Annotated in this window: 76 protein-coding genes and 14 pseudogenes (1 of these 90 running past the window's edge); 48 read left to right on the top strand and 42 right to left on the bottom strand. The window is 70.0% G+C overall.

Annotated elements, in window-relative coordinates; translation table 11 throughout:
- The 6 genes from PV419_RS40785 to PV419_RS40760 all read left to right on the top strand — a co-directional run.
- Positions 1 to 851 carry the end of an acyl-CoA dehydrogenase gene (locus PV419_RS40785; protein WP_319697731.1) on the top strand. 871 nt of this gene lie to the left of the window's left edge, so the window shows 851 of its 1,722 coding nt (coding positions 872-1,722); its start codon lies beyond the left edge, outside the window; it ends in the stop codon at positions 849 to 851.
- Positions 852 to 989: 138 nt separating this feature from the next.
- Positions 990 to 1,274 carry an acyl carrier protein gene (locus PV419_RS40780; protein WP_319697730.1) on the top strand — a complete coding sequence of 95 codons (285 nt, stop codon included), beginning with the start codon at positions 990 to 992 and terminating at the stop codon, positions 1,272 to 1,274.
- Between the two features lie 2 nt (positions 1,275 to 1,276).
- Entirely contained in the window at positions 1,277 to 17,617 is a 16,341-nt protein-coding gene (locus tag PV419_RS40775) for a non-ribosomal peptide synthetase (protein ID WP_319697729.1), read from the top strand.
- Between the two features lie 249 nt (positions 17,618 to 17,866).
- On the top strand, positions 17,867 to 18,076 hold the full coding sequence (locus tag PV419_RS40770; RefSeq protein ID WP_152173466.1) for an MbtH family protein: 210 nt from the start codon (positions 17,867 to 17,869) through the stop codon (positions 18,074 to 18,076).
- A 32-nt stretch (positions 18,077 to 18,108) separates the two neighbouring features.
- Positions 18,109 to 19,110, top strand: a complete 1,002-nt coding sequence (locus PV419_RS40765) for a TauD/TfdA family dioxygenase (RefSeq protein WP_319697725.1) — start codon at positions 18,109 to 18,111, stop codon at positions 19,108 to 19,110.
- A 65-nt stretch (positions 19,111 to 19,175) separates the two neighbouring features.
- Positions 19,176 to 20,444, top strand: coding sequence for a diaminobutyrate--2-oxoglutarate transaminase (locus PV419_RS40760; RefSeq protein WP_319697723.1), 1,269 nt, complete (start codon positions 19,176 to 19,178; stop codon positions 20,442 to 20,444).
- Positions 20,445 to 20,651: 207 nt separating this feature from the next.
- Here the strand turns inward: PV419_RS40760 and PV419_RS40755 are convergent, their stop codons facing one another.
- The 8 genes from PV419_RS40755 to PV419_RS40720 all read right to left on the bottom strand — a co-directional run bounded on the left by PV419_RS40755 (position 20,652) and on the right by PV419_RS40720 (position 31,883).
- Positions 20,652 to 21,644, bottom strand: coding sequence for an aldo/keto reductase (locus PV419_RS40755; RefSeq protein ID WP_319697722.1), 993 nt, complete (start codon positions 21,642 to 21,644; stop codon positions 20,652 to 20,654).
- Between the two features lie 452 nt (positions 21,645 to 22,096).
- Positions 22,097 to 24,466, bottom strand: a complete 2,370-nt coding sequence (locus PV419_RS40750) for a glycoside hydrolase family 95 protein (protein ID WP_319697720.1) — start codon at positions 24,464 to 24,466, stop codon at positions 22,097 to 22,099.
- 108 nt (positions 24,467 to 24,574) lie between these two features.
- The gene (locus tag PV419_RS40745) at positions 24,575 to 25,456 is read right to left on the bottom strand and encodes a carbohydrate ABC transporter permease (protein ID WP_319697718.1); all 882 of its coding nucleotides are present in this window, start codon (positions 25,454 to 25,456) and stop codon (positions 24,575 to 24,577) included.
- Position 25,457: 1 nt separating this feature from the next.
- Positions 25,458 to 26,462: a sugar ABC transporter permease gene (locus PV419_RS40740; protein ID WP_319697716.1), complete on the bottom strand. Its 1,005-nt coding sequence runs from the start codon at positions 26,460 to 26,462 to the stop codon at positions 25,458 to 25,460.
- Positions 26,459 to 27,700: an extracellular solute-binding protein gene (locus tag PV419_RS40735; protein WP_319697715.1), complete on the bottom strand. Its 1,242-nt coding sequence runs from the start codon at positions 27,698 to 27,700 to the stop codon at positions 26,459 to 26,461. Before PV419_RS40735 ends, PV419_RS40740 begins: the two co-directional genes overlap by 4 nt.
- An 89-nt stretch (positions 27,701 to 27,789) precedes the next feature.
- Positions 27,790 to 30,219 (bottom strand): glycoside hydrolase family 2 protein, encoded by a 2,430-nt coding sequence (locus tag PV419_RS40730; RefSeq protein WP_319697713.1) that lies wholly within the window; start codon positions 30,217 to 30,219, stop codon positions 27,790 to 27,792.
- Positions 30,216 to 30,401 (bottom strand): hypothetical protein, encoded by a 186-nt coding sequence (locus tag PV419_RS40725; RefSeq protein WP_319697711.1) that lies wholly within the window; start codon positions 30,399 to 30,401, stop codon positions 30,216 to 30,218. Before PV419_RS40725 ends, PV419_RS40730 begins: the two co-directional genes overlap by 4 nt.
- 486 nt (positions 30,402 to 30,887) lie before the next feature.
- A complete protein-coding gene (locus tag PV419_RS40720; protein ID WP_319697710.1) occupies positions 30,888 to 31,883 on the bottom strand; it encodes a LacI family DNA-binding transcriptional regulator in 996 nt (331 codons plus the stop codon).
- 632 nt (positions 31,884 to 32,515) lie between these two features.
- Here PV419_RS40720 and PV419_RS40715 point away from each other — a divergent pair.
- Together PV419_RS40715 and PV419_RS53545 are read left to right on the top strand one after the other, a co-directional pair.
- Positions 32,516 to 33,286, top strand: coding sequence for a TetR/AcrR family transcriptional regulator (locus PV419_RS40715; protein ID WP_319697708.1), 771 nt, complete (start codon positions 32,516 to 32,518; stop codon positions 33,284 to 33,286).
- Positions 33,287 to 33,851: 565 nt separating this feature from the next.
- Positions 33,852 to 34,442: an SDR family oxidoreductase gene (locus PV419_RS53545; RefSeq protein WP_415925486.1), complete on the top strand. Its 591-nt coding sequence runs from the start codon at positions 33,852 to 33,854 to the stop codon at positions 34,440 to 34,442.
- Positions 34,443 to 34,747: 305 nt separating this feature from the next.
- Here PV419_RS53545 and PV419_RS53540 read toward each other — a convergent pair.
- Positions 34,748 to 36,086 (bottom strand): annotated as a pseudogene (locus PV419_RS53540) (M20/M25/M40 family metallo-hydrolase).
- A 199-nt stretch (positions 36,087 to 36,285) separates the two neighbouring features.
- Between PV419_RS53540 and paaI the strand changes: the two are divergent.
- The 3 genes and pseudogenes from paaI to PV419_RS40690 all read left to right on the top strand — a co-directional run.
- Positions 36,286 to 36,699: a hydroxyphenylacetyl-CoA thioesterase PaaI gene (paaI, locus tag PV419_RS40700; RefSeq protein WP_319697702.1), complete on the top strand. Its 414-nt coding sequence runs from the start codon at positions 36,286 to 36,288 to the stop codon at positions 36,697 to 36,699.
- Complete coding sequence (gene paaK, locus PV419_RS40695; RefSeq protein WP_319697700.1) at positions 36,696 to 38,039, top strand: phenylacetate--CoA ligase PaaK; 1,344 nt, start codon at positions 36,696 to 36,698, stop codon at positions 38,037 to 38,039. Before paaI ends, paaK begins: the two co-directional genes overlap by 4 nt.
- Positions 38,040 to 38,115: 76 nt before the next feature.
- Positions 38,116 to 38,788, top strand: a pseudogene (locus PV419_RS40690) (carboxylesterase family protein); the annotation flags it as partial.
- A 182-nt stretch (positions 38,789 to 38,970) separates the two neighbouring features.
- Here PV419_RS40690 and PV419_RS40685 read toward each other — a convergent pair.
- The 9 genes and pseudogenes from PV419_RS40685 to PV419_RS40645 form a co-directional block, all read right to left on the bottom strand.
- Positions 38,971 to 39,900, bottom strand: a pseudogene (locus tag PV419_RS40685) (MsnO8 family LLM class oxidoreductase).
- Between the two features lie 44 nt (positions 39,901 to 39,944).
- The gene (locus PV419_RS40680) at positions 39,945 to 40,232 is read right to left on the bottom strand and encodes a hypothetical protein (protein ID WP_319697698.1); all 288 of its coding nucleotides are present in this window, start codon (positions 40,230 to 40,232) and stop codon (positions 39,945 to 39,947) included.
- A gap of 584 nt (positions 40,233 to 40,816) precedes the next feature.
- Positions 40,817 to 44,014 carry a glycosyl hydrolase family 95 catalytic domain-containing protein gene (locus PV419_RS40675; RefSeq protein WP_319697696.1) on the bottom strand — a complete coding sequence of 1,066 codons (3,198 nt, stop codon included), beginning with the start codon at positions 44,012 to 44,014 and terminating at the stop codon, positions 40,817 to 40,819.
- Between the two features lie 141 nt (positions 44,015 to 44,155).
- The gene (locus tag PV419_RS40670; RefSeq protein ID WP_319697694.1) at positions 44,156 to 44,659 is read right to left on the bottom strand and encodes an LUD domain-containing protein; all 504 of its coding nucleotides are present in this window, start codon (positions 44,657 to 44,659) and stop codon (positions 44,156 to 44,158) included.
- Positions 44,660 to 44,780: 121 nt separating this feature from the next.
- Positions 44,781 to 45,092: an L-rhamnose mutarotase gene (locus PV419_RS40665; RefSeq protein WP_319697692.1), complete on the bottom strand. Its 312-nt coding sequence runs from the start codon at positions 45,090 to 45,092 to the stop codon at positions 44,781 to 44,783.
- Positions 45,089 to 46,117, bottom strand: a complete 1,029-nt coding sequence (locus PV419_RS40660) for an aldo/keto reductase (RefSeq protein WP_319697691.1) — start codon at positions 46,115 to 46,117, stop codon at positions 45,089 to 45,091. Before PV419_RS40660 ends, PV419_RS40665 begins: the two co-directional genes overlap by 4 nt.
- Complete coding sequence (locus PV419_RS40655) at positions 46,114 to 46,872, bottom strand: SDR family NAD(P)-dependent oxidoreductase (protein ID WP_319697689.1); 759 nt, start codon at positions 46,870 to 46,872, stop codon at positions 46,114 to 46,116. The genes PV419_RS40660 and PV419_RS40655 overlap by 4 nt, the downstream gene beginning before the upstream one ends.
- On the bottom strand, positions 46,869 to 48,206 hold the full coding sequence (locus PV419_RS40650) for an L-fuconate dehydratase (RefSeq protein WP_319697688.1): 1,338 nt from the start codon (positions 48,204 to 48,206) through the stop codon (positions 46,869 to 46,871). The genes PV419_RS40655 and PV419_RS40650 overlap by 4 nt, the downstream gene beginning before the upstream one ends.
- Before the next feature lie 14 nt (positions 48,207 to 48,220).
- The gene (locus PV419_RS40645; RefSeq protein ID WP_319697686.1) at positions 48,221 to 49,072 is read right to left on the bottom strand and encodes a fumarylacetoacetate hydrolase family protein; all 852 of its coding nucleotides are present in this window, start codon (positions 49,070 to 49,072) and stop codon (positions 48,221 to 48,223) included.
- Between the two features lie 859 nt (positions 49,073 to 49,931).
- On the opposite strand from PV419_RS40645, the gene PV419_RS40640 reads away from it, so the two are divergent.
- From PV419_RS40640 to PV419_RS53535, 5 genes and pseudogenes are all read left to right on the top strand, one after another.
- The gene (locus PV419_RS40640; RefSeq protein WP_319697684.1) at positions 49,932 to 50,981 is read left to right on the top strand and encodes a sugar ABC transporter substrate-binding protein; all 1,050 of its coding nucleotides are present in this window, start codon (positions 49,932 to 49,934) and stop codon (positions 50,979 to 50,981) included.
- Between the two features lie 110 nt (positions 50,982 to 51,091).
- Complete coding sequence (locus PV419_RS40635) at positions 51,092 to 52,675, top strand: sugar ABC transporter ATP-binding protein (RefSeq protein ID WP_319697682.1); 1,584 nt, start codon at positions 51,092 to 51,094, stop codon at positions 52,673 to 52,675.
- Between the two features lie 2 nt (positions 52,676 to 52,677).
- A complete protein-coding gene (locus PV419_RS40630) occupies positions 52,678 to 53,721 on the top strand; it encodes an ABC transporter permease (RefSeq protein ID WP_319697680.1) in 1,044 nt (347 codons plus the stop codon).
- A 90-nt stretch (positions 53,722 to 53,811) separates the two neighbouring features.
- Complete coding sequence (locus PV419_RS40625) at positions 53,812 to 54,513, top strand: FadR/GntR family transcriptional regulator (RefSeq protein WP_319697678.1); 702 nt, start codon at positions 53,812 to 53,814, stop codon at positions 54,511 to 54,513.
- 337 nt (positions 54,514 to 54,850) lie between these two features.
- Positions 54,851 to 55,235 (top strand): annotated as a pseudogene (locus PV419_RS53535) (transposase); the annotation flags it as partial.
- 47 nt (positions 55,236 to 55,282) lie between these two features.
- Here PV419_RS53535 and PV419_RS40615 read toward each other — a convergent pair.
- Together PV419_RS40615 and PV419_RS40610 are read right to left on the bottom strand one after the other, a co-directional pair.
- Positions 55,283 to 55,948 (bottom strand): DUF4232 domain-containing protein, encoded by a 666-nt coding sequence (locus PV419_RS40615; RefSeq protein ID WP_319697676.1) that lies wholly within the window; start codon positions 55,946 to 55,948, stop codon positions 55,283 to 55,285.
- 576 nt (positions 55,949 to 56,524) lie between these two features.
- Positions 56,525 to 57,925 (bottom strand): annotated as a pseudogene (locus PV419_RS40610) (ABC transporter permease); the annotation flags it as partial.
- 503 nt (positions 57,926 to 58,428) lie between these two features.
- Here PV419_RS40610 and PV419_RS40605 point away from each other — a divergent pair.
- The 5 genes and pseudogenes from PV419_RS40605 (at position 58,429) to PV419_RS40585 (ending at position 65,225) form a co-directional block, all read left to right on the top strand.
- Complete coding sequence (locus tag PV419_RS40605) at positions 58,429 to 60,024, top strand: alkaline phosphatase D family protein (RefSeq protein ID WP_319697674.1); 1,596 nt, start codon at positions 58,429 to 58,431, stop codon at positions 60,022 to 60,024.
- A 14-nt stretch (positions 60,025 to 60,038) separates the two neighbouring features.
- A complete protein-coding gene (locus PV419_RS40600; protein WP_319697673.1) occupies positions 60,039 to 60,899 on the top strand; it encodes a hypothetical protein in 861 nt (286 codons plus the stop codon).
- 140 nt (positions 60,900 to 61,039) lie between these two features.
- The gene (locus PV419_RS40595) at positions 61,040 to 61,522 is read left to right on the top strand and encodes a nitroreductase family deazaflavin-dependent oxidoreductase (protein WP_319697671.1); all 483 of its coding nucleotides are present in this window, start codon (positions 61,040 to 61,042) and stop codon (positions 61,520 to 61,522) included.
- A gap of 382 nt (positions 61,523 to 61,904) precedes the next feature.
- Positions 61,905 to 63,794, top strand: a pseudogene (locus PV419_RS40590) (propionyl-CoA synthetase).
- Positions 63,795 to 64,157: 363 nt separating this feature from the next.
- Positions 64,158 to 65,225, top strand: a complete 1,068-nt coding sequence (locus PV419_RS40585) for an alkene reductase (RefSeq protein WP_319697669.1) — start codon at positions 64,158 to 64,160, stop codon at positions 65,223 to 65,225.
- A 172-nt stretch (positions 65,226 to 65,397) separates the two neighbouring features.
- On the opposite strand, the gene PV419_RS40580 is transcribed toward PV419_RS40585, so the two are convergent.
- On the bottom strand, positions 65,398 to 65,892 hold the full coding sequence (locus tag PV419_RS40580) for a PaaI family thioesterase (protein ID WP_319697667.1): 495 nt from the start codon (positions 65,890 to 65,892) through the stop codon (positions 65,398 to 65,400).
- A gap of 93 nt (positions 65,893 to 65,985) precedes the next feature.
- Here PV419_RS40580 and PV419_RS40575 point away from each other — a divergent pair, with 93 nt between their 5' ends.
- Together PV419_RS40575 and PV419_RS40570 are read left to right on the top strand one after the other, a co-directional pair.
- On the top strand, positions 65,986 to 66,453 hold the full coding sequence (locus PV419_RS40575; protein WP_319697666.1) for a helix-turn-helix domain-containing protein: 468 nt from the start codon (positions 65,986 to 65,988) through the stop codon (positions 66,451 to 66,453).
- Positions 66,454 to 66,692: 239 nt separating this feature from the next.
- Complete coding sequence (locus PV419_RS40570; RefSeq protein ID WP_319697663.1) at positions 66,693 to 67,265, top strand: TetR/AcrR family transcriptional regulator; 573 nt, start codon at positions 66,693 to 66,695, stop codon at positions 67,263 to 67,265.
- A 257-nt stretch (positions 67,266 to 67,522) separates the two neighbouring features.
- On the opposite strand, the gene PV419_RS40565 is transcribed toward PV419_RS40570, so the two are convergent.
- Positions 67,523 to 68,359, bottom strand: a complete 837-nt coding sequence (locus PV419_RS40565; protein WP_319697662.1) for an alpha/beta hydrolase — start codon at positions 68,357 to 68,359, stop codon at positions 67,523 to 67,525.
- 564 nt (positions 68,360 to 68,923) lie between these two features.
- Entirely contained in the window at positions 68,924 to 69,181 is a 258-nt protein-coding gene (locus PV419_RS40560; RefSeq protein WP_319697660.1) for a hypothetical protein, read from the bottom strand.
- Positions 69,182 to 69,229: 48 nt separating this feature from the next.
- On the opposite strand from PV419_RS40560, the gene PV419_RS40555 reads away from it, so the two are divergent.
- The 4 genes from PV419_RS40555 to PV419_RS40540 all read left to right on the top strand — a co-directional run bounded on the left by PV419_RS40555 (position 69,230) and on the right by PV419_RS40540 (position 74,817).
- Positions 69,230 to 69,451 carry a hypothetical protein gene (locus PV419_RS40555; RefSeq protein ID WP_319697658.1) on the top strand — a complete coding sequence of 74 codons (222 nt, stop codon included), beginning with the start codon at positions 69,230 to 69,232 and terminating at the stop codon, positions 69,449 to 69,451.
- Positions 69,452 to 69,745: 294 nt separating this feature from the next.
- Positions 69,746 to 70,687 (top strand): ABC transporter ATP-binding protein, encoded by a 942-nt coding sequence (locus PV419_RS40550; protein WP_319697656.1) that lies wholly within the window; start codon positions 69,746 to 69,748, stop codon positions 70,685 to 70,687.
- Entirely contained in the window at positions 70,684 to 72,060 is a 1,377-nt protein-coding gene (locus PV419_RS40545) for an ABC transporter permease (protein ID WP_319697654.1), read from the top strand. Before PV419_RS40550 ends, PV419_RS40545 begins: the two co-directional genes overlap by 4 nt.
- A gap of 6 nt (positions 72,061 to 72,066) precedes the next feature.
- On the top strand, positions 72,067 to 74,817 hold the full coding sequence (locus tag PV419_RS40540; RefSeq protein ID WP_319697652.1) for an alkaline phosphatase family protein: 2,751 nt from the start codon (positions 72,067 to 72,069) through the stop codon (positions 74,815 to 74,817).
- 629 nt (positions 74,818 to 75,446) lie between these two features.
- On the opposite strand, the gene PV419_RS40535 is transcribed toward PV419_RS40540, so the two are convergent.
- The 5 genes from PV419_RS40535 to PV419_RS40515 form a co-directional block, all read right to left on the bottom strand.
- Positions 75,447 to 77,165, bottom strand: coding sequence for a hypothetical protein (locus tag PV419_RS40535; protein ID WP_319697649.1), 1,719 nt, complete (start codon positions 77,163 to 77,165; stop codon positions 75,447 to 75,449).
- 2 nt (positions 77,166 to 77,167) lie between these two features.
- Positions 77,168 to 78,070: a carbohydrate ABC transporter permease gene (locus PV419_RS40530; protein WP_319697647.1), complete on the bottom strand. Its 903-nt coding sequence runs from the start codon at positions 78,068 to 78,070 to the stop codon at positions 77,168 to 77,170.
- Positions 78,067 to 78,978: a sugar ABC transporter permease gene (locus PV419_RS40525; protein ID WP_319697645.1), complete on the bottom strand. Its 912-nt coding sequence runs from the start codon at positions 78,976 to 78,978 to the stop codon at positions 78,067 to 78,069. Before PV419_RS40525 ends, PV419_RS40530 begins: the two co-directional genes overlap by 4 nt.
- Before the next feature lie 79 nt (positions 78,979 to 79,057).
- Entirely contained in the window at positions 79,058 to 80,386 is a 1,329-nt protein-coding gene (locus tag PV419_RS40520) for an extracellular solute-binding protein (RefSeq protein ID WP_319697631.1), read from the bottom strand.
- A gap of 273 nt (positions 80,387 to 80,659) precedes the next feature.
- The gene (locus tag PV419_RS40515; RefSeq protein ID WP_319697624.1) at positions 80,660 to 81,793 is read right to left on the bottom strand and encodes an ROK family transcriptional regulator; all 1,134 of its coding nucleotides are present in this window, start codon (positions 81,791 to 81,793) and stop codon (positions 80,660 to 80,662) included.
- A gap of 316 nt (positions 81,794 to 82,109) precedes the next feature.
- Here PV419_RS40515 and PV419_RS40510 point away from each other — a divergent pair.
- The 11 genes and pseudogenes from PV419_RS40510 to PV419_RS40455 all read left to right on the top strand — a co-directional run.
- Positions 82,110 to 82,547 (top strand): annotated as a pseudogene (locus tag PV419_RS40510) (ATPase); the annotation flags it as partial.
- A 555-nt stretch (positions 82,548 to 83,102) separates the two neighbouring features.
- Complete coding sequence (gene penM / locus PV419_RS40500) at positions 83,103 to 84,299, top strand: pentalenolactone synthase (protein WP_319697619.1); 1,197 nt, start codon at positions 83,103 to 83,105, stop codon at positions 84,297 to 84,299.
- Between the two features lie 418 nt (positions 84,300 to 84,717).
- Positions 84,718 to 85,569, top strand: a complete 852-nt coding sequence (ptlH, locus tag PV419_RS40495) for a 1-deoxypentalenic acid 11-beta-hydroxylase (RefSeq protein ID WP_319697611.1) — start codon at positions 84,718 to 84,720, stop codon at positions 85,567 to 85,569.
- Between the two features lie 58 nt (positions 85,570 to 85,627).
- Positions 85,628 to 87,082, top strand: coding sequence for an MFS transporter (locus PV419_RS40490; protein WP_319697606.1), 1,455 nt, complete (start codon positions 85,628 to 85,630; stop codon positions 87,080 to 87,082).
- 127 nt (positions 87,083 to 87,209) lie between these two features.
- Positions 87,210 to 88,010 carry a 1-deoxy-11-beta-hydroxypentalenate dehydrogenase gene (ptlF, locus tag PV419_RS40485; protein ID WP_319697601.1) on the top strand — a complete coding sequence of 267 codons (801 nt, stop codon included), beginning with the start codon at positions 87,210 to 87,212 and terminating at the stop codon, positions 88,008 to 88,010.
- Positions 87,968 to 89,782 carry a neopentalenolactone/pentalenolactone D synthase gene (ptlE, locus tag PV419_RS40480; RefSeq protein ID WP_319697597.1) on the top strand — a complete coding sequence of 605 codons (1,815 nt, stop codon included), beginning with the start codon at positions 87,968 to 87,970 and terminating at the stop codon, positions 89,780 to 89,782. Before ptlF ends, ptlE begins: the two co-directional genes overlap by 43 nt.
- A gap of 43 nt (positions 89,783 to 89,825) precedes the next feature.
- Positions 89,826 to 90,725, top strand: a complete 900-nt coding sequence (gene ptlD / locus PV419_RS40475) for a neopentalenolactone/pentalenolactone F synthase (protein WP_319697593.1) — start codon at positions 89,826 to 89,828, stop codon at positions 90,723 to 90,725.
- Between the two features lie 118 nt (positions 90,726 to 90,843).
- A complete protein-coding gene (locus tag PV419_RS40470; RefSeq protein ID WP_319697589.1) occupies positions 90,844 to 91,857 on the top strand; it encodes a polyprenyl synthetase family protein in 1,014 nt (337 codons plus the stop codon).
- A 130-nt stretch (positions 91,858 to 91,987) separates the two neighbouring features.
- Entirely contained in the window at positions 91,988 to 93,001 is a 1,014-nt protein-coding gene (ptlA, locus tag PV419_RS40465) for a pentalenene synthase (protein ID WP_319697587.1), read from the top strand.
- A 112-nt stretch (positions 93,002 to 93,113) separates the two neighbouring features.
- A complete protein-coding gene (gene ptlI / locus PV419_RS40460) occupies positions 93,114 to 94,508 on the top strand; it encodes a pentalenene oxygenase (protein WP_319697586.1) in 1,395 nt (464 codons plus the stop codon).
- On the top strand, positions 94,495 to 94,728 hold the full coding sequence (locus tag PV419_RS40455) for a hypothetical protein (RefSeq protein ID WP_319697585.1): 234 nt from the start codon (positions 94,495 to 94,497) through the stop codon (positions 94,726 to 94,728). The genes ptlI and PV419_RS40455 overlap by 14 nt, the downstream gene beginning before the upstream one ends.
- A gap of 109 nt (positions 94,729 to 94,837) precedes the next feature.
- On the opposite strand, the gene PV419_RS40450 is transcribed toward PV419_RS40455, so the two are convergent.
- The 3 genes and pseudogenes from PV419_RS40450 to PV419_RS40440 all read right to left on the bottom strand — a co-directional run bounded on the left by PV419_RS40450 (position 94,838) and on the right by PV419_RS40440 (position 97,877).
- Positions 94,838 to 95,617, bottom strand: coding sequence for an aminoglycoside adenylyltransferase family protein (locus tag PV419_RS40450; RefSeq protein ID WP_319697584.1), 780 nt, complete (start codon positions 95,615 to 95,617; stop codon positions 94,838 to 94,840).
- A 61-nt stretch (positions 95,618 to 95,678) separates the two neighbouring features.
- A pseudogene (locus PV419_RS40445) lies at positions 95,679 to 96,148 on the bottom strand (transposase); the annotation flags it as partial.
- A 1,021-nt stretch (positions 96,149 to 97,169) separates the two neighbouring features.
- Complete coding sequence (locus PV419_RS40440; protein ID WP_319697582.1) at positions 97,170 to 97,877, bottom strand: hypothetical protein; 708 nt, start codon at positions 97,875 to 97,877, stop codon at positions 97,170 to 97,172.
- Positions 97,878 to 98,310: 433 nt separating this feature from the next.
- Here PV419_RS40440 and PV419_RS40435 point away from each other — a divergent pair, with 433 nt between their 5' ends.
- A complete protein-coding gene (locus PV419_RS40435; RefSeq protein ID WP_319697581.1) occupies positions 98,311 to 99,231 on the top strand; it encodes a zinc ribbon domain-containing protein in 921 nt (306 codons plus the stop codon).
- 18 nt (positions 99,232 to 99,249) lie between these two features.
- On the opposite strand, the gene PV419_RS40430 is transcribed toward PV419_RS40435, so the two are convergent.
- Positions 99,250 to 100,554, bottom strand: coding sequence for an alpha/beta hydrolase (locus tag PV419_RS40430; protein WP_319697580.1), 1,305 nt, complete (start codon positions 100,552 to 100,554; stop codon positions 99,250 to 99,252).
- A 97-nt stretch (positions 100,555 to 100,651) separates the two neighbouring features.
- Between PV419_RS40430 and PV419_RS40425 the strand changes: the two genes are divergently transcribed.
- Complete coding sequence (locus PV419_RS40425; protein WP_319697753.1) at positions 100,652 to 101,269, top strand: TetR/AcrR family transcriptional regulator; 618 nt, start codon at positions 100,652 to 100,654, stop codon at positions 101,267 to 101,269.
- Positions 101,270 to 101,684: 415 nt separating this feature from the next.
- Here the strand turns inward: PV419_RS40425 and PV419_RS40415 are convergent.
- Positions 101,685 to 101,814, bottom strand: a pseudogene (locus PV419_RS40415) (IS5/IS1182 family transposase); the annotation flags it as partial.
- Positions 101,815 to 101,900: 86 nt separating this feature from the next.
- Positions 101,901 to 102,035, bottom strand: a pseudogene (locus tag PV419_RS40410) (IS701 family transposase); the annotation flags it as partial.
- 575 nt (positions 102,036 to 102,610) lie between these two features.
- Between PV419_RS40410 and PV419_RS40405 the strand changes: the two are divergent.
- Together PV419_RS40405 and PV419_RS40400 are read left to right on the top strand one after the other, a co-directional pair.
- Entirely contained in the window at positions 102,611 to 103,261 is a 651-nt protein-coding gene (locus PV419_RS40405; protein ID WP_319697579.1) for a DUF2461 family protein, read from the top strand.
- The gene (locus PV419_RS40400) at positions 103,228 to 103,488 is read left to right on the top strand and encodes a transposase (RefSeq protein ID WP_319697751.1); all 261 of its coding nucleotides are present in this window, start codon (positions 103,228 to 103,230) and stop codon (positions 103,486 to 103,488) included. Before PV419_RS40405 ends, PV419_RS40400 begins: the two co-directional genes overlap by 34 nt.
- A 229-nt stretch (positions 103,489 to 103,717) precedes the next feature.
- On the opposite strand, the pseudogene PV419_RS40395 reads toward PV419_RS40400, so the two are convergent.
- The 3 genes and pseudogenes from PV419_RS40395 to PV419_RS40385 all read right to left on the bottom strand — a co-directional run.
- Positions 103,718 to 103,957, bottom strand: a pseudogene (locus PV419_RS40395) (GNAT family N-acetyltransferase); the annotation flags it as partial.
- Between the two features lie 177 nt (positions 103,958 to 104,134).
- Complete coding sequence (locus PV419_RS40390; protein WP_037952025.1) at positions 104,135 to 104,356, bottom strand: helix-turn-helix domain-containing protein; 222 nt, start codon at positions 104,354 to 104,356, stop codon at positions 104,135 to 104,137.
- On the bottom strand, positions 104,356 to 104,847 hold the full coding sequence (locus PV419_RS40385; RefSeq protein WP_319697572.1) for a DUF2975 domain-containing protein: 492 nt from the start codon (positions 104,845 to 104,847) through the stop codon (positions 104,356 to 104,358). Before PV419_RS40385 ends, PV419_RS40390 begins: the two co-directional genes overlap by 1 nt.
- Before the next feature lie 356 nt (positions 104,848 to 105,203).
- On the opposite strand from PV419_RS40385, the gene PV419_RS40380 reads away from it, so the two are divergent.
- Positions 105,204 to 106,037 (top strand): PIG-L family deacetylase, encoded by an 834-nt coding sequence (locus PV419_RS40380; protein WP_319697570.1) that lies wholly within the window; start codon positions 105,204 to 105,206, stop codon positions 106,035 to 106,037.
- Positions 106,038 to 106,396: 359 nt separating this feature from the next.
- Positions 106,397 to 106,585, top strand: a complete 189-nt coding sequence (locus tag PV419_RS40375; RefSeq protein WP_319697756.1) for a hypothetical protein — start codon at positions 106,397 to 106,399, stop codon at positions 106,583 to 106,585.
- A 129-nt stretch (positions 106,586 to 106,714) separates the two neighbouring features.
- Here PV419_RS40375 and PV419_RS40370 read toward each other — a convergent pair.
- Positions 106,715 to 106,957: pseudogene (locus tag PV419_RS40370) on the bottom strand (hypothetical protein); the annotation flags it as partial.
- A 273-nt stretch (positions 106,958 to 107,230) separates the two neighbouring features.
- Here PV419_RS40370 and PV419_RS40365 point away from each other — a divergent pair.
- Positions 107,231 to 110,626 (top strand): WD40 repeat domain-containing serine/threonine protein kinase, encoded by a 3,396-nt coding sequence (locus tag PV419_RS40365; protein WP_319697568.1) that lies wholly within the window; start codon positions 107,231 to 107,233, stop codon positions 110,624 to 110,626.
- A 93-nt stretch (positions 110,627 to 110,719) separates the two neighbouring features.
- A complete protein-coding gene (locus tag PV419_RS40360) occupies positions 110,720 to 112,087 on the top strand; it encodes a protein kinase domain-containing protein (RefSeq protein WP_319697567.1) in 1,368 nt (455 codons plus the stop codon).
- A 122-nt stretch (positions 112,088 to 112,209) separates the two neighbouring features.
- On the opposite strand, the gene PV419_RS40355 is transcribed toward PV419_RS40360, so the two are convergent.
- Positions 112,210 to 112,449, bottom strand: a complete 240-nt coding sequence (locus PV419_RS40355) for a hypothetical protein (protein ID WP_319697565.1) — start codon at positions 112,447 to 112,449, stop codon at positions 112,210 to 112,212.
- A 306-nt stretch (positions 112,450 to 112,755) separates the two neighbouring features.
- On the opposite strand from PV419_RS40355, the pseudogene PV419_RS40350 reads away from it, so the two are divergent.
- Together PV419_RS40350 and PV419_RS40345 are read left to right on the top strand one after the other, a co-directional pair.
- Positions 112,756 to 113,224: pseudogene (locus PV419_RS40350) on the top strand (integrase); the annotation flags it as partial.
- Between the two features lie 41 nt (positions 113,225 to 113,265).
- Positions 113,266 to 113,436 (top strand): annotated as a pseudogene (locus tag PV419_RS40345) (ribonuclease BN); the annotation flags it as partial.
- A gap of 85 nt (positions 113,437 to 113,521) precedes the next feature.
- Here PV419_RS40345 and PV419_RS40340 read toward each other — a convergent pair.
- Genes PV419_RS40340 through PV419_RS40330 form a run of 3 tightly spaced genes read right to left on the bottom strand, consistent with a single transcriptional unit; the run spans position 113,522 to position 114,866 of the window.
- The gene (locus tag PV419_RS40340; RefSeq protein ID WP_319697563.1) at positions 113,522 to 114,214 is read right to left on the bottom strand and encodes a hemerythrin domain-containing protein; all 693 of its coding nucleotides are present in this window, start codon (positions 114,212 to 114,214) and stop codon (positions 113,522 to 113,524) included.
- 17 nt (positions 114,215 to 114,231) lie between these two features.
- Entirely contained in the window at positions 114,232 to 114,648 is a 417-nt protein-coding gene (locus PV419_RS40335; protein WP_319697561.1) for a hypothetical protein, read from the bottom strand.
- Positions 114,649 to 114,707: 59 nt separating this feature from the next.
- On the bottom strand, positions 114,708 to 114,866 hold the full coding sequence (locus tag PV419_RS40330; RefSeq protein ID WP_319697559.1) for a hypothetical protein: 159 nt from the start codon (positions 114,864 to 114,866) through the stop codon (positions 114,708 to 114,710).
- Positions 114,867 to 115,343 lie beyond the last annotated feature (477 nt).

Raw genomic sequence — 115,343 nt, 5'->3', positions numbered from 1 at the left:
CGCACGTCCGCTCGGTCCTGGCCGGCGTCTTCGCCGACCTGCTGCGGGCCGAGGCGCTCGGTGCGGTCGGCGCCCGTGCCCTGCATCTGGTGCCCGGCACGGCGAGCGTGTACGCCTCCGCGGTCAAGTTCGAGGTCTCCCGGCTGCTGCTGGAGGCCATGAACCGGCTCGCGGAACTCCTCGGCGCGCACTTCTACTTGCGCGAAGGGCCAACCGCGCTGTTCCAGAAGCTGCTGCGCGACCTCGCCCCGGTCGGCTTCGGCCACATCGCGCGCGCCGCCTGTCAGATGAGCCTGCTGCCGCAGCTCCCGCTGCTGGCCCGGCGCACCTGGGGAGGCCCCGGGACCGAGGCACCCGGCGAGCTGTTCGCGCTCGCGGAGGCGCTGCCGCCCCTGAGGTTCGACCGGCTGGCCCTGCACGCGGCGGGCCGTGACCCCGTCGCCGGCTCCCTCCACGCCCTGGCGGACGCGCCCTGGGCGCCCGACCACGCCGACCTGCGCGCCGCGCTCGGGGACGACCGTGCCGAACTGGCCGACCTGGCCTCCGTGTGCGAGCGGCTGTCGCCCGTGGAGCTCGGCGTCGACGCCCGCCCCGAGCACTACGACCTCGTCACCCGATATGTGCGCCTCCTGTCCCGGACCACCTGCGCCCAGGTGTGGCGGCACGCCCGGCCGGGGGACTTCCTGGCCGACCCCGCCTGGCTGCGCGCGGCCCTGCACCGCTCGGCCCCCGGCCCGCGCCGGCCCGGCCCGCTGCCCGGCCCGGTCGAGGACGCGCTCTTCGCCGAGCTCCTGGACCGCCGGGCCGCCGGCCGCTCCTTCGGCCTGACAGGACGACCGCTCGCCCTGTGACGGCGCTCGCCCTGTGACGACCGCTCGTCCGTGACAGGCGGCGTACGGCGACCTCGGCCGCACCGTCACCGCCCGTGCCGTACGCACCGCCGCCGCGCCCCGGCTCCCTTTTCCCCGTTCAAGAAAGAGACCCCTCTCATGACCGCTGGCAACCGAGACGTGCACACCTGGCTGACCGAGCGCGTGGCGAAATACCTGCGCCGTTCGCCGGAGGACATCGACACGTCCGTACCGCTGGCCGACTACGGCCTGGACTCCCTGACGGCGCTGGCCATCACCGCGGACATCGAGGACGAGTTCGAGGTGACCGTCGACGACGCGCTGACCTGGGACCACCCCACGGTCGACGCGCTGAGCGCCGCCCTGTCCGCCCTCGTCGGCGAGCAGGCGCAGGCGGCACACACAAGCGGTGAGCAGGCCTGACCATGAACGCTGCCCCGACGAACCCGGCCCTGCCCCTGACGGCGGCCCAGCACGGGGTGTGGGTCGCCCAGCGCCTCGCCCCCGACAGCCCCTTGTTCACCTGCGGAATCTACTTCGACGTGCCCGGACCGGTGGACCGCGCCCTGCTGGCCCGCGCCGTAGAGCAGACCGTGGCCGAGACCGAGGCCCTGCGGGTCCGCTTCCACACCGACGGGGAGACGGTCCAACAGACCGTCGACCCGTCGGTGACCGGCGAGCTGAAGTACCTCGACCTGAGCGGCGAGACCGATCCGGCCGCCGCCGCGCGGGCCTGGATCGACGCCGACCAGGCCCGGCCCGTCCCGGTCACCGGCGGCCGGCTGTTCCGGCACACGCTGCTGCGGCTCGGCCCCGGCCGGCACTGGCTCCACTTCCGCTACCACCACATCCTCCTCGACGGCTACGGGCAGGTCCTGCACTGCCGCCGCCTGCTGGAGGTCTACACCGCGCTCGCCGCCGGCGAGCAGCCGCCCGCGAGCGGCTTCGGCACCCTGCGCGAGGTCCTGTCCGAGGAGAACACCTACCTCGGCTCCGCCCGCCGGGAACGTGACGGCGCCTACTGGCGGGCCGAGTTCGCGGACCTGCCGGACTCCACCGACCTGGGCTCCGGCGCCACCGGCCTCGCGCCCAGCCTCCCCAGCGTGACCGGCCCTCTGCCCGAGGACACCGCGTCGCGGGTACGCGGGCTCTCGGGCTCCCGCTGGTCCCTGCCGGTGATCGCCGCGGTGGCCGCCCACACCCACCGGGTCACCGGCGCCCACGACGTCCTCGTCCGCGTGTTCATGGCCGCCAGGCTCAGCCCGCACGCCCTGGCGACACCGGCCATGCTCGTCAACGACGTCCCGCTGCGGATTCGCGTCGACGGTTCGACGACCTTCACCGAACTCCTGGACCGGGTCGCCACCCGCCTGGCCGAGGCGACCCGCCACCAGCGCTACCCGCACGACGGGCTCCGCCGAGACCTCGCCGCCGCGGCCCACCCGGGCACCCTGAGCGGACCATGCGTCAACGTCCTCACTTTCGCCGCCACGCGCCTGCCGTTCGGCGCCACCGAGGCCACGGCGCACCAGCTGGCCTCCGGCCCGGTCCGCGACCTCGCCCTGCACGCCTACGGCGACCCGGAGGCGGGCAACGGCATCGAACTGACCGTCAACGCCCACCCCGGCCGCTTCACCCTGAAGACGGCCACCGCGCACCTCGACCGCTACGTGCGCCTCCTCACCGCCGCCACCGAACGTCCCGACCTGCCCATCGGCGCCCTCGACCTGCTCGGCGACGAGGAGCGGGAGCGCTTCCACACCCGGAACGACACCATCCACCAGACCGCCCCCCGCTCACTGGTGGAGCTGTTCGAGGCCCAGGACCCGGCCGCCGAGGCCGTCGCCTTCGAGGGCGAGCGGCTGACGTACGGCGAACTCAACGCCCGAGTGAACCGTCTCGCCCACGCCCTGCGCGGACAGGGCGTGGGGCCGGAGTCCCGGGTGGCGGTGCGGCTGCCCCGCTCGCCCGACCTGATCGTCGCGCTGTGGGCGGTGCTCAAGACCGGCGCCGCGTACGTGCCCGTGGAGACCGGCTACCCGGCCGACCGCATCGCGTACGTCCTCGCCGACTCCCGCGCGTCGTTCCTGATCGACGAGGAGAACGTACGGACCCTCGGCGAGGGCGAGCCCGAGACCGACCCCGGCGTCGCCCCGCGGGGGGACCACGCCGCCTATGTCATCTACACCTCGGGCACCACCGGCCGTCCCAAGGGCACCGTCGTCACCCACGCGGGCATCACCAACATGCTCGCCTGGATGCAGGACGAGTACCGGCTCACCCCGGCGGACCGGGTCGTCCACAAGACGCCCGTCGGGTTCGACGTGTCGGTGTGGGAGGTCTTCTGGGCCCTCACCCGCGGCGCGACCCTCGTCGTCGCCCGCCCCGACGGCCACCGCGACCCGGCCTACCTCGCCCGGCTGGTCCGCGACGAGCGGGCCACCGTCATCCACTTCGTGCCGGCGATGCTCGGCCCGTTCCTCGACGAGTACCTTCCCACCCCGTCGCTGCGCATGGTCAGCTGCGGCGGCGAGGCCCTGCCCGACGGGCTCGCCGAGCGCTTCCACCGCGCGTGCGGCGCCCGGCTGCACAACTCCTACGGGCCCACCGAGTTCTCGGTGACCGCCACCTCCCACGCCTGCGCGCCCGGCGTGCCCGTCACCATCGGCACGCCGACCCACAACTCCCGTGCCTACGTGCTCGATCCGGCCCTGCGGCCGGTGCCGGACGGCGTGACCGGCGAGCTGTACCTCGCGGGCGTCCAGCTCGCCCGCGGCTACCTCGACCGCCCCGGCCCGACCGCCGAACGGTTCGTCGCCGACCCGTACGGCCCGGCCGGCACCCGCATGTACCGCACCGGCGACCTGGTGCGCCGTATGGCCGACGGGGACCTGGAGTTCGCCGGACGCGCCGACGACCAAATCAAGATCAACGGACAGCGGGTCGAACCCGTTGAGGTCGAGGCGGTCCTGGCGTCGGTGCCCGGCGTCGATCAGGCCGTGGTCCTCGTCCGCGACTCCCCCACGGGCGCCCGGCAGCTCGTCGGCTACGCGACCGGCACCCCGGAGACCGACCCGCGGGCCTGGCTCGCCGACCGGCTGCCCGCCCACATGGTGCCGGTGAGTGTGCTCGTCCTGCCGTCGATCCCGGTGACCCCCAACGGCAAGGTCGACCGCCGCGCCCTGCCCGCCCCGGCACAGCCGGTCAGCGGACGCGCACCCGGCACCGCCACCGAACGCACCCTGCACGCCCTTGTCGCAAACCTGCTCGGCCGCCCGGAACTGGGCGTGGACGACGACCTGTTCGCCCTCGGCGCGGACAGCATCCACGCCATCCAGCTCGTCAGCCGCGCCCGCCGCCAGGGCCTGCACCTCACCCCGCAGGACGTCTTCGACCATCCGACCGTCGCCCGGCTCGCCACCGTGGCCGCGACCGCATCGGCAGTCCCGTCCGTCGAGGACGACCCGGTGGGCGAGCTCGCCGGGACACCGATGGCCCGGCGCCTCGCCGAACGCGGCGGCCCCACCGCCGGGTTCGCCCAGTCCCTCCTCCTCGCCACCGAGTCCGGGCTGTCGTACGACCGGCTGGCCGCCGCCCTCCAGAAGGTGCTCGACCGCCACGACGCCCTGCGCATGCGCGGCCGGCACATCCGGCCGGTGGGCGCCGTACGGGCCGGGGACTGCCTGACGCGCGCGAGGGACGAGGACGTGGCCGGGCAGAAGGAGGCCGCCCGCCGCGCGCTGTCGCCCGACGACGGTGTGATGGTGCGCGCCGTGTGGTTCGCCTCCGGCCGACTGCTGCTCGTGCTCCATCACTTGGTCGTCGACGGTGTGTCCTGGCGCATCCTGCTGGCCGACCTCGCCGAGGCGCTCGCCGAGCGCGAGCTGCCCCCGGCCGGGACGTCTTTGCGCCGCTGGGCCGAGCACCTCGCCACCGCCGCGGACGACGAACTCCCCCTGTGGACGGAGCTGCTGTCCACCCCCGAACCCGTCCTCGGCGCCCGCCCCCTCGCCCCCGTCCGGGACGTCCACGGCACGGCTCGCTCGATCACCGTCACCGCCCCGGCCGACCTCACCGCCACCGTGCTGACCGCGCTGACCGCCGCCTGGCGGGCGACCCCGGACGACATCCTGCTCGCCGCGCTCTCGGCGGCCGTACAACGCCACCGCGGCGAAGGAGCGGTCCTGGTCGACCTGGAGGGCCACGGCCGCGACCACCTGCCCGACGGCATGGACCTGTCCACCACCGTGGGCTGGTTCACCCGTATCCACCCGGTGCGCCTCGGCCCCGGCACCGGGACCGGCCCCGCCCTGATCAAGCGCACCAAGGAGGAGCTGCGCGCCATCCCGCACGGCGGACGCGGTCATGACCTGCTCCGCGACCGCCTCACGGGGCTGCCCGCGCCCCAGATCTCCTTCAACTACCTGGGCCGCCTGGACGCACAGGACCTCGGCGGCTGGCGCCTGGCCGAGGGCGAGGCGGCCGTGGAACTGCTCGCGGACGACGGCCTCGCGCTCACCCACGCCCTGCAGATCGACGCCTACGTCCGTGACGGCGAGCTCACCGCCGAGTGGACCTACCCCTCGGGCGTCCTCACGGACACCGACGTGCGCGCCCTCGCCGAGGGGTGGACCAAGGCCCTGGCCGAACTGGCCGCTCACACGCGCGGCGCACTCACCGTCTCCGATGTGCCCCTCGTCCGCATCACCCAGGAGGAACTGGACAGGTTCCGCGGCGCCGCGGACGTCCTGCCGCTCTCCCCGCTCCAGGAGGGCCTGCTGTTCCTGGCCCTGTACGAGCCCGACGACCCGTACGTCGGCCAGCTCGTCCTGGACATCGACGGCGGCTTCGACCCCGAGCGGATGAGGGCCGCCGCCACCGCCCTGCTGACCCGCCACCCGAACCTGCGCGCCGCCTTCCGCAGCCGCTCGGCGGGCGCCCCCGTCCAGGTCGTCCCCACCGACGTCAAGGTGGGTTGGGAGGAGCGCGACGAGGACGGCCTGGAGACGTTCCTCGCCCGGGACCGCGCCCGCGGCTTCAGCGTCGTGCGGCCGCCCCTGCTGCGGTTCACCGCGCTCGGCGACCGCCTCGTGCTGACCCATCACCACCTGCTGCTGGACGGCTGGTCGCTGCCGCTGCTGGTGCGTGACCTGTTCGCCCTGTACGGCGGCGCCGAACTGCCCCCCGCCGTCCCGTACCGCGACTATCTGGCCTGGCTGGACGGACAGGACCGCGAGGCCTTGGCCGAGGTGTGGCGCGAACGGCTCGCGGGGCTCGCGGCGCCCACCCTGCTGGCCCCCGCCGACCGTGCCGTCGAGGGGCACGAGGTCCACGAACTCGTTCTGTCCGAGGCGCTCACCGACGCCCTGTCGTCGGCGGCCCGCGCGCACCGGCTCACCCTCAACACCGTCGTGCAGGGGCTGTGGGGGCTGCTGCTGAGCGGCTTCACCGGCCGTGACGACGTCGTGTTCGGCGCCACCGTCTCCGGGCGTCCGCCCGAGCTGTCCGGAGCGGAGGCGATGATCGGACTGTTCGTCAACACGCTTCCCGTCCGGGTCCGCCTCGACCGCGCCGAGCCGCTGGCCGCGCTGCTGACCCGGCTCCAGCACGAACAGCGCTCGCTCCACGACCACCAGCACGCCTCGCTGGCCGAGCTGACCCGCGTGTCCGGTTTCGACGCGCTGTTCGACACCGTCGTCGCCTTCGAGAACTACCCCATGGAGGACGGCATCGAGGCGGGCGGACTGCGCCTGGCCCACGCCGGACTGGTCGAGCGCACCCACTACCCGCTCACCCTGTCGGTCTTCCCCGGACCGCGGCTGCGGTTGACGTTCTCCTACCTCACCGGCGCCTTCGACGCGGCCGCCATGGCCCGCGTCGCCGACCTGCTGGCGGGCCTGATGGGCGGCGCGGCGGCCGGACTCGACGCGCCGGTGGGCGAGCTGCCCCCGGTGGGCGAAGCGGACCGGATCCTGGTCACGGGCGCCGGCACCCCCGTGGGGACGGATGTGGTGTCCGCCGCCCCGGCCGGCGGCGGGACGCCCCGCTCGCGCGAGGAGGAGACGCTGTGCGCCATCGTCGCCGAGGTCCTCGACGTCGAGCAGGTCGGTGTCGACGACGAGTTCTTCACCCTCGGCGGCACCTCGATCCTGATGATTCGCCTGGTCCACCGGGTGCGCGACGAGTTCGGCGTCGATCTGTCGCTGCGGGACGTCTTCGCCGGCCCGACCGTCACCCAGGTCGCCGAACGGCTGACCCGGCTCGCCCCGCAGGCCAAGCGCATCACGGCGGAGGAGCGGCCCGGCCGCGTCCCGCTGTCGTTCGCCCAGGAGCGCATGTGGTTCCTGCAACGGCTCCAGGGCGCCTCCGGCACGTACAACATCCCCCTCCAGATCCGGCTGACCGGCGCCCTCGACGCCGACGCCCTCGGCGGCGCGCTGGCCGACCTCGTGGCCCGTCACGAGGCGCTGCGCACGGTCTACCCCGAGGACGCCGAGGGTCCGCACCAGGTCGTCCTGGCGCCCGACACGCCCTTCACCACGGCGTTCGTCCGGGACACGGACCCCGACCTCGCCGCCGACGCGGCCCGCCCCTTCGACCTGACGCGCGATGTGCCCCTGCGCACGACGCTGTACGAGACCGGGCCCGACACCCACATCCTGCTGCTGGTCGTGCACCACATCGCCGCGGACGGGGCCTCACTGCGCCCGATGGCCGAGGACATCACCTCCGCCTACCGCGCCCGGACCGGCGGCCGCCCGCCGGCCCGGCCCGCACTCGAGGTCCAGTACCCGGACTTCGCGATCTGGCAGCGCGACACGCTCGCCACGGACCTGCCGCGCCAGATCGACTACTGGAAGCAGCACCTCGAAGGCCTGCCGCCCGAGGTCAGTTTCCCCGGCGACCGGCCGCGCCCCGCGGTGGCCACCCACCGCGGCGACCACGTGGAGTTCCCCGTCGGAGCGGACCTCTACCAGCGGATGCTGGACCTGGCCGGCCGCACCCGCACCACCCCGTTCATGATCCTCCAGGCCGCCGTGTCCCTGCTGCTCACCCGGCTCGGCGCGGGCGAGGACATCCCCCTCGGCGGTGTCATCGCCGACCGGCCGGACTCCGTGCTGGACGACGTGGTCGGCGTGTTCATCAACACCCTCGTCTACCGCATGGACACCTCCGGCGACCCGACCTTCGAGGAGCTGCTGGTCCGCGTCCGCGAGACGGGACTCGCCGCCTACGCCCACCAGGGCGTGCCGTTCGAGCGGCTGGTGGAGGAGCTGAACCCCGAGCGCTCCCGCTCCCGGCACGCCTTCTTCCAGGTGATGCTGGCCTGGCTGGACCTCACCGAGGCCCGCTTCGACCTTCCCGGCGTCACCGCCGACCCCCACCCGGTGACCAGCGGCACCGCCAAGTTCGATGTGCACTTCGACTGCCACGTCCACGAGGACGGCGGGCTGCTGTGCCGCCTGGAGTACGCCACCGACCTGTACGACCGGCGCACGGCGGAGAGCTTCGCGACCCGGTTCGTGCGCGTGCTGGAGTGCGTCACCGCCGATCCCGCGCAGCGGCTGTCCCAGGTGGACGTGGTCGGCGCCGAGGACCGCGCCCTCGTCCTGCACGGCTGGAACGACACCAGCCTCCCGTGGGACGACCCGCGCTCGCTCGTGGAGCTCTTCGAGGCACAGGAACCCGACGCCGAGGCCGTCTGCTTCGAGGGCGAGCGCGTCACCTACGGCGAGCTGAACACCCGCGTGAACCGGCTCGCGCACGCCCTGCGCCGGCGGGGCGTGGGACCGGAGTCCCGGGTCGCCGTCATGCTGCCGCGCTCCGTGGACCTGATCACGGCCCTGTGGGCGGTCCTCAAGACGGGCGCGGCGTACGTGCCCATCGACACCGGCTACCCGGCCGACCGGATCGCGTACATCCTGGCCGACTCCGGCGCCGCCCTGCTGGTCTCCGACCGGGACGTGGACGGCTTCGACCGGATCGCGCCCGAGTCCGCGTCGGAGGAGTCCGCGGCGAACCCGCGGGTGCCGGTGAACGGCGCCGGCGCCGCGTACGTCATCTACACCTCCGGCTCCACCGGCCGCCCCAAGGGCACCGTCAACACGTACGCGGGCATGGCCAACCGGCTGCGGTGGATGCAGCGCGACCACCGGCTGACGCCCGCCGACCGGGTGCTGCAGTCCACCCCGGTGAGCTTCGACGTGTCGGTGTGGGAGGTGTTCTGGACCCTCACCCACGGCGGCACCCTCGTCGTCGCCCGCCCGGACGGGCACCGCGACCCGCGCTACCTGGAACGCCTGATGCGCGAGGAGCGCGTCACGGTCGTCCACCTCAGCTCCTCCATGCTCGGCGCCTACCTCGCCGAGATGCGGCTGCCGGGCTCCGTGCGCATGGTCGTCTCCGGCGACGAGGCACTGCCCGCCGAACTGGTCCGCCGCTTCCACCAGGAGACACCGAACGCCGAGCTGCTCAACATGTACGGCCCGACCGAGGCCACCGTCGACGTCACCACCTGGTCGGCCGGTCCGGACACCGGGACCGTGCTGATCGGCGGCCCCGTCCCCAACACCCGCCTGTACGTGCTGGACGCGCACCTGGCCCCGGTCGCGCCCGGCGTGCCCGGCGAGCTGTACTGCGAGGGCGTCCAGCTCGCGCGCGGCTACCTCGACCGGCCCGGCCTGACCGCCGAACGGTTCGTCGCCAGCCCCTACGGCCCGCCCGGTTCCCGCATGTACCGCACCGGCGACGTGGCGCGCTGGACGGCGGACGGCGCACTGGAGTACCTCGGCCGCGCCGACGACCAGGTCAAACTGCGCGGCTTCCGCGTCGAACTCGGCGAGATCGAGGGCGCGCTCGCCGACCACCCGTCCGTCGACCGGGCCGTCGCGGCCGTGCACGGCCAGTGGCTCGTCGGCTATGTCGTCCCCGCCACCCCGGACACCCCGCTCGACGCCGACGGCATACGCGACCGGCTCGCCGCCCGGCTGCCCGAGTACATGGTCCCGGCCCAGATCGTCCCCCTGGAGGTGCTGCCGCTCACCCCGAACGGCAAGCTCGACCGCAAGGCCCTGCCGGTCCCCGACCTCACGCACACCACCGGACGCGGACCGCGCACCCCGCAGGAGGAGATCCTGTGCGGGCTGTTCGCCGAGGTGCTGGGCGTGCCCGAGGTCTTCGCCGACGACGACTTCTTCGCGCTCGGCGGCCACTCCCTGCTGGTCACCCGGCTGGCCGGCCGCATCCGCGCCGCCCTCGACATCGACCTCGAACTGTCCGTGCTGTTCGAGGCGACGACCGTGGCGAAGCTCGCGTCCCGGCTCGGCGGCGGCGGGCCGCGCCGCCCGGCCGTCGCCGCGCAGCCGCGCGGGGCACGCCTGCCGCTGTCGTACGCCCAGGAACGGCTGTGGTTCCTGCACCGGCTCGAGGGCCCGTCCCCGACGTACAACCTGCCCGTCGCACTGCGGCTGACCGGCGACCTCGACGTGGCCGCGCTCACCACCGCCCTGGACGACCTGGCCCAGCGGCACCAGGCACTGCGCACGGTCTTCGCCGAGGACGCACACGGCCCCCACCAGGTCGTCCTGGGCTCGGTGCCGCCGCTGACCGTCGTACGGACCGACGAGGACGCCCTCGGCGAACGGCTCGGCGACGCCGTCCGTACCCCGTTCGACCTCACCGCCCAGCCCCCGCTGCGGGCCACCCTGTTCGACCTCGGCGCGGGCGAGCACGTGCTGCTCCTCGTCCTGCACCACATCGCCGGCGACGGCGCCTCCATGGCCCCGCTCGCCCGCGACCTCGCCACCGCGTACGCCGCCCGGACCCGCGGAGAGGAGCCCGGCTGGGCCCGGCTGCCCCTCCAGTACGCCGACTTCGCGCTCTGGCAGCGGCGCGCGCTGGGCGCGGCCGACGACCCGGACAGCGCCCTGTCACGGCAGCTCGACCACTGGCGCACCACGCTCGACGGGCTGCCCGAGCAGATGGAGCTGCCCTTCGACCGGCCCCGGCCCGCCGTGCCCACCCACCGCGGCGACACGGTGTCCTTCGCCGTCGAGCCCGGGGTCCACGCGGCCCTGGTCCGGCTCGCGCGGGAGCACCACACGACTGTCTTCATGGTCGTGCACGCCGCCCTGGCCACCCTGTTGAACCGGCTCGGCGCGGGCGACGACATCGTGATCGGCTCGCCGGTCGCGAACCGCACGGACGAGGCGCTGGCACCGCTCGTCGGCTACTTCGCCAACAACCTGGTGCTGCGCACCGACCTGACCGGCGACCCCGGCTTCAGCGAGGTGCTACGCCGGGTGAGGGCCGCCGACCTGGCCGCCTACGCCCACCAGGACGTGCCGTTCGAACGCGTCGTGGAGGCCGTGAACCCGGCGCGCTCCACGGCCCGGCACCCGCTGTTCCAGACCAACCTGAACTTCAACAACGCCGACCAGCAGGCGGCACTCGACCTCGCGGTCGACCTGCCCGGCCTCACGGCGCGGGTATGGCCGGTGGCCTCGCCCGCCGCCAAGTTCGACCTGTCGTTCTTCCTCACCGAGCGGCCCGAGGGCGGGGTGACCGGGTTCCTGGAGTTCGCCACCGACCTGTTCGACCGCGACTCGGCCGCCCGGATCGCGGAGCGCTTCACCCGGCTGCTCACCGCCGTCGCCGACGAACCGGAGCGCCCGGTGCGGGAGTTCGATGTCGTGACCGCCGACGAGCGGCGGCTGCTGCTCACCGAGTGGAACGCCACCGGCCACGAGCTGCCCCCGGGCACCCTCACCGACCTGATCGAGGCCCAGACCGCCCGCACGCCGGACGCTCCCGCCGTCGTCTTCGGCACCACCGAGCTGTCGTACGCGGAACTCGACGCCCGCGCCAATCGGCTGGCCAGGCACCTCATCGGCCTCGGCGCCGAACCCGAGCGGTACGTCGCCGTGCTGATGCCGGTCTCCGAGGACATCCCGGTGACCCTGCTGGCCGCTCTGAAGACCGGCGCCGGCTATCTGCCGCTCGACCCGGCGCACCCCGCCGACCGGCTCGCCTTCATGCTGGGCGACATCGCGCCGGCCGCCGTGGTCACCACGGCCGACCTCGCCGACACTGCCGGCTCGTTGACGAAAGCCCCGGTCGTGCTGGTCACCGCCGGGGAGATCGCCCGGCAGTCGGCGGCACCCCTCACCGGAGTGGTCCGTCGGCCCGAACACGCCGCGTTCGTCATCTTCACCTCGGGCTCGACCGGGCGCCCCAAGGCGGTCGTCGTCGAGCACCGCTCGCTGGTCACCTACCTCGCCTGGGCGACCGCCGAGTACGAGAGCCTGCGCCACCGCGTCCTGGTCCACTCGCCGGTCTCCTTCGACCTCACCGCCACCGGCATGTTCGGACCGCTGATCTCCGGCGGCACCGTCGAACTCGTCCGCTGGACCGCGAGCGGCCCCGACCCGGACGCCCGCGTCACCCGGCCCGACTTCGTCAAGGCCACCCCCAGCCATCTGCACCTGCTCGGCGCGGTGCCCGAGGAGTACTCACCTGAGGGCCAACTGGTCCTCGGCGGCGAGTCGTTGCTCGGCGACGTGCTGGACGCCTGGCGCGCCCGCCACCCCCGGGTAACCGTCCTCAACGAGTACGGCCCCACCGAGACCACCGTCGGCTGCAGCCTGTTCCGCATCGAACCCGGCGACGCCGTGCCGCCCGGCGTCGTCACCATCGGCACGCCCGCCTGGAACACGCGGATGTACGTGCTGGACGCCCTGCTGCGCCCGGCGCCCGTCGGCACCGCGGGCGAACTGTACGTCGCCGGCGACCTCGTCACCCGCGGCTACCACCAACGCCCCGGCCTGACCGCCGGACGCTTCGTCGCCAGCCCCTTCGGCCCGCCCGGCTCCCGCATGTACCGCACGGGAGACCTGGCCCGCTGGACGGCGGCCGGACGGCTGGAGTTCGTCAGCCGGGTGGACGACCAGGTGAAGATCCGTGGCTTCCGTATCGAGCTCGGCGAGGTGGAGGCCGTGCTGACGGCCCAGCCCGGGATCGAGGCGGCCGCCGTGGTGGTCCGCGAGGACACCCCGAAGGACAAGCGCCTCGTCGCCTACGTCGTGCCCGAGCCGGGGCGCCCGGCAGACCCGGCGGCCCTGCGCGCCGCGGCGTCCCGGGCCCTGCCCGACTACATGGTCCCCGCCGCGTTCGTCGTGCTGGAGACGCTGCCGCTGACCGCCAACGGCAAGATCGCCCGCAAGGCGCTGCCGGCCCCGGACCTCAGCGCCGAGGGCTCGGGGCGACCGCCCGCCGAGGGCATGGAGCGGCGCGTGGCGGACCTCTTCGCGGCCGTCCTCGGCGCGCCCGGTGTGGGCGCGGACGACGACTTCTTCCGCCTCGGCGGCCACTCCCTGCTCGTCGCACGGCTGGTCAACCGCGTCCGGGCCGACTTCGGCGCCGAGCTGTCCGTCCGGGAGGTCTTCGAGCACTCGTCCGTCGCCGGACTCGCCGAGCTGCTGTCGGGGCGGCCGGCAAAGGCCGCGCGGCCCCCGCTCGTCCGGCGCGAACGGCCCGAGCGGGTGCCCCTGTCGGCGGCGCAGCGGCGGATGTGGTTCCTCGACCGGCTCGGCGGCCAGGCGCAGACGTACACCATCCCCGTCGTGCTGCGGATGACGGGCGCCCTCGACGGGGACGCCCTGCGGGACGCCTTCGGCGACCTGGTCCGGCGGCACGAAGTGCTGCGCACGGTGATCGCCGAGGGGCCGGAGGGGCCGCACCAGGTCGTCGTCGACACGGAGCCGCGCTTCGCGATCCGGTCCTTCGACCCGGCCGAGTTCGACGCCGGGGTGGCGGAGGCCGCCCGGATGCCGTTCTCCCTGGACCACCAGCTGCCCATCCGCGCCGTGCTGTTCACCGACGGGGAGCGGGAACACACCCTGCTGCTGCTCCTGCACCACATCGCGGGCGACGGCGCGTCCATGCGGCCCCTCGCCGAGGACCTCTCCACGGCCTACGCCGCCCGCCTCGCCGGCCGCGCCCCCGACTGGGCTCCGCTGCCCGTCCAGTACGCCGACTACGCGCTGTGGGAGCGGGACCTGCCCGCCGACCGGGTCGACTTCTGGACGAGGGAGCTGGCCCAGATCCCCGACCAGATCGAGCTGCCCACCGACCGGCCCCGGCCCGCCGTCGCGTCCCAGCGTGGTGGCACGGTGCCCTTCACCGTGCCGGCCGCACTGCGCCGCCGTATCGAGGCGCTCGGCCGAGACCGGGGCGCCAGCGCCTTCATGGTGCTGCACGCCACGTTCGTCACCCTGCTGACCCGGCTGGGCGCCGGCGACGACATCGTGATCGGAACGCCCGTCGAGGGCCGCCCGGACACCGCGCTCGAAGACCTCGTCGGGCTGTTCGCCAACACACTGGCCCTGCGCGTCGACACCTCCGGCGACCCCACGTTCGAGGAGCTCCTCGACCGGGTGCGAGCGGCGGACGTGGCGGCCTACGACCACACCGACGTGCCCTTCGAGCGGCTGGTCGAGGTCCTCAACCCGGCGCGCTCACGCTCCCGGCACCCCCTGTTCCAGGTCATGCTGACGATCAATCAGGAGGCAGTCACTCCCACGCTGCCCGGACTCGAGGTGACCGTCGGGGATGTGGCGGGCGACCGGGCCAAGTTCGACCTGTCGCTGATGTTCGTCGAGAGCGGTGAAGGTGGTGCGGACGGTGAGGGCGGCTGGTCCGGATGGGTCGAGTACGCCTCGGACCTGTTCGACCGCGCCACCGCCGAAAGCGTCGCCGCCCGCTATCTGCGTCTGCTGGAGGAGGTGACGGCCGACCCGGCACGCCCCCTGCACGCCCTGCCCCTGCTCGCCCCCGCCGAACGCGAGGACGCGCTCGCCCGGCGGGGCGGCACCGCCCGGCCGCTGCCCGAGGCGTCCCTGCCGGAGATGTTCGAGGCGCAGGTGGGGCGCACCCCGCACGCCGTGGCCGTCGTCGCGGACGGTACGGAGCTGACGTACGACCAGCTGAACCGCCGCGCGGGCCGGCTCGCCCGGCACCTGGTCGCGCTCGGGGCCGGACCCGAGACCGTCGTCGCCGTGGTCCTGCCGCGCCGCCCGGAGGTGCTCGTGGCGCTCCTCGCGGTCCTGAAGACCGGGGCCGCCTACCTGCCGATCGACCCGGCGGGCCCCCAGGCGCGGATCGACGCCCTCGTCGCCGACGCGGGCGCCGCGATCGTCCTCGACGCGGACACCCTCGCCGCGGCCCCGGACACCGGCGCGGACGGCGACCCGGGCGTCCGGGTCCACCACCGTCAGGCCGCCTACCTCATCTACACCTCCGGATCGACGGGCCGCCCGAAGGGAGTGGTCGTCGAACACGGTTCGCTCGCCGCCTATCTCACGGAGGCCGCGGCGATGTACCCGGCCGCCGCGGGCGAGTCCCTGGTCCACACCTCCCTCGCCTTCGACATGCCGGTGACCACGCTGTTCACGCCGCTGATCACGGGCGGCCGGGTGCGGTTCGGGGAACTGGACGGCGACACACCGACCCCCGACCTGCTCAAGGTCACCCCGAGCCATCTACGGCTGCTGGAGTCGCTGCCCGACCGCGTCAGCGACGCCCGGAACCTGGTCATCGGCGGCGAGGCACTCGACGGCACCGCCCTCCAGGCGTGGCGCGAGCGGCACCCCAAGGCCGTGGTGATCAACGAGTACGGCCCCACGGAGGCGACCGTCGGCTGCGTCGTCCACCGCCTCGAACCGTACGACGACCTGGCCGCGGGGCCGGTGCCCATCGGCCGCCCCATCGGCAACGCGCGCGTGTACGTCCTCGACCAGCACCTCCAGCCCGTCCCCGACGGTGTCTGGGGCGAGCTGTACCTCGCCGGCGCCGGACTCGCCCGCGGCTACGCCGGGCGGCCCGGTCCAAGTGCCGAACGGTTCGTCGCCGACCCCTACGGCCCGCCCGGCGCCCGGATGTACCGGGTGGGCGACCGGGCCCGCTGGAACCGCACCGGGGTGCTGGAGTACGCCGGACGCGTCGACGACCAGGTCAAGATCCGGGGCTACCGGATCGAGCCCGGCGAGATCGAGACCGCGCTGACCGCCCTCGACGGGGTCGCGCGAGCCGCCGTGATCGCCCGCGAGGACCGCCCGGGCGACCAACGGCTGGTGGCGTACATGATCGCCGAAGCACCGCTGGTGGCCGATGAGGTGAAGGCCCGGCTCGCCACCGTCCTGCCCGCCCACCTCGTACCGTCCGCGTTCGTCGAGGTCGACGCGATCCCGCTGAACGCCAACGGCAAGCTCGACCGCAGGGCACTGCCCGCCCCGCCGGACACCGCCGCCGGTACCGGCCGGGCGCCGCGGACCGAACGGGAGGCCCTGCTGTGCGGGCTGTTCGCCGAAGTGCTGGGGGTGCCCGAGGTATCCGCCGACGACGACTTCTTCGCGCTGGGCGGTCACTCCCTGCTCGCCACCCGTCTGGCCGGCCGCATCGGTGAGACTCTGGCGGTCCGCTTCAGCCTGTCGGCGCTCCTGGAAGCACCGACCCCGGCGGGACTGGCCCGCCACCTCACGGAGGGCGGCCCGCACGCCTCGTCGTGGGTGCCGGACTCGGAAGCCGAGCTGGGTCCCGCCCTGCGCTTCGCGTCCGGCACATCCCCCGCCGGCCCACCCGACGTGCCGCATGCCGACCCGCATGCCGATGGTCCTCGGGAGATTCTGCTGACCGGGGCCACGGGGTTCGTCGGAGCCTTCCTCCTGGTCGAGCTGCTGCACCGGACATCGGCGCGGGTGCACTGCCTCGTCCGGGCGCGGACCGACGCCGAGGCGGGCGAGCGGCTGACCGGGGCCATGCGGCGCTACGGCATCGACCTCGGGCCGACGCCGGACGATCCGCGGCTGAATGTCGTCCGGGGGGACCTGACGGCAGTGGACCTCGGCCTCGGCCCCGCGGACTGGGCGGGGCTGCGCGAGCGGGTCGACACGATCGTCCACAGCGGCGCACACGTCCATCACCTCTCGCCGTACACCCGGCTGAAACCGGCCAACGTGGAGGGCACCCGGACCCTGCTGCGCCTGGCCGCCGAAGGCCGGCCGAAGGCGTTTCACCACCTCTCCACCCTCGGTGTGTTCAGGCTCGGCCAGAGCTCCCGGCTGGTCACGGAGGATTCACCGATCGACGGTGAGAAACACCCGTTCGGGAACGGGTACGCGGCGAGCAAATGGGTCGCGGACCGGCTCGTGGAGCGTGCCTTCGAGCGGGGGGCCGCCGGCGGTATCCACCGGCTCGGCCGCATCTGGGCGCATACCTCGACCGGTGCCGTCAGTCCGGACGACATGTTCTCCCGACTGCTCACCAGTTGTGCCGCGCTCGGCTGCCATCCGGTCGGACCGGATCTGGAGGAAGCGCTGCTCCCCGTCGATGTCCTGGCCCGCGCCGTCGTGGGGCTGATCCTGACCGGGACGGGGACCGCCCGTGTGCACCACCTCCACCACCCGCGCAGGGTCGGAGCCGGTGTCTTTATGCGCGGCTACGACCGGATGCGCGGGACGGTCTGCGAACCGGTCCCGCTCACCGTGTGGCTGCACCGCCTGCGGCGCGCGAGCGAACGGGGACGGGACCTGCCGATCCTGCCCTACCAGGCGTATCTCGAAGAGCACGCGAGGAACACACCGGACCCACAGCAGCCCACCCTGGAGTTCGAGAACGACAGGACGCTTCAGCGGCTGCGGGACTTGGCGGTCGCGATCCCGGACATCGACGAAGCCGCGATCTCCCGCTATTGGGACTTCGTCGAACGGTGAGGCGAGCCGCGCGGACCGGCCTCGGTGGCCCGGCTTCCTTCGAGCACCCCTCCGGCCACTCGCACCGACCGCCGGTGGACGGCTCGTCCGCCACGGCGCTTTCGGCGCCACCGAGGCTCGGCCTGCCGCCCTCCACATCGACCTGATGACCGGCCACACCGCCCGGACCCTCGGCCGGAACCGTGGCCCAACTCCCCGACACCGGGAGGCGAAGCGCCTCCCGGCTCCCGAAAGGAACACCGACCCGTCATGACCAACCCCTTCGAGAACCCCGACGGCACCTACCGGGTCCTGGCCAACGACGAGGGCCAGCACTCGCTGTGGCCCGACTTCACCGCCGTGCCCGCCGGCTGGACCACCGTCTTCGGCCCGGACAGCCGCACCGCCTGCCTGGAGTACGTCGAACGCGAGTGGACCGACCTGCGCCCCAAGAGCCTCGTCCGGGCCATGGGCGAGTGACGCGGACGCAGCGGACGAAAGGGAACACGCACGTGAGCAGCGTCGACATGACGCAGGCACCGTACGCCCCGGCGAGCGCCGGCGGCACGGTGCGGTACGGCGCCCGCACCCTGGCCCGGCTCGGCCATGTGGCGGCGGAACTGCTGGACCAGGCGGGCGACCGGGTCGACGACCCGGCATGGGTGGCCCTCGCCCGGCACGCCTGGGAGGACGTCCCGGCCGAAATACGGCGCACCGTGAGGGAGTTCCGCAGGCATTCGGGCCCCGACGGCGCCCTCGTCCTCCGCAGGCTCCCCATCGGTGCCGCGCACCTGCCGTCGACCCCGATGGTGAAGGGCTCGGTCCAGCACGGCCCGTCCCTGCCCGCGGCGACGCTGCTGCTGTTCGCGGCCGGGCTCGGCGACCCGGCCGCCTTCGCGGCGGAGAAGTCCGGCGCCCTCGTCCAGGACGTCGTGCCGGTGCCCGGTCAGGAGACGGTCCAGGGCAACGTCGGCTCGGACGAACTCACCTTCCACACCGAGAACGCCTTCCACCCCCACCGCCCCGACTACGTCATGCTGCTGTGCCTGCGCCCCGACCACGAGGGCACGGCCGAACTGCGCACCAGCTGCGCCCGACGCGTCCTGCCGCTGCTCACACCCCGCACCCGGGAGGCGCTCGGCAGGCCCGAGTACGTCACCGAGGCACCGCCGTCCTTCGGCCCGGCCGGCGAGGGCACCGCGCACGCCGTGCTCACCGGCGACCCGGACGACCCCGACTGGTGCTTCGACGAGGCGGCCACCAAGGCGGTGACCCCCGAGGGCCGGGCCGCCCTCGCCGAACTGGCCGAGGTGGCGCACCGCACGTACACCGGGGTGCTGCTGCGCCCCGGCGACCTCGCCGTCGTCGACAACCGGATCACCCTGCACGGCCGTTCGGCGTTCACCCCGCGCTACGACGGCCGCGACCGCTGGCTCCAGCGGACCTTCGCCTTCGGCGACCTGCGCCGCTCCCGCGACCACCGCCCCGGCGATGGAACGGTGCTGGTCAAGTGACCCCGCAAGTGACGTCGGCCCGCGACGCGTTACGAGAACCGTTGACATGAAAGGTACGTGCTGACATGACCGAGACCGACCGGACGCCCCTCGCGGTGTTCGAACGTCACGAGTCAAACGTACGCAGCTACTGCCGCGACTTCCCGGTGGTCTTCGAACGAGCCGCCGGACACCATCTGTGGGACACCTCAGGGCGCCGCTACGTGGACCTGCTGTGCGGGGCAGGCTCGCTCAACTACGGCCACAACCCGCCCGCGATCGTCGAACGGGTGACGGCCTACCTCACGGCCGGCGGCCCGGTGCAGTCGCTGGACCTGCACACCACGGCCAAGGCCGACTTCCTGGAGCGGTTCACCGGACTCGTCCTGGAGCCACGCGGACTCGGCGACTTCGTCATGCAGTTCCCCGGCCCTGCCGGCACCCTCGCGGTCGAGGCAGCCCTGAAGCTGGCCCGCAAGGTCACCGGGCGCACCGAGGTGATCGCCTTCACCGGAGGCTTCCACGGCGCGTCCCTCGGTGCCCTCGCCGCCACGACCTCCCCACTGCTGCGCGGCGCGGCGGGCGTACCTCTGACCGACGTCACGATCCTCCCGTACGGCGACGCGGCCGAGCCCGATCCGTTCGCCTCCCTGGAACACACCCTCGGCCCGGGCGCGACGACGCCCCCGCCCGCCGCGGTCCTGCTGGAGACGGTCCAGGGCGAGGGCGGACTGCACACCGCTCCCCGCGCGTGGCTGGCCCGGATCCGTGAACTCGCCGACACCACCGACACGTTGGTCATCGTGGACGACATCCAGGCGGGCTGCGGACGCACCGGGAGCTTCTTCAGCTTCGAGGACACCCCCGAACTCCGCCCCGACCTGGTCTGCCTGTCGAAGTCCCTCAGCGGAATGGGGCTACCGATGGCGGCGCTGTTGATCCGGCGCGAGATCGATCGTTGGGCCCCCGGCGAGCACAACGGCACGTTCCGTGGCCACAACCTCGCCTTCGTGGCGGGCTCCGCGGCACTGGACCACTGGACCGACCCGCACTTCACCGACCACGCCGCCGAACTGACCGCCGCGATCCGCACCAGCCTCGCGAGCATCACCGACGCCCTCCCGGTGGGTGCCGCCGAAGTCGTCGGCAAGGGAGCGATGAGCGGACTGAGATTCCCCGCCCCCGGGACGGCCGAGCGGATACGGGAGGCGTTGTTCCGCGCCGGCATCGTCGCCGAGACCGCGGGGTTGGGGCATGTACTGAAGCTCCTGCCACCCCTGACGATCTCCCTCACCGAGTGGAAGGAAGTGGCGGGCACCTTGGGCGACACCGTCCAGGTGCTCGCTACGGCGTAGTCGCCCGACGCCCTGGGGCCGAGCCAAGCCGCGCGGCCGCGGCCGTCCCCGCCCGGCACCGGATCATGGCCGGTGCACTTGTGCTGATGGTCGTCCTGGTCGCGGTGGCGGCGCTCGGACAGTAGCCGTGACAGCCGCGCCGCAGGCCGGGCGCCGCCCCGTCCCGACGACGGTGGCGGCGACTGCGAACGACTGCGGCTGCGACCGCTACCAGGCGAAGGCCTCCGGAGACGGTCCCGGTCCTGGGAAGATCTCGTCCAGCCCGGCCAGCAGCTCCTCGCTCAGATCCAACTCGGTGGCGCGCAGGGCGGATTCGAGCTGCTCCGCCGTGCGCGGGCCGACGATCGGGCCGGTCACGCCGGGACGGGTGAGCAGCCAGGCCAGGGCGGCCTCGCCGGGCTCCAGACCGTGCTTGTCGAGCAGGTCCTCGTACGCCTGGATCTTCGCGCGTACGTCAGGGCCGGACATGGCGCCCGCGGCTCGCCCCTCGCTGCGCCGACCGCCCTGGATCTCCTTCTTCAGCACGCCGCCGAGCGCACCGCCGTGCAGCGGCGACCACGGGATGACGCCGAGGCCGTACTCCTGCGCGGCCGGGATGACCTCCATCTCGGCGCGGCGCTCGTAGAGGTTGTAGAGGCACTGCTCGCTCACGAGGCCGATGGTGCCGCCGCGACGGGCGGCGATCTCGTTCGCCTGGGCGATCTTGTAGCCCGGGAAGTTGGAGGACCCGACGTAGAGGATCTTCCCCTGCTGGACCAGTACGTCGATGGCCTGCCAGATCTCCTCGAACGGGGTGTCCCGGTCGATGTGGTGGAACTGGTAGACGTCGATGTAGTCCGTCTGGAGCCGCTTGAGCGAGGCGTCCACGGCACGCCGGATGTTCACCGCCGACAGCTTCTCGTGGTTGGGCCACGCCGCGCCGTCCGCGCCCATGTTGCCGTACACCTTGGTGGCGAGGACGACCTTGTCGCGCCGCTCGCCGCCCTTCGCGAACCAGTTGCCGATGATGCTTTCGGTACGGCCCTTGTTCTCGCCCCAGCCGTACACGTTCGCCGTGTCGAAGAAGTTGATGCCCGCGTCCAGCGCCGCGTCCATGATCGCGTGGCTGTCGGCCTCGCCGGTCTGCGGACCGAAGTTCATGGTGCCGAGGACGAGTCGGCTGACCTTGAGTCCCGTGCGTCCGAGCTGCGTGTACTTCATGGACTACACGCTAGTCGCGTGGAGTGCGCTCTAGGCAAGCGCGCCACTCCGCGTCCCGCACCGCAGTGGCACACCCCTGCCAAGCAACCAGCGGTAGAACATCCTCCGCGCGCCCGCCGCACCCGCGCACGGCCGTACCGAAAGTCCGTCGCCTGAGCCGCCAGGCATGCACACCGGCGACCTGCGCTCGGCCATCTTCGCCCGGACGGAAACGCCCTCACCACCAGCAGCACCGACGGGACCGTACGGTTGTGGGACACCGACGCCTTCAACGACCTCCCCACCCTCATCCACAAGGCCTGCGAGGGACACGGTCTGTGTAGCAACAAGAATGGGACGCTGCCGCTGACCGTCAATGGCAAGATCGCCCGCAAGGCGCTGCCCGCGCCCGGCTCGATCCGCGGACCACGAGCTCCGGCTGGAGCACGGGTGTCCACGGTCAAGGGGAAGCTTCAGCTCCGCCTCCCTTGGCTCACGAGCCGGTAGTACGAAGCGGCACGTCCGTCCCACGTGAGGCGACGGCGTCCGGGCAACGCGCATGGTGCGTCGAAGGCATTGACCGGATCACCCACCGCGTCCGTGACAGTGGGGTCGCCCCCGGTGGCCGGGATCTCGACGACGACGGGTCCCGAGGAGCCCGTGCGAATCGTGGAGGTGGTCAGTTCTCCCTCGTGCCAGTCCACGTCGACGGTCAGTCCGCCGCGACAGCGGATACCGGCCAGGTGACCGCTCCGCCAGCCACGCGGGAGCGTCTTCAGCAGGCTGACGGCTCCCTCGTGGCTCTGCACCAGCAGTTCCACGATGCCCGCGACGGCGCCGAGATTGCCGTCGATCTGGAAGATGTAGCCGCCCGGCCAGTCCGGGTGGGGGTGCAGGTCCAGGAGGGACGTCGACGTCAGGTCGTTCAGCAGGATGTCGAGCGAACGCTCGGCCAGCCCGGTGTCCCGCAGTCGTGCGGCAAGGCACAGGATCCACGCCTGGCTCCAGCCGGTGTATCCGCTGCCGTGCCGGAGCCTGGTCGCGAGAGCCTCTCTGGCCGCCGCGAACACCTCGGGAGTGCCGCCCTCGGTGAGACGCGTCCCGGGGTGGAGGCCGTAGAGGTGGGACAGGTGGCGGTGACCGGGCTCGGAACCGCGCCGCTCGTCCTTCCACTCGAGCAGTTCGCCGTGCGCGCCGATGCCGGGCAGGCGCAGCGCGCGCAGCGCGTGGCGCGCGCGGGAGAGCAACCGGGCCTCGTCACCGCGTCCGTGGCGTTCCGCCAAGGCGACGTATCGGGAGAGCACCTCGTGGACCAGTTCCTGATCCATCGTGGTTCCTTCGGAAACCGCCGCCGCCCCCTGGTTCGGGGAGACGGCGAAGCGGTGCTCGGGTGACGTGGAAGGGCTCGTGAGGAGCGAACCGTCGTCATCGGGTACGAGCATGTCGAGCGCGAACAGGGCGGCCGAGCGGTGCACCCGCAGGGCGGTCCCCGCGCCGAAGTCGTCGTTCCCGCCGTACTCGTAGTGGTCCCAGACGTGCGCGGCCAGCCAGTACAGCCCGGTCGGCCAGGTGGCCCACTGGGTATCGCCCTTGACGGGCGTGGAGAACCGCCAGATGTCGGTGTTGTGGTGGACCACTGCGCCCGCGGCGCCGTAGTACCGCGCGGCGGTGGCCGTGCCGCTCTCGGCGAGGTCGTCGGCGAGCGTGAGCATCGGGCCGTGCACGTCCTGCAGGGCCGTGCTCTCGGCGGCCCAGTAGTTCATCTCGACATTGATGTTGGTGGTGTAGTTCGCGCTCCAGCCGGGACGGACGTCGATGTTCCAGATTCCCTGGAGGTTGGCGGCCTCGGTACCCGGGCGGGAGCTGGAGATGAGCAGGTAGCGGCCGAAGTGGAAGAGGAGTTCGGCCCGCGCCGGGTCGCCGTGGTCCGCGGCGGGTGACGCCGACAGGTCGAGGTCGACGCGGTCGAAGTAGCTCCGGTAGTCCTCGACATGACGCTGGACGAGCTGTTCGGCAGGACGGCCCAGGGCTTGGGTCACGGTCTCATCCGCCGAGCGGGCGAGGGCGTCGAGGTCGGCGCTGGGCCGCCGGTCGTAGCCGCGGAAACCGCTGGCGGCTGCGACGATCAGGCGTAGTTCCTCCGGTCCCGTTCGCTCGACCGCCACCGCTACCGCGAACCCGGCGCCGGCGGCCACGGTGCCGGCGCCGTCGGGCTCGTCCTCGCCGTAGACGACCGCGGGTTCCTCCTCGACGTAGTTGGGCAGCACCCGGGCCGGCACCCGGCCCGTGGCCACGAGCAGGCCCGGTCGCGGGGTGGCGGTGGTGACCGGGTGAGGGGAGACGAAGGTGGGCAGGGCAGGGTGAGAGGCGGCGCCGGGCCCGGTCACCGTGACCACGAGCACGTCGTCGGGGGCCGAGACGAAGCTCGACATCTCGACCTCCGCGCCGGCGGGCCCGTAGCCGGTGGTGGCCACCGCGTCGGCCAGGTTCAGCCGACGGTGGTATCCGGCGGCGTCCGACGTGTCGGCGTAGTGCCATTCGAGCCATCCGAGGGGCTGGTAGGACTCGGTCCAGCCAGGTCCCATCATGGCCTGTGCCAGCTTCTCGGCCCCGGCGTTGTCCTCGGCCCGGATGGCTGCGCGCAGTTGCGGGAGCAGGCCGGCCGGTGACCCGGTGTCCTCGGCGGTCGCCGGGCCGCCCGACCACAGGCTGTCGAGGTTCAGGTCGATGCGCTCGGTGCCCACGGCTCCGCGCAGGGTCCCGCCCAGTGATCCGTTGCCGATCAGGAAGCTGTCGTGGAACGCCGTCGCCGGCTCAGTCAGTTGGATGGTGTGACGTGGCATTTTCTCGGTCTTCCTCGGTGACGGTGTCCGGGTGACGATCGTCCGTGACGCGATCGCCCAGTGCCGCGTACGACGGGTGCGCGGGCACTGGACGTCACGCCGCCACTCCTACTTGACGGCGCCGGCGACCATGTTGCGGAAAATCCGCTTCCGGACGAACAGGAACAGCACGATGAGCGGAATGGCACCGACCAGGGTGCCCGCTGTGACGACGCTGTAGTCGACGTTGCCGTAGGCCCCCTTCAACTGTGCGAGGGCGACGGGCACGGTGTACTTCTGCGGATCGTTGAGGACCAGCAACGGCCAGAGGTAGTCGTTCCAGCTCCACATGAAGGTGAAGATCCCGAACGACGCCAGGGCAGGCCGCATGACGGGCAGGGCGACGTGCCAGTACATGCGGAGCAGGCCACAGCCGTCCAGTCGCGCCGCCTCGATCAGCTCGTACGGGATCGCGGAGACCGCGTACTGGCGCATCCAGAAGAGCCCGAAGGCCGAAGCGGCACCCGGCACGATCAATGGCAGGAAGGTGTTGATCCAGTCGAGATTCGAGTAGATCTGGAGGGAGGGCGCCAGACTGACGCCCGTCGGGAAGACGAGTGTCGCCAGCACGAAGGCGAACAGCTTGTCACGGCCGGGGAAACGCATCCTGGCGAACACGAACCCGCCGAGCGAACACAGGAAGCCCGACAGGACGACCGCGCTCACGGCGACAACCAGCGAGTTGACGAACGTGGCGCCCAGTGGGATTGCGTCGGACACCTTCCCGAGATTCTCGAAGAGCTTGGTCCCCGGGGTCATCCGGGGCGGGAACCGGAAGACCTCACCGCTGGAGCTCGTCGCCATGATGAGCAGCCAGTAGAAGGGAAACAGGCTGACCAGTGCGACACACAGCAGCATGAAGTGCTTGCCGACCTGTGGCCTGCGTCCGCCGCGACGCCGCCCCCGCACCGGGTACCCGCCACGGGCCTCTTCCCGCACGTCGGTGCTCATGTCAGATCGCCTCCTTGTGTCCGGTGACGCGCCGCATGATCAGGGTGCCCAGCGAGGCCAGAGCGACGAGGGCGAACACGGCCCAGCCGATCGCGCTGGCGTAGCCCAGATCGGGGTTCACACCCGCGCTCTGGGACTGTCCGATGTACTGGTACTGCAACAGCATCATGGTCATCCCGGGGACGGACGTGCCCATGACGTCCAGGATCTGGGGTTCGGTGAACACCTGCAGGCCACCGACGACGCCGGTCACGAGCGCGAATACGACGGTGGGGCGCAACATCGGCAGGGTGATCGACCACAGCTTCCGCGCGCCTCCCGCCCCGTCGAGTTCCGCCGCTTCGTACAGCTCGGCCGGAATCGTGGCCATACCGGCCATGAAGAAGATCACGAGATAGCCGAAGCCGCGCCAGATGATCATGAGAGCGATCACCGTGTTGGCACCCCAGGTACTCGCCATCCAGTCCACCGAAGGCAGGCCGACGGAGACCAGCAGCCGGTTGATCAGCCCGAAGTTGCTGCCGAAAAGGGACTGGAACACGATCGCGATGACGACGACCGATGTCGCCTGGGGCAAGAAGTAGACAGTCTGGTAGACACCGCGGAGGCGCAGCCGGTCACTGCTCAGCACGAAGGCCGCGACCAGTGCTGCCACGATCATCGGCGCCTGGGACATCACGAAGATCTCGATCGTGGTGACCACCGACTGCCAGAACTGGGTGTCGTCAAGCAGCCGCTGGAACTGTTCGAAGCCCACGTAGTGCATCGTCCCGATGCCGTCCCACGTGTGCAGGCTGAGATAGGCCGCGATGCCCAGCGGAAAGACTCCGAACACCGCGAAGAGCACGAAGAACGGGGAGATGGCGAGATAGCTGGCCAGGTAGGACCGCCAGCGCCGGGGCCCGGACGGGCCGGGAGCCTGCCCCGGCCCGTCCGTCGTCGGCTGGCGGGCAGTCGGGCGCGTCGGGCTGGAAGGGCCCATGCCCGTGTCCACCACTTTCGTCACCGCTTCAGTTCCTTGGCGATCTGCGTCTGCGCGGACTTCCATGCCGCGCCGGCGGACTCCTTGCCCTGCGCCACCAGCTTCAGGGCCTGCGTGAGGGTGCCTTCCACGATGTTGTCCTGAGGAGTGACCGGGACCGTCGGTGACTCCTTGGCGACCTTCGCGAACAGCACACCCGTCGGCTGACCGCCGTAGAACGGCTGCGGTGCGGTCAGCTCCGGCATCTTGTAGCTGTCGAGCGCCGAGGGGAACAGGCCGTCGGTCTTGAAACCCGACGCCTGGTTGGCCGGGGACATCATCCACTTGACGACCTTGTACGCGTCCTTCTTGTGCTTGGTGGAGCTGAGGATCGACATGAACGAGCCGCCCTTGCTACCGGCACCGCCGGGCGGGTTCGCCACCCGCCATACCCCCTTGGGGCTGCCCGCGGTCGCCAGCAGCGGACCCTCGTACACCGGGGCGACGAAGGCGCCGAGAACATTCTGCGCGACCGAACTGTTCCAGTCCGTGGTGTAGGGGGTCGCCTTGGTACACAGGCCGTCGGACAGGAGCTTGGCGGAGTAGTCGAACGCCTTGCGGGTCAGGGCGTTGTCCCCCAGGTACTTACCGGAGGTGTCGAAGCTGCCCTGCCCCTTCTGCTCGAGTTGCAGGAAGTAGACCTGGTTGGCGTCGTCGCATGCCCTGAAGCCGGCCTTCTTCGCCTTCTCGGCCACGGTGCGGTAGCCGTCCCAGGTGGAGGCCAGCTTGGAGACCGCGGCGGGGTCGGTGGGCAGGCCGGCCTTGCGGAACAGGTCGGTGCGGTAGAACAGCCCCTGCGGCCCCGTGTCGATCGGGAAGCCGATCACCCGTCCGTCGGGGAGGGTGCCGTTGGTCCACTTCCAGGTGACGTAATCCTTCTTCGGGTCCGCGCCCATGGTCTTCAGGTCGACGAACTTGTTCGAGATGTCGGCGTAGGAACTGATGTCGTTGCCGATGACCACCACGTCCGGCAGTCCCGAACCGGTCTGCAGGGTGGTCTTCAGCTTGGTTTCCAGGTTGGGCGTCGGGATCAGCTTGATCTTCAGGCCGGGGAACTTCTTCTGCACCGCCAGGGACGCCTTGGGCACCGAGCCCGGCGCGTACCAGACGGTGAGACCGTCACTCGCCGAGGAACCGCTGCTGCCGCAGGCGGTCAGGGACAGCGCCATGGCCGTCGCGGCGGCCGAGGCCGCGAACCGCGGCAGGATTCTGCTGCTCTTCATTGAACTGCCCTTTCTTGAACTTTCGAACCGGAGGTGCGGAGCACCTGCGCTGCCGGACGTGATCGGATGTCCTGACGGACAGGTCCCGATCAGTGACCGTGCACCCGGATGTTGATCACTTCGGTCGGCGCCTGCGGAAAGGTCACCCTGACCGCGCGCGCCTGCGTGTTGTCGAGGTCCAGCCGCACTGTGGTGGCCTGGGTGGTGCCGGCGACCAGGGGCACGAGGTCCCGGCCGCCGTCGGAGAGTTCGATGGCGTACGGGGTCTGCGGCCCGGCACCGAACTCGACGTGGATCGTGCTGATCGACCAGAGTCCTTCGAGATCGACCGACAGCCAGGCACCCGGATCGTCCGTGGCGCTGACCCATCCGTGCTCGACGCCGTGGTCGGTGACGAGACGGGCCGGACGGTCCGGCCGGGCCCCGCTGCTGAAAGCGGGGCGCATCTCGGAGAGCTGGTGAGGCCCACGGGTGTCGGGCGAGTGGGCCTGTGACGGCGGGCCGGGGGCGAGGTTGCGGCGTTGTCCCGTCCACGGCTCGGGACCGACCGCCTCGATGGTGATCTCGCTGAGGGCAAGCCCTTCCGCGGTCGCCCGCAGCCGGTTGGTGCCGGCGTGGTACGAGCGGAACTCGATGGCGCCCCGGCCGTCGAGCAGACCCTTGTTGTCCGGGTTGAGATCGATCGACGTACCAGTGGGGAAGATGCCGCCGCCCTGGACGACCTCGATCGCCACGGGGCGCTCGTCCGCCACCACTCGGCCCGTGTCATCGACGATCTCCACGACGAGCTGCGCGTCGTCGGTGCCATCGGTGAGCACCATGGTGCGGTCGGCGGTCAGCCTCAGCGCGGTGGCCGTGCCCGGCTCGGGCCACGCGGGCGGCGCGATCCCTCGCAGGCGGTGGCGATACCAGTACCAGGACCGCAAGGGAAGGCGGTAGTAGTCGACGAAGCCCATCCGCCCCATGTCGGGCACGATGCTGCCGTGGTGGAAGCCGCACCACAGGACGACTCCGGAGCGCCACGTGTATTCGTTCTCGCTGCCGTGGCGGAAGCGGTGGGTGTAGCTGCCGGGTCGGTCCTCGACGACGCTGCCGTACTCGGAGACGATGTTCGGCCAGGGCGGGTTGAGGTACAGCTCGCCGCCGTCGCCGTTGTATCCCGCCAGGTCACCCAGCTCGTCGAAGCCCCGGCGCTGTGCACCGCCGACCGCGACGGGACGTGTCGGATCGAGTTCGTGGGCGAGGTCCACCAGACGCTGGGTCAGTTTCTTCGCTGCCGGGATCACGTGCTCGTCGCTGAAGAAGACCTCGTTGCCGGTGCTCCAGGCCACGATGCTCGGGTGATTGCGGTTCACCCTGATCATCTCCGCCATGGCACGCAGGCAGCTGTCCTCGAACTCGGCCTGGTCCGCCTTGTCCGGCGGATACGCGCTGGCGTTCCAGAACCCCTCGCAATTGGCTCCGCCGATGCCCCAGAAGGGCGCTTCGGACCAGAAGAGGACACCGAGTCGATCGCACTCGGTCGCGAACTGGTCGTGGTGGGGGTAGTGGGAGCCGCGGATGAAGTTCATCCCGGCCTCCTTGATGAGTGCGATATCCCGGCGCATCCCGGAGTGGGTGACGGCGTCGCTCCATCCGGCGTGGTCCTGGTGGACGTTGGCGCCGTGGATCGCGAACCGCTCCCCGTTGAGGTGAAAGCCGTCGGTCGCGGTGAACTCGACAGTGCGGATGCCGAACTCGGTGGCCACGCGGTGGCGTTCGACGCCCTCACCCGTCCGCAGCGTCTGCTCGAGTGTGTAGAGGTGTGGGGAGTCCGGGCGCCACAGGCGTACGTCTTCCACGACCAGACGCTGCCGGTGCACCGTGGTCGAGCGGGGCGGGAGGTTCACCGCCTCGGCGGCCTCCACGGGACGTGTACCGGGACCGGTCACCTTCGCGGCCAGCAGGCCGTCGAACGGCGCGTCGGTCTCGTTCACCAGTTCGGTGGTGACCTCGATGGCCGCGCCGCCGGTGCCGACGCCGAGCGTCACCACGCCCGTGCCGTGCCAGGCGATCCGCGTCCGCTCGGCGACGATCAGGGAGACGTCCCGGTAGATGCCGCCGTTGAAGACGTGCTCTCCCGCCCTGGGCGCCAGCCTTGGGTTCCACTCGTTGCTCACCCGGACCGCGAGCTGGTTCGTCCCCGCGCGCACGGCCTCGGAAATATCCACGATGAAGGCCGTGTAACCGCCCAGATGGCGGTCCACCGGCACACCGTTCACCGTGATCTCGGCATTTTGGAAGACACCGTGGAACTCCAGCGCGACGTACTTGCCCGTGTCCTCCTCGGCGAGTTCGAAGGTGCGGCGGTACACGCCGCGGCCGACGTAGAAGCCGGTCTCCATGAAGTACGGAATCCCGAACGAGTGGGGCAGTCCCACGTCGTACCAGTCGCTGTCGTCGAAGGCCTCCAGCGTCGCGCCCTCGGAGTCGCCGTAGGCGAACTTCCAGCTCCGATTGATCAGTTCTTTGCGGTTCACGCCGCCGTCCCTTCCACGTCGTGGGACCGCGCGTAAGGGGTCTGCAGCTCGTCGTCGAGCGCGGCGGGGAGCCGACCGCCGGTCTCCACCGGAAACGCCCATGCGCTCGCCCCAGGCGCAAGATGCCCCTCGCCGGGGGTGAACGACGCAAGCCGTCGGCTCGGCGGGTTGTGCAGGCTCATTGAGCGCCCTCCGTAGCGGGTTCAGACAAGTCGGTACTGCCTTCGGGTCTGGAACCAGTAGCCCGTCGGGGAACGGCTGGGAGTAATCGAAAGCCGATCCATGAGTTCTTTGGCAGTTATTGAGAATTCACGAGCGATTCGAACCGCACGGATTCCGCTACCTGCATCTCAAACCGGGCCGTGAACCTTCACGGTCGCACCGTGCAGCACACGCTAAGGAGGCAGATCTCAACTGTCAAGGTTGCCCGCAGGGGAAATTCAACACCGGCCCACCAACCGGATCTCATGCCAAAGACCCCGTTCACGGCCGCAGAACGGGGTTTGTCAAACCAATTCTTATAAAGACAGCGAGTTAAACACCGGTCGCGTTCCTGGCCGCGGCGGTGGTTTACTCAATGTTTGTTCCAGCAATCCGGACGGCGCCCGGTGTCCATTCCCTCGGTTTCTTCAGCCTTCCGCGTTATGGAATCCGTACTCGGGGTGACGTCACGCCGATTCCCGCCACAACAGGCGCGGCATGACGGTGCGGTGCAACGACTCGGTGTTGGTGAAATTACTCGCCGCAAGGGCGTCAGCGATGTCGAGAGCACTGGCGACAAGTGCCTCGCGGTCGAGCGAGATGGTGCTGACCGTCGGCCGCACCGCCTCGCCGAGCGTCAGGCCGTCGACGCCGAGGATCCTCACCTGGCCAGGGATCTCGACGCCCAGGGCCTGGGCGGCCTGAACGGCACCGATGGCCATCATGTCGTTGAAGACGAGGACGCCGTCGACATCCGGGTACTCGGCCATGAGCGCGCGGAAGGCATGGCCGCCACCGGCCATCGACTCCTCCCCCACGACAATCGCGGGCTCCGGAACCTCGAGAGCGAACTCCTCGAAAAACCGCCGGCGCGGCGATGGCGAGTAGGTTGGTGACGCACGCAGGGAATAGGACGAGTCGATCATTCCCATCCGGCGGACGCCCTTGGCTTCGAGCGCGGCCATCGCCTGACGGATGCCGGCCCGCAAGTCGATCTCGACGGAGTGAAAACCAGGACGCGAGCAGCGATCATCGAGCAGAACGACCGGAATACCCTGCACGGCCTCGGTCAGCTCCTCGGCGGACAGCGAGAAATGCCCGACGAAGAGATCGACGTGTCTGGCCAGCATCTCGACGGCGGCGGTTTCGCTGCCGGATTCCCCCGAGGCCATCATCACCTGCCAGCCGCGCTTGGCGGCGGCGGCGAGAAAGGCGCCCGCCATCTCGGTGAAGTACGGATTGCTGAAGGAACCGACCAGCAGGCCGACCGCACGAAGCCGCTGCCGGCCGACCAGGTTGCGCGCGAACCGGTTGGGCCGGTACCCCAGTTGGGCACTGACCTCGAGCACGCGTCGCTTGGTGGCCTCGCTGATGTCGCCCATGTCGTTGTGGGCGCGTGTGACGGTCTGCCGGGACACGCCCGCAGCCGTGGCGACATCGTTGATCGTGACACGCTTTGCCATGTTCACCCCCTGGTTGCCGGTTCCGTGACTGCCAAACACAAGGCCCTCGTGGCCACCGCCACGGTGGGGTGCGGCCTCCCGGTATGGGCGGGCGCAAACGACGCGCCCCGGGCTCGACGGGTCTCGTTCCGTAACTGCGGCGACGTCTGCGACACGGGGCTCACTTCGGGCGTGCCGCGAACAGCCCCACTCAGCCAGACCGGACTCATGAGACCCCCTCCCGGACATCCTCGTCTTCGCCATTGTGTTCCTGCTGATCAAACGTTCCGTGAACGTTCACGGCAGGCTGTCGGTTGATGACCGTAGGCCCCACGTGGGAGCCTGTCAAGACCTGCGGTGTCCCGCCGGCCTGGTCACCTGCTGCGGCACCCGACCCTGCCCCGGTCGACGAGTCCCTCGCTGTGGTCTGGTGCTCGGCTATTCATCGCCGCTGATCTCCGTCAGCCCGCGCCCCGGACGCTGCGGATGCCCTCAGCGTCGCCCTATCCAGGAGAGGGCGGCTTCCCGGAAGGAGATGGATGCTCTCTGCGGGTCATCGAGGTATCCGCCCACTCACTCCGTCGCGCAGGGCGACCAGGACGTCGGCGGTGTGCTCCGGCGCCGGGTGGTCACTGAGGCGAAGGAACTCGGCGATGGCTTCCCGGAACCAGCTGCGGTGCTCCAGCACCACCTGGTGGACAGGGCTCTGTTTGTCCGGATACTCCGCTGCCGCGTTGATGAAGGGGCAGCCGCGGAACCCAGGGCCGCATACCTCCTCGCCGATACCCCCGAGGGCGGACGCGCGCCGTAACATCGAGAAGCTGAAGGCGGCCGCTGTCGAGGTCTTCGGGGAGAAGGGACTGCACGCCCCGCTGGAGGAGATCGCCAGGCGGGCGGGGGTGAGCGCGGGCACGCTGTACAACCGGTTCGGCTCCCGCGAGGCGCTGATCGACGCGGTCATGCCGGACATCGCGAAGGATGCCCTGGACGATGTCCTGGAACGGGCCTTGGCCAGCGAGGACCCGTGGGAGGGCTTCGTCGGCTACATCGAGGACGTCTCGCGGCTCCAGGCGTCCGACCCCGCACTGAACGACGTGGTCTCCCGCCGGTACGACGCCGAACGGCTGGCGGTGGTGTGCCAGGTGACCGAGGACCGGGAGCGGCAGCTCATCGAACGGGCCCAGAAGGCGGGTGTACTGCGTCCCGACTTCACCCGCGAGGACATGCTCCTGTTCATCTTCTGGTCCACGGCCATGCTCGTCCGTCACACCAAGGACACCGCCCCGGACGCCTGGCGGCGCGGCATCGCGTTCCTCCTGGACGGCCTGCGCGCCGAGGCCGCACATCCACTCCCGGTCGGGGCGCTGACACCTGATCAGGTGAATGAGGCCATGTTGCAGTTCGGCGGAGCCGGTCCCATGTGACGGCCCGGTCGCTCCGGCCGCCCGCAAGAAGGTGCTGGACACGCCTGTAGCGCAGTCGTCATCGAAGGCGACGACTGCGCTCGGCGGTATCGTGTCGTCTGTTACGTCGAGAGGGTCTCCCGCCTCCAGGCGTCCGACCCCCGTGCTCAACGACGTGATCACCCGCCGCCGCGCACCCGCTGCCGGTACGCGCATTGACCCCGAATCAGGTGAACGCGATGATGCGCCGGTTCGGCGAGTCGGGGGCGTGCGGCTAGGACACGCGTGAAAGAGGATCCGTCCAGCCACGGCTCCGGGCCAGTCGGCCAGACACCCCGAACGCGGACGGCTCCTTCCGGGTCATCGTGCCCGCCCCGCCCCGCAACGACGTCATCGCCCCCTCCTGCGACCCGACCGCCACCAAGCGCAGCGCCGAGAACATCGGCCTGGAGCCGGTGTGGCCCGAGCAGCAGGGCGCGGCCTCCGCCGCGCTCAGCGGAGCCGCGACCCTGCACCGCCTCCGCCAACCGAGTGGCGGGGGCGGCCCTTTGGCCTACGGCCTGGCCACGGCGAGGGGGATTGTCCGATGGGCTGTTCGCGGTTGTGTGGGCGTTGGTGCGCCCGACCAGTCAGCGCACGCCCCACCTGGCGGGAGCGGAGCCGGTCCCGGGTGACCTGCGCGACCCGGCGAGCCTGGGCCCAGCTGATCGACGGGGTCGACGTGGTCTACCACTGCGGAGCCGTCGTGAGCGTCTGGGCGCCCGCCGGGGAGTTCGACGCCGTCAACGCCGGCGGCACCCGGGCGGCGCTGGAGGCGGCGGCCCGCACCGGTGCCCGCCTGCTCCATGTCAGCAGCACCGATGTGTACGGGTTCCCGGACCGGGGCGGTCTCGACGAGTCGGCGCCGCGCCGACACGAGCGTGTACGGCCCCCGCTGCCCCTACTTCGTCGAGGGCTGCGTCCAGCTGATGGACGAGGGCGCCCTGCCGTTCATCGACGGCGGGCGGGCGACGGGCGGGTTCATCCACGTGACCGACCTGGTGAACCTCATCCTCGCGGCCGCCGCCGCCGGGGAGAGCGGCGCGGTGTTCAAGGGCACGGGCGGCCGGAAGGAGACGTGGCGCGACTACTTCGACGGGCTGGCGCGCGTCACCGGTGCGCGGCCCGCCGCGAGTGACCTGGAGAGCCGGGCCGCCTACCAGCTGACCACCGAGTGCGAAGCCCGGGCCGTGGCGGCAGGGCCCGACGCCGACGATCCGCCGCTGACCCGGCACGCGTGGGCGATGTACGCCACGGACCAGGACTTCTCCAAACGCCAAGGCGCAGCGGATACTCGACTGGCAGGCGGGGACCACCCTCGACCAGGGGTTGGGGAACGTGGGCCGGTGGTGGGCGGAACGGAAGGCCGCGAGCCAGCCGAGGCCCTCACGCGTGGCCATCGCCCATGCGGTGGCCCCGGGCGGTCCGCGGGCCAATCCATTGTCAGCAGGAACGCAGGAACCTGTCGAGCACCCGGACACCGAACTTCAGCGCGTCCACCGGGACCCGTTCGTCGATGCCGTGGAACAGTGCCGAGAAGTCGAGGTCCGCGGGCAGCCGCAGCGGCGAGAAGCCGAAGCTGCGGATGCCGAGTTGGTCGAACCTCTTGGCGTCGGTGCCGCCGAACACCATGTGGGGCAGCACATGGGCGTCCTGGTCCTCGGCGCGGATCGCCGCCTTCATCGCGTCCACGGTCGCGCCGTCGAATGTGGTGACCAGCGCGGCCTGTTCGTGCCACTCCATCTCGACGTCCGGGCCCAGCAGCGCCTCCAGCTCGGCGGTGAAAGCCTCCTGACGGCCCGGAAGGATGCGGCAGTCGACCCTGGCCTCGGCGACCGAGGGGATGACGTTGGCCTTGTACCCGGCGTTGAAGACGGTCGGGTTCGCGGTGTCGCGCAGGGTCGCCCGGATGATCCGGGAGATGCTGCCGAGCCGTCCCACCGCTCGGTCGAGGTCGTCCTCGGGGAACTGCCAGCTCGTCATGTCCGTGATGCCGTCGAGGAACTCGCGGACGGTGTCAGTGATCACGGTCGGGAAGGTGTGGCCGCCGATGCGGGCGATCGCCTCCGACAGGAGCGTCACCGCATTGTCAGGGTGGATCATCGCACCGTGCCCGGGTTTGCCGCGGGCACGCAGGGTGAGAGCGCTTGCCCTTCTCCGCGGTGCCGATCAGATACGCGCGCTTGTCGCCCACCGGGATCGAGAAACCGCCCACCTCGCTGATCGCTTCCGTGACACCCTCGAAGAGGTCGGGACGGTGATCGACCAGCCACTGCGCGCCGTACGTGCCGCCCGCCTCCTCATCGGCGAGGAACGCGAACACGAAGTCCCGCGGCGGGACGATGCCGCTGCGCTTGTAGTGGCACGCCAGGGCCAGGGACATGGCGACCATGTCCTTCATGTCGACGGCGCCGCGCCCCCAGACATAGCCGTGCTCCACCGCGCCCGACAGAGGGTGCACGCTCCACTCCGCCGGATCGGCGGGTACGGCGTCCAGGTGCCCGTGGATCAGGAGGGCACGCCGCCGGGGGTCGGCGCCGGCGAGCCGCACGATCACGTTGTGCCGGTTCCTGGCACCCGACTCGACGTACTCGATGTCGTAGCCCGCGTCGCTCAGCTTCTCCGCGACGAGCTCCGCGGCCGCCCGCTCCCCCACGGTGTTTGAGTCGCCGGTGTTGGTGGTGTCGATGCGCAGGAGTGCGCTCGTCAGCGCGACGGCCTCGTCGCCGACCGCGTCCATCGCCACGTCACCCGTTGCGCCCGGCAGCGACGCTGTGACCATGGCCCGTCCTCCTGAGCACGTCATGGAAGCTACTGCGATGGCGTGCGAAGAAATCAGGGCCTTGCGGACTGTTCTGCGGCATGCGATCCACCTCTTGACAGGCAGGGGGCCGGCTGGATTACTTGGCCACGCCGCATGCTAACCGAATGTTCGGTCGGGTCACAAGGTGGTGCAAACAGTGACACAATCCGCTGAGGCGATGTCTGACCCCGTCGCGTCGATGCTCTCCGGGGACCAGGCGTCCAGGCAGCTCGGCATCGAGCTTCTGGAGCACGGCGAAGGGACCGCCGTACTCCGGATGACCGTGACAGCGGCGATGGTGAACGGGCACGGGATCGCCCACGGTGGCTTCCTGTTCCTCTTCGCCGACACCGCCTTCGCGTGCGCCTGCAACAGCCACGGCCCCGTGACCGTCGCCGCCGGGGCCGACATCGACTTCGTCGCCTCCGCGTACGAGGGCGATGTCCTGACGGCCACCGCCGTGGAGCGCACGCGATTCGGTCGCAGCGGCATTTACGACGTGAGTGTCCTGCGCGGTGACGAGGTGATCGCGGAGTTCCGCGGGCGCAGCCGCAGCATCAGGAGTACGAAACAGAAGGAGCCGCAGCAATGACCAGCGAGCTCGAGACCCCGGCGACCACGGTCCGCCGGGGAGAGCCCCTTCCCGACAGCCTGCTCGACGACGGAGAGCGACTGTCCCGCCAGGAGCTGGGCGACCTCCAACTGCGCCGACTGCGCGCGACGCTGCGGCACGCCTACGACAACGTCGAGTCGTATCGCAAGAAGTTCGACGAGGCAGGCGTCGGCCCCGAGGACTGCCGCGCCCTGGAGGACCTGCCCCACTTCCCCTTCACGACCAAGGCCGATCTGCGCGACACCTACCCGTTCGGCATGTTCGCCGTCCCCATGGACCAGGTCCGCCGCATCCACGCCTCCAGCGGCACCACCGGGCGCCCCACCGTGGTCGGTTACACCGAGAACGACCTGTCGATGTGGGCCGACCTGGTCGCCCGCTCGATCCGTGCCGCCGGCGGCCGCCCCGGCCACAAGGTGCACATCTCCTACGGCTACGGCCTGTTCACCGGCGGCCTGGGCGCCCACTACGGCGCCGAGCGGGCCGGCTGCACGGTGATTCCCGCCTCGGGCGGCATGACCGCCCGCCAGGTGCAGATCATCCAGGACTTCAAGCCCGAGATCATCATGATCACGCCGTCCTACATGCTCACCCTGCTGGACGAATTCGAACGGCAGGGCGTCGACCCGCGCTCCACCTCCCTGAAGGTGGGCATCTTCGGCGCCGAGCCGTGGACGGAGGAGATGCGCCGGGAGATCGAGGAGCGCATGGACATCCACGCCGTCGACATCTACGGCCTGTCCGAGGTGATCGGCCCGGGCGTGGCCCAGGAGTGCGTGGAGGCCAAGGACGGCCTGCACGTATGGGAGGACCACTTCTACCCCGAGGTCGTCGACCCGATCACCGGCGAGACCGTGCCCGAGGGCGAGGAGGGCGAGCTGGTCTTCACCTCCCTCACCAAGGAGGCGCTGCCGATCATCCGTTACCGCACCCGCGACCTGACCCGGCTGCTGCCCGGCACGGCCCGGCCCGCGTTCCGCCGGATCGAGAAGATCACCGGCCGCTGCGACGACATGATCATCCTGCGCGGGGTCAACGTCTTCCCCAGCCAGATCGAGGAGATCGTACTGCGCACCCCCGGCGTCGCCCCGCACTTCCAGATCGAGCTGTCCCGGCGCGAGCGGATGGACCACATGACGGTCCGCGTCGAGGCCCGCCCCGGCACGCCCGACGACCGCCGGGAAGCCGCCGCCCGCTCGATCGCCAAGGCCGTCAAGGACGGCGTGGGCGTGACCGTGGACGCAATGGTCGTGGACCCGGACACCCTGGAGCGCTCCCTCGGCAAGCTTCGCCGGGTCAAGGACCGCCGCGAGGCGTGACACCTACGCTGAACGGACAGTACAGTCAGTCGCCTGCCAGTCTGCTGAAATTGCGCTTCGCAGCGAGAAGCCCGCGATGACGGCGACCGCATCCCGCCCGCCCCGGCCCGATCCCGCCGAGCCCGTCGTGCGCACCGTCGCAGGTGCCGTGCGCGGGCGGCGGGAGGACGGACTCGGGGTGTTACGAGGGATCCCCTTCGCACAGCCGCCCGTTGGTGAGGCCCGGTTCGCCGCACCGCGACCGGCCGCCGCCTGGGAGGGCGTACGGGACGCGTCCTCCTTCGGCCCGCCGCCCCCGCAGGAGGCCTTCCCGGGCGCTCCCGCCGGGCACGAGGCACCGAAGGGCAACGACTGGCTGACGGTCAACGTCTGAACCCCCGGCCCCGACCCGGCCGCACGCCGCCCGGTCATGGTGTGGATCTACGGCGGCGCCTACAAGCTCGGCCACGCCGGCAGCCCCGGCTACGACGCCCAGCACCTCGCCCGCGCCGGCGAACTGGTCGTCGTCACCCTCAGCCACCGCGTCGGCATGGAGGGTTTCGCCCGCATCGAGGGGGCGCCCGCCAACCGGGGGCTGCTCGACCAGGTGGCCGCCCTGGAGTGGGTACGGGACAACATCACGGCGTTCGGCGGCGACCCTGACCAGGTCACCGTCTTCGGCGAGTCTGCGGGCGCCGGGTCCGTCGCCGCGCTGCTGGCCATGCCGAGCGCGGCGGGCCTGTTCCGGCAGGCGATCGCGCACCCCGTCCACTCGCCACCGATGAGCATATCGGTACGCATGGTCGCGCTCTCCTTACGCCTTGCGGCTGTTGGTGCGATGTGGGGCACTGGGCGGGCCACCGTAGGAGCAGCCCGGCCCCGCCGGTCGCCACGAAGCGCACCGGATCTCGCCAACGGGCGCACAGTGGAACGCCGTGCGCGGCGCGGCGGGTCAGGAGGGGAAGCCGTAGGCGTCGGCGACGAGTTCGTGCGAGCGGAGCCGTACCTCACCGCTGTGCGCGTACGTCGTGATCATCAGCTCATCGGCGCCGCTGCGTTTGTGGCGTTCGTCCAGCCCGGCGCGGACCGCGTCGGGGGCGCCGTGGATGGTCTGGGCGTTCCAGGCGTCGACGAAGTCGCGTTCAGCGGGGGTGTAGGGGTGGTTCTCCGCGTCTTCCGGGCTCGGGAACAGGCCGGGCAGCCCGCCGCGCATCTGGATCATCACCAGTCCGAAGGGCCGGGCCTGCCGGTAGGCCTCCCGTTCGTCGTCCGCCGCGAGCAACCGAGACGCTGATGCGGGCGTCCGGGATCCTGCACCCCTCCCGGGGCCTTGCCCTGCACAGGGCCGGGGACGGCGTGGACGCGCTGATACGGGTGCCCCTCGGGGAAGTCGTCGTCCAGGAAGCGGGCGAGTCCCAGGACCTGCTGGGGGAAGTCGCCCTCCGTCTGCCGCACGCCGCGGCGCAGGGCCGTGGCCGTGGCGCTGTCCGTGCCGGGCGCGCGGCCCAGGCCCGGGTCGACGCGGCCGGGCGCCATGGCCTCCAGCGTGCCGAACTGCTCGGCGATGGCGAGGGGCGCGTGGTTGGGCAGCATCACGCCGCCCGAGCCGAGGCGGACACGGTCGGTGTGCGCGGCCAGGTGGGCCAGGACCATGGCCGGGGGAGGTCGCCGCGACCCCGGGCGAGGAGTGATGTTCGGCCACCCAGAGGCGGTGGAAGCCGCGGGTGTCCGCCGTGCGGGCCAGTTCGACGCTGGTGCGCAGCGCCTCGGTCGAGGTGTGTCCGACGCCGACGTTGACCGCGTCCAGGATGGACATGGACATGGGAGCGGTTCCCGCGGACTTCCCCCGGACCTCGTCGTCATGGGTACGGGAAGTGGTCATGGCACGGTTCCTTCCGCTGGTCGGGGCGCTGGGAGAGGCGTGGCTCAGGGCGTGACGATGTCCTGCTGCCGGTATTCGGGGGTTCCGCCGTGCCAGGGCAGGACCTTGCCGAACTGGACCTGGTGCGACGACGAGTTCAGCGACAGCACCCCCAGACGCCCGCCCAGGCCGCCGGGCACATCCTCGACCTGATCTTCACCGCCCCGGTCGACCCCGCCCACTACGGCGAACTCGTGCAGCGGCGACAGAGTGCTCGATTCCCACTGGAGCGCCGCACCCAGCTCGCCCGCCGTGCCGGACGGCGGGCCGGGCCAGTACGCCGACCGGGGCAACCGCCGATTCCGTGCTCGGCGGAGCGGGTCAGACGGTGCGGAGAGCGGTCCGCAGGGTGTGGACGGCCTGAGTGATCGCGGCCTCGGCGGCGTGGGCGTCCCCGCGCGTCTTGGCCATCAGCTCAGCGCGGCGGCCATGTTGCCGCCCACCGACCGGCGACGGCCGCACGCTGACCGCAGCGCGCCTGTGCGTCTTCGCCGCCATCGAGCACACCACCAGGCGCATCCGGATCCTCGACCGCGACTCAACGTTCACGCCCCATGCCGCCCACTACCCGTACCCATCACCCAGCAAGCCCAGCTCGCCCACCTGGAAATCGACCGAGGAGACCGACTCGGCGGAGCCCTTCACGAGTACCAGCACGCGGCCTGCGCTGCGCGGATGATTTTTCGGCACCCGCAGTGCCCGCCGAACAGGGCATGAGTGCTGGATCCATACCCCGGAAGGCCGCGACCGGTTGCGACTGCGCCGGCGAAGGCACGAACGTGCGCTCCGCCCCGCACGCCGTCCCCCGCACCGGGCCGCCGGACTCGGAGAAATCGAGCCGACTGACGCCGCGGCTGCCGCCTCCGCGTCGCCGCTGTCAGGGCTTGATCGGCTTCACCTTCTTGTCGGAGCCGTTCACCCGCACGGTGATGTTCCCCTGGTTCCGTGCCCGGTCGGCCACGATCTTGTAGGACGTGACCTTCCCGTCCCGCCATGCACAGCTGACCTCGTAGCCGCCGCGGGCGCGGAGCCCGGTGAAGGAACCCTTGGCCTTCCAGTCGTCCGGCAGGGCGGGCAGCAGGTGGATGACGCCGTCGTGGCTCTGCACGAGCATCTCCGCCACGGCGGCCGTGATGCCGAAGTTGCCGTCCATCTGGAAGGGCGGGTGGTTGCAGAACAGGTTGGGCAACGTGTTGTAGGTCAGTAGTCCGCGCAGCATGATCTGGGCGCGTTGCCCGTCGCCGAGGCGGGCGAAGAGGGCCGCCCGCCAGGGCCAGGTCCATGAGCGGCGACTGTCGCCCGACACCGTCGCGGCCGTGAACGGGACGCCTTCCTTCTCGCCGCACCGTGCCTTCAGCGAGACGAGGGCGGCGGCCGCGAAGTCGGTTGTCTTCCGGGTGATTTGGCGGCCCGGGTAGACGGCGAAGAGGTGCGAGGTGTGGCGGTGGATGTCGGTGGGGCTGTCGATGTCCTCCTGCCACTCCTGCAGCTGGCCCCACTTGCCGATCTTGTTCGGCGCGAGGCGCGCCTGCATGTCCGTGACCTTGGCCCGGTAGGCGGGGTCGGCCTCAAGCGCCGCCTCGCAGTCGAGGTAGTTCTGGAACAGGTCCCAGATGATCTGCTGGTCGTACATGACGCCGTCCTCGCGCGGCCCGTGCTCGGGCGACCAGCCGTTCGGCGAGACGAGCAGTCCGTCCTCGCGCTCCTTGAGGTGGTCCTCCCAGAACTCGCAGATCTCCTTGATCATCGGGTAGGCGACGGTACGGAGGTACCGCATGTCCTGGGTGAACGTCCAGTGTTCGTACAGGTGTTGCGCGTACCAGGCGCTCGCGACGGTGTTCCACTCCCACCCGTTGCCACCGAAGACGCTCTGGCTGGTGCGGGCGGTCCAGCCGCGCGTGTCCTCGCCGAAGGCGTTGCGGGTCGCCACCCGGCTGGGGACCGCGACCTCCTTGATGAACCCGACGAGAGCCTCGTGGCACTCCGGCAGGTTCGTCGTCTCGGCTCCCCAGTAGTTCATCTGGACATTGATGTTGGTGTGGTAGTCGGAGGCCCACGCCGGAGCGTTGCTGTCGTTCCACAGACCCTGGAGGTTGGCGGGCAGGCCCTTCGGGCGCGAGGAACTGATCAGCAGGTACCGGCCGAGGTCGAACATCGTTTGTTCGAGGGTGGGGTCCTCCCCGCCCGCCGCGTAACGTGCCAGCCGGGTGTCGGTCGGCAGGGCGACGACGGCCTCGTCGGAGGTGCCCCAGTCGACGGAGACGCGGTTCATGAGGGCGCGCATCTCGGCCGTGTGCTCGTCGCGCAGCTCGTCGTAGGACTGGGCGGCAGCCTTGGCGAGTGCCTTGGCGACGACCGGTTCGGGATCGGCTCCGCGCCACCCGGCGGCGGCGTCGAGCTTGTAGTCGGTGCGGGCGTCGAGGAGCAGGGTCAAAGTGGTGGCGCCGGTGAACCGGAGAGCCGACCCGTCGGCGCGGAATTCGCCGTCGGTGTGCACGACCCGGACGGTGCACGCGTGCTTGAGGCCATTGCCCATGACACCGCGGAAGGCCATCCGCCGGACGTCGCCGTCGACGGTCGTCGGGGCACCCTGCTGTCCGGACGTCAGGGAGATCGCACCGGAGAGTCCCCGGTCGCGGTCCGACGTGTACCGGAAGACCATGACGTCCGCTGACCGGCTGGCGAAGGCCTCCCGCAAGACGCGCCGCCCCGGCGCGCCGAAGCGGGTGACGTGGACACCCTCGACGAAGTCCAGGGCCCTCTGGTAGTCGACGAAGGTGCGCTGTGTGCGCGTGTCGAACCCCTTGCCTTCCAGTGCGACTTCCGCGATCTGGAAGCCGGTGGACGACTCGCCGTGGGTGAATGTGAGCCGGTAGGCGCGGTAGGCGGTGCTGTTGGTGATCCGGAAGGTCCGGGTCTCGCCGCGGCCGGCGAAGGGCGCGCCGGGGTTCTGCGTGTCGAGGGTCACCCAGGCTCGCCCGTCCTGCGACGCCTGGAGCGCCCATCGGCGGGGGTCGTCCTGGGGACGGTCCGGGGCCGCCGTCAGCGCGTACGAGGTGACGGCGACCGCGCGGGGCAGGTCGGCCTGCCAGACGATCTCCGGTGCCGCGGCGTCGACCCGCCAGACCGTGGCGGCATCGCGGTCCACCGAACTCGAGATGTCCGTGGCCCGGGACCCGGTACCGGTACCGGGTCCCTCGGAGTGCCCGCTCGGCGACGACAGATAGACCGCACCGCCCGTGAGATCGACGCCGGACAGGCCGATCTCGCTCACCTGGAAGTGGCTGGCCCCTGCCTTCGGGACGAAGTCGAACCGGTAGTAGCGGTAGGCCCCCGTGCTCGCACAGGTGAACTCCTTTGTCTGCAAACGGCTTTCGAAGGGTGCAGCCAGGGTGCGACTGTCCACCGTGGTCCAGGTGACGCCGTCGGCGGAACCGGCGAACGTCCACTCCTGCGGGTCACGTTGCGGCACGTCGTTGGCACTGGTCAGACGGTAGGACGCGACCTCGACGGGATCGGGGAGCTCGACCTGCCACCGCACCTTGGAACCGGGCCCGTCGATGCACCACTTGGTGCTCGGGTTGCCGTCGTACGACTTGTCGACACCCTCCGACGAGGACATACGGTACGGTCCCCCCGGGGTCGTGACCTTCGCACCGGCGGCGAACGTCACTACGACGTCACCGAAGTTCCGGTACGAGCCGAAGCCGGTCATGCTGGTGTCGAAAGTGCTGTCCGGCTTGCCCGCGAGGGCGTTGTCGTAGTTGTTGACACCGCCCCACAGACTCTGCTCGTTGAACTGGACGCGCTCCTGGTCGGGGTCGGCGAAGAGCATGGCGCCGAGTCGGCCGTTGCCGATGGGCAGGGCGTGCGACTGCCAGTCCGTGGCGGGAACGGGGTACCTCAGTGCCTTGCGCGAAAGGGTCGGCCGCTGGACGGCGGCCGTCGCGACGGAGACAGCGGCGGCCTGTCCCGCGGGGGTTCCGCCGGTCAGCTGAGTGACCAGAGGCGCGAGCGCGAGCGCACCGCCGAACTTCAGGACGCCTCTTCGCTGCGGTTGGTATGCAGGGGTCACGGCAAGTTCTCCCAGCCATTGATGTTTTTACACAGAGGAAGTGCACCCTCATCGAATTCGCCGAGGGCACGCCATCTTCGCCGGGCCATAGATCGGATGTCTATAGGCGTGCAGCCCCCCAGAGCCTGGCACACGTCAACGTCACCCCGGCCACACGTCACGGCGGGCGAGAATCGATCCTATGTATCGAATGTTATTCGATGGATGAGCTGCACCGGAGAGCGCCGGGGACCGGCCCCCGCCCGCGACCGGCCGGCGGTCCCGCGCCGCACCGTGCCACTCGTCCACGATCACGACGATGTCGAGGATCCGTGGCCCGTGCACTTTTTCGACACGGTCCATTTCGATGCCGCTGGTGGCCGACGGGCCCGAGATGAGCGTCAGCGGCCGGTACGGATCGAGCAGACTCAGCGTCTCGGGCACGTCGGGTGCGATCTGGTCGGGCAGCAGAGTCAGGGCCCGGCGGCGCTGGCCGGGGCCGTGGTCGAGGGCGACCGTGCCGGTGACGGCGATGGCGGTGGCGCCGGTGGTGATCACGGCGTCCACCGCGTTCAGCTGACCGACCGTCAGGGCTGGAGCGTCCTCCAGCCGCGACCAGGGCCCTTCCGGGAGCAGGTCTTGGGGGAGGCCGGGTGGCACGACCACGGACCGCGCTCCGGTGCGTGCCAGCGCTCGGCCGACAGCGGTCGCCGTCTCCGCTGCCGGAACCCTGACCACTGTGGCGCGATGCTCGGCGGCGCGCTCGACGAACAGCCCGACGATTGGCTCACAGGGCCCACACCACCGGCAGCGATGCGTCCGCGCCGTCCGCGGAGTAGTCGTGGACGACGTCCAGCAACTCGGCCATTCTCGCCTGCCAGGTGATGTTGACCGGCAGCTTCTCCAGTCCGGCGATCATCGCCGGATAGTCCTCGACCTCCAGCACATGGAACAGGTCGGTGCCACTGCGCCAGATCGTCCACTCGCTCACTCCGGCGGCGCGGATGGCTTCGGTCAGTTCCTCGGGCACCTCGCGGTGCGCCGCCTCGTACTCCTCGACGCGGTCGGCACGGACCTTGGTGTGCAGGGCGATCCTCATGACAGCTCCTTCGGCGACGCGGCTCCTTGGACCGCTGCGGATAACGGGACAGGGATGTCCGAGGACAGCAGGCCCTCGGCACGGAGGTCGTCCCATACGGCGTGCGGGATCGGGCGCCGCAGCTGCTCCACGGTGTCGTGCACTTCCTCCGGCGAGCGGGCGCCGGTCAGGACGCTCGCGACGGCGGGATGACCGAACGGGAATTGCAGGGCGGCGGCGCGCAGCGGCACGCCGTGGCGTTCTGTGACGGCCAGCAGCCGCAGGGCCCGGTCGACCACCGGCTGCGGCGCGGAAGCGTAGTCGTAGGTGGCGCCGGGCCGTGGAGCTGTGAGCAGACCAGAGTTGAAGACGCCGCCGACGACGACGCTCCGGCCGCGGGCGGCGGACTCCGGCAGCAGCTCGGCGAGCCCCTCCTGCTGCAGCAGGGTGTAGCGGCCGGCCAGCAGCACCATGTCGATGTCGGTCTCGCGCAGGAAGCGGGCGGGCAGCGCGGACTGGTTCATCCCGACGCCGATCGCCCCGACCACGCCTTCGCCGCGCAGCCGCTCCAGCGCCGGATACGCCTCCCGCAGGGCCTGCTCGGCGTGATCGTCCGGGTCGTGCAGCAGGGCGATGTCGACCCGGTCCAGGCCGAGGCGCTCCAGGCTCGCCTCCAGGGAACGCAGCACTCCGTCGGCGCTGAAGTCCCAGGCACGGCGGTGAGTGGCCCGGACGGCGAAGCCGTTGGCGAGGTCGTCGCCCGAGCCGGCCTCCGCGTACGGCACGAGGAGTCGGCCCACCTTGGTGGACACGGTGTAGGCCTCCCGGGGGCGGCCGCGCAGCGCGGAGCCCAGTCGGCGCTCCGACAGGCCGAGTCCGTAGTGGGGCGCGGTGTCGAAGGCGCGGATGCCGGCGTCCCAGGCCGCGTCCACCGTGGCGTGGGCGGCCGCGTCGGTGACCGGGTGGTAGAGGTTGCCGAGGGCGGCGCAGCCCAGCGCCAGTGGGGAGACCCACACATTGCTGCCGCCCAGCCTCGCCGTCCTCACGGACGGACCGCCGGGCGCGGCCGCAGCCCCTGCATGCCGCCGTCCACCGCGAGCGTGGTGCCGGTGACGGACGCCGCGGCGGGACTCGCGAGGTAGACGATGGAGGCGGCCACCTCCTCCGCGGTCACCAGACGGCCCATCGGCTGACGGGCGCCCAGGGCGGACCGCTCGCCCTCCGGATCGTCGGCGGCGGCCAGGAGCCGCGCCACCCAGGGGGTGTCGGCTGTGCCGGGGTTGACGCAGTTGACGCGGATGCCCTCACGGACGTGGTCCGCGGCCATGGCCAGGGTCAGGGAGAGCACGGCGCCCTTGCTGGCGGAGTACAGGGCCCGCTGCGGCAGTCCGGCGGTGGCAGCGATGGAGCAGGTGTTGACGACGGCGGCGTGTGGGGACCGGCGCAGATGGGGCAGGGCGGCGCGGGTGGTGCGGACCACGCCGAGGACATTGACGTCGAGGACGCGGTGCCACAGCTCGTCGGGGTTGTCCTCGACGGTGCCGACGGCGCCGATGCCCGCGTTGTTGACGAGGATGTCGATGCCGCCCAGTTCGGTGGCCGCGGTGTCCACGGCGGCGCGCACCGAGGTGTCGTCGCTGACATCGGCCTTGACAGCGAACAGCGGCTCGGGCATCCCGGCCGGTTCGAGGTCGAGTACGGCCACGGCCGCGCCCCGCGCCGCGAGCGCTCGGGCGGTGGCGAGCCCGATGCCGGACGCGCCGCCGGTGACGAGAGCCCTGAGCCCGGTCAATCCGGTCATGCCGCATCCTCCTGCTCGGCGCGGTCGGCGACCCAGAAGGTGCCGTCCGGGTAGCGGTACTCGGCGATGGACTCCTCCCGCATGGTGGCGGAGAAGCCGGCGGCAAGTGGCGCGGCGTAGTGGCCGTCGCGCATCACCACGGGCGTAGTGAAGTGCTGGTGGAGGTGGTCGACGTACTCGATGACCCGGTTCTCGGTGGTGCCGGACAGCGCGAGGTAGTCGAACATCGACAGGTGCTGCACCAGCTCGCACAGACCCACCCCGCCGGCGTGCGGGCAGACCGGCACCCCGAACTTCGCCGCGAGCAGCAGGATCGCCAGGTTCTCGTTGACGCCGCCGACCCGGGCCGCGTCGATCTGGAGGACGTCGATGGCATCGGCCTGGAGGAGCTGCTTGAAGACGACACGGTTCTGCACGTGCTCGCCGGTGGCCACCTTCACAGGGGCGACCGCCCGACGTACGGCGGCATGGCCGAGGACGTCGTCAGGGCTGGTCGGCTCCTCGATCCAGTACGGCTCGAACTCCGCGAGCACCTTGGTCCACTCGATCGCCTCACCCACGTTCCACCGCTGGTTGGCGTCGACAGCGATGCGGATGCCGTCCCCAACGGCGGCACGGGCGGTGCGCAACCGCCGGATGTCGTCGTCGGCGTCGGCCCCGACCTTGAGCTTGATCTGGGTGAACCCGTCGGCCACGGCCTGCTTGGCCAGCCGGGTCAGCTTCTCGTCGGAGTAGCCGAGCCAGCCCGGGGAGGTGGTGTATCCGGGGTAGCCGCGCTCCAGCAGGACCGCCTCGCGCTGCGCGAGCCCCGTGCGGCCCTCGCGCAGCAGAGTGAGGGCATCCTCCGGGGTGAGCGCGTCGGCGATGTAGCGGAAGTCGATCTGAGAGACCAGCCACTCGGGCGAGGCGTGCGCCAGCAGCCGCCACAGTGGCTTGCCCTCCCGCTTGGCGGCCAGGTCCCATACGGCGTTCACCACGGCGCCGATCGCCATGTGCATCACGCCCTTCTCGGGTCCGAGCCAGCGCAGCTGGCTGTCGCCGATCAGGTCACGGCTGAGCGAGCCCGGGTCGGCGCACAGCTCGTCGACGGAACGGCCCAGCACATGCGGGTGCAGCGCGTTGATCGCGGCCACCTGGACGTCGTTGCCGCGCCCGATCGTGAAGGTGAAGCCGTGGCCTTCGTGTCCGTCGCCGGCGTCGGTGCGCAGCACCACGTACGCGGCGGAGTAGTCGGGGTCCGGGTTCATCGCGTCGGAGCCGTCCAGCTCCCGCGAGGTGGGGAAGCGGACGTCGTAGGTGTCGAGCGCGGTGATCCGGGCGGGGATCGCAGTCAAGGGGGTGTTGCCTTTCACGCTTGGGCGAAGGTCTGACGCTGGCTGCCGAGCCCGTCGACAGAGAGCTCGACCGTGTCGCCGGGACGCAGGAAGGGGGCGCCGGGAAGACCCAGAGCCACGCCCGCGGGCGTACCGGTGTTGATCACGTCGCCCGGCTCCAGGACCATGTACTGGCTCAGGTACGACACGATGTGGTCCACCGGGAAGATCATGTCGCTGGTGTGACCGTCCTGCCGCTTCACACCGTTGACACTCAGGTGCAGACCGAGGTTCTGCGGGTCACCGACCTCGTCGGCGGTGACCAGCCAGGGACCGAGCGGGTTGAATGTCTCGCAGGACTTGCCCAGGTCCCACTGCGGCGAGTACTCCAGCTGGAACTCGCGCTCCGAGACGTCATGGCTGATCGCGTAGCCGGCTATCACAGCCCGCGCTGCCTGCGGACCGTCGAGGTAGCGGGCCCTGCGGCCGATGACGACCGCGAGTTCGACCTCCCAGTCGGTCTTCACCGAGCCGCGGGGGACCAGCACCTGGTCGTACGGTCCGACGACTGTGCCCGGGTCCTTCATGAACACCACCGGACGCCCGGGGATCGCCGCGCCGGTCTCGGCGGCGTGGTCACGGTAGTTCAGACCGACGCAGACGACCTTGCCGGGACGGGCGACGGGCGCCGCGATCCGGAGGCCGTCCGCGTCCAGTTCGGGCAGCTCACCCATCGCGACCGCAGCCCGGGCCCGGCCGAGTCCGTCCGAGGCGAGGAAGGCACCGTCGATGTCGGAGGCCACGGGGGACAGATCGAGCAGCCGGCCGTCGTCGGTTCGAACGGCGGGCCGTTCCTCACCGGGGGCGCCGACGCCTAGCAGTTTCACAGGGCAGCTCCCTTGCCGTGGAGGGTCGTGGTCAGGGATGGCGGTCAGCCGCGCGGATCGCGCCGGCCATAGGGCCGGACCATACGAAGGGCTTCGATCGCCTGACGCCCTGAGTCATCGGATGAATGGTGGCAGCGCGACTGTAGACGCAGGATTGCCACACTGGCAATAGACACCTTGGATGTATTGGCCTGCCGCCGGTCATGCCATCCACCCAAAACGGCATGAACACGTAATCACGCACGCCATACAAGCGTTGAGCTCGATGCGCCATCCGATGAATTCCGGGTGAGGTCACAGAACCAGGTCACGCCCGGAGAGGAGGTTCGCCCGAGCGCCGTCCGCGCGCCTCGGAGACGGAAGCGGCCCCCAGGACGCCCGGCAGAAAGCGTCGACCGCGACCGTCCGGGCGGTGTCGTTGCCGAATCGTGAACTGTCGACGCAGCCGACCCGTGATTCAAAGGAACAGGAAAGACGCAGGTCAACACGGGTACGGCAGAGCAGCCCAGGCTGCTGTGCAAGCCTTGTGGCGGCCAGTGGCGCAGTGGTGCGCAAATCGCTGGGGGTGAACTCTTGTCAACGTCGGCAACGCCGCCGTAACGTCCTGCGTGGCCGAGATACATCGGAGGAATACCTCGCCTCCTTGGGCATGTTTTCGTTCGGTGCGCGGAGTCGGCCACTCGCCCTCCGCCACCTCGGCCGCCGCCCGACCCCACTCCCGACGCTCCCTGGCGTCCGCACAGGCCCTGTGCCGGACCGGCCTCTTGCCCGGTCGGCGTACTCGCCCCGCCGACGCGTACGCCACCCCTTTCACCGTCGCCCTGCGGCTCCCCGCCCTGGCTAAGGAGAAATCACGGCCATGAAGCTCGCTCGCACCCGCTCCACCGCCGCAGCGGCCACTGCCGTCCTCGCGGTACTGGCTCTCGCCACCGCGTGCAATCGTGAAAGCACAGCCAAGACCGCCTCGGGCGGCGACAAGCCCGCCATCGGCATCGACCTTCCTCGTGCCGACTCCGACTTCTGGAACTCCTACGCCCAGTATCTGAAGAAGGACATCAAGTCCGACGGCGTCAACACCCTGCCGCTGAGCAACTCGCAGAACGACGTCACCAAGCTGGTGGCCAATGTCCAGGTGTTCCAGAACACCGGGGCCAAGGCCGTCGTCATGGCGCCCCAGGACACCGGCGCCATCGCCTCCACCCTCGACACCCTGTCGGCCGCGAAGATCCCGGTGGTCAGTGTCGACACCAGGCCGGACAAGGGCGACGTCTACATGGTGGTCCGCGCCGACAACCGGGCGTACGGCACCAAGGCCTGCGAGTTCCTCGGCAAGCAGCTCGGAGGCAAGGGCAAGGTCGCCGAGCTCCAAGGCGCTCTGGACTCCATCAACGGACGTGACCGGTCCGAGGCCTTCGCGGAGTGCATGAAGACGAAGTTCCCCAATATCAAGGTCTTCGAGTTGCCCACCGACTGGAAGGGCGACGTCGCCTCCGCCAAGCTCCAGTCACTGCTCGCCCAGCACCCGGATCTGAACGGCATCTACATGCAAGCCGGCGGCGTCTTCCTTCAGCCCACCCTGGCCCTGCTGGAGCAGAAGGGCCTGCTCAAGAAGGCAGGCGAGAAGGGTCACATCTCGATCATCTCCAACGACGGCATCCCGCAGGAGTTCGACGCCATCCGCAAGGGCCAGATCGACGCCACTGTCTCCCAGCCCGCCGACCTCTACGCCAAGTACGCGCTGTACTACGCCCAGGCCGCTGCCGAGGGCAAGACCTTCAAGCCGGGCAAGACCGACCACGACTCCACCCTCGTCAAGATCCCCAACGGCCTGGAAGACCAGCTGCCCGCGCCGCTGGTGACCAAGGACAACGTGAACGACAAGTCCCTGTGGGGCAACAACGTCGGCTGACGGCCGGCAGACCGAGCCCGCTGTGTGGAGGGACGGACGGTTCCCTCCCTCCAACCGCGTCCCACCCGTTCCCCGGCCCGCAGCCCTGTACACGAAGGACGGCATCCATCATGGCGGACACCGCGACCGCCCCGGCGACCGGCCCCGGGCACCCGGCACCGGTGGCCGAAGCGACCGGCATCAGCAAACGATTCGGGGCGACCGTCGCCCTGCGCGACGCCCGCATCAGCATCGCCGCGGGCGAGTCGCACGCCCTGGTGGGACGCAACGGCGCCGGCAAGTCGACGCTCGTATCCATTCTCACCGGCCTCCAGCGGCCCGACACCGGTTCCCTGCGCTTCGCGGGCGACCCCGCGCCCGCGCTCGGCGACATCGACGCCTGGCGCTCCCGCGTCGCCTGCGTCTACCAGCGCTCCACGATCATCGGTGAGCTGACCGTCGCCGAGAACCTGTTCCTGAACCGACAGAGCGCCGGCCCGGTACGGCCCATCCGCTGGAAGCAACTGCGACTGCGCGCCGATGAGCTGCTCGGCGAGTACGGCGTGGCCGTCGATCCCGCCGCGCGCGCCAAGGACCTGACCGTCGAGCAGCGGCAATTCGTCGAGATCGCCCGGGCGCTGTCCTTCGGCGCCCGCTTCATCATCCTCGACGAGCCGACCGCCAAACTCGACGCCCGCGGCATCGGCCGGCTCTTCGACAAGCTCCGCGACCTCCAGGACCAGGGCGTCGCCTTCCTGTTCATCTCCCACCACCTGCAGGAGGTGTACGACCTCTGCACCACGGTCACCGTGTACCGCGACGCCGCTCACATCCTCACCGCTCCGGTGGCCGAACTCGGTCACCAGGCACTGGTCGAGGCCATGACCGGAGAGTCCGCCGCGACGGGCACCGCCGCGGAGAGCCCGGCCCCCGCCGCACGGGCCGGCTCCGCGGAGCTGCTGGCGATCGACGGCCTGACGCTGCCCGGCACCTGTGAGGGCCTGTCCTTCAAGGTCCGCTCGGGCGAGGTGGTCGGGCTCGCCGGAGCCACCGCCAGCGGAAACGTGCAGGTGGGCGAGGCCATCGCCGGTCTGCACCGCGCCAAGGACGGCAGGATCTCGGTCGACGGCAGGAGCGTGCGCACCGGCAGCGTGCCGTCCGCCCTCGCCGCCGGAGTCGGGCTGGTGCCCGAGGACCGCCACCTCCAGGGGCTGGTGAACAACCGCAGCGTGGCGGAGAACGCGACGCTGACCGTCACCGACCAGCTCGGCCCGTTCGGCACGGTGCTGCCCGGCCGCTCCAGGGCCTTTGCCCGGCGCATGATCCGCGATCTCGACATCAAGACCCCGGGAGCCGCCGCCCCGGTCTCCGCCCTGTCCGGCGGCAACCAGCAGAAGGTTGTCGTCGCCCGCGCCCTGGCCACCGACCCGCGTGTTCTGGTGGCCATCCGGCCGACCAACGGCGTGGACGTCAAGTCCAAGGAGTTCCTGCTCGGCAGGATCCGGCAGGTCGCAGGCGGCGGCAAGGCCGCGCTGATCGTCTCCGACGAACTCGACGACCTCAGGGTGTGCGACCGGGTCGTCGTCATGTTCCACGGCCGGGTGGTCGCCGAGTTCGGCCGCGGCTGGAAGGACGAACACATCGTCGCCGCCATGGAGGGCGTCGGCGTCACCATCGCATCCACCGCATCCGGCATCGACGAGCACGGAAGGTAGTCATGTCCGCCACTACAGACCTTATCGAGTCCGCAGCGAGCGCGACGGAGCCGGCCGCCGCGGACACCAGTCACCGTCGAGTCGACGTCAGCCGCTTCCGTGAACTGTCCCTGATCCCGGCCATTCTCGTCCTGATGGTGATCGGGTTCATCGTCTCGCCTGCCTTCCTCACCGCCGACAACCTCATCGGCGTGGCCCAGCAGTCCACCGAACTGAGCCTCCTCGTGCTCGCCACTGCGCTCATCCTCATCGTGGGCCGGATGGACCTGTCCCTGGAGTCCACCATCGGTGTCGCTCCCGTCATCGCCGTCTGGCTGGTCCTGCCCACCAGCGGGGGCCGGTTCAACGGGCTCGGCCTCTTCCCCGAGTGGACGGCGGTCCCGCTCTGCCTGCTGGTGGGCGCGGTGATCGGCGCCGTCAACGGCTTCCTCATCCTCAAGCTGCGGCTCAACGGGTTCATCGTGACCCTCGGCGCCCTGACCATGCTCCGCGGCCTTCAAGTCGCCCTCTCCGAGGGCCAGTCCATCATCGACCTGCCGCCCTCCTTCACCTACCTGGGCAAGGCCTCCTGGCTGGGTGTGCCCGCCGCCATCTGGGTCTGCGTGATGCTCTTCGCGATCGGCGGCAGTGCGCTGGCCTGGCTGCGGCACGGCCGGGCGCTGTATGCGATCGGCGGCAACGCGGAGGCGGCCCGCACCGCCGGCATCAAGGTCGACCGAATCGTATGGACGGTGCTGATACTCGGCAGCGTGCTCGCCGCGTTCGCCGGTATCCTCTACAGCGGCCACTACGGCTCCATTTCCGCCACCCAGGGCAGCGGCTGGATCTTCCAGGTCTTCGCGGCGACCGTCATCGGCGGGGTGAGTCTCAACGGCGGCAAGGGCTCCGTGTTCGGCGCCCTCACCGGCGTCCTCACGCTCCAACTCGTCGTCAACGTTATGACGTTGGCGGGCGTACCGCCGCTGTGGAACCAGTTCCTCAACGGCGCCATCATCATCGTCGCCTTGATCATCTCCCGCTTCGCCTCCGGCGAGAAGCAGGAGTAACCGCAGCCCGTGAGCCGGTCCGCCCGGCCCTGGACGAGGCGGGCGGAACGGGCGGCGGCCGCACACCCCCCGGCACGGAGAGGCAAGCATGTGGCACTGACCGACGAGGCCATCGACAAGATCAAGGCGATGATCGTCGCCGGCGATCTCGCGCCAGGCTCCCGCCTGCCCAAGGAGGAGACCCTCGCCGGGCAGCTCGGCCTGTCCCGCAACTCGCTGCGCGAAGCCGTCCGGGCCCTGACCGCCATGCGGATCCTGATCACCCGGCAGGGCGACGGCACGTACGTCTCCAGTCTGGAGCCCCATCTCCTGCTGGAGAGCCTCTCCTTCGCCGCCGACGTCTCCCAGGGCCGGACCGTCCTGCAACTGCTCCAGGTGCGCCGACTGCTCGAACCCCAGGCAACGGGGCTGGCCACCGCTCTGCTGCAGCCGGAGGACCTTGGGGAACTCCGCGACATCCTCGACCGGTGCCGGTCCGCCGCCACCGTCGAGGAGTTCGTCGCCCACGACATCGAGTTCCACCTCAGGATCGCCGAGGCCGTCGGCAACCCGGTGCTGTCGATGCTGCTGCGCGTGCTGTCCACCCGCACCCAGCGCGTGCGCATCGTCCGAGGCAGCCGAACCGGTCATGCCCTCGACAACGCCCACCGGGAGCACGAGGAGATCCTCCGTGCGCTCCGGGCACGTGACGCCCTGCTGGCCGCGTCCGCCGCGACCGTCCACATCACCGCCGTCGAGCAGTGGTTGGCGACCAGCCTGAACGACAACTCGCTGCACCCCATGGACGGCTGACTGCCCGTCTCGACGGTTACGGCGCGCTGCTCCACGGCACGCTGTCTTCCCTTATGGGCTGTGGGCGGAGGTGAATGCACTCTTGGGAGGTGCCGCAGGTAACCCGCGCGGTCATGCGTGACCTCGCCGACCGGCTCGGCGAGACCGTCAATCTCTTCGTCATCCGCGACATCCACCGGATCTGCGTGGCCCATGAGGAGAGCCCCCACCCGCTCCGCCACGCCGTCGACGTCGGGGACGACCAACCGCTGTGGGCCGGCGCATCCTCGAAGATCCCGCTGCGCGACGCGCCCCAGGCGCTTCAGCGCCGCGTCGCTCTCGCATCACCCCACGGTGAGTCGATGACGCCGGCCTCATCGACGTCTCGCGCGTGGTCCTCGACTCCGCTCACGTGCGGGCTAAAAAAAGGGGCGAACTCACAGGTCCGAGCCCCGTTGACCGGGGTAAGCCGGGTTCCAAGATGCACATCCTGTCGGGCGCGAACGGACTGCCCTGGTCGTCGGCGTCTCGGCCACCAACACCCACGACAGCGAAGCACTGAAGCCCATGGTCCAGGGTCACCAAACGAGCCACGCCCCCACCGCGGCCGCCACTTCCAGCCTCAGCACCTGCACGCCGACAAGGCGTATGACATCCCGCACCTGCGCAAATGGCTACGAGGCAAGCGCACAGGACACTGTCTTAAGGACGCGGGCCGTGAAACGGAAGGTCCGCTGCCCCGGTGTGACGCACCGGGGCAGCGGACCTTCATGGCGCAGCTCTGAGCTGGTCAGCCGATGGGGTTGACGAAGGTGGCGGGGCGGGTGGCGCTGCGCTGGTCGACGAGGCTGTCGGTCTCCCAGGGCCACTCGATCTTGAGGGACTTGGTCTCGTTGGGCGGGGTGATCTCGACCCAGGCCGGCTGGTAGAAGCCCTCTTCCTCCTTGGTGAAGGCGAGGTTGAGGGTGAACTCGGTGCTTTGGCCGGCCTCCACCTCTATGGGGCTCCACTTCTGCGAGGAGCGGGCCAGGGACCAGCGCTCGCCGCCGTTGATCGAGGTCAGGTCCACACCGGGGAAGCCGCCGATCCTGCAGGAGCTGGTGCCCTTGTTCATCAGCACGATGGTGGCGGTCGTCGCGCCGCCCGCGCTCTCCTCCGGGACCGGGAGCGCGTCCTCACCCGTGGCGAACGCGGCCTCCAAGTCCTGGGTGTGGCAGCGCTCGACGCCCGCGTGCGCGCTGCCGCCGCCTTCGGTGTCCTTGGCGTCGGAATCCTGCGCACCGCCGGAGGAACCCGAGGGGCTGCTGGACCCGGCCGGGGCCGTGTCGGCCTGGCCCGCTGCCTTCTCATCACCGTTGCAGGCCGTGAGGGTCAGGGCGGCGGCTGCGGTCAGGACCGCGGCGGCGACGCGGAAGGAGCGACGGCGGGCGATGCGGGCAGTGGTGTTGGAGCGCATTTCGGGTCCCCCCGGAGAGGTCGGTGTCGTGGTCTGCTCGGTACGACAACAACTCTGACCGGGGCCACTACCGCAACACTGCCGCCTCGCTAACATCCGGCTAACGCGACTGTGACCAGGGGAAAGACGCCAAGGGGAACGGAGGAGCCTGTGGGTGCCGGGAATCATGTCGCCCGGGCTGACCTCCTGGTTCGGATCTGTCAAAGACCAGCAGGATGCAAGCCGTTCTGAGTCAGCATGCCGGTTCGTGGCGATACGGCTGATTTACCTGCTCGTCTGCCAGACCTTCCGACGGCTTGCCCTGTTCGCCCGCTCGAGTGCAGCGAAAGACGCTGAGGTCTTGATGCTCCGGCATCAACTCGCCATCGCGCGGCGATCCACGCCACCGCCTCGCTTCTCCCGGAGCGACAGGGACGTCATGGCGGCACTGCTCCGACTCGTCAGCAAGCAGCAGCGGCGTACCCAGGTGGCCCCCTGCTGGTCACTCCGCGATCGGTCCTGCGCCGGCACGCACGACTCATCGCCACTGCGGACCGTCCCAGAGCGGGAAGCAACACCTTGATTCCCTGCAAGCCCTCAGTCCCGCATGACCTCGGGTTCGTGTCGGCGCAGCAGGCGGGCCACCGCGAAGCCGCAAACCAGCCCGATGGCCAGGAGCGCACCGAGGTCGATGCCCCACTGGGTGACGGTGTGGGCCCACAGCGGGTCGACCTCGTCCGGCTTGTCGAGATTCCAGGGCGGCATGGTGTGCGCGAGGTCGAGTGTGGTCCCGGCGCCGGCGACCGCCCAGCGGGCGGGCATCAGCCAGCCGATCTGTTCGATGCCCGGAGAGTCGAACAGTTTGAAGAGGGCCCCGGTGAAGACGACCTGGACGACGGCGAACATCACGAGCAGCGGCATGGTCTTTTCCGGGGTCCTCACCAGCGCGGAGATGACCAGACCGAACATCATGGTGGTGAAGCCCAGCGCGCTGATGACCACGCAGACCTCGACGGCCGTGGGCATGAGCAGTCCCTGGGTGGGCAGTTGACGGACGGAGAAGCCGATCGCGCAGATGACGACACCCTGCATTGCGGTGATCAGGCCGAGGACGATCACCTTCGACATCAGATACGCGGATCGGGACAGCCCCGTGGCTCTCTCCCGTTCGTAGATCACCCGTTCTTTGATCAATTCACGTACGGAGTTGGCCGCGCCGGAGAAGCACATTCCGACGACCAGCACCAGCAGAATGGTTCCGGACTCCTGGTTGTAGCGGAACCGGCTGTCGGGCGGAGGCGGGACGAGTCCGTATGTCGCCGGAACCAGACAGCTCACTCCGCCCAGCACGGCCGGGAGCAGCAGCATCAGCGCCATAAAGCCCTTGTCGGAGGCGATGACCGACACATAACGGCGCATCAGTGTCCACAACTGGCCCATCCAGCCCTGTGGTTTGGGCCGCAGAGCTCGCGCGTGCGGCTGCGTCGCAGGGGCGCCCGGCTGCTGCGGCGGGACGGCCGAGTCGATCTCCGCGGCGCACCGGTCGTACTGCCGGGAAGCCCGCCAGCGCACGCCCCAGTCGTCGTCGCGATGGTCCTCGAAGGCGGAGAAGACATCGGCCCAGCCGTCGTGACCGAAGAAGTCCAGGGCCTCGCCCGGGGGGCCGAAGTACGCCACGGAGCCACCGGGCGCCATGACCAACACCCGGTCGCACAGGGACAGTTCGGCGACCGAGTGCGTCACCACCAGCACGGTGCGGCCGTCGTCGGCGAGCTCCCGCAGCAACTTCATGACATTACGGTCCAGGCCCGGGTCCAGACCGGAGGTGGGCTCGTCGAGAAAGAGCAGGGAGGGCTTGGTCAGCAGTTCCAGGGCAACGGACACCCGTTTACGCTGACCGCCGGAGAGCGAGGCGACCTTCTTGCCCCGGTGAACGTCGAGTCTGAGCTCCTGGAGCACCTCGTCGATACGGGCCTTGCGCTCGGCCGCCTTGGTGTCACGTGTCCTGGCCATCATGCAGGCAGAACCCGAACGGCTATGGCGCTCAAGGGAGATCGCCGAGCTCCTTGGCGACGTCACCCTCGTCGCCACCGAGCGACAACTCGCCCCTAACTACCCGATCTTGGGGAAACTGCACCAGACCAGAACAGCCACACCCCCTGAACTTCACTGTTCCGTCACACCAGGCCTTGGTCGGCCTCGGACTCGAATGGGCACGCTGAACAGGCGGTGCGGCCTGGCGGACCGACGCGGGCCGACGCGGATCGGCGGGGGCCGGGGGCCCAAGACGTCGTCTCCCTCTCTCACCTGACCATCTGCCATGGACAGACTCCGTCGGCCACCTACCGCACCGACGGTACTGCCGGTCAGCGCCCGCTCCTGACGGAGAGGCGCCTCCGGAAGAGGACATCCTCTCCGGCGCCAGTTCGTGTTGAAGTCCTGACGATACCGTTACCGAATGTTGCCCAATTCTCCACCTGGCGCCGCCAACGTCCACGCACGTGAAACACTCCCCATTTCTTCCTCCAGCGCTGAGCGCGGCGACCCGTCGACGTTTCCTCACCGTCACGGGTGCCGCCGCCGGGCTCGCCCTTTCCGGCATGCTGCCCGGGATCAGCCCCGCCACCGCCGCGACCACCTCCGCCACCAAGCAGGACCCGTTCACACTCGGAGTCGCCTCCGGCGACCCGCTGCCGGACGGTGTCGTGCTGTGGACCCGTCTCGCCCCTGACCCGCTGGCGCCCTTCGGCGGCATGGACCAGCGGACCTACTCGGTCCTGTGGGAGATCGCCGCCGACGAGCGCTTCAGCCGGGTGGTCCAGCGCGGGACGGCGAAGGCCGCACCCGAGTACGGCCATTCCGTGCATGTGGACGTCCGCGGCCTCGAACCGGCCCGCGAGTACTACTACCGCTTCCGCACCGGCGGGTTCGTCAGCCCGGCCGGCCGGACGAAGACGGCTCCGGCGCCGGACCAGCTGCTGCCGAGCATGACCCTCGCCGTCGCCTCGTGCCAGGCCATCTGGGAAGGCTGGTTCACCGCCCACCGCGACCTGGCCGCCCGCCACCACGACGTGGTGCTGTTCCTCGGCGACTACATCTACGAGTTCGGCAACGATCGCGGCGTCCGCCCCGGCGACGACGACCCGCTGCGGACCCGTCAGACCGTCACCCTGGACGAGTACCGCCAGCGTTACGCGTACTACAAGACCGACCCCGACCTGCAGGCCGCGCACCACACCGCCCCGTGGATCGTGGTCTTCGACGACCACGAGGTCGCCGACAACTGGGCCGACCGGTACGCCGGGAGCACGCCCCCCGACCAGTTCCTGGTCCGGCGGGCCAACGCGTTCCGCGCCTACTGGGAGAACCTGCCGCTGCGTGCACCGCAGTTCCCGGCCGGTCCCGAGATGCAGCTCTACCGCCGCCTGCGATACGGGCGGCTGGCTGAGTTCTCCATGCTCGACACCCGCCAGTACCGCAACGACCAGGCGAACGGCGACGGCATCAAGGCGCCCAACGAGGCCACGGCCGACCCCACCCGCTCCATCCTCGGCTTCCCCCAGGAGAGATGGCTGCTCGACGGCCTCACCGCGTCGCAGTCCACCTGGAACGTCCTCGGCCACCAGACCGCCATCACTCTCCTCGACACGGTCTCCGGCCCCGGCGTGGCCGTCCCGATGGACGCCTGGGACGGGTACAGCGCATCGCGCGACCGCCTCCTCGGCGGCATCGACGAGCGCGGCGTCCAGAACGTGGTGAGCCTCGCCGGCGACCTGCACCGCACGGTGGTCAGCGACCTCGCGCTCGACTTCACCGACCCGGACTCGAAGGTCGTCGCCACCGAGTTCGTCGGCACCTCCATCTCCTCGGCGCAGGACGGCGAGGACCTGGACGCCGGCGGGCGGGTGCTGCTCGAGGAGAACCCGCACATGAAGTTCGGCAACTTCCAGCGGGGCTACATCAGTTGCGAGATCACGCCGGACCGCTGGATGTCCGAGTTCCGGGTGTGCGACCGGGTCACGGTGCCCGAAGGCACCGTGAGCACCCGCACCAAGCTCGCCGTCGAGAGCGGCGTCGCCGCCGTTCAGCAGGCCTGAGAAGAGGAACGACCATGAAGAAGACCTTGACCGCCGTCGCGGTCGCGGGCGTGCTGACCGCCGGCATGACCCTCGCCGCTCCCACGCAGAACGCCGTCGCCGCCCCGGGCGGCAAGACCCGCTCGGACGTCGTGATGTCGGCTTCCCCCGCAGCGTTGTCCGCCAACGAACTGCCGTGCCTGCCCACCTCGATCGCGGTGACCTTGACCAACACCGGCACCCAACCCGTCTTCGCGGACGCCACCCTGAAGGCCGAGGCGCCGCTCGTCCTCTCCGACACGATCTTCCAGACGTACCTGCCGCCCAACAACCCGGCCCAACCGGTGACCAAATCGTTCGGCGTGCTCGTTCCGCGCGGGACGAGACCGGGGACGTACGAGGTCACCGTGACCAGCGGCAAGCAGAAGGAGGTCGTCCCGGTCACGGTCCAGCCGGTCCCCGAGCGCGGGCCCGGGGCCAACCTCGCCTACGGCGAGCAGGCCATCGCCTCCTCCACGCACGGTAACTTCACGCTCTGTGGCGCCGTCGACGGTGACAAGGACCAGAGCCACTGGGATACCCTGACCGGCTGGAACGACGCCACCCGGGACGTCTTCCCCGACTGGTACGGCGTGGAGTGGCCGACGGTCCAGACGGTCAACCGGGCCGAGCTGTGGACCAAGACACCCGCCGCCACGAGCGGTATCCGGGATTTCGACATCCAGGTCCGTGACGGCGACACCTGGCGCACCGTCGCGCAGGTCGTGGGCAACACCGAGGAGCACGTCGTCACCACGTTCTCCGCCGAGCAGACCGACGCGGTACGCGCCTTGATCCACTTCGGCGGCGGCAACTACTCGCGCCTCGTCGAACTCGAGGTCTACGGCCCGCAGTAGAAACCCGAGCGCGACGCCGGGGCGTCCTGCCTGTTGACCCAACGGGCCGGGGCGTCCCGGCGCCCGATGGTCTCCCCTTCGCGCGAGGCTTGTGTTGAACTGTCCCGACATAATCCGTACACGACAATGGGGTGAATGCGATGCCTCTTGAGGGCGAGTACGAGCCGAGTCCGGCGCAGTGGGTGCGCGAACAGGTCGAGCTGTATGAGAGTTCGGGTGGCACACAGGGCACAACGCTCTGGGACACGGGCCTGCCGGTCGTCATTGTCACGATGCGCGGCGCGAAGAGCGGCAGGATCCGCAAGATTCCGCTGATGCGCGTGGAGCACGAGGGGCGGTACGCGGCGGTGGCCTCGAAGGCCGGCTTCCCGCGCCACCCGGTCTGGTACTTCAACCTCAAGGCCGACCCGCAGGTGGTTCTCCAAGACGGCCCCAGACGCCAGGGCATGATGGCCCGTGAGCTCAGCGGGGACGAGAAGGCCCAGTGGTGGCAGCGCGCGGTCGCCGCGTATCCGCCGTACGCCGAATACCAGGAGAAGACCTACCGCGTGATCCCTGTCTTCCTACTCGAACCCGAGCACCTCGCCGCGCCGGCGAAGGCCCCGGCACCGACGAGGAACTGAGCTTCGGACCCCGCTCGCTCGGCCCGGCAAAGCGCCGCGCGGCTGGGGATACGAGCCCGGCGCCGGCCTGGGCAGGGCTCGGCGTGGGGCGCGGGCCCGAGGGGCAGCATTCCTTCGCCCTGGGCGCGGGGCGCGTGCCCGAGGTGGGATCAGGCCATCCAGCAGATGGGGCAGTGGCTCCGCCGGCACCTCGGCGCGTGAGCAGAACGTGAACCTGACGGTGGGGCCTGCCGGCCGAGCCCACCACACCACCAGAATGCCGGTGACCGGACCGCCGGTCTCCGGCATCCTGCTGACTATGCCGGTCGGCATGCGGTTTCGCGTCCGACGCTGTTCCGCAGGCCGCCACCCCCGGCCCCTCGATGCCACAAGGGAGTGCGCGATGGGAATGTACGAGGATGTCTTCCGCGCCAGTACGGAAGACCCGGAAAATTTCTGACTCAAGGCGGCGGAGGGCATCGACTGGGATGTCGCGCCGCGACGCGCCCTGGACTCCTCGGGCGCCCCCTTCTACCGCTGGTTCCCGGACGGGCGGCTCAACGTCTGCTTCAACGCGCTCGACCGGCACGTGGACGCCGGCCGGGGCGATCAGCCCGCGCTCGTCTACGACTCCCCCGTCACCGGCACTCGGCGCACCTACACGTACGCTCAGCTGAGGGATGAGGTGGCGGCCTTCGCCGGAGCGCTCGCGCAGCTCGGCGTGGGGCGCGGCGACCGGGTGGTGATCTACATGCCGATGGTTCCCGAGGCCGCGGTCGCGATGCTGGCCTGCGCACGGATCGGCGCGGTCCACTCCGTCGTCTTCGGCGGGTTCGCCCCGCACGAACTCGCGGTCCGTATCGACGACGCGGCCCCCAAGGTGGTCGTCTCCGCCTCCTGCGGCATCGAGGGCAAGCGTGTCATCGCGTACAAGCCGCTGCTCGACCGGGCGATCGAGCTCGCCGTCCACCAGCCGGAAAAGCGGGTGATCCTGCAACGCCCGCAAGTAACAGCCGAGTTGGAGCCCGACGATCTCGACTGGGCCGACATGGTCGCCACCGCGCCCCCTGCCGACTGCGTTCCCGTGCACGCGAACGATCCGCTGTACATCCTCTACACGTCCGGAACGACCGGAAGGCCCAAGGGAGTCGTGCGTGACTGCGGCGGCTACGCGGTGGCCCTGCACTGGTCGATGGGCGCCGTGTACGACGTGGGCCCGGGCGAGGCGATGTTCACCGGCTCCGATGTCGGCTGGGTCGTCGGGCACTCGTACATCGTCTATGGGCCGCTGCTGGCCGGGGCGACGACGGTCCTGTACGAGGGCAAGCCGGTCGGCACCCCGGACGCGGGCCAGTTCTGGCGGGTCGCTGACGAGTACCGGGTCAAGACCATGTTCACTGCGCCCACGGCCTTCCGAGCCATCCGGAAAGAGGACCCGAAGGGCTCGCTCACCGCGGACTACGACCTGTCCGGCCTGCGCTACCTCTTCCTCGCCGGCGAGCGCCTCGACCCCGAGACCTACCACTGGGCAAGCGCCCTCCTGAACATCCCGGTGATCGACCACTGGTGGCAGACAGAAACCGGCTGGCCCATCGTCGCCAACCCGGTCGGCGTCGAAGCCGCCCCCCTCAAGCCCGGCTCCCCCACCCGCCCGCTGCCGGGCTGGGACGTCCGCGTCCTCGGCCCGTCCGGCGAGCCGGTGCCCGCGGGCGTCGATGGCGCGATCGTCGTGAAACTCCCCCTGCCGCCCGGCGCACTGCCCACCCTCTGGAACGACGACGAGCGCTACGTCGCCTCCTACCTCTCCGCCTACGACGGCTACTACCTGACCGGCGACAGCGGCCACATCGACGAGGACGGCTACGTCTTCGTCATGGGCCGCACCGACGACGTCATCAACGTCGCCGGACACCGCCTGTCCACCGGCAGCATGGAAGAGGCCCTGGCCGCCCACCCCGACGTCGCCGAATGCGCCGTGATCGGCGTCGCCGACGCCCTCAAGGGACAGGTACCGCGTGGCTTCGTCGTCCTGAAAGCCGGCATCAGCCGCGAACCGAGCGAGGTCGAGGCCGAACTCGTCCAGCTCGTACGCGAGCGCATCGGCGCCGTCGCCTCCCTCAAGGACGTCGCGGTCGTGGCCGCCCTGCCCAAGACCCGCTCGGGAAAGATCCTGCGCAAGACGATGCGCGGCATCGCCGACGGCCACGACGAACCCATCCCCTCGACTGTGGACGACCCCAGCATCATCGAGGGCCTGCGCCCCGTTCTCCGCCGCGCCGACGACACCCCGTGAACAGCTGACCGACGGCCTGCCCGGCGGTGGCGAAGTGGCGCGCACCACCGGGCGCCGGCGGCCGACCCACTCGGCCGGAGTGAGGGCGTACCGCGGGTCGGCTCCGGGTCGGTCGCTGCCACGACGATCGCCCTGCCGACGACGGCGGCGCGACTCGCCAGGCGGCGACACGGTCCGACCCCCGACACCCGCTTGCGCCCGCCAGCCCCACCACATAATATTACGATCATAATCCTTCAAGGGGGGCTGATGACGACTGCGTCATCGGGCCTACAGGCAAGAACGCCGGGCTTCCACCCGGCCGACCATGCACACCGCCACTCGGCCCCCAGCGATCAACCACCCACCCCTGAGGAATCACGCATGCTGAACGCCCTGTGGACCCCGACCACCGCCGGAGAGATCTCCCTGCCGCACCGACTGGCGATGGCCCCCCTGACCCGCAGCCGGGCCACCCCGGACGGCGTACCGACCGCGCTGAACGCCGAGTACTACGCCCAGCGCGCCTCGCACGCCCTCATCATCACCGAGGGCACCCAGCCCTCCGCCGACGGCCAGGGCTACCCGGTGACCCCGGGCATCTACACCGAGGAACACATCGCGGGCTGGCGCAAGGTCACCGACGCCGTACACAAGGCCGACGGGCGCATCGTCATCCAGCTCATGCACGTCGGGCGCATCTCCCACCCCGACAACACCCCCCACCACCGGCAGCCGGTCGCCCCCTCCGCGATCAAGCCGGCAGGCCAGATGTTCACCGGCTCCGGGATGCAGGAGATGCCGGAGCCGCGCGCACTGTCCACCGAGGAGGTCGCCGCGACGGTCGACGACTTCCGGCGCGCCGCCGCGGCCGCCATCGCGGCCGGCGCCGACGGCATCGAGATCCACGGCGCCAACGGCTACCTGGTCAACCAGTTCCTCTTCCCCAGCACCAACCAGCGCACCGACCAGTACGGCGGCTCCCTCGACAACCGCATCCGCTTCGCGGTCGAGGTCGCCACCGCCGTAGCCGACGAGATCGGCGCCGGCCGCACCGGCATCCGGATCTCCCCCGGCAACCCCTTCCAGCTAGGCGACCTCACGGAGGACGACCCCCACGAGCTCTACCCGCACCTCCTGCGCGCCCTCGCCCCCCTCGACCTCGCCTACCTGCACCTCGCCCACGGCGGCGACGAAGAACTCCTCGCCACCCTCCGCAAGCTGTGGCCGACCACGCTGCTCCTCAACCGGGCCGGCACCGACATACCCACCCGCGCCAAGGACATCGAGAACGGCATCGCCGACGTCATCACCGCGGGCTCGATGGCACTCGCCAACCCCGACCTGGTCGAGCGCATACGCGCAGGCGCACCCCTGAACACCCCCGACCCCGCCACCTTCTACGGCGGCGGCGCGGCCGGATACACCGACTACCCCGCCTACGCCGCCTGACGAAACACCTGCGGCGCCCAAGAGGGGACCACCGGCCCCGGGCACCTGGAAAGGTCGGCGGTGCGCGTCGGCCGGGCAACCCGAGGAGTCACGGGTTGCCCGGCCGACGTGTGCTGCAGGCGTTTTATTCCGTACCCGGACCCGGTTCACCGGTCGCCGCCGAGGGTCACCCTCAGGAGAGAGGCACCGGGAAGAGCAGGCAGCTACTGGTGGCGTGGGCGAGCAGACGATCCGTCGCGTCGACCAACTGCGCCTGCGCGAGAGCGGTTTGACGCCCCTTGCTGACCACTGTGCCGATGGCGCGCACCGTGCCCGTGTCCACGGTGATCCGCCGCAGGAACTTCACGGTCAGGTCGAGTGAGGTGTACGCCATCCCCAGCGGCAGCGTGGACTGGACGGCGCAACCCGCGGCCGAGTCCAGCAGGGTGGCGAAAATGCCGCCGTGCACGCTGCCGATCGGGTTGTAGTGCTCCTCACCCGGTGTCAGCGAGAAGACCGCCCGGCCGGGCTCCACCTCGTCCAAAACGAAGTCGATGGTGTAGTTGATGGGCGGCCCCGGCAGATGCCCCGCCCGCACCTCGCGCAGGAAGTCGATACCGGCCATGCGTCCGGCGGCTTCCGCCAGGATCGCGGGATCATCCCATCGATACGTACGTGTCCGCCCCACGGCGCCGAGCCTTTCCATCTGACTTTTTCAAGCGAAGCTAGCGTCCTGTCGACCTGACTGTCAATGACGAAGTCAGGGCCTTACGATGGCGGGATGGAGTGGCTTGAGGCGAGCACGGAGAACTGCCCCATTCAGCGCACACTGGACGTGGTCGGGGAGAAATGGACGTTGCTGATCCTGCGTGACGCCGTCAACGGAGTCCGCCGCTTCGACGACTTCCGCCGCCACATCGGCCTGTCAGAGGCCGTTCTCAGCGACCGCCTCCGGAAGCTGACCTCGGCCGGCATCCTGAAGACCATCCCCTACCAAATACCCGGCAGCCGTTCCCGCAACGAGTACCACCTGACCCGCAAGGGCTGGGGCCTGTGGCCCGCCCTGATGGCACTCAGCCAGTGGGGCGAGACATACACCCTCGGCCCCGAGGGCCCCGTCCTGGACGTACGCCACACCAACTGCGGCGCCCCGGTCCGCGTCGCCGTCGAGTGCTCGGCGGAGCACTCCGCCCTCACCCCCGGGGACGTCACCGCCCGACTGGGACCGGGAGCCCGCCTGCGGTCGTGAGGCATGAACCGCGGAATCGCGGGCCAGATGACGGGGGACCATCAACCGGCATCACCCCGCCCGCACCCAGGCCAGGATCCACTCGGTCGCCGCGGCGCCCGCACCGCGGTCGGGAGTCGGCGCCTCGCCTCAAAGCCGCAGTCCAGGCACCTTGGCTGCCGATCATAATATTACGCATGTCAGGCCATGGACTAGGCTGGATGCGAGGAACGGCCTTACGGAGCGAATGGAGAAATCCTGTGGTGCGCTATGCCAAGGAGCACAAGCAGGTGACGCGGCAACGGATCATCGAAAAGGCCGGCCATCGGTTCAAGCAGGACGGGATAGACGGCTCCGGCATCTCCACGCTGATGGCCGACGCCGGGCTCACCAACGGCGCCTTCTACGCCCACTTCGCATCCAAGGACGACCTCGTGGCCAATGTTGTCGCCGAGGAACTGAGCACACAGGTGGCGACGTACGGCACGCTGCGGCCCGGCCGTCCGGGACTCGAGGACCTCATCCGCGACTATCTGTCGCCCGAGCACCGTGACCAGCGAGGCGCCGGATGCCCCTCCGCCGCCCTGCTCGACGAGATCGGCCGCTGCGCGGACGTCACCAAGCAGGCGTACACCGACGGCGCGAGGGCCATCGTGGAAGAGATCGCCGCCCGTCTGGCGCCTGCGGATCCGCAGTCCGCTCGCGGCAAGGCCATCGGGCTCTTCACCATGATGGTGGGGACGCTGCAACTGTCCCGCGCCCTCTCCGACCGGAATTTCGCCGACGAGGTTCTCGAGCAGGGAATCGAGAACGCCCTCAGGTTCATGCACTGAGAGGGACGACCGAGCCGCAGCAGCGTGGCCGTCGGCCTCCGTCGGGCCATGGGCGAGGACATCGAGCCGAGCCCGGATACGATGAAACGGTCCCGCGCCCCCGCGCGCCCGCACATGACGGCTCGCGGCCACTCCCGGACTCGCGAAGAGTGCCTCTCCGACCTCGACTCATGCCGACCGGTTGACGGGCGGCGACCACCCGGACCGGAGAAGCCTCCAACGCCCCCAGCACAGGCGCCGCCCGTCCCTCACGCCCACTACCGCTCAAGGAACTCGAGGGCTTCCGCCACGAACTGCTCGTGGAACTGGAAGATGCCTCCATGGCCGGCGTCGGGGTAGATGACCAGGTCGGCGTTCGGCAGTCGCCGGGCCAGGCCGACCGAGTTCTTCGTCGGCACCATCCTGTCACTCTCGCCGTTGACGACGAGCACGGGCTGGTGGATGACGGAGAGGTCCTGGGGCTGCGCGAGCCCCCAGCGGTGGATGGCCTTGAGCTGGGCGAAGTACGAGGCGAGGGAGATCGCCTTGTCCCGGTCGTGAGTGCGCTCCTTCAAGCGGGCCAGGAATTGCTTTCCGGCTCGGCGCCCGCCCGCGGTGCGAGTGAAGAAGAGAAACTGCTTCGGGTCCTGGAGGGTGAACAGTGCCCGGACGGTGTCGAGGTGGGACAGCCGGGTCACGTTCTTGATGCCCTCGCCGCCCGCGGGACCGGTGCCCGTGAGGATCAGCCTGCGGACGAGCTGCGGTTTCTCCTGCGCGATCACCTGGGCGATCATGCCGCCCATCGAGAAGCCGTGGATGTCGACGTACTCGAGCCCGAGACCCCGGATGAAGGTGACGGCGTCGTTCGCCATCTCCTGGATGGTCTTCGGCGTCGAGCCGGTGGTGGCGCCGACGCCCCTGTTGTCGAAGGTGATGACGCGGTGCCTGGCGGCGATGCCGTCGACGACCCGGGGGTCCCAGTTGTCGAGGACCGCGGCGAGGTGGGTGATGAAGACCACCGGAACGCCGGTCCTGGGACCGAGGTCGCGGTAGGCGAAGGTCACTCCCCCGGCGGTGAGGGTGCGGGTGGGTGCGTTCTTGTGCGACGTCACCACGTCGCCTCGTACTCCTTGTGCGTCGTTCACGGCCGTGCCCTTCTACATGGGGTTTTCCACGACTGCGGCTGCAGTCGGTTCGGTCGACGGCCGAAGGCCCGGAGGAGTCGGAACCCTGTGCGGTTCAGTCCTTCAGCATCACATCGACCATTAAATTATGACCATAATTTCATGAGGGTGCAAGAACGTGCGCCGCACAAGATTGACGTCTTGACGTCGACGGCGGAACAGCGCAACGACAAACCGGGACCAGTTCCGCCTGCACCTGATCGAAGGGGGCCGCCAGGAGCTGCCCCGCCGCAGCGAGCATGCCCTGCGCCACCGCCTCGGAGACCGGGCGCCGCCGACCGCGAGCCGGTTCGCGACTGGTCGAGTCGAAGTGCACATGCCCAGCGGCGCGGCCTGCTTCCGTCTCGGGGCAGAACATTGGAACAGCATGTCCTCCCGGCCGGCGTCGGGCTTGGCCATGATGCCGAGGATCTTCTCGCTGAACTCCGGCGCACCCGGCACCCAGCCGGCCGGGCCGCCGCCCGCCACGACGAGTTTGCGCACCAGCTCAGGGCGTCACAGGGCCACGCACTGGGCCACGATGCCGCCCAGGTCCAGGAACTCCGGGTCCCACCAGTCGATGGTGCCGCGGAAGCGGTTCAGCAGGACGAGCGGAACACCGCCCTGCGGCCCCATCCGTCGGTAGGTGAAACGCACCGAGGGGCCCTCGACGGCCAGATCCTCGGCCTCGTCTGCCGGACACGCGCCCATGATGTCCTTTTCTTGTCGGCGGGTGCGTGCGGTCTCACGGGCCTGCTCGCGCAGCACGCACACCGAAGACGTTTGACGTCGCGAACGCGCCAGGGCCGCGGGACGGAGTCCTTGTCACCGACGCCTCGCGCACTGACGCAGGCGTTCGAGGAGAGCGAGCCCTCGCAGGGGGCCCCGGACGCCTTCCGGCTCGTTCCGACCGCCGCGATATGCGTCCTGCCGAGCGCCAGGACGGCGGATGCCCTCTGCGGCGAGGCGATGGGCCGTGGCAGCGCCAACGGGCAGCAGCGTGTCGAAGCCGCGTTCGCCACGGCAGCGTTCCAAAGCAAGTAAAACCGCGGCAACCCATGGATGCCGAACCTCGCAGGGACTCCGAGGGCGCAGCTCAATTCTGCTCCGTACCCAGTTGGCATTCACCGCGACATTCACCATTGCAACTCATTCATGAAAGCATCCAGCTTTGCCCAAGTAACGGCAAAGGTGCTGGTCAAAACGCGGACGGTTTCCGCTCGGCGGCGACGTCGACAATGCCAAGTCATTTCATGTTCTACATACATTCAACTCTCCATCCCCATGAGCGGCATGATCAATCCATAGGGTCCTTGAGGAATTTGAAGGAAGGGACCCATGGAAGAACTCCGCGCAATCCGGGCTCGCGGTGTCACGAAGAGCTTCGGTGATGTCGTCGCCCTGGACGGCATCGATCTCGATGTGACGCAGGGTCAGATCCACGGCCTGGTCGGACCGAACGGCGCCGGAAAGACGACGTTGCTCGGCCTTCTGCTGGGGCTCGCGGTGGCCGACGACGGTCGCCTGGAGGTCCTGGGTACACCGGTCGAGCGGGCACTCGACGCTCCCGACGGTGTCGCCGGCTTCGTGGACGGCCCCGCTCTCTACCCCTCGCTCACCCCACGGCAGAACCTCGCCGCGCTGGCCGCGCTCCGCGGCCACGACGCGCGCACGGCGGGGATCGACGACGTACTCGCCGAGGTCGGTCTCACCGACGTCGCCGACGACCGTACCCGCGGCTTCTCCCTCGGAATGCGCCAGCGCCTCGGACTCGCCGCCGCCCTGCTGATCAAGCCCCGGCTGCTCGTGCTCGACGAACCGTCCAACGGCCTCGACCCGGCGGGCAAGAAGCACGTGCACGGTGTCCTGGGCCGGCTCGCGGCCGACGGAACCGCCGTCGTGCTCTCCAGCCACAACATGGACGACCTCGAGGCGCTGTGTTCCGAGGTGACCATCCTCGCCGCCGGACGCGTCGTCTTCTCCGGCCCGCTGGGCGAGCTGGCCACCGAGAACCGTGAACTCGACTACCGGCTGCTCACCTCCGACCCGCAGGCCGCGCGCCGGCTGGCGGACGACGCGCCGGGGATCCAGGTCGTCGACGACGCCGGGATACGGCAGGACGCCGAACTGCTCGTCGTACGCGCCCTGGTGCCCGCCCTCGACCAACTCGTGGTGCGGCTCGTGGAGAAGGGCGTCGCGCCGCGCGAGCTCACCCCCCTGGTGTCGCCGCTCGAAGCCGCGTTTCTGACCCTCACCGAGCAACAGAAGGCGGGCAGATGACCGCGACCCTCACCCAGAGACGGGAACAGGAACACGAGCAGGTGACCGGGGGCCGTCGCGTCCCCGTCACCCGCGCCTGTCGCTTCGAGCTCGTCAAGCTCGTCTCCCAGTGGCGAATCCGCCTGCTGGTCCTCGCCTGCTGGATCTCTCCCGCCTTCTTCGTCGCCGGGGTGAGCCAGCAGAGCACGCTTCCCGTCGACACCCTCTTCGGACGCTGGATGCTCGCCTCCGGGTGGGCCGGGCCGCTGGTGGTGCTCGGTTTCGCGGGGACCTGGGCGCTCCCGCTGCTGACCTCGGTGGTGGCCGGTGACGTGTTCGCCTCCGAGGACCGGCTCGGCACCTGGCGCCATCTGCTCGTGGCGGTCCGCTCGCCCCGGCGGATCTTCGTGGCGAAGACGGTGGCCAGTCTCACCGTCCTGCTGCTGCTCGTGGCCGGGCTCGCGGTCTCCAGTACCGTCGGCGGCCTCCTCGTGGTCGGCAACCGGCCGCTGGTCGGTCTCGACGGCCATCTCCTGGCACCGTCGGACGCCGCCGTTCAGGTCCTGCTCTCCTGGGTCTGCGTCCTCGCTCCGACCCTGGCGCTCGCCGCACTCGGCCTCCTCGGTTCGGTCACGCTGGGACGGTCCCCGATGGGGCTGCTGGTGCCCGTACTCGTCTCGCTCGCGATGGCGGTCGCCCAGATGCTGCCGCTTCCGGTGGCCGTGCGCGTCGCCCTGCCGAGCTACGCCTTCATCTCCTGGAACGGCCTGTTCACCAGCCCCCAGCAACTCGGCCCGCTGCTGATTGGCATCGTTGTCAGCCTCGTGTGGGCCGTGGTCGCGACGGCGCTGGCGTATGTGCTCTTCGTACGGCGTGACTTCACCGGCCTGGCCCACGACGGTTCGGGCCGCCGCGCGATCACCGTCGGAATCCTGCCGCTCATCGGGGTGGCCACCGCGTCGTTCGCGGTCGTCGCCGCGGCGACCTCGGCGACGGGCTCCGGGATCGAGCAGGACAAGGTGCAGCGCTCGCTCGCCACGGCGTTCGCGCACCTGTACCGCATGCAGACCGACCAACTCAACCGGCCCGCCGTCACCGAGGCCCAGTTGAAGGCCACGGCGTCGTGCAACAAGGGAAGCACCAGGGTCGCAGCAAAAGGCCCCGGCAACGACTGGCGCTGCGTCGTGACCTGGCATCTTCCCGCGGTCGAGGCCACAGGACAGGCCATCTACCAACTCGACGTCACTCCGGACGGGCGGTTCATGGCCGATGGCGATGGGCCGAAGGAAGTGAACGGCTACTTCCTGGTGCGGACCTCCGACGGGGACGCACCGAACCCGCTGTGGCAGTTCGACGGCAACGTCGAACTGCTCGACACCACCCCGAAGGGATAACACTCAATGCAGGTAACTCGCCGCCGCAAGCTCGTCGAGGAAGCTCGGATCAACCTCATCGGTAGACGCATCGGCCGCCGGATACCGCTGTTGACGGCGGGCACCACCGCTGTCGCCCTCGTGGCCGCCGGCACGGCGCTCGCGCAGACCCACCAGTTCGGCACGGACCAGGTCGGCCAGGTCACCGAGAAGGGCCAGGTCGTCTCCAGCAACCAGTACATCGCCCCGTACGGCGACCGTCTTGTCATCAACCAGGGCAAGATCATGTCCTCCTCGGTCAGCCCGGACGGCACGCACATGGCCGCCTCGGTCACCGACGGTGGCGCGGCCCTGGCCATCGTGGACCTGAAGAACTGGAAGACGCAGCAGCTCGTCAGCAACGCCGCGTCGTCGAACCCCCGCATCAGCAGCAACAACGTGGGCCAGGAAGGCCCGACATACTCGCCCGACGGCAAGCAGCTGTGGCTGGGCCAGCCGGACGGCTACACCGTGTTCACCGTGAACGCGGACGGCAGCGTCTCCAGCCCGAGGACCGTCAGCATCCCTGCGCAGGGGTCCAAGCACGCCCTGGTGGGCGCGGCGGCGTTCTCGGCCGACGGCAAGACCGTGTACTCCGCGGTCAACGGCCAGAACCGGGTCGTCGCCATCGACGCCGCGACCGGGACCGTCAAGCAGAGCTGGAACGTGGGCAACGCCCCGCGCGGCATGGTCGTCGTCGGCAACAAGCTCTACGTGAGCAACGAGGGCGGCCGTCCGGCCAAGCCCGGCGAGCCCACGATCAACTCGTATGGCACGCAGGTACTCGCCGACCAGAAGACCGCTGCCACCACCAGCGGCACGGTCAGCGTCATCGACCTGGCGAACCAGGACGCCGCGGTCTCCAGCATCGAGGTCGGTCTGCACCCGACCGCCGTGTACGCCAAGAACGGCTCGGTGTTCGTCACCAACACCGCCGACAACAACGTGTCGGTCATCGACACGGCGAAGGACAAGGTCGTCCAGACCATCTCCACCCAGCCGTGGGCCAAGGCTCAGGTGGGCTACGAGCCCGACGCGGTAACCCTCACCGACGACGGTCACCTGCTGGTGACCCTCGGCCGCGCCAACGCCGTCGCCGTCTACAAGTACGCCTCAGCGCAGGAGCCGGTCAGCTACGTCGGCCTGCTCCCCACGGACTACTTCCCCTCGGAGATCACCACCTCCGGCAACGAGGTGTACGTCTCCAACACCCGTGGCATCGACGCCCGCCGTAAGGCCACCGGCGGTCACGGCACCCACGACACGACGTCGAGCGTGCAGAAGTTCACGCTGCCCGACGACAACGTGATCAAGTCCTACACCGGCAAGGTCTTCCAGCAGAACGGCTGGAACGGCGAGTCGCTGAAGAAGTCCGACGGCTCCCCGGCCAAGCCGGTGCCGGTCCCGGTCAAGCTCGGCGACCCCTCGACGATCAAGCACGTCTTCCTGCTCGTCAAGGAGAACCGGACCTACGACCAGGTCTTCGGTGACATGCCGCAGGGCAACGGCGACCCGTCGCTGACCGAGTTCGGCGAGAACGTCACGCCGAACCAGCACGCCCTGGCCAAGCAGTTCGGCCTGTACGACAACACGTACGACATCGGCACCAACTCCGCCGAGGGTCACAACTGGCTGATGCAGGCCGACGACCCGGAGTACACCGAGTCATCGGCAGGTGAGTACACCCGCAGCTACGACACCGAGGACGACGCCCTCGGCCACCAGAAGACCGGCTTCATCTGGACCGGTGCGCAGGCGGCCGGCAAGTCCGTCCGGAACTTCGGTGAGTTCCAGCAGTTCCTGACCAAGCCGTCGGGCGCCAGCTGGCAGAACCTGTACTGCGACAGCAAGAACATGGCGGTGACCGGTCAGGACACCGCCTACCCGCTGAACTCGACCTCGCCGATCCCGTCGCTCAACGACGTGTCGGTGCACGGCTTCCCGAAGTTCGACACCAGCGTCCCGGACGTCTACCGGGCACAGATCTGGAAGAAGGACTTCGAGAAGAACGGGCCGGCGAACCTGAACATGTTCTGGCTCTCCAGCGACCACACCGGTGGCCCGGTGAGCGCTGCCTCCCAGGTCGCGGACAACGACCTCGCCGTGGGCCAGATCGTCGACGAGATCTCGCACAGCAAGTACTGGAAGGACTCGGCGATCTTCGTCGTCGAGGACGACTCCCAGGCGGGTCTCGACCACGTCGACGGCCACCGTGCCCCGGTCCAGATCATCAGCCCCTGGGCCAAGCACTCCACGGTGGACAGCCACTACTACTCCCAGATCACGATGATGCGGACCATCGAGCAGATCCTCGGGATCCAGCCGATGAACCAGAAGGACACCGCGGCCACCCCGATGGCCTCGGCGTTCACCCAGAGCCCGGACTTCACCCCGTTCACGGTGCTGCCCAACCGGACCTCGCTGACCGCCGGTGTGAAGACCGCGCCGTCCTGTGGTCTGGACACCCCCGCGGCGCAGGACCTGAAGGCAGCGGCCGTGCCGTCGCCCTCGGTGCCGGCGGACATGAAGGATGTCGCCGCCCAGTGGGAGCAGTGGAAGCCGAAGCAGCGGCTGACCGGTCCAGGCGCCGTTCCGGACTACGCTCCCCCCGCCCAGATGAACCATCTCACGTGGTACGAGACCCACAACTGGGCGAAGCCGTACCCGGGTGAGAAGAAGATCTATGCTCCGCAGGACGTGCCGGGCGCCTACATCCCTTCGGCGGAGAACGACGGCTGACGCCAGCTCACGTGCCGGGTGGCCCCTGGTCGGCATCATCGCCGGTCAGGGCCCCACCTGCGAAACGCGAGGTGCCGTCCCGGCGGGCTCCCCGCCGGGACGACGCCCCCGAGAGACCGTCATCGGCGACCTGATCGAAGAGGTCGGCCTGGTGGGGCGGACCGGCGTCGACACGGCCCACCACCGGTGCGGGCCGGCACTGCTCGAGTCCGCTCTCGGCCTGCTGACCGGACTGGGCACACGCGAGGCGACCCGCCTTGCCCGATGACCAGTCGATGGCGACGTAAGACGGGTGGCAGATGCCGTGCGAGAGCGGAGAGCACGGCACGATCGGCCCATGAGAGCCCCGGCCGCTGGACCTGCCGGGGACCTACGGCGACCTCATGACGAAGGGCAAGGATCTCGGCGTTGTTCGCGGCGCTCGATCGGCCCAGCGACGTTGCCCTCCGCCCGTGAGTCGGGCCAGCGCCTGCTCGGTGACGTCGGCGAGGACGGCGTCGTACGCCTCCGGGGTGTCCGGAAGGTCGTGCAATGGGCCGCGCTGGTGCGTGAGGTCCGCGGGAGGGGGCATGAGGTGCACGGGGGTCAACCCTTCATGCCTGGGGCGGCCATGGCGTGGTTCGCCGGGGTCACACGGCGGGTGCGGGTCGGCGGGCGTGCAGTGCGACGGTCAGTGTGTGCGGGCCATGTCCACCGATGTAGACGCGGTTCCCGGTCGTCGCATCGGTGCCGCCCGCCACGGTGTAGTCCTGACCCGGGTCGTATCGCAGTACGTCGCTTTGGTCCGGCCCGGCGAGCGGTTCGCCTGCCTCGACGTCGGCCTCGACCCGGATCTCGTCGTCACCGACCCGGTAGGTCATCGGCCCGGTCGTCAGGCACCAGCGTCCGTTGCCGATCGGTACGGCGCCCTCTGGCACGCCGCCCGGCCGGAAGGTCAGTTCGAGGGCCCAGGGCACCCGTGGCCCGCTGATGTCGATCCGCAGGTCGGCACCGTCTCCCCTCAGGTCCACCTCGACGCGGGTCGTGTGTGAGACCTCGTCCCGAGGCCGGTCCGGGAAGGCCATCGCGGCCGAGAAGCGTCCCTCGTCCGCCATCCGGTATGCGCCGTCGTCCCGCCGCTGGTTCAGCGGGAGCGGCTGGTAGTAGGCGGCCGTGAGGGTTTCGGTGAGCCGGTAGCAGCCGTCGGCGAGGCGTTGCATGCCGGCGGCGCGGAACGGGCCCATGTCGAAGAACCCCCGCGAGAGACGGACCGCGTCGAGGACGGCGTCGCCGGCGAACAGACGCAGGAAGGTGGGATTACAGGCGAGGCCCGAGCGGATGCGCCGGTGCTCGGGCACGTCGGAGCCGCCGTACACCACCGTGTGCGCGGTGGCCGAGGCGCGTGCGGCGAGGCGCGCGGTGGTGAGGTACCGGTCGCGGGGCAGTGGCTCCACGACCGGAGCAGGCAGTGCGCGGCACAGGTCCGGGGTGAGGAGGGTCTCGGCGAGCAGGTCGGGGTCGTCGATGCCGCCGGCGGCCGCCAGCCGCGCCGCCCGGCTGAAGTCGCCCCGGCCGGTGCGGACCGCGAACAGCCGGTAGTGCGGCAGGTAGGGAGCCAGCGGGAACGGGTGGTTCTGGTCCTGCCGTCTCGAGTGGACGGTCTCCACCGTGCCGTCCGGCCTGATGAGGTCCAGCGTGGTGGCGAGATTGCGTTCGACGGCGTCCAGCAGGTCGGCGCGGCCGAGCGCTCCGGCCAGCAGCAGCAGCGAAGGGTTGGACACGTGGGCCGCGTAGTTGGCGCTCCGTTCCGAGTACAGGCCCTCCGCGTCGATGTCGACGCCCTCGGCGAGCCACTGCTCCATGCGGTCGAGCAGCCGGTCGTCCGGGAACGACCGGTGCAGCCGGGCCAGCGCCGCGCACAGCTCCCAGCGGTGGTTCGGGGTGTGCACCCCACCGGTCAGGAGACTGCCGGTGGCGGCGCTGGCGAGCGCGGCGAGCGCGGCCGTGACGTCGCGCAGTTCCGGCCCCGCGCCGGCGGCGAGGACGTGCGCGTCGCACACGTCGTTGACGGTGAACGCGGAGTCCGGCGGTGACTGCACGTTGTCGCCGCCGGCGAAGAGGCCGGTGGTGGTCTGCGCGGCTTGCAGGGCGCGGAGGTGGGTCGTCGCGGCGGCGATGGCCTGCCTGCTGCCGTGCAGTGCCGAGTCGGGGGAACGGTAGGCCGCGACCAGAGTCTTCACCCGGCGCGCCAGAGCGCGGTGGGGCACCCCGGTGGGTTCCTCGTCGGGGCCGGCCGCCAGCGGGGCGGCCAGCCGGTCGGCGGCGCCGGCCACCGCGCGGACGAATTTGTGGTCGAGCGGGGTGGGCACGGTCAGTCCTTCAGTCCGGCATTGATGTCGGCGCCCATGACGTAGCGTTGGAAGACCAGGAAGACGACGATCAGCGGGATCATGGAGATGACCGATCCCCCGAGCAGCACCGACCAGTTGATGTTCTGCGCCCCGACGAGGCTCTGGATGCCGATCTGCACGGTGAACTTGTTGGGGTCGTTGAGCATCAGCAGCGGCCAGATGTAGTCGTTCCACCGCCACTGGAAGGACATGATAGCGAGCGTCAGCATGATGGGCCGGGAGAGCGGCACCATGATCCGCAGGAAGATCGACAGTTCGCGGGCGCCGTCGATGCGTGCGGCTTCCACGAGTTCGTCGGGAACCGTCAGGAAGAACTGGCGGAACATGAAGCATCCGGTCGCGGTGAGCACGGCCGGGAAGATGATGCCGGCGAACGAGTTGTAGAGGCCGAGGTCGCGGACCACCAGGAACTCCGGGGCGAGCATGACCTCGGACGGCAGCATCGTGGTGGCCAGGACGCAGATGAAGAACACCTTGAGCCACTTGTTGTCGTACTTGGCCAGCGCGTACCCCGTGCAGCAGCTGACACCCACCGTGAGGATCGTCGTGATCACGCACACGATGGTCGTGTTGATGAAGTACTGGGAGAAGTTGGCACTGCGCCACGCCGTCAGGTAACCCGACAGGGTCGGGTTGTGCGGAACCAGCGTCAGCGGATTGGAGAACAGGTCGCTGGCCGGCTTGAGGGAGCTGAGGATGAACCACAGCACCGGAAACCCGTAGAGGCACGCCAGGATCCACAGCAGTGTCGTCGCGGACACCGCCCGCCGGAGCCCACCGGTGGCCGCGCCGCGGGGCCGCTTCTTGGAAACGGCCCGTCCGGGACCGGCGTCGACCGGGCGTGGCATGTCTGTGGTTGTCATCGGTTCTCCATCCGCCGGTTGGCGATCAGCTGGATGATCGCGACGGCCATCAGGATGAGCATGAGCACGAACGACGCGGCGCTCGCGTAGCCGATCTGGCCCCGTTTGAAGCCGGTCTCATAGATGTACTGGACAAGGAGGTTGTTCGACGTTCCCGGTCCGCCGTTGTTGAGGGCGACGAACATCGGGTATTCCTTCATCGCGTTGATCGTGTTGAGCAGGATGACGATGAACGAGGTGGGCGCGATGCTCGGCAGCGTGATGCTGAAGAACTGACGCCATGGGCCGGCGCCGTCGAGCGAGGCCGCCTCGTAGTACGACACCGGTACGTTCTTGATCGCCGCGATGAACAACAGCATCGAGAAACCCGTCCAGGCCCAGGACGCCGCCATCACCACCACGATCAACGACAGGTCCGGGTTCGACTGCCACGGAACGGCACTTCCGCCGAGCTTTTCGATGACGTAGTTGACCAGTCCGAAGTTCTCACCGAACAGCCACCGCCACAGGACACCCACGACGATGGGCGACAGCAGCCACGGGATGAAGAAGATGACGCGCGCGACCGACGCGCCCTTGGCGTGCTTGCTCACCAGCACGTTGGCGATGAGCAGCGAGAGCGCGAAGTTCAGCGGAACGAAGAGCACGGCGTACAGCAGCGTCCGGGTCAGCGCGTCGTAGAACGTGGAATCCCCGAGCAGGCTGTGGTAGTTGTCCAGTCCGACGAACTGGAACACCCCCACGCCCGTGTAGTTCGTGAAGGAGTAGACGAGCCCGATCACCGCAGGCCAGACGAAGAACAGCGCGAAGAGCACGACATTGGCCGCGATGAGGACGAGCGGCGCAAGGGTGTACTTACTGCGTGTCCTGGGCGGGCTCGCGGACACGTCCGAGGCGCGTTTGGTCATCTTCCTGACTCCGTGCTGGTGGAATGGATTGCGGTGGGCTCAGGCCATGAGCCCGGCATCACGTGGGCGGCCCTGTGCCCTACGATGCGCCGCCGACCTGCTGGTTGTAGCCGGCCACGATGTTCTCCAGGGCCTTGCCGGCCGACTGTTGACCGTTGATCGCCTTACCGAGCTCCGTCTTGGTCGGGTCCTCGGTGAGGCTCTTGCCCTTCAGCACCCAGTTCGTCTGCGCGGTGTTGAAGTAGCCGGAGATCGGGGCGTAAAGCGGGATCTGCTCGTTGTACAGCTTGAACGCCGCCTGCGCCGCCTTGGAGGTGAAGGGGTACGTCGGGTTCAGACCGCTCTCGACGGGCAGGAACCCGGACGCCTCACAGAGCGTCTTGTAGTGGGCCGGCTCGTACAGCCAGGACAGGAACTTCTTCGCGGCGGTGGCCGCATCGCCGTTGTTGTTGAAGCCCACCGTCATGCTGCCGCTGTTGACGTCGCTGGCCTGCACCGGCTGGGCGGGAGTCGGGACGCTCGCCCAGTCGAACTTCTTGATGCTGTCCGCGAAGGCGGGAACCTGCCACACGCCGGACCAGTAGGCGACCACGTCACCGCTCTGGAACATGGCCGACGGGTCGGCGCCGCTGGTCCACACCGACTTCGGCATGGTCTTGTCGTCGTTCAGTCCGACGAAGTAGTTCACGGCCTTCTTGGTCGCCGCGTCCGCCGAGAACTTGCCGGAGGAGTCCGCGTGGACGTACTTCCCGCCCATCTCGTACACCATGGCCCGGAGCCGGGACGGCGACTGGTCGAAGGTCAGGGAGTACTTGGCGCCGGTCTTCTCCCGGACCTTGTTCGCCGCCTTGATGAAGTCGGTCCAGGTCCAGGTCTTCTCGGGCGAGGTCGGGAAGGAGACGCCGGCCTTCTTGAACAGCGTCTCGTTGATGAACAGCCCGGACGCGGTGACGTCCGAAGGGATGGACAGCACCTTCCCCGACGAGTCCTTGGCGAGGAAGTTGGCGTTGATCTTGTTGCTCTTGTTGTCGGCGATGGAGCTGAGGTCGATCAGCTTGTTCGACCAGATCGGATCCAGCGCCGGCACGGCCGCCACGTCGGGCAGGGAGTTCGCCTGCGCGGCGTTGTGCAGCTTCGTCGGGTAGCCGTCGTAGGGGATGTTGACGAGCTTGACCTTGACGCCGGTTTCCTTCTCGTACTGCGCCACCATCTTCTTCCAGCCCGCGTCCTGCCCCGGGACCGTGGAAATCCAGAACGTCAGCGACTTGGAGGTCCCGCCCGAGCCGGATCCCGACCCGCAGGCGGAGAGCAGCAGGGCACCTGCCGTGGCAACAGCAGCGAGGGGAACCAGGCGGCGTATGCCGCCGCGGCCGAGTCGGCGGGAGCGCCGCACACCCACAGTAACCATCTTCGATCCCTTTTCGTCGTAGGGGACGGAGCACGGCGCCAGCCGAGGCGGCACAGGTGCATTTTTCAGGAAATTTCGCTCTCCGGGGGCACGGCCTCGCACGGCCGCGTCGCCTTGACGGGTGGGGTCCCCGGCCATGACGGCCGGCGTCGCACAAGCACGCCCTCGTGCGGCTGCCGTACTTCGCGTACGGGCGGGAGGCTCACCCGGAGTCGGCGTCCCGGCCGACTTGGAAGCGCATGTCCGGACATTCGCAGATCGAGTCGGAAGTCGTCAATCCTTGTCCCCCGCGGCCTGGGTCACGGTTTGGACTCCTCGGGAGACCGCGAGCCGGGCGGCACCCACGACGGTGCCGAGATCGCCGACCGTGCTGCTGACGACTTCGGTGGGCCAGCTCAGCCGGGCGAGCTCGGCCCGCACACCGGGCAGGAGCTGCGGGTCGGCGCCGGTACTGCCGCCCAGCACGACCAGTCCCGGGTCCAGCACGGCGGTCACGGCGGCGGCGAGACGGCCGACGTCGGCGGCATGGCGGCCGATCACGGCGCGGGCCGCGGGCCGGCCCTCTCCGGCGAGGACGAAGAGCCGCTCGACGGTCCGGGGGCACGGCCCGTCGGTGTCCTGCCAGGCCCCGGCCGCCCGCCGCAGGAGCGAGTGTGCGCCGATGTACTCCTCCAACGCCTCCTGCCGCGGCTCACGGCCGTCGTCCCACGGGTAGGGCAGTCGGGCCAGCTCGCCGGCCGCGCCGTTGGCTCCGCGCAGCACCTGACCGCCGACCACGATGCCGAGGCCGATACCGACGCCGATCCGCAGGTAGCCGAAGGTGTTGCGGCCGCGGGCGGCGCCTTCGTGCAGCTCCGCGAGTGCCGCGCAGTTGACGTTGTTCTCCAGGTGGATGGGCACACCCGCCGGCAGCGCGACGGCCATGGCGTCGAAGACGGGGCCCGCCTTGGCGGTCGCGGGGCGCATGATGGTCCCCTGCCGCTCGGGCACGATCACGTCACCGACGGCGACGACGATGGCGCGCAGCGGGATGCCGCCGGGCAGCGCGTCGAGGGCCTCCCGCACGACGTCGGCGGCGTCCTTCCGGGCACCGGTGGCCTGGGCGAGCAGGGTGCCGTCCAGGGCACAGCCGCGGACCCGCGTGAAGGCGGGGCCGAGGTCGACGGCGAGTACGGCGCCGGCGTCCGGGCCCAGGCGGTAGAGGGCGGCGGAACGGCCCGTGCCGCTGGAGGTGGTGCCGGAGTGGGTGGCGAGCCGGGCGCTCTCGAGCTCTGCGACGGCGGAGGACACCGTCGGCTTGGACAGGCCCGCCAGGGTCGCGAGCTGCGGCCGGGTCGCGGTGCCCGCCCTGGCGAGCACGGCGAACACCGCGCTCGCGCTCTCGGTCAGGCGAGGGGCTCTCGCCACGTCGTGTTCCACAGTTCTCCCACACGGGTCAGCGGCCGCGCTCCCGGAGCGATCGTCCTCCGGGATGCGGCGATGGGATGCCTTGGCGTCGCGGTTCCCGCCCCGCAGTGGCCCGTTGGGACCGCTTCGTCGGTCGAGTGCGCGACGCCTCTTGACACGCACTGTACTTCGTTAGTTAATTCCCTAACGAACATCACGGCACTCGCCTGCCGTGCCCGTCAGAGGCCCGTCCCGGGGCTTCCCGAGTTCATCGACTTCCCCGCCCAAGGCACGGTTCGCCCACCGTCGCAGCCAAGCGCAACGACGAAAGAGAACCGTGCGGGACGCTCTCCCCTCATGCCCTCTCGTGGTGAGTATCGACGTGGGCGGCGCCAAGACGCATCTCCGCGCCTTCGCGGGGGGACGATCTGGTCGCCGACCATGTCCGCCCGAGCAGCGGCTGGCGGCCACACGACCCGGTGGCCGCGGCCGCCTGGGTCGCGGCACTGGTCGCGGGGGCACTTCCGACGCGTGCACGCCCCTCCGCCGTCGCTGTGGGCGGCCACGGCTGCGAGACAACCCGGCAGTGCCACCAGATACGCACCGCACTGCACTGCACTTCGACGCGCCCGCGCTGGTCATGGGCGACGCCGACCTCCTCGTGCCCGCCGCCGGGCTGGAGCACGGTGTCGGCCCGGTCGCCGGCACCGGTTCCGTCGCGGTCGGTCGCCTCGCCGACAACAGCCGCATTCAGGTCGGCGGCTGGGGCGAGGTGCCAAGCTTGCGCCTGCCTCACCCCAAAGGCCAGCGGCATGTCCAGGTCATGGCCGAACTCGTCCGTATCCGAGTGATCCGCCCGATGCCCGCTGGGCGTTGCTCCCGCTCCGAAGCCGTGAGCAACCTCGCCACGACCGACCGGATGCTCCGCCGCCTCACCGACGAAGCCACCATCTCCTGGCGCGACCTGACACCGCCGGATCAAACAGCAATTCCGGGATGAAACATCAGGAGAAAGCCCCCTCTTAGCACGTTCCGGGATCGCCGCCGCCTGGACCAGGAATTCACCTCGGGGGCACAGGGCCGCCTTATCAAGGAAGACCTACCGCAGAAGCTCGCCTGCGCCGTACGCGCAGTCAGGGGGGTCACTGCGTGATGCCTCCGAAGCCGATGACCTGCATTTCTCGCCGATGTCAAGGAAACGGCACCGGCATTTCCTCGGACGTCGAGCACATACGTGTCAGTTGTAACATTCAACCCACGCTGATTCGACCGCTGAAATCCCTGACTCAAACTTATTGACATAAAAACCCCAACATATGATCATGGCCACATGGAGGAACTTCCGAGGTTACCGTTCGATAACCCGGCCGTGATCGGCATCGCGCCCCAGATGCTCGCACTGCAGCAGGAGGGGCCGATCACCAGAGTGCGGACCGCCAGTGAAGATGCCTGGCTGATCACCCGCTACGACGAGGTGAGGGCACTACTCGCCGACCGTCGACTCCGTCTCAGCAACCCCAACCCGGAGCAGTCGACCAAGAGCGCGGCCAGGAACTTTATGATCGCGCTGATGGCCGGGGACGACTACAAAACCGAGGCCACCAGGCATACGCGGATGCGCGCGCTGCTTGTGCCCCGGTTCTCCACGCGCCGGATGCGCCTTATGAAGACCCGGATCGAGCACCACGTGGACGACCTGCTCGACCAGTTGGCCGCCAGCACTCCGCCGGCCGACCTGCACCGCGCGCTGTCGTTTCCGTTGCCGACCATGGTGATCTGCGATCTGCTTGGCGTGCCGTTGGCCGATCGGGAGCGGTTCGGGCAGTGGGCGAGAGGCACATTCGACCAGAGCGACAACCAGCACTCGGCGAACACCTTTCAACAGGTTGTCGACTACATAACGGAACTGGTGGCGCGCAAGCGAACCGAGCCGGGCGACGACATCCTGTCCGAGCTGATCGCCCATAAAGACGGCGAACTGTCCGATGCGGAGATTGCCCACTTGGGTAACGCCGTGCTGTTGTTCGGCTACGAGACCACCATTGTGCGCATCGACCTGGGCACCCTGCTGCTGCTGCGCAATCCGGCCCAGCGTGCCCTGCTGGCCGAGAATCCCCAACTCGCGCCGGCCGCGGTCGAGGAGATCCTGCGCCTGAGCGTTGGCGGCAGGGGATCCAACGCGATAATACCCCGCTACGCGCACAGCGACATCACCGTCGGCGAGACAGTGATTCGGACCGGAGACGCGGTGATGTTGGCCATCGGCGCGGCCAACTACGACAGCCGGGCGTTCCCCGACGGCGACCTGTTCGACCTGGCCCGGGACAAGCCCAAGTCACACCTGGCATTCGGGCACGGCGCCCGGCACTGCATCGGCCGCACGCTGGCTCGGATCGAGCTGACCGCGGTGTTCGAGCGACTGTTCCACAGACTGCCCAACCTGCGGCTCGCGGTACCTGAGGAGTCCCTGCGCTGGCAGGAGCACCGGATCACCGGCGGGTTCGATGAAATCCCCGTTACCTTCTAAGTGGCATTGCACGAGCGAAAACACAGCCGCCCACCGTTCATGGTCGATCGCTTTGCCAGAACGTTGCCTGGCGTGTCGTCTGTGACGGGTCACGGCGCGTCGGCGCACCATCGCCCTCAAGAGCGACGGCGCTCCAGTGTCACTGGACCGCCCGGTGAGGCACACATGTGAGTGTGCGTACCGGTATCAACGGTTGCGCAGAGGTGCCCCACGACGGCCCACTTGCTCGCATACCCGTCCCTGCTCACCGGATTGTCCCTCTGACCGGCCCGACCCCACCATTGTGAACGTCAGCACCGGCCGTCCCCGGCGGTCGTCTCTCGTCACCTCCGCCTCACCCGGCGTCATCGAAGCCGCCGCCCGCTTTGATGTTTGACGCTCCTTCCCCCACGCACAGACGTCAGGAGGACAAGGAACCATGACGGACACTTTCAGCGACTACGTCGACTGCACGCCTCTTCTCGACGACCGTGAGGCCCTCGACCGGTTCTACGACGAGCACGGCTACCTCTATCTGCGGGGCGCTCTGGACCGTGAACTCGTGCGGGCCGCCGCCGAGCAGATGCTCGAGGGCCTGATCGCACTCGGCCACGCCGCCCCCGGCACCACGCTCGACACCCTCACCATCGAGTCCTTCGAAGCGGTCGACGAGGTGGCGATGCACGACTACGTCAAGTACGACAACCTGTGGAACCACCCCTCGACCCTCAAGGTCTGGGACAAGGTCTTCGGCGAGCCCGTCTTCGTCTTCAAGTCGACGACGATCCGCTACTACCCCTCCGCCGCGGGTTGCGCGGAGCCGAGCTTCCTGACGCCGCTGCACCAGGACGGCTTCTATATCGGCCCGAACAAGGACTTCCGCACCGCCTGGGTGCCGCTGCTCGCGACGACCCCCGACATAGGCGGCGTCGCAGTCGCCGACGGCAGCCACAAGAAGGGCCCGCGTGAGCACGTCGTCACCGAGAACTTCCGCCGCTTCGGCCACGCCGTGCGGGGTATTCCGGCGGAGGAGTTCGGCGCGGACGAGCAACTGCTGTTCTCGCCCATGGAACCGGGCGACGTGATCATCTTCCACGCCTTCATGTGTCACAAGTCCATCCCCAACGTCTCGGTGGACCCGGCCGGCATGCGGATGTCGATGGACACCCGCATCCAGCCCGCCTCCTCGCACCGCGGGTTCAACGCCCTGACCCCCTGGCCGGAGTCCGCGAAGGACCCCTCCAAGGGAATCATGTCGAAGATCACCGGCACCCCCACCACCACCGAGTGACATTGTTACCCTCGCACCCGCCTCAACCGTCCCCCACAAACACCTGGGTAGGCAGCGCATGACGAAACGCGAGGGCCTTCCCCCTCTGAAGGGGCCCAACGCGACGCCGGAGCCCTCGGCCGGCACGGAACCGGCCGCCGCGGGGCTCAGTGGCATCGCCCTGGTGGTGGTGCTCACCGGATACGCCCTGTCCATCGTGGACGCCTCCATCGTCAATGTGGCACTGACCTCGATCAGTGACGACCTCCACGGCGGCCCCGCCGCACTGGAGCTGGTGGTGTCCGGCTACGGCCTCACCTACGCCCTCGGCCTGGTGCTGGGCGGCCGGCTGGGCGACGCCTTCGGCAGACGGCGCGTGTACGCCTACGGGCTCGCTGCTTTCACCGTCACCTCGGCGCTGTGCGGACTCGCCCCGACCATCGAGTTCCTCGTCGCGGCCCGGCTGCTGCAGGGCGCCGCCGCCGCCATGCTCGTACCGCAGGTGCTGGCGACGATCCAGGCGGCCACCGAGGGCCAGGCGCGCGCCCGTGCGATCGGCATGTACGGCGCGACCGCGGCCCTCGGCATGGTCACCGGACAGGTCCTGGGCGGGCTGCTGGTCTCGCTGGACGCCGCCGGGATCGGCTGGCGGTCGGTCTTCGCGATCAATGTGCCGATCGGAGTGGCCGCGCTGCTGGCCGTCCGGCGCGTCCCCGCGACCAGGGCCGACGCGAAGCCGGGCTTCGACCCGGTGGGCACCGTGCTGTTCGGTGTCACCATGGTCTGCGTCCTGGCCGTGGTCGTGGCGGGCCCCGACCTGGGCTGGCCGCCGTGGCTGTGGTCGCTGCTCGCGGTCGCCGCGGTGGGCGCGCTGGCGCTGGTGCGGGCCGAACGTGGGCTGGAGGCGCGGGGCGGCTCACCGCTGCTGTCCCCATCGGTGCTGTCCCATCCGGGGATGCGCAGAGGGCTGGCGGCGATGGTGCCGTTCTCGGCCGGCTTCGGCGCCTTCCTGTTCGTCTACGCGCTGATCGCGCAGGGTCACTTCGGCTTCGACGGGCTCGAATCCGGCGGGGGGCTGGCGCCGTTCGCCGTGGCGTTCTTCGCGGTGACGCTGTTCACCCCGAGGATCGCGGCGGCCCTGGGCAGCCGGATCGTCACCCTGGGCGCCCTGGTCCAGGGCACGGGGGTGCTGCTGCTGGCGCTGGTGATCCGGCTGGGCTGGCCGCATCCCTCCCTGGTGCTCGTGCTCGTCGGGATCGGCTTGTACGGAGCAGGCGCGGCGCTGACCGGCCCGACGCTGTTCCGGACGATCCTCGCCGACGTACCCCCCGCGCAGGCCGGCATGGGCAGCGGTGTGCTGGTGACCAGCCAGCAGATGGCGACCGCGCTGGGCGCGACCGTCGGCGGAACCCTCTATCTCTCCCTGGCCGGTTGGCTGTCGACGGCGTCGGCGGCCGTGCTCGTTCTCGCCCTGTTGGCGTGTTTCTCGGTGACCGTTCTCGTGATCAGCCTGAAGCTCCCCGACCCCAGCTGACACCCGCGCCCCTCGAACGGCGCGATCCGTTCCAGACCTTCTCGTTGGCTACGGCGCGCCGTCCTTCGGCGTACCCGCGCGCAGAAGCGGAGACAGCCAAGTGCAGTTACAGACAAGGACAGCCGTGGTGACCGGCGCGGCCAGCGGCATCGGCCTCGCCCTCAGCGCCCGCTTCGCACGGGCCGGCGCCGGCGTGGTCATGGCGGACGTCGAAGACGACGCACTACACCGCCGGGCCGCCGAACTCACCGCACAGGGCGCTCAGGTCACCGCGGTGACCGCCGACCTGACCGACCCGGACGCCGTCGAACGGCTCGCGGACACGGCGTTCGACCTGCTCGGCGACATCGACGTGGTGTGCAACAACGCCGGGGTCCTCGGCCCCGTGGGACAGCCCCTGTGGGAGGTGCCACTGGAGCGGATGCGGCAGGTCTTCGAGGTGAACCACTGGGCGCACGTCCTGGTGGCCCGCGCCTTCGTCCCCCGGCTGCTCGAGCGCGGCCGGCCCGCCCATCTGATCCACACCGCCTCGATGTCCGCCTTCGTCGTCGGCGCCGGCAGCGCCGCGTACGCCGCCTCCAAGCACGCCGACCTCGCGGTCGCCCGCAGTCTGCGCGCCGATCTGCGGGGCACCGGGGTCCGGGTGTCGGTGCTGTGTCCCGGCCGGGTCGACACCCCCATGGTCCAAGGCCTGACGGCCCCCCGCGGCGCGGGCGGCGACACCTCGGTGAGCGCCGAGGACGTCGCCTCACTCGTGTGGGAGGCCCTCGGCTCCGATCGCTTCTACCTCTTCAGCAACTCCGACGCCCCGCTGCGGCTGCGCGATCAGTTCGACGACGTGTGGCGTCATGTTTCCCTTCCACCCCCTTCCCCCGAGGAGGAGCTGTGGCCCGCGCCGAAAGCGACGACCGTGGCGATGAAACACTGACCATCGACCTGGAAGCGGTGAGGGAGAAATACCGGCAGGAACGCGACAAGCGCAGCGTCGGTCGCACCTACCAGTTCGCGCGCGGTGACTTCAGCCGCTACGCGCGAGACCCCTACACCGAGCGACAGGAGCGCGAGCCGCTCACCGACGAGGTGGACGTCGCCGTCGTCGGCGCCGGCATCGGCGGCCTGCTGACCGGCGCCCATCTGCGCATGGAGACCGGGCTGGAGCGCATCCGGCTGATCGACGAGGCCGGCGACGTCGGCGGCACCTGGTACTGGAACCGCTTCCCCGGCGTCCGGTGCGATGTCGAGAGCTACATCTACATGCCGCTGCTCGAAGAGATCGGCACGATACCCACCGAGAAGTACTCCACCGGGCCCGAGATCTTCGCCCACCTCCAACAGATCGCCCACAAGTACGACCTCTACCGCGACGCCCTCTTCCAGACCACCGTCACCGAGCTGCGCTGGGACGAGGCCGCCGGGAAGTGGCTGGTGAGCACCGACCGCGGGGATCTGATCCGGGCCCGGTACGTGGCCATGTCGATCGGTCTGATGCACCGCCCCAAACTCCCCGGGCTGCCGGGCCTGGAGACGTTCGCCGGGCACTCCTTCCACACCAGCCGCTGGGACTTCGACTACACCGGCGGCGACAGCACCGGCGGCCTGACCAAGCTGAAGGACAAGAAGGTCGGCGTCATCGGCACCGGCTCGACGACCATCCAGCTCGCCCCGCACCTCGCCGAGTGGGCCGAGCAGCTCGTCCTCTTCCAGCGCACCCCGGCCACGGTCGACGTCCGCGGCAACCGGCCCACCCCGCCCGACTGGGCGGACAGCCTCGAACCGGGCTGGCAGCAGCGCCGGATGGAGAACTTCCACGCGCTGACCTCCGGTATCCCGCAGGACGAGGACCTGGTCCAGGACCGCTGGACCCAGACCACGGCCAAGCTGGCCGCCGCCATCCTGCCCACCGGCGACACCGGGGGCGACCCGAAGGAGCGGGCGCTCGCGGCCGAGCGGGCGGACTTCCTCAAGATGGAGGAGTTGCGCACCCGCATCGACAGCGTGGTCACCGACCCCGCGACCGCCGCCGCCCTCAAGCCGTACTACCGCGTGTACTGCAAGCGACCCTGCTTCCACGACGGCTACCTCCAGACCTTCAACCGGCCCAATGTGACCCTGGTCGACACCCAGGGGCAGGGCGTGGAGCGGCTCACCCCGGCCGGGGTGGTCGCGAACGGCCGGGAGTACCCGGTCGACTGCCTGGTCTTCGCCACCGGCTACGAGCACGAGTTCTCCGTCCCGTACACCCACCGCGCCGGCTACGACATCGTCGGCCGCGACGGCGTGAAGCTGTCGGAGAAGTGGGCGGACGGAGCGCACACCCTGCACGGACTCCAGGTGAACGGCTTTCCCAACTGCTTCATCCTGTCCAAGATCCAGGCTGGTCGGCACGTCAACATCCCCTACATGCTGGGCGAGCAGACCCGGCACCTCGCGCACATCGTCAAGTGCGTCGAGGAGCGCGGCCACCAGGTCGTGGAGGCCTCCGAGGCCGGCGAGAAGGAATGGGTCGAGGAGATCCTCCGGCTCGCCACCAACGACATCGACTTCCTCGAGAACTGCACGCCCGGCCTCTACAACAACGAGGGCGATCCGAGCGGACTGCCCCTGCGCAACTCCAGCTACGGCGGCGGCTCGGTGGAGTTCGTGAACATCCTCAGGCGCTGGCGCGAGGCGGGCGACCTCGCCGGCCTCGAACTGCGCTGACCCCCTTTCTGGCCCCTCCCTTCTGCGAAAGGCGGCAACGCCCATGGACGTAACGCCGATACCCGGCGCCGCTCTCGGCGCCGTCGTGCACGGCGCCCATGTCACCGGCGACATGGGCAAGACCCAGTCAGAGGAGATCTGGGCGGCGCTCGACGCGCATCTCGTACTCGTCTTCCGCGGCCACGAGACCCCCTCCTACGAGGAGTTCCTGGCCTTCGGCCGCCGCTTCGGGTACATCCCGAAGACCGGTCTGACCAGCGGCGCCCACCCCGACCACAACGAGATCCTGATCGTCTCCAACCTGGTGGAGGACGGCCGCAAGATCGGCGTCGGCGACGCCGAGTGGATGGGCTGGCACACCGACTACTCCTTCCGCCCCCGCGTCTCCCAGGTCGGCTTCCTGGAGGCCGTGGAAGTGCCGTCCTCCGGCGGCGGGGAGACCCTCTTCACCGACATGTACGCCCTGTACGAGTCGCTGTCGCCCGAAGAGCGCCGGCGCCTGCACTCCTACCGGGTCCGCCACGCCCTGCGCACCGGGTACGAGGAGACCATCGAGGAGGAGCTCCAGGGCGAGGTGTCCCTCGGCGAGAGCACCGGAGCGATCCAGCCCGAGGACGGCACCTCCACCATCCACCCGCTGATCGCCCGCAATCCGCGCACCGGCCGCCAGTCGGTCTACATCAGCACCCTGAACACCAAGCGGATCGTGGACCTCACCCCCGACGACAGCCGCAAGTTGCTCGACGAACTGCTGTCGCACGCGGGCAAGCCCCAGTACACCTACGCCCACACCTGGCAGCCCGGGGACATCGTCGTGTGGGACCAGCTCGGCACCGTCCACGCCAAGCAGGCCTTCGACCCGGCCGAACGGCGCATCATGCGCCAGGTCGTCAGCATCTTCGACGACCCGACCGCCCCCTGGCGCGCGGAGGTCGACGCATGAGCGTGTCTTGGCGCGCTGCGCGGGCTGGACTGAGGAGCCGCGCAGCGACGGAGGAGCGAGCAGTGACGAGGGAAGCTCGCGCGTTGGAGCGCGCCGAGACTGAGCGGGAGGGAGGCGCATGAGCACCGCTCCCGCCTGCCTCAGCCACGGCCGGGTCACGATCACCCCGGCGCTGCGCGCCGCCGTCGACCGGCTCGACCACCGCTCACGTCACCAGGCGGCCTACCACTTCGGCTGGATCACCGCCGGCGGCGCGCCCACCAGCGCGGACGCCGGCAAGGCCGTACGGCCGGCGCTCGCACTGCTGTCGGCCGAGGCGGTCGGCGCACCGCCGAAGGTCGCCCTGCCCGGCGCCGTCGCCGTGGAGCTCGTGCACAACTTCTCCCTGGTGCACGACGATCTGATGGACGGCGACGAGGAGCGCCGCCACCGGCGCACGGTGTGGAAGCTGTGGGGTCCCTCCAGCGCCATCCTGACCGGTGACGCGATGCTGGCGCTCGCCCAGGAGGTGCTGCTGGACACCGGGCTGCCGACGGCGGCGCCCGCCGCCCGGCTGCTGGCCCGCACCACCCGGCATCTGATCCGCGGCCAGGTCCAGGATCTGTCCTTCGAACAGCGCTCGCACGTCACGGTCGAGGAGTGCGTCGACATGGCCGCCGGCAAGACCGGCGCGCTGCTGTCGGCGAGCGCCGCCATCGGCGCCGTCCTCGCCGGGGCACCGGAGGCGACGGTGGACGCGCTGGCGCTCTACGGCGACCAGGTCGGCGTCGCCTTCCAGCTCGTCGACGACGTTCTCGGCATCTGGGGCGACCCGGCCGTCACCGGCAAGTCGGTCCACTCCGATCTGCGCTCCCGCAAGAAGTCCCTGCCGGTGAGCCACGCACTGAACCAGGACGGTCCGCTCAGCGACGAGCTGGCCGCCTGGCTCACCACCCCCGGCGAACCGGACGAAAAGGAACTGCGGCGCGTGGCCGGTCTGATCGACGACGCCGGCGGCCGGGACTGGGCGCTGGACGAGGCCGCCCGGCGGATGGCGCTGGCCGAGGCCGCGCTGAGCGGTGTCGAGCTGGACGCCGACGCGCGGGACGAACTCCTCGCGCTCGGGCGGTTCGTCGTCGACCGCGAGGTCTGAGACCGGGCCGGCCTCCGTACCCGTACCTCCCTTTCCGACTTCTGACGCTCCGCTCAGCACACCACCCCACCCCCGCCAGGGCACCACCATGCCCGCTGCCCCTCCGCAACCCACTCCGAAGGATTCCCTCATGCCCCAGGACGTCGACTTCCACATACCCCTGCCGGGCCGACAGAGCCCGGATCACGCGCGGGCCGACGCCGAGCAGCTCGCCTGGCCGCGGTCGCTCGGGCTGATCAAGTCCGAGGCGGCGGCGACGCGTCATCTGCGCGGCGGCTACGCCGACCTGGCCTCCCGCTTCTACCCGCACGCCACGGGCACCGACCTGGACCTGGGCGTCGACCTGATGTCGTGGTTCTTCCTCTTCGACGACCTCTTCGACGGGCCGCGCGGCGAGAACCCGGAGGAGACCAAACAGCTCACCGACGCGGTCGCGGCGGCGCTGGACGGTCCCCTTTCCGACACCGCGCCCCCCATCGCCCACGGCTTCGCCGACATCTGGCGGCGCACCAGCGAGGGCATGACACCCGCCTGGTGCGCGCGCAGCGCCCGGCACTGGCGCAGCTACTTCGACGGCTACGTCGACGAGGCGGAGAGCCGCTTCTGGGACACGCCGTACGACTCCGCGGCCGAGTACCTGGCCGTGCGCCGGCAGACCATCGGGGTGCAGCCGACGGTCGACCTCGCCGAGCGCGCGGGCCGCTTCGAGGTGCCGCACCGGGTCTTCGACAGCGCCGTGCTCTCCGCGATGCTCCAGATCGCCGTCGACGTCAATCTGCTGCTCAACGACATCGCCTCGCTGGAGAAGGAAGAGGCTCGCGGCGAGCAGAACAACATGGTCATGATCCTGCGCCGGGAGCACGGCTGGTCCAAGGACCGCAGCGTCACCCACATCCAGAGCGAGGTGCGCACCCGCCTGGAGCAGTATCTCCTGCTGGAGTCGTGCCTGCCGCAGGTCGGCGACATCTACCGGCTCGACGAGGCCGAGCGCGAGGCCCTGGAGCGCTACCGCGACGACGCCGTGCGCACCGTGATCCGCGGTTCCTACGACTGGCACCGCTCCTCGGGCCGCTACGACGCCGAGTTCGCGCTCGCCGCCGGTGTCCAGGGCTACCTGGAGGAGCTCGGCAGCACCGCCCACTAGCAGCACCGCATACCGGCAACACGCACCCGCGCCCGGCCGTCGCGGCGGCACAGCTGTCAACGGACCGCAGCGGCTGTCAACCGATGAGTAGAGATGGGAAGTTGAGAATCGCATGACCGAGCAGACCACCTTCTCGGCGGGAGCGGCGCCCGGGGCGCTCCCCGTTGTCGGACACGCCTTCCAGATGATGCGTCACCCCGTGAACTTCATGGCCTCGCTCTCGGCCCACGGCGACCTGGTCGAGATCAAGATCGGCCCCACCACGGCCTACGTCCCGACCCACCCCGAACTGCTGCGGCATGTCCTGACCAACGACCGCATCTTCGACAAGGGCGGCGTCTTCTACGACCGCGCCCGTGACATCGCCGGCAACGGCCTGGTCACCTGCCCATTCGCCGACCACCGCCGCCAGCGCCGGCTGATGCAGTCGGCGTTCACCCGCGGCCAGCTCAAGCGGTACGCCGAGGCCATGCAGGCCGAGATCGAGGACACGACGTCGCGCTGGCAGGACGGCATGGTCGTCGACGCCTTCCAGGAGATGTACGGCATGGCCCTGCGCACGGTCGGCCGCACCCTCTACTCCACACCCGTCAGCCCCGAGCTGGCGGCGAAGGTGGAACGTTCCTTCGACGTCGTGCTCAACGGCCTGTTCCGGCAGATGTTCCTGCCGGCCTCGATCCGTCGGCTGCCCCTGCCGTCCCAGCGCCGCTACAAGAGCAACCTGGACTTCCTGCACGAGACCACCCAGCAGCTCATCGACGACTACCGCAGCTCCGACACCGAGCACGACGACCTGCTCGCCGCCCTGATCGCCTCCCGCGACGACGACGGCGGCCAGCTCGGCGACAAGGAGATCCACGACCAGGTCATCACTGTCATGGCGGCCGGCACCGAGACCGTCGCCGCCACCCTCACCTGGGTCTTCTACCTCCTTTCCCAGCACCCGGAGATCGAGGCCGCGCTCTACGACGAGATCGACACCGTCCTCGACGGCCGTGCCCCGCGGTGGGACGACCTGCCGAACCTCTCCCTGGCCGACCGGATCATCTCCGAGACGCTGCGACTGCACCCGCCGGCCTGGCTGTTCACCCGCCTCACCGCCTCCCCGACCGAACTCGCGGGCCGTCAGCTGCCCACCGGCTCCACCATCGTCTTCAGCCCCGCCGCGGTCGCCCAATACGAAGACGCCTTCGACACCCCCAAGAAGTTCGACCCCGACCGCTGGCTCCCGGACCGTATCGCGCCGACCGCCCGCCACGCCTACGTGCCGTTCGGCACCGGCGCCCGCAAGTGCATCGGCGACCTCTACGCACGCACCGAGGCCGCCCTGGGGCTCGCCACCATCCTCGGCCGCTGGCGGGTCACCTGCGAGCCCGGCATGGACATCCGCCCGGTCCCGCTGGCCACCGTCTACCACCCGCGCCGGCTGCGCCTGAGGCTGGACGCACGCACCCCGCGCCGGATGACCTCCGCCGACCCCGCACCGGCCGGGGGTGACGCGACATGAGCGAAGGGAACGTCGTCCTGGCCCTCAGGGCGCGGTCTGTGTCTTCTCCGCGCACGGCGTCTCCCCCCAAGTGCGCTCCGCCGCCGTCGGCCGGCAGCTCGAAGTCATCGACGCCATCTGCCCGCTTGTGGGTGCCGGGAATTATGTCACCTGCTGGTTCGGATCCGTCACAGCTCAGCGGGCCGTGAGCCGTTCTGAGGCAGCGTGCTGGTCGTGGTGATACGGCTGATCTGCCTGCTCGCCTGCCAAGCCTGCCGATGGCTTGCGCGGCGCCCACCCGCCACCACATCAACTTTGGTGCACTCTCATCCCTACGAGGTGCTGCATCTTCACGTGTACCCGGACAGCGGGGTCTGGGTGCGCAACCGGTCGATCTCGGCGAGCACGCGGTCCACATGCGGACGCACCTGCGCCTGCAACGCGTCGCTCCAGCTCTCCTCGGAGTACCGGCAGTTGAGATAGAGCTGCCTGGCGTGCTCGAGGGCGGGGCGGTGCTGGGGCGGGAGCTGGGCGAGGGCCCAGTGGGCGGCGGCGTCCTTCGACCTGATCTGGCCGGTGGCGAGCGTGGTCCAGATGCGGGCCAAGGTCAGCAGGACGTTGCGGGTGTCGCCGTCCAGGTCGTCGAGCAGGCCGGGGATGCCCTCCAGGTTCGCCCGGACCAGGTCGGCGTGCGGGACGGGGGCAAGGACCTGCGCCGGGCGCGGGCCGGTGAGGGAGTGGTCGCCGGTCAGGGCCATGGTGATCAGCAGGGCCAGATCGGGCATCGGCTCTGGCCGGGGGACCTCTCCGGCCTCGTACTCGGCGCGCAGCCACTCGCCATACAGGAAGTCGCCGGTCGGCGGGTACCGCCACGGCCGGACCTCGGACTGGACGACCACGGTGAGCTCGACCGGGCGGCTCTTGTTCCGGGAGCCGGAGATCCCGAGCAGTCCGCCGAGGAGCGTCCGTCGCTCCTGCTCGTCCATCCGCCGCCGGGAGACAACCAGCACGTCCACATCGCTGGCCGGCCTGAGGCCGCCGAGCACGGAGGATCCGTGGAGGTAGGTGCCGATGACATCTGGGCCCAGCACACCGCCGACCAGCCCCACGGTCTCCTGGATCTGATCCACTGCGCCAGTGTCTCCTGTCGTCCGGGCCGACTGCACAGCATGACATGAGGTCGGTGTCACAGGGTGACGGTGGTGGGTCGAGATCGAGGCCCGTTCCGGCGAGGAAGCCGTCAAGGGTGGCGGGTCGGTATGGCAGACGTTTGAGCCGGTTGCGCACGAGAGTCTCGAGTCGGCCGAGAGCCATCGGGGTGAGGTTGGCCAGGCTGCGTTTGACGTGGGCCCACAGTCCTTCTACGGGGTTCAGCTCCGGCGAGTAGGCCGGCAGCAGGAACACTGTCAGCCACTCCCGCTCATCGATCAGCTTGCGCATCGCGCAGGAGACATGGGTGTTCAGCCGGTCTTACACCAGCAGGATCGGCGCCTTGACCAGCTGATGCGCGCCATCGAGTAGCCGGATGAGTCGCTGCGGCGCTCATCCTTGCCTCCGCCGTGCACCCGCAGCCGGTGGCACAGCCGCGTCTGAGATCGTGGCCGCACCGCGATGAGTCCCGCGACCGACAGGCGTCCGGAGCGGCGGCCGCTGACCGCCACGACCGGAGTGATTCCGCGCCGCCCCCAGGTGCGTTCTTGGGGCGGCCGGCGGGTGAAGCCTGCTTCGTCCTCGAAGCAGATCCATCCACCGCAGGCCGCCCGTGTTGTTTTACCACCGCCCAGGTCGCCTCCTTCCACACTTCGACGGCCTGCTCGTCGCGCTCGGCCACCCGCTGTGCCGGCATCTGCGGGCTGAAACCCAGCTGGTGCATGACACGGGTGGCCCCGGACACGCTGTAGGAGACATGGACTTCCGGCCGATCAGCGTGGCCACCCGGGCAGCGGTCCACACCTGGTCCTCAACCCAGCCGTGGGCGGCCGGGCCCTGGCCGAGATACTCGGCCAGCTTCTGCAGGCACCGCGGGGAGAGCTTGCGGCGTCGCCCACTGGGCCCGCGGGAGGCCAGCGCCGCCGCCCCTGAGCCCTTCCACGCCTGGTACCACTGGTAGGCCGATTTCCGGCGCTCCCGCAACTGCCGGGCCCATCTGGTGGCTTGGCCCCCCGGGCGAACAACTCGGCGGCCTCGATCCGCACCGACTCCCGGCGCCGGCGGCCCTCGACCGTCAGCCCGCCCCCATCCGCATACCGTCAGCGGAATCAATGAAGCGACACCCCGAAGAGCCAACGTCAATAACGAACGGCGAACCAGGTGACGTGTGGCTCAGAGCTGTTGTCGGACAGACGCGTCAGCCCTGGTCAGCGGGTTAAGAGCGGATCCTGCCGACAGGCAGGTCGGCAAAAGCTCACTTCCCTGAGCATTGGATGTGTTCAAGCGTCAGGAGAGGCCTCTGCCACTGCAAGGAGGCCCCAAACCTGAACACACTGAAAGTCGTAAGGGCCGTCAACGGCAACACCGCGGCGTCGGCTGCCGGGGCAGCGTCCGAGCGCTCGCCCACCGAACCGGTGGCAGGGTGTTTAACAGTTGACGGATTGACTTGGCTTTCCTGGTTCCCCTGGGTTTCGCGGGTGGGGTGGATGGGAGTGCATAACCCGTACGGGGGTTCGGTCGTTGATGTGATCGTCAGGCCCGGGAGTGGGGCGAGGCGCGTGAGGAGGTGGGCGGGTGCGGCGCAGGGTTGTGGTGGGTGAGGGTGAGGTGCAGCAGGTCGCGGCGGCCTGCGCCCGCGCGCTGCGGGGTGTGGATGCGGTGAGTGGGGAGCGGCTGGGTGAGGCGGCTTTGGTGGAGCGGGCCGGGTGGCTGGCTGCTGTGGTCGGGTCGCTGGCGGCGGGCGTGGTCCAGGAGCACTGGAACGGGCGCGATCTGGCCCGGCTTGCCTTGGGTGTCGACCGGTCGGGTGGGTCGCTGCCGTCGCAGGGGTGGATGGCGTTGCGGCGGCTGGGCTGGTCGGTGACCGTTGCGGGGGGTGTGTATGTGCCGGACCGGGTGGTGCGGATCGCGCAGGAGCAGGCGGGGCGGGTGCTGCGTTCGGCCTGGTGGCGCGCCGAGATCACCGCTGCGCTCCTGGCGGCCTGGCCCGCTGATCCCGCCCGGCGCACCGTGGCGGAGTGGGAGGCGTTGCGCGCCGCGCTGCCCGACGGCCCGGTGGTGGCGAGTGGTGTGCTGCTGGCCCATACCCGGCAGATCGCCGCGTTCTGGGCCCGTCATCGGCGGCTGCCAGCGGGTTTGACGGAGTGTGAGCAGGCGCCGGGGGCGGGTGGGCAGGTGGTGCTGGCGGCGGTCGACAAGCAGCTCGCCACCCTCGAACGCTGCCCGGACGACCCGTTCCACTACGGAGTGTTGACGGTGCGGCTGCCGACCGGGCCTGCGCCCGCCTGCCGGGCGGACTGGCGTCCGGTGCGTATCCGGTTCCGGCTGCCGCCGCATGTGCCCGCCACAGCGGTGCTGTGCCCGCCGACCCTGCGCGTCCGCCAGGGGCGGCTCCTTCTCGATGTGCCCTACGCGCTCGCCGCCCCGAGGCCGGAGCGGGCCGGACACCGCATCGCGGTGGCTTTCGACTGGGGGCTGAACACCCTGCTCACCGGCGGCACCCTCCACCTCACCCACGAGACGCAGCCCCGCGTCATGACCGACACACAGCCGGTGTACTTCCGCGCGGCCGGGGTGCTCGCCAAGGCCGACCGGCTGCGCATCCACGGCGAGCACATCAGCGCCCGCATCGACCAGCTGCGCACCCCTGATCGCCTCCCGCCAGGAGCGCGGGATGCGCCCGGGCCCCTGGCTGGTGGCGAGACTCGCCGTCCTGCAGACCGAGGGCGAACGTGTCGCGAGGCGCCGTACCCGGCTGAACGCGGCACTCGCCAAGGCCGCCGCCCGCTTCATGACCGACCACGCGACCGCCGCCGGAGCCCGGGTCATCTACCTCGAAGACCTCCGCGACATCCAGGCACGCGGCAAAGGCCGCACACTCAACACCCGCCTGTCCCAGACCGTGCGCGGCGCGATCGTCGCCCAGGTCCGCCACCAGGCCGCGGCCCACGGTATCGCGGTCGTCATCGTCCCGCCCCGGGGCACATCGCAATACTGCCCCCGGTGTCTGACCGCCTTCCGCCACCACAAAGCCCCAGGCGACCGGGCGGCGGGCTGGGCCTGGGCCACCTGCCCAGGCGATGCGTGCGGGTACAGCACCGGCCGGGACAACGCCGCATGGCAGCGGACCGGCGCCCGCGGCCTGACCCACCAGCACAAGACCAGCCTCGACCGCACCAGCAACACCTTCGTCATCCGCAGCGTGGTCCAGGCCCTGGACCAGGCGAGCACGGTCCAGCAGCAGACCCGGGACCGCACCAAGAGCGGACCCACAGCAAAACGCCCTGTGCCCGGGAAGCGGCGCAAGGTCCCCGCCCCACCCGACACCCGCACCCCAACCAGAGCGCGGCCGGGTGGCAAGCGTCCCGCGGGGCGGCCCCCCACGCACCCGACCCACCGCAGCCGGCGGCGGACACGGCAGCAGGGACCGAACACGATCGGCACCCCCGCCCGGCCACATCGGCCGGACGGGGCCAGACTCGGGGCAGGCTTCCACCGCCACGCCCACACCACCCCCACCCGGGGACAGCCGAGTCACCCTCCTCCCGAGCGGTCCCGAACACCCAGGATCACCCAGGAAACCCAAACCGATTAGAGACGCTACAGGTCGTCGTCACTTGTGGTCGCGAAGGAAAGCGGGGATCTTGCTGCGGGTCGGGTAGTTCGGCAGGGGGGTCGGCTTGTCCTGAAGGAATGCGCTGACGACGGCGGCGGCTCGGTCGTTGTTGTCGTCGAGGCCGTTCCACATGTGGTGTCCAACGCCGGGCATGTACTGCGTGCGCTGGATGGCGGGATCATTGGCAAGGATGGTGGTCGCCCATTGACGGACCTGGGAGGAGCACTCGGCGATCATCAGCATCGCGGGGGTCCGGGAGTGCCTCAGTTGCGGGGCGATGGAGGGTGAGTCCTTGATCGTCTCCTGGATGCGGAGACTGGCGGCGGCGCTGAAGGAGAAGTTCTGTTCCGTGTCCTCGACCGGGATGCGGTGCGCGTCGCGCGCGCAGTAGCTGGATGCGGTGTCGCTGCCGAGATCGGCGGCGGTGAACGCGTTGACGCCCTCGGCCTGTCCGATCAGCCCGGTGTCGGGGGTGAGCAGCCCGAGTCGCATGAGGCCGAATGCGACTGCGTACCGGGGGGTGCGGGTGGACCGCGGTCCCGTCATGGTCGGCGCGAGGTCGCGCGCGGATTCTCGGCCCTTGTGCCCGGTGATGTGTGCGGTGGGGCCGTCCATCGGGCCGGGCTCGGCGATGATCGCCCGGTGCAGACGGGCGGCGACGCGCGGGTCGGCCAGGGCTCGCGTGAGCACGACGCCGCCTGCGGAGAACCCGAGGATGTCGACCCTGCCCTTGCCCAGACGGTCGACGAAGGCGTCGAGATCGCGGACCGACCTGGCAATCGTGTACTGGTCCATGGGAAGCAGGTCGCTTCGTCCCCCGCCGGCCTGTTCGTAGGCGTGGACGTCGTAGCCCTGTCGCGCCAGAAGCTGCAGGAACCGGTGGTCAAGAACCGAGATACCGCGAACCGGTCCGCCGTGGAGGTACACGAGCGGAACGGGGTGTCGGGTGCCGGCGTTCGCGGGCGGGTAGTGATACACCGCGACCCGGCTGCCTGTGGCCAGGGTCCAGTGCTGCGTGGCCACGAAAGGCAGGTCGGGCGGGGACCGCCGCGCCGTGGGCACGGTCGGGATGCAGACCGACGCCGTCAGTGCTGCCGCGACGACCACCGGCAGGAACGGCACGAGCCGCGCCGGCCAGGGACGGCGCCGACCCCACCACAGTGCGGCGGCAGTCGCAATTCCCAGGGTTGTCCCCCACGCGGGGAGCCCCGAGGCTGCTCCGTCCGTGAGGACGATGAGTGCCAGGAAGAGGACGACCAGCCCCGCGATGGCAGCCAGGGCCAGCGCCAGGCGACCGGCCAAGCGGACAGGACGTATCACGGACGGTGGCATGAGGGTCTCCAGCAGTTTCAGAACGATGTTTCAAAACGACGTTATCAGAGGAGCTAAGCTGTTCGCCGTGGGTAGGCCGAGAACGAACGACGAGACCGTCAAAGAGCGACTAGTGGCGTGCGCGACCGAAATGCTCGCCACCCATCCGCAGGAGTCGGTCACACTCCGCGCCCTGGCCACTGCCGCCGGGACGTCGACGACGGCGGTGTACTCCTTGTTCGGCGGCAAGGACGGGCTGATCGGCGAGGTACGCAACAGAGCCGTCGCCGGCCTGTTCCAGGAAGTGTCGGCAGTGCCGACCTCTGAAGACCCCCTTGCCGACCTCTACGCCCTGGCCGCCGCATACCGTCGATGGGGACGCGAACACAGCCATCTCTACACGGTGCTGTTCGGTGGTGTGCAATCCTTCGACCCGTCGGGCACAGTCGGCACCAGTGACCCCATCCAGCCGCTCCTCGCGGCGATCGATCGCGCCTTGACGGAGTCCGTCCTCGCCGGCGAAGCGACATTCATCGCCCTCTCTATCTGGGTGACTCTCCACGGGCTTGTGACTCTCGAACTGGCTGGGGCCCTCGACGCCGCCACGGCCGAGGCCACATTCCGATCGACGATTCCCGCAACGCTGCGCGGCTGGACGACCCCCGCAGTGTTCTCCAGCCTTCGACACGCCGACCCCGCCACGTAGCTGACGAAACGCCTTGCCCTGAACACCTACTACGTCGTCGCGGTCGCGCTCTGCCCCACGCGGCGGCTGAACTCGGACGCCACGGTCTTTGTTGAAGGGGTGTGGTATCGCTCCAGCGCCAGCTGGTCGACACCCGGGCCTGGGCCCGTTTCAACGGCGACGAGCTGATCGTCACTGCGGTCGGTGAGGACGGGCTGGCCGAAGTCGCCCGGCACGACCGCTCAACGCCCGGCAGTCCGCAGCCTGCAGCGGCCTTTGTCCGCAGCCCTGCTCCAGAGCGCGGTGCGGCTCGACGAGCTGCCGCTGCACGCGGCGAGACCGGTGGCCAACCGTCTACGCGGCGGAGGAGACGATGCTCGCCCGTACGTCACGGGCAGCGGCGCCTACTTCGCGGAGGCTTCGAGATGCCGGGGTTGTTGATCAGGCGCTCGACGGTGTTCCTGTCCTTGTAGAGGTCGGCGTCATGGCTGACGGGCCGACCGCCCCTGGAGCCCCTTCTTCCTCCGGTTGGCGGCCTGGTTCCTCTTCTCCGGGATCACTGCCTCGCTGATGCGGGCTTGGTGCTGGCGGCGGCGTCGCCAGTGCAGGATGTGCTCGATCGGAGTGGGGCGGCGGTCGGTGAGGCGAGTGATCAGACGTCGGATCTCGGCGAGGCTGAGGTGGATGAGCTGGGAGGATCCGTTTCTGCTTTCTCTGTGTTCGGCGCTCGGGCGCGCAGAACGGTCAGACAGACGTGGACGGCCATGGCCAGGGTCATGTGGCGGTTGCGCTTGCCGAGAATGTCATCCGCCCTGGTCGCAGCGGGTACACCGAGCTGCACGGTCGTCGGCCACGGCCGCTGGTGCAGATGCTCTCGCGTAGCCGGTGGTTCACACATAATGATGATCGATCGTGCTGCTGCGACTGGCCTACCTCGGTGTGACGGATACGGAGATTCTGGCTCTCCGTCATCAGATCACGGTCCTGGAACGCCAACTCGACAAGGGAAAAGTCCGGTTCAGCCCGAGCGACCGAGCGCTCCTGGCGGCGCTGCTGCACCGGCTGCCGTTGCCCGCCTTGCGGCGTCTGCGATCGTTCCGTCTTCTACTCGGCTACCGCCCCGGACACGGCCGCCGATGCGTCTGGGCCCCGCGCGGCAACCCCCTCCTGAGAGCTGTGGGACGACTGCACGGGGCTTGAGAAGAACCGACCCGATGCCGCCCTTTGAGGAATTGGCACGCGTAGGGCCAACGGACGTCTTCTCCTGCGCCGCGCTCCAGCCGGCCCGCCCGGCGCACCACCTCCCACGTGTCTGGAGGTACGCCTCCCGGCCCGTCGCCTACGTCCTTGTATGGATCATGGGTGGGTTACGGTGCCGGCATGAGCATACGGTTCACCGGCTGGCCTGAGCGGGCCATGGACGTGTTACTGCACCTGCAGGGCGAGCCCTCAAGCGCGGTGCGCGAACAGTACCGCGCGGATCGCGAACGCCTCGTCCGGCAGCCGATGATCGCGTTGCTGAATGATGTGGCGGACGTCGATCCACGGTACGAGGACTTCTCTGTCTGGCACTACCGCACAAACGCCTGGTGGTGGCAGCATCAGGGCGCGGTGATCCGACTCAGCCGCAAGATCGAGATCGGTCTGCGGTTCGATCTGGACGGCCTGCGGATCCAGGGGGCTTGGTGGTATCCGGACCCGGGCCAGGTCGCCATGTTCCGCAAGGCCGTCGCCGCCGAGAGCAGCGGCCGCGAACTGTCCGCCATCGTCGCAGGCTTGCGGCAAGAGGGCTACGACATCTCCGGGGACGTCATGAAGCACCCCCCACGGGGTTATCCGTCCGACCACTTCCGCGCGGACCTGCTGCGCCACCGCTCACTGATCGCTGCCCAGCCCCTTGGCTGCGACAACTGGCTCCACACCCCTGAAGCCGTCGGCAAAGTCCTCGCGGCCGCCGACGACCTGGACCCCATGCTCACCTGGCTGGTCCGTCACGTGAACGGCCCCGCCTGATACCGGAAGCGCTCTGCCCGCACCGTCGGCCCCGTGCTCAGGCCAATCGGCGCTGGAGAACAGCCGGGCGCTCCCGCTCAGCATGCGGCAGGCCCATGAAGCCGTCGGTGGTGGTGGCCGATGCCGCCTACGGCACCACCGCACACCTGCGGGCCGCCCTGGCCGACCGCGGGCTCGCCTACGTGCTCGCCGTCCGCGCGGATGTGACCGCCCATCCGTCACAGTAACCGTCTCGTTACGGCGCTCCAGAGCCGGATACGGCGCTCACACCCTGGGAGTGCCCTATCTACCGGCGGACGACAAGGGGCTTTGCCCTGTGTGTCGAGTGTCGTACCTGGACGCGGGGCACAGGCATCGTCGGTCCTGTACGGGACCGTTTGACGGGCTGTTTCGAGGATGTGGTTCCGGTACGCACGTTCCGCTGGTCCTGCGGTGAGCGTCACCGCAACGCGCCGCTTACAGCAGAAAGCGAGTGAACCACACCAGTTCGCCACGGTCATCGGTCGCTACGTGGTCGCGCTTGACCCCAACCTTGTCGAGGACGCGAAACGACGGCGCGTTCCAGGGACCCACCGTCGCCCAGAGCCGCCGCCGTCCGGTCACGATCGTGGCCTCGAGCACCGCGGAAGCCGCTTCGGTCGCGAAGCCCTGTCCGTGCACACACCGGAACAGTTCGTAGGCGATCTCGGGCGTGGTGATGGTGGTGTGGGGTCTCACATTGCCCCGTCGCAAGGCGTCTGGTCTATGCCTCAGCTGATCTGGTCCGTGGAATCGGGATGGTGCTGCGGGTGATCGGTGATCCACGTCCATGCGGTCCACGCGCCGTGCCGCGGGCCGGTGGTGCCAGACGTTTTCACCCCCGCCCGGGGGACGTCATTCGCCCGCGGCGTCCTCGGCCTCCCAACGCAGCAGGTCGCCCGGCTGGCACTTGAGCACCTCGCAGAGCGCGGCGAGCGTCGCGAAACGCACCGCCTTGGCGCGGCCGTTCTTGAGTACCGCCAGATTGGCGGGCGTGATCCCTACGCGGTCCGCGAGGTCGCCCACGGACATCTTCCGCCTGGCCAGCATCACGTCGATGTCGACGACGATCGGCATCAGATCACCTCGTCCAACTCGGCCCGCATCTGTGCCGCTTCGACGTCGCGCGCGACGGCCTGGGCGAGCAGCATCCGCAGCACGAGCACGATGAGTGCGACCCCCAGGATGGCCACGCCAACCCCGCTCATGATGACGGTGACGCCCGGGTCGGCCCGCTGGCCCGGCGCACCCAGGGCCGTGACCGCGAACCACAGGAGGGCAGCCGCCACGATCGCGCCGATCACGGCGTCCACGTACCGGAAGGCGGCATGGGAGAACACGGTTCCGCATCGCACCATCGTCACCAGTCGCCATACGCTGACCAGGGCGACCTGGGCCGAGCCCATGCCCAGGATCGTGATCACGCGCAGCGGGGTCAGCGGGAGCGACCCGTCCTCCGGATCGCTCCCGCTGACCAAAACCCACACCATCAACGCCTGCACGGACACAGTGCCGGCGAGCACCACCATGAGCACGGCGCGAAGCGCACGCACTGCCAGCTGTCCCATGCCCCCTCCTTCCATCGAGTTGCGATGGGAATCTATCGAGTATCGATAGATGAATCAAGGGTTGAGTCGGAGGGCGGGCGGTGGGCTACACCGAAGCCCTGGTCCAGGAAGCCGGACCTCGCATGCAGGGCGCGCCTGTACCTCGTTCGCGTTGAACGCCGACGCCTGGAAGGCCAAGCGGCCGCGCCGGGAACAGCCGGTCTGGCCGGCAGGTTGCATCGACCGAGGGACCGGCGCCGCACGGACGGGGAACACGGGGACCACAAGGTCGTCCGCCCACCAGGATCCGAGCCCCAGGATCGCGGTACGCACGCCGCGCACCCGGACCAAGACGTTTTCTGCAGGAGGACTGTTTCATGACTGACCGGCCCTTGACGCTCATGGCAGTGCATGCCCACCCCGACGACGAGGCAACCGGAACCGGAGGGGTCCTCGCACGGTACGCGGCGGAAGGCATCCGCACGGTTCTCGTGACGTGTACCGACGGCGGCTGCGGTGACGGACCGGGGGGTATCAAGCCGGGCGCTCCCGGGCACGATCCGGCGGCCGTCGCCTTGATGCGCCGTCAAGAACTTGAGGCGAGCTGCGACGTCCTGAAGGTCAGCGATCTGGAGACGCTGGACTATGCCGACTCCGGGATGATGGGCTGGCCGAGCAACGACGCCCCCGGATCCTTCTGGCAGACCCCCGTGGAGGAAGGCGCCGCCCGACTCGCGGAACTCATGCGGCACTACCGACCCGATGTGGTCGTCACCTACGACGAGAACGGCTTCTACGGCCACCCCGACCACATCCAGGCCCACCGCATCACGATGGCGGCGCTGGAGATGACCGCGCTGACACCGAAGGTGTACTGGACCACGATGCCCCGCTCGATGATGCAGCGGTTCGGCGAGATCATGCACGAGTTCCGTGAGGACATACCGGAGCCGGATCCCGCCGAGGCCGCCGCGCTGGCCGAGATCGGCCTCCCCGACGATGAGATCACCACGTGGGTGGACACCACCGCGTTCAGCGGTCAGAAGTTCGACGCGCTGGCCGCGCACGCCAGTCAGGGCGAGAACATCTTCTTCCTCAAGATGGGCAAGGAGAGGTTCAGCGAGTTGATGGGCATCGAGACCTTCGTACGTGTCCAGGACGCCACCGGCGCGACCGTACCCGAGAACGATCTCTTTGCCGGACTCCGCTGATCCGACCGTCCGACCGGCCCCGGAAAGCTCATCGACCGCACGGCGCGATCGAGCGGGTCACACACCCGGAGGCTTGTGCATGCGAGTTCCGCTCCGGCAGCCCGCGTCCAGGCCCTGCCGAGGAGGCGACACGAAGCTGGGACTCCGATGTCCGACACGCCGTGAAGCAGATGAAGAGGCCGTAGGTCACCAGGGCGGTCTCCGACACAACCGCGAGACGCTACCCGGGGCCTAGGTTCTCAGTTTTCGCTCCACAGCCTTACGCTCCGCTTCATATCGGCTGCACCTATGAAGCGGAGCGTAAGACTGGCAGGTCGGTGCGTTCATCCATGGTCCCGGCTGTAGCGAGGCTGCGCACTTTGGTCAACGCCCACACGTCAGGTGCGTTGCTGCGGTCAGCGGTTGAGGAGCTGCTGAAAGAAGTCCTCGAGCAGAGGTTGCGCACGGTTGCGGTCGCGGAGTTCATCGTGGCCGAAGCGGGACACCTCGTCACCGCGAACCGTGTGGATGGTGAGGCAGCCGGGGTGGCGTGGTGTGGTATTCGTTGAGCAGTCCGCCAAGTATCTGGCGGCGCCTGACGTGGCGCCGGGCAGGGGGATGACGTTCGGGTCATCGTCGGGTGCTCGTAGGCCGAGGCCGCGGTGGGCCCGTCTCGCGTTGTAGTGCTCGGCGTAAGCACTGAGGACCGTACGCAGGTGTCGTTCACCGATGATGAGGAGTCGGTCGGTGCATTCGGCGCGGGCTGTGCGTATCCATCGTTCGGCGAACGCGTTGGACCGGGGACAAAACGCACACCAGGTCTGCTGGGATGCTCGCTGCGGTGCGGGCGGTAGACCGGAGCGGCGCAGGACGCGCCGGATCGCGGTGACGGCGGCGGCAGGTGCCGCGCGAGAGCGCAGAGCACGGCACGATCGGCCCATGAGAGCTGCGGCCGCTCGATCTGTCGGTGCAGTACAGCGACCTCATGACGAAGCGCGATGATCTAAGAAGATCAGGTAGAGCAATCGCAGACCCACAATCACCGATCACGCGTGAGCCTGAAACATCGACACCAGGATCGACGACGTCACATACTGACCCTCGTCGAAATCTGACAACGGGGCCTTCTGCGTCCGGGCCTTCCAGGACAGCGACTTCTGCCGCAACCACGATGAGGAATCCCAGTGAACGCACCTACGTCTCCGACCGTTTGGGTGACCGGCGAAACCGTCGACGGCCGGTACCGGGTGATCGGCGAGCTTGGCCGGGGCGGGATGGGCGTCGTGCACCGGGTACGGCATCTCGCCTGGGGCATCGACATGGCAGTGAAGAGTTCGCGGCCCGAGCTGTTTCGGAGTCCCGGTGATCAGGAGCTGTTCGTCAGGGAGGCCGAGGCGTGGGTTTCCCTCGGGCTCCATCCGAACGTCTGCGCATGCCATTACGTGCGGGTGATCGACGGTGTCCCCCGCGTGTTCGCCGAGTACGTCGACGGCGGCAGCCTGGCCGAGTGGATCGGCGACGGGCGCCTCCACGCCGGGGATGCGCGACAGGCCCTCGCCCGTGTTCTCGACACGGCAGTCCAAGCGGCCCGTGGGCTCGAGCACGCGCATAGCAGAGACCTGGTGCACCAGGACGTGAAGCCGGCCAACATTCTGCTCGACGGCACGGGCGCCGCGAAGATCACCGACTTCGGTCTCGCCCGGTCCAAGGCCGCCACGGCCCCGGCTGACCTCCAAGTGACGCCGGGCGCCAGCGTGTTGGTGCCGTCCGGCGGCATGACGGTCGGCTACGCGTCCCCGGAGCAACTCGCGGGCGAGCCCGTCGGGCGGCGCAGCGATGTCTACAGTTTCGCGGTCTCGGTCCTGGAGATGTTCACCGGAGGTGTGCATTGGGCGGCTGGTTCGGTCGCGGGTCTCGCGCTGGAGGAATACCTGGCCGACCCCTCGAATCCGGTCGCGGCGCCACCGGAAGTCGCCCACCTGCTCCGGCGCTGCCTGCGGCAGCACCCGGCCCACCGGCCGGCCTCGATGGCGGACATCGCGGATGTACTGACCGGGATCTACGAGCAGGCGACCGGCTCGGCGTATCCGCGTCCCACGTCGCAGGCCGCCGATCTGCGCGCCGACGAGCTCAACAACCGTGGCCTGTCGCTCCTCGACCTGGACCGGGCCACCGACGCCGAACATGCCTTCGACCAGGCGCTCGCGGTCGACCCGCACCACGTCGGGGCCGTGTACAACGGTGGCCTGTTCCGGTGGCGTACGGGGGCGATCACCGATGGGGAACTCGTCGCCCAATTGGAGGCGATCCCGCGTGGGTCCGGCGCGTCCTCCTGGCAGGTGCAGCTGTTTCTGGCCCGGGTCCACCTCGAACGCGGCGACCTCGCGGCGGCACACGACCTGCTCGACGCCCTCGCGCGCGAACGGCCCGACGACACCGACGTACGGGCGGCGCTGCGGGTGGCGGCCTCCGGAACCGTGGCCGATGCCCGCCACACCGGCACCCGCGTGTTTCGCGAGCCGTTCGCGCTGCCGTTCGCGCCGGTGGAACTGCTCGCCCGGCACGAGGTGATGGGCTACCTGCCGATCCGGTTCACTCCCGACGGACGCCTCGCGCTGAGCGGCCACTGGGACGGCGCGCTCCGGCTGTGGGACACGGCGACCTGCGCACAGCGGTTGGCGGTCGAGGGCCACCGCACGCAGGTGCTCGGCGTCGACCTCACCCCTGACGGCTCGTACGCACTGTCCACGAGCCGCGACGGCACGGTGCAGTTCTGGGATCTCAGGGCGGGCAGGTGTACCCGCGTCATCCGCTCCGCCGCACGCGCCACGGGGTGCCCGGTCAGGTTGAGTGCCGACGGACGCATCGGTGTGTGGCAGGGCGTGGACGGGCGCGTCCAGGTCTGGGAACCGCGGACCGGGACCTGCCGGTGGTTGCTCGGGGCAGCACTCAAGGACAGCGCCCTGGACGGCTCGCAGTACGAGGTGAGCGCCGACGGGCGCCATGTGCTCACCGCCGAGGAGGACGGGGCGCGGCTGTGGAGCGTGGCCGATGGCCGGTGCCAGGTGCTGGCCGCCGGCTCGGCGACGCATGCGCTGTGCTTCAGTCCCGACGGGCGGATGGTCGCGGTGGCCGGCGAGGACCGGGTGATCCGGTTGTGGGATGTGGGGAACGGCCAGCGGGTCCGTAGGTTGCGTACGTTGTCGGGGCTGACCGCCGCGGCCGGTCACCTGGCCTTCGGCGAGAGTGGGCGGCTGCTGCTGTCCGGAACGACCGGCGACCACACCGTTCAGATCTGGGAGCTGAGCAGCGGCCGGTGTCTGCGGACCTTCACCGCCCACGCGTACGGAATGCACCACGTCGGATTCCCGGACAGCGACGACCGGTTCGGCTGCTCCGTCGGCGGGCATCCCGAACTGCCCATGCATCGCTGGCGGTTGCCCGATACCGAATACACCGCCGAGCCGCACGTGATCAAGCCGCGCGAGTACGCGGAGGTCAGCCGGCTCGGCGGCCTGGCCGAGGAACTGCTCGCCGACGCACGCCAGGCGATGTCGAACGGCCGACACCGGTCAGCCTTCGGCCTGTTGACCCGCGCGCGGGAGATCCCGGGATACGAGCGCGCGCCCCAGGTCCTGGCCGCCTGGCACGAACTGGGCCGCTCGGCGCGCCACGTACGGCTGCGCTCCGCCTGGTCGCGGCCACTGGACGCCGGCCCCCTCTCCTTCGGCGCCATCACGGCGATCGGTGTCGCCGCGGATGTCCGGCTCGCCGTCAGCGGGCAGAGTGACGGCACCGTACGGATTTGGGATCTGGACAGCGGCGCGTGCACGCACGTCCTCAACGATCACCCGGGCAGAGTGGGCGGGGTGGCGTTGAGCGACGACGGTCGGCACGTCCTGTGCGAGGGCACCAAGCCACTCGCAATCATTCGGCGGCGACTGGCAGACGGCGAGTGCCTCCGGCTGACTCCGGACTGGGACATGAGGAGGACCATCAGGTTCACCGGCGACGGGCGGTACGCCTGGTTCGGCAGCGGCGACGGCGTGCTGCGCCGATGGGACCTGGACGACGATCGCTGCATCGCGACGATCACCCGGAACGGCCCGGTCAACGTGATCTCCACGTCCGCGGACGGACGGCTCGCGGCGGTCGGCGACAGCAACGGCGTGGTCCGGCTGCGAGATCTCGACACCGGAGCCTGCCTGCGGACCTGGACCGGCCCTGGGGAACCGATCCTGTCGGCGTGCCTGAGCGCCGACGGCCGCCTGGCCATGTCCACACACCAGGTCATGTCCTCGGGCGCCGAGGACGAACCTATCCGGCTGTGGGACGCCGGTTCCGGGCGGTCCGTACGCGAGTTCGCGGGGCACGAGGGCTGGGTCTCCGCGGTGCGGTTCACACCCGACGCCCGGTTCGCCTTCTCGGCCGGCCACGACAGATCCGTACGGATGTGGGAGGTCGCCACCGGCCGATGCCTGCATGTGCTCGAAGGGCACCAACAACGCATCCGGCACCTCGAACTCACCCCCGATTTGCGCAACTTGGTCTCGGCGGGAGACGACGGCATCCGGCTCTGGGACCTCGACTGGGAGCTGGTGGCCGACTGAGCGGAGCGGGATGCGTACTGTCCGACGCCGCAGACGGCACGCTCACGTTCACCGTCCCGCCCCCTCCCCTCACACACAAGGAGACGATCCTCTGTGACGCCCTCGGCCACCATCATGCTCACCCTCGTCGAGGGCCCGGTAAAGCCCGGCGCGTACGTCTTCGAGGAGCGCACCACCTGCGTCCTCGGCCGCTCCAGCGACTGTTCGCCACAACTACCCGACGACTCCGACCACAAGACCGTCTCCCGCCACCACTGCCTGCTCGACATCAACCCGCCGGACATCCGCATCCGCGACTTCGGCAGCCTCAACGGCACGTACGTCAACGGCGAGAAGATCGGCCAGCGGCGCCGCGGCCTCACTCCCGAGGAGGCCGTCGCGGATTCCTACCCCGAGCACGACCTCAAGGACGGCGACCGGATCCGCCTCGGTGACACTGTGTTCCGCGTCGACATCACGCGGCCGCAGGTCGCCACGCTGAGGCTCGCGCGCTGCGCCAAGTGCGAGCGCGAGCTGGGCGACGAGGCGGGCGGCCGCCCCGGCGAGTTGTTGTGCGCCGCCTGTCAGGCCCGGCCCGACGCCGTGCTCAAGCTGCTGCTCGAGCTGGCGCACGGCGGCCGCGCCGACCTCATGGCCATCCGCGGCTACTCGGTGATCCGGGAGCTCGGCCGTGGCGGCATGGGCGCGGTCTACCTGGCCCGGCACGAGGCCACCGGCGTCGAGGTGGCGCTGAAGGTGATGCTGCCGAAGGTGGCGGCGAGCGAGACGGCGCGCGCCCGGTTCCTGCGCGAGGTGGCGCTCACCCGGGCAATGAGACATCCGCACGTCGTCGCGCTCCACGACGCGGGCTTCGCGAACGGAACCTTCTATCTGACAACCGAGTTCTGCACCGGCGGCAGCCTGGACCGGCTCGTCGCCGAACGCGGCGGGCGAATCCCGGTCGAGGAAGCGGTGCCCATCGCGGTGCAGGCGCTCAAGGGCCTGGAACACGCGCACGGGCAGGGCGTCGTCCACCGCGACCTGAGCCCCTCCAACATCCTGCTGCACCGGGAGACCGACGGCTCGACGACGGCGAAGATCGCGGACTTCGGCATCGGAAAGGCCTTTGACCAGGCGGGCCTGAGCGGGCTGACACGCACCGGCACCACGGCGGGCAAACCGATGTTCATGCCGCGCCAACAGGTCATCGACTTCCGCAAGGCCACCCCCGCCGCGGACGTCTGGGCATTTGCCGCCTGCCTCTACCACATGCTGACCGGAAGGACCCCGCGCGAGTTCCCGCGCGCCAAGGACCCCTGGCAGGTGGTCCTGCAGGAACCGGCGATCCCGATCCGCCGCCGCGACCCGGCCATCCCACGACGCCTCGCGGAGATCATCGACACGGCGCTGCGGGAGCACCCCGAAATCGGCTGCGCGAGCGCGGCGGAGCTGCGCGGGGCGCTGGAACGGGCGGGGCGGTGAGCCCTGACTGCGGCAGTTACGCGGGAGAGACCGGCCAGCGACCGTGACGGTAACAAAGGACAGCCTGCGCTACTTGTCCGCCGCTTCATCGCTTCGCACTCCGGGGTTCGCCCCCCGTCAGGTCACGACGCCGCTGCCTGAGGTTGCAGCCGCAGGATCCCGAGGAACTCGTCCGTGGCGAGGATCGCGTGGGCGTACTGCGGCGGGTTGAGAATGGCCCCCTGCCGCGGCACCCGCTGGCTGCCCAATGTGACCGCAACGACGTCGTCAGGACGTCGTAGCTCAGGTGCCGTCGCGATCGATGTCGAGATCACTCCCCGCTGCACTCCGCCGGTCAGCAGTGATGCCCGGGTGCCCAGCACGGCGGGCGCGACGGGACTATCCCCGCAAGGGGAAGCGGGTTGCAGTTGGGCCTGTCCCCGTGAGCACGGGGAGCAGCCTTTGGACATCCGGTTCGGCGGGCGCTGCCCGGGACCATCCTCGCAGGCGCCGGGAGCCCGCTCCTTGGTTCAGGCTCGCGTCAGCTGACGAGTCACAACAGGCGCAGCCCGACCAGCCCTTGCTTGTAGCTCCCCCTGCCGGGGACTCAGCGAGCGGTCACGCCAGCGCCCACACCGTTGTGAGGGGTGTGATCGGTCCACATACCCCGGGGCGCCGGACGCCCACCCATCCACATCGACACCGTCAGCCTGCGACGGCTGTACGCCCTCGTCTTCCTCGAGCACCACACCCGGCGCCTGCACATCGCCGGCATCACCGCACACCCAAAATCGCTGCGCTTCCTCATCCGAGACCGCGACAGCAAGTACACCGACACTTTCGACGCCGTGTTCCAGGCCGAGGACATCGAGATCATCAAGACGCCGGCCCGTGCGCCAAAAGCCAACGCCCACTGCGAATGGTTGAACCCTCCGCCAGGAAGCCCTCGGCCATATCCTCATACTCGGCGAAGCCCACGCACGCCGGGTCCTCGCCACGTACCAGAGGTACTACCACGCGCACCGCCCCCACCGGGCCCGATGCCAACTACCTCCCCAGGCTCACAAACCACCACCGGCCCTTGGGCCAGCCAGCGGCAGAGTCCTGCGCATCCTCATCCTGAGCGGCGTGATCAACGAGTACAGATATGACGCTTGACCAGGAGCGATGACTATTCGAGCCCCACAGCCACAGATCATTTCGTGGTGTGGCTGTGGAACACCGACATCGCGATCCTGCCGGGCCTGGAGTTCGACGCCGAGACCGCCCGCCGGCGCGCCGGCGCCGACGCCGGCGGGTATCAAGAGCCGTACGGAGAACCGCGTGACACCCGCAAGTGGGACGAGGAAGACCGCCGCCGCCTGAAGTAAGCACCGACCGCCCCCGGCCGGCCGGGGCGATGCCGCGGTCCGCCTCCTCCATTCCATCCGCCGACTCAGCGGTTTCAGCGCGGCTTCAGCAGCGAGGGCCGGGCTCGCGGGCGCGGCGCAGCCACCGGATCACCGACCAGGTCAGCAGCGCAAGACCGGTACCCCAGGCGGCGGGCCGCTTGAACAGTGCTCCCGGAGAGGCGGTGCCGAGCAGGTCCCGTGCCCGGTCGAAAGCGCTCAGCGGCACTCCGAGTACGACGTTGCCTGGTGGTCGCCGTGGCACGACGGGGTGCGGGTGGGTGGGGGCGACGCGGCGGGCGGTCTCCCGGCCGGCGCCGATCCGACGCAGCCGGGTGGGGGACATCGCCTCTCGCAGGCGCGGCAGCAGCTGGTCTTCCTCGTCCCGGATGTCCTGGCGGATCAGAGCGAAGGCCTGGCCCAGCTCCTCGGCGCGGGACGGGTCCCCGGCGTCGAGGCGTTCGATGTCGGTGACCAGGTCGTTGATCTGCTGATGTTCTTCCTCCACCTGGGATGTCAGCCGCTCGCCCTCCGGCACGGCCCGTCGCACCACCGGCCACAGGACGGTTTCCTCGGCGAAGGCATGGCCGAAGACCCGTCGTACGAGGCCCTTGAGGGCGGCTTCCCGCTCCAGGCCAGTGGTCGTGTCATAACGGTCCATCAGGCGGTCGATCTCCGCGTGGTCGCGCCGCTGCCTGGCCAGGACGCTGGTGGAGCCGCCGAGTTCTTCGACGGTCTGTTCCTTGACGCTTGTCACCATGGCTCTCTCTCCTCGGTTCACGAGCCGGGGGCTCGGGCCCTACCGGCCCCCTCCCGCTGCCGCGCGCGGAGCCAGGCCGTGATCCAGCCGGCCTCCATCACGGCGTCAAGGAGATACGTAGGGCGAATGCGCCCCTTGGGTACATAGGCCAGGTCGACCGCCAGCAGCGTCAGGGCCGTCGTAAGACCGGTGGTGCGCGCACTGGCCCGTCTGTCGGCCGAGCCTGCCCCCGCGAGCTGGGACACCCCGTTGGCGACCAGTAGGCCGCCGACCGTGTGTTGCAGCCACCGTTCCCGCTTCGAGCCGAACACCCACTCGAAGCTGCGCAGGTGTACCAGTGGCCACAACCCGCCCACGACGTTGAACGCGCCGTGCGCCACGGCCAGAGGGCCGTACCTGTCGGGGGGTTCTTTTTGCGATCTCCGTGTCCGCATGCGCACGTCCTTCCTGCCGTACGTACCCTCCTGCTCGGGGGCGCGCGGGTATGGGCCGGTCAGCCGCCGGGGCGTAACACCGCCCGTACGCAGCCGTCCGTCTTGTTCCTGAGCCTCTCGTAGTCCCGGGGCGGTTCGGCCAGCAGCAAGATGTCGGCCGCCAGGTGGGCGGAGATCGCCCCTTCGGCGCCCAGCAGCATCGCCGCGCGTACCGCCATCCGCCCGACGGCTCCGCACCCTCACATCGCCACCGTGTCCCCCGGCTCCACCCCGCCGAGTTCGGCCCCCAACCAGCCGGTCAGCACCGGACCGGACGCGAACACGGCGCTGGTCGTCGATCCCCTCGGGCACCAGGAAGGCGCCGTAGTCGGCCAAGGACACCCGCACGTAGTCGGCCACGCCCGCGACACGTGTGGCGGTACCCAACAGCGCGAGGCTGGTGCGCTTCATCGGACGTCTCCCGTTGCGTCGTCTGCCCCCACTGGGTTCCCCCTATCCGCCGTCCGACGCAGCGCGTCCTCGACGGCCGCCACAAGATCAGGCGGGTGCAGGCCTCTCACCTTCCGGCGCTTCCGCGCCGCCGCCTGGTCAAAGAACACGGCGATTCGGCGTGCGGCGACGACCTGGAGAATCTGGCGAAGGAGATCTCGCAGGACCGGCAGGCCCTTCTGCGGGTCATGGCGAACCTCGCCGTT

The sequence above is a fragment of the Streptomyces sp. ME19-01-6 genome (assembly GCF_033793745.1).
Lineage (GTDB): Bacteria > Actinomycetota > Actinomycetes > Streptomycetales > Streptomycetaceae > Streptomyces.
Note: the sequence above shows the minus strand (reverse complement) of the source record. Positions and strands in the feature narration are given on the sequence as shown.

What these genes read in the sequence shown, in the direction of transcription:
- PV419_RS40770 (WP_152173466.1), top strand. Translation starts at nt 17,867, where the DNA reads ATGACCAACCCCTTCGAGAACCCCGACGGCACCTACCGGGTCCTGGCC.
- PV419_RS40435 (WP_319697581.1), top strand. Translation starts at nt 98,311, where the DNA reads ATGCGCCCGGGCCCCTGGCTGGTGGCGAGACTCGCCGTCCTGCAGACC.
- PV419_RS40720 (WP_319697710.1), bottom strand. Translation starts at nt 31,883, where the DNA reads ATGGCAAAGCGTGTCACGATCAACGATGTCGCCACGGCTGCGGGCGTG.
- PV419_RS40760 (WP_319697723.1), top strand. Translation starts at nt 19,176, where the DNA reads ATGACCGAGACCGACCGGACGCCCCTCGCGGTGTTCGAACGTCACGAG.
- PV419_RS40725 (WP_319697711.1), bottom strand. Translation starts at nt 30,401, where the DNA reads ATGAGCCTGCACAACCCGCCGAGCCGACGGCTTGCGTCGTTCACCCCC.
- PV419_RS40385 (WP_319697572.1), bottom strand. Translation starts at nt 104,847, where the DNA reads ATGGGACAGCTGGCAGTGCGTGCGCTTCGCGCCGTGCTCATGGTGGTG.
- PV419_RS40630 (WP_319697680.1), top strand. Translation starts at nt 52,678, where the DNA reads ATGTCCGCCACTACAGACCTTATCGAGTCCGCAGCGAGCGCGACGGAG.
- PV419_RS40755 (WP_319697722.1), bottom strand. Translation starts at nt 21,644, where the DNA reads ATGAAGTACACGCAGCTCGGACGCACGGGACTCAAGGTCAGCCGACTC.
- PV419_RS40600 (WP_319697673.1), top strand. Translation starts at nt 60,039, where the DNA reads ATGAAGAAGACCTTGACCGCCGTCGCGGTCGCGGGCGTGCTGACCGCC.
- PV419_RS40745 (WP_319697718.1), bottom strand. Translation starts at nt 25,456, where the DNA reads ATGAGCACCGACGTGCGGGAAGAGGCCCGTGGCGGGTACCCGGTGCGG.
- PV419_RS40585 (WP_319697669.1), top strand. Translation starts at nt 64,158, where the DNA reads ATGCTGAACGCCCTGTGGACCCCGACCACCGCCGGAGAGATCTCCCTG.
- penM (WP_319697619.1), top strand. Translation starts at nt 83,103, where the DNA reads ATGGAGGAACTTCCGAGGTTACCGTTCGATAACCCGGCCGTGATCGGC.
- ptlH (WP_319697611.1), top strand. Translation starts at nt 84,718, where the DNA reads ATGACGGACACTTTCAGCGACTACGTCGACTGCACGCCTCTTCTCGAC.
- PV419_RS40525 (WP_319697645.1), bottom strand. Translation starts at nt 78,978, where the DNA reads ATGACCAAACGCGCCTCGGACGTGTCCGCGAGCCCGCCCAGGACACGC.
- PV419_RS40490 (WP_319697606.1), top strand. Translation starts at nt 85,628, where the DNA reads ATGACGAAACGCGAGGGCCTTCCCCCTCTGAAGGGGCCCAACGCGACG.
- paaI (WP_319697702.1), top strand. Translation starts at nt 36,286, where the DNA reads ATGTCTGACCCCGTCGCGTCGATGCTCTCCGGGGACCAGGCGTCCAGG.
- PV419_RS40750 (WP_319697720.1), bottom strand. Translation starts at nt 24,466, where the DNA reads ATGCCACGTCACACCATCCAACTGACTGAGCCGGCGACGGCGTTCCAC.
- PV419_RS40390 (WP_037952025.1), bottom strand. Translation starts at nt 104,356, where the DNA reads ATGCCGATCGTCGTCGACATCGACGTGATGCTGGCCAGGCGGAAGATG.
- PV419_RS40335 (WP_319697561.1), bottom strand. Translation starts at nt 114,648, where the DNA reads ATGCGGACACGGAGATCGCAAAAAGAACCCCCCGACAGGTACGGCCCT.
- PV419_RS40530 (WP_319697647.1), bottom strand. Translation starts at nt 78,070, where the DNA reads ATGACAACCACAGACATGCCACGCCCGGTCGACGCCGGTCCCGGACGG.
- PV419_RS40665 (WP_319697692.1), bottom strand. Translation starts at nt 45,092, where the DNA reads ATGAGGATCGCCCTGCACACCAAGGTCCGTGCCGACCGCGTCGAGGAG.
- PV419_RS40775 (WP_319697729.1), top strand. Translation starts at nt 1,277, where the DNA reads ATGAACGCTGCCCCGACGAACCCGGCCCTGCCCCTGACGGCGGCCCAG.
- PV419_RS40520 (WP_319697631.1), bottom strand. Translation starts at nt 80,386, where the DNA reads ATGGTTACTGTGGGTGTGCGGCGCTCCCGCCGACTCGGCCGCGGCGGC.
- PV419_RS40330 (WP_319697559.1), bottom strand. Translation starts at nt 114,866, where the DNA reads ATGGCGGTACGCGCGGCGATGCTGCTGGGCGCCGAAGGGGCGATCTCC.
- PV419_RS40595 (WP_319697671.1), top strand. Translation starts at nt 61,040, where the DNA reads ATGCCTCTTGAGGGCGAGTACGAGCCGAGTCCGGCGCAGTGGGTGCGC.
- PV419_RS40550 (WP_319697656.1), top strand. Translation starts at nt 69,746, where the DNA reads ATGGAAGAACTCCGCGCAATCCGGGCTCGCGGTGTCACGAAGAGCTTC.
- PV419_RS40780 (WP_319697730.1), top strand. Translation starts at nt 990, where the DNA reads ATGACCGCTGGCAACCGAGACGTGCACACCTGGCTGACCGAGCGCGTG.
- PV419_RS40470 (WP_319697589.1), top strand. Translation starts at nt 90,844, where the DNA reads ATGAGCACCGCTCCCGCCTGCCTCAGCCACGGCCGGGTCACGATCACC.
- ptlA (WP_319697587.1), top strand. Translation starts at nt 91,988, where the DNA reads ATGCCCCAGGACGTCGACTTCCACATACCCCTGCCGGGCCGACAGAGC.
- PV419_RS40545 (WP_319697654.1), top strand. Translation starts at nt 70,684, where the DNA reads ATGACCGCGACCCTCACCCAGAGACGGGAACAGGAACACGAGCAGGTG.
- ptlD (WP_319697593.1), top strand. Translation starts at nt 89,826, where the DNA reads ATGGACGTAACGCCGATACCCGGCGCCGCTCTCGGCGCCGTCGTGCAC.
- PV419_RS40575 (WP_319697666.1), top strand. Translation starts at nt 65,986, where the DNA reads ATGGAGTGGCTTGAGGCGAGCACGGAGAACTGCCCCATTCAGCGCACA.
- PV419_RS40615 (WP_319697676.1), bottom strand. Translation starts at nt 55,948, where the DNA reads ATGCGCTCCAACACCACTGCCCGCATCGCCCGCCGTCGCTCCTTCCGC.
- paaK (WP_319697700.1), top strand. Translation starts at nt 36,696, where the DNA reads ATGACCAGCGAGCTCGAGACCCCGGCGACCACGGTCCGCCGGGGAGAG.
- PV419_RS40380 (WP_319697570.1), top strand. Translation starts at nt 105,204, where the DNA reads ATGACTGACCGGCCCTTGACGCTCATGGCAGTGCATGCCCACCCCGAC.
- PV419_RS40640 (WP_319697684.1), top strand. Translation starts at nt 49,932, where the DNA reads ATGAAGCTCGCTCGCACCCGCTCCACCGCCGCAGCGGCCACTGCCGTC.
- PV419_RS40655 (WP_319697689.1), bottom strand. Translation starts at nt 46,872, where the DNA reads ATGACCGGATTGACCGGGCTCAGGGCTCTCGTCACCGGCGGCGCGTCC.
- PV419_RS53545 (WP_415925486.1), top strand. Translation starts at nt 33,852, where the DNA reads ATGGGCTGTTCGCGGTTGTGTGGGCGTTGGTGCGCCCGACCAGTCAGC.
- PV419_RS40715 (WP_319697708.1), top strand. Translation starts at nt 32,516, where the DNA reads ATGGCTTCCCGGAACCAGCTGCGGTGCTCCAGCACCACCTGGTGGACA.
- PV419_RS40635 (WP_319697682.1), top strand. Translation starts at nt 51,092, where the DNA reads ATGGCGGACACCGCGACCGCCCCGGCGACCGGCCCCGGGCACCCGGCA.
- ptlI (WP_319697586.1), top strand. Translation starts at nt 93,114, where the DNA reads ATGACCGAGCAGACCACCTTCTCGGCGGGAGCGGCGCCCGGGGCGCTC.
- PV419_RS40540 (WP_319697652.1), top strand. Translation starts at nt 72,067, where the DNA reads ATGCAGGTAACTCGCCGCCGCAAGCTCGTCGAGGAAGCTCGGATCAAC.
- PV419_RS40340 (WP_319697563.1), bottom strand. Translation starts at nt 114,214, where the DNA reads ATGGTGACAAGCGTCAAGGAACAGACCGTCGAAGAACTCGGCGGCTCC.
- PV419_RS40735 (WP_319697715.1), bottom strand. Translation starts at nt 27,700, where the DNA reads ATGAAGAGCAGCAGAATCCTGCCGCGGTTCGCGGCCTCGGCCGCCGCG.